118 protein-coding genes and 5 tRNA genes (1 of these 123 only partly in view) are annotated in these 111,435 nt (G+C 62.5%); 51 read left to right on the top strand and 72 right to left on the bottom strand.

Translation table 11 applies throughout. From position 1 onward, the window contains the following. From NO932_RS08560 to NO932_RS08545, 4 genes are all read left to right on the top strand, one after another. Positions 1–996: the 3' portion of a TerC family protein gene (locus NO932_RS08560; RefSeq protein WP_309210752.1), read on the top strand. It extends 42 nt beyond the left edge of the window; only the last 996 of its 1,038 coding nucleotides appear in the window; its start codon lies off the left edge, out of view; the stop codon is at positions 994–996. A 93-nt stretch (positions 997–1,089) separates the two neighbouring features. Beyond that, positions 1,090–2,301: an MFS transporter gene (locus NO932_RS08555; protein WP_309210751.1), complete on the top strand. Its 1,212-nt coding sequence runs from the start codon at positions 1,090–1,092 to the stop codon at positions 2,299–2,301. Then, positions 2,298–2,732: an SRPBCC domain-containing protein gene (locus NO932_RS08550; RefSeq protein ID WP_309210750.1), complete on the top strand. Its 435-nt coding sequence runs from the start codon at positions 2,298–2,300 to the stop codon at positions 2,730–2,732. The genes NO932_RS08555 and NO932_RS08550 overlap by 4 nt, the downstream gene beginning before the upstream one ends. A 73-nt stretch (positions 2,733–2,805) precedes the next feature. Next, positions 2,806–3,174 carry a metalloregulator ArsR/SmtB family transcription factor gene (locus tag NO932_RS08545; protein WP_309210748.1) on the top strand — a complete coding sequence of 123 codons (369 nt, stop codon included), beginning with the start codon at positions 2,806–2,808 and terminating at the stop codon, positions 3,172–3,174. On the opposite strand, the gene cysN is transcribed toward NO932_RS08545, so the two are convergent. Further along, entirely contained in the window at positions 3,171–5,069 is a 1,899-nt protein-coding gene (gene cysN, locus NO932_RS08540) for a sulfate adenylyltransferase subunit CysN (protein ID WP_309210746.1), read from the bottom strand. The two genes, NO932_RS08545 and cysN, sit on opposite strands and share 4 nt — an antisense overlap. Positions 5,070–5,163: 94 nt before the next feature. Next, positions 5,164–6,072, bottom strand: coding sequence for a sulfate adenylyltransferase subunit CysD (cysD, locus tag NO932_RS08535; protein WP_309210745.1), 909 nt, complete (start codon positions 6,070–6,072; stop codon positions 5,164–5,166). A 415-nt stretch (positions 6,073–6,487) separates the two neighbouring features. Here cysD and NO932_RS08530 point away from each other — a divergent pair, with 415 nt between their 5' ends. Together NO932_RS08530 and cls are read left to right on the top strand one after the other, a co-directional pair. Further along, on the top strand, positions 6,488–7,537 hold the full coding sequence (locus NO932_RS08530; protein ID WP_309211010.1) for a cysteine synthase A: 1,050 nt from the start codon (positions 6,488–6,490) through the stop codon (positions 7,535–7,537). A 9-nt stretch (positions 7,538–7,546) separates the two neighbouring features. Beyond that, the gene (gene cls, locus NO932_RS08525) at positions 7,547–8,986 is read left to right on the top strand and encodes a cardiolipin synthase (RefSeq protein WP_309210744.1); all 1,440 of its coding nucleotides are present in this window, start codon (positions 7,547–7,549) and stop codon (positions 8,984–8,986) included. A gap of 14 nt (positions 8,987–9,000) precedes the next feature. Here cls and NO932_RS08520 read toward each other — a convergent pair whose 3' ends face one another. From NO932_RS08520 to NO932_RS08500, 5 genes are all read right to left on the bottom strand, one after another. Continuing rightward, positions 9,001–10,083 carry an amino acid ABC transporter substrate-binding protein gene (locus NO932_RS08520; RefSeq protein WP_309210743.1) on the bottom strand — a complete coding sequence of 361 codons (1,083 nt, stop codon included), beginning with the start codon at positions 10,081–10,083 and terminating at the stop codon, positions 9,001–9,003. Between the two features lie 168 nt (positions 10,084–10,251). Continuing rightward, a complete protein-coding gene (locus tag NO932_RS08515; RefSeq protein WP_375142862.1) occupies positions 10,252–11,043 on the bottom strand; it encodes an amino acid ABC transporter ATP-binding protein in 792 nt (263 codons plus the stop codon). A gap of 2 nt (positions 11,044–11,045) precedes the next feature. Continuing rightward, positions 11,046–12,185, bottom strand: a complete 1,140-nt coding sequence (locus tag NO932_RS08510) for an amino acid ABC transporter permease (RefSeq protein ID WP_309210741.1) — start codon at positions 12,183–12,185, stop codon at positions 11,046–11,048. A 3-nt stretch (positions 12,186–12,188) separates the two neighbouring features. Further along, positions 12,189–13,394, bottom strand: coding sequence for an ABC transporter permease subunit (locus NO932_RS08505; protein WP_309210740.1), 1,206 nt, complete (start codon positions 13,392–13,394; stop codon positions 12,189–12,191). 217 nt (positions 13,395–13,611) lie between these two features. Continuing rightward, the gene (locus tag NO932_RS08500; protein WP_309161446.1) at positions 13,612–14,631 is read right to left on the bottom strand and encodes an amino acid ABC transporter substrate-binding protein; all 1,020 of its coding nucleotides are present in this window, start codon (positions 14,629–14,631) and stop codon (positions 13,612–13,614) included. Between the two features lie 247 nt (positions 14,632–14,878). On the opposite strand from NO932_RS08500, the gene metC reads away from it, so the two are divergent. Continuing rightward, entirely contained in the window at positions 14,879–16,069 is a 1,191-nt protein-coding gene (metC, locus tag NO932_RS08495) for a cystathionine beta-lyase (RefSeq protein ID WP_309210739.1), read from the top strand. On the opposite strand, the gene NO932_RS08490 is transcribed toward metC, so the two are convergent. Beyond that, complete coding sequence (locus tag NO932_RS08490) at positions 16,066–16,836, bottom strand: phosphatase PAP2 family protein (RefSeq protein WP_309210738.1); 771 nt, start codon at positions 16,834–16,836, stop codon at positions 16,066–16,068. The two genes, metC and NO932_RS08490, sit on opposite strands and share 4 nt — an antisense overlap. A 102-nt stretch (positions 16,837–16,938) precedes the next feature. On the opposite strand from NO932_RS08490, the gene NO932_RS08485 reads away from it, so the two are divergent. The 3 genes from NO932_RS08485 to NO932_RS08475 all read left to right on the top strand — a co-directional run bounded on the left by NO932_RS08485 (position 16,939) and on the right by NO932_RS08475 (position 18,165). After that, positions 16,939–17,015: transfer RNA gene (locus NO932_RS08485), tRNA-Pro, on the top strand. A gap of 24 nt (positions 17,016–17,039) precedes the next feature. After that, on the top strand, positions 17,040–17,345 hold the full coding sequence (locus tag NO932_RS08480) for an ETC complex I subunit (protein ID WP_309161449.1): 306 nt from the start codon (positions 17,040–17,042) through the stop codon (positions 17,343–17,345). 67 nt (positions 17,346–17,412) lie between these two features. Continuing rightward, positions 17,413–18,165 (top strand): sulfite exporter TauE/SafE family protein, encoded by a 753-nt coding sequence (locus NO932_RS08475; RefSeq protein ID WP_309211007.1) that lies wholly within the window; start codon positions 17,413–17,415, stop codon positions 18,163–18,165. A gap of 140 nt (positions 18,166–18,305) precedes the next feature. Here the strand turns inward: NO932_RS08475 and NO932_RS08470 are convergent, their stop codons facing one another. From NO932_RS08470 to NO932_RS08425, 10 genes are all read right to left on the bottom strand, one after another. Further along, positions 18,306–19,442: a Gfo/Idh/MocA family oxidoreductase gene (locus tag NO932_RS08470; protein WP_309210737.1), complete on the bottom strand. Its 1,137-nt coding sequence runs from the start codon at positions 19,440–19,442 to the stop codon at positions 18,306–18,308. A 9-nt stretch (positions 19,443–19,451) separates the two neighbouring features. Then, a complete protein-coding gene (locus tag NO932_RS08465; protein WP_309210736.1) occupies positions 19,452–20,198 on the bottom strand; it encodes a sugar phosphate isomerase/epimerase in 747 nt (248 codons plus the stop codon). A 9-nt stretch (positions 20,199–20,207) separates the two neighbouring features. Then, complete coding sequence (locus NO932_RS08460; RefSeq protein WP_309210735.1) at positions 20,208–21,302, bottom strand: ABC transporter ATP-binding protein; 1,095 nt, start codon at positions 21,300–21,302, stop codon at positions 20,208–20,210. 6 nt (positions 21,303–21,308) lie between these two features. Then, entirely contained in the window at positions 21,309–22,253 is a 945-nt protein-coding gene (locus NO932_RS08455; protein WP_309210734.1) for a carbohydrate ABC transporter permease, read from the bottom strand. Next, positions 22,250–23,122 (bottom strand): sugar ABC transporter permease, encoded by an 873-nt coding sequence (locus tag NO932_RS08450; protein ID WP_309211005.1) that lies wholly within the window; start codon positions 23,120–23,122, stop codon positions 22,250–22,252. The genes NO932_RS08455 and NO932_RS08450 overlap by 4 nt, the downstream gene beginning before the upstream one ends. Positions 23,123–23,273: 151 nt before the next feature. Next, on the bottom strand, positions 23,274–24,515 hold the full coding sequence (locus NO932_RS08445) for an ABC transporter substrate-binding protein (protein WP_309210733.1): 1,242 nt from the start codon (positions 24,513–24,515) through the stop codon (positions 23,274–23,276). 276 nt (positions 24,516–24,791) lie between these two features. Further along, a complete protein-coding gene (locus NO932_RS08440) occupies positions 24,792–26,093 on the bottom strand; it encodes a DEAD/DEAH box helicase (RefSeq protein WP_309210732.1) in 1,302 nt (433 codons plus the stop codon). A 330-nt stretch (positions 26,094–26,423) separates the two neighbouring features. After that, positions 26,424–26,500: transfer RNA gene (locus tag NO932_RS08435), tRNA-Arg, on the bottom strand. A 122-nt stretch (positions 26,501–26,622) separates the two neighbouring features. After that, complete coding sequence (locus NO932_RS08430; RefSeq protein WP_309210730.1) at positions 26,623–27,912, bottom strand: HAD family hydrolase; 1,290 nt, start codon at positions 27,910–27,912, stop codon at positions 26,623–26,625. Positions 27,913–28,002: 90 nt separating this feature from the next. Then, on the bottom strand, positions 28,003–29,043 hold the full coding sequence (locus tag NO932_RS08425) for a LacI family DNA-binding transcriptional regulator (protein ID WP_309210729.1): 1,041 nt from the start codon (positions 29,041–29,043) through the stop codon (positions 28,003–28,005). Here NO932_RS08425 and NO932_RS08420 point away from each other — a divergent pair. The 10 genes from NO932_RS08420 to NO932_RS08375 all read left to right on the top strand — a co-directional run bounded on the left by NO932_RS08420 (position 29,014) and on the right by NO932_RS08375 (position 40,560). Then, on the top strand, positions 29,014–29,313 hold the full coding sequence (locus NO932_RS08420) for a hypothetical protein (RefSeq protein WP_309210726.1): 300 nt from the start codon (positions 29,014–29,016) through the stop codon (positions 29,311–29,313). The two genes, NO932_RS08425 and NO932_RS08420, sit on opposite strands and share 30 nt — an antisense overlap. Positions 29,314–29,317: 4 nt before the next feature. Then, complete coding sequence (locus NO932_RS08415; RefSeq protein ID WP_309210724.1) at positions 29,318–31,300, top strand: ABC transporter substrate-binding protein; 1,983 nt, start codon at positions 29,318–29,320, stop codon at positions 31,298–31,300. A gap of 71 nt (positions 31,301–31,371) precedes the next feature. Beyond that, positions 31,372–32,364, top strand: a complete 993-nt coding sequence (locus tag NO932_RS08410) for an ABC transporter permease (protein ID WP_309210723.1) — start codon at positions 31,372–31,374, stop codon at positions 32,362–32,364. A gap of 5 nt (positions 32,365–32,369) precedes the next feature. Continuing rightward, positions 32,370–33,545: an ABC transporter permease gene (locus tag NO932_RS08405; RefSeq protein ID WP_309161461.1), complete on the top strand. Its 1,176-nt coding sequence runs from the start codon at positions 32,370–32,372 to the stop codon at positions 33,543–33,545. A gap of 8 nt (positions 33,546–33,553) precedes the next feature. Next, entirely contained in the window at positions 33,554–35,626 is a 2,073-nt protein-coding gene (locus tag NO932_RS08400) for an ABC transporter ATP-binding protein (protein WP_309210722.1), read from the top strand. Between the two features lie 22 nt (positions 35,627–35,648). Continuing rightward, on the top strand, positions 35,649–36,809 hold the full coding sequence (locus NO932_RS08395) for an MFS transporter (RefSeq protein WP_309210721.1): 1,161 nt from the start codon (positions 35,649–35,651) through the stop codon (positions 36,807–36,809). Positions 36,810–36,864: 55 nt separating this feature from the next. Then, on the top strand, positions 36,865–37,536 hold the full coding sequence (locus NO932_RS08390) for a TetR/AcrR family transcriptional regulator (protein ID WP_309210720.1): 672 nt from the start codon (positions 36,865–36,867) through the stop codon (positions 37,534–37,536). A gap of 45 nt (positions 37,537–37,581) precedes the next feature. Further along, positions 37,582–38,433 carry a metallophosphoesterase gene (locus NO932_RS08385; RefSeq protein ID WP_309210719.1) on the top strand — a complete coding sequence of 284 codons (852 nt, stop codon included), beginning with the start codon at positions 37,582–37,584 and terminating at the stop codon, positions 38,431–38,433. A 28-nt stretch (positions 38,434–38,461) separates the two neighbouring features. Beyond that, entirely contained in the window at positions 38,462–39,760 is a 1,299-nt protein-coding gene (locus NO932_RS08380; protein ID WP_309161467.1) for an ABC transporter substrate-binding protein, read from the top strand. A 65-nt stretch (positions 39,761–39,825) separates the two neighbouring features. Further along, positions 39,826–40,560 carry a tyrosine-protein phosphatase gene (locus tag NO932_RS08375; RefSeq protein WP_309210718.1) on the top strand — a complete coding sequence of 245 codons (735 nt, stop codon included), beginning with the start codon at positions 39,826–39,828 and terminating at the stop codon, positions 40,558–40,560. 8 nt (positions 40,561–40,568) lie between these two features. Here the strand turns inward: NO932_RS08375 and NO932_RS08370 are convergent, their stop codons facing one another. Together NO932_RS08370 and NO932_RS08365 are read right to left on the bottom strand one after the other, a co-directional pair. Then, positions 40,569–40,934 (bottom strand): response regulator, encoded by a 366-nt coding sequence (locus NO932_RS08370; protein ID WP_309210717.1) that lies wholly within the window; start codon positions 40,932–40,934, stop codon positions 40,569–40,571. A gap of 5 nt (positions 40,935–40,939) precedes the next feature. Then, positions 40,940–41,947 carry a PAS domain S-box protein gene (locus tag NO932_RS08365; protein ID WP_309210716.1) on the bottom strand — a complete coding sequence of 336 codons (1,008 nt, stop codon included), beginning with the start codon at positions 41,945–41,947 and terminating at the stop codon, positions 40,940–40,942. A 314-nt stretch (positions 41,948–42,261) separates the two neighbouring features. On the opposite strand from NO932_RS08365, the gene NO932_RS08360 reads away from it, so the two are divergent. Continuing rightward, positions 42,262–42,615, top strand: a complete 354-nt coding sequence (locus tag NO932_RS08360; RefSeq protein WP_309210715.1) for a response regulator — start codon at positions 42,262–42,264, stop codon at positions 42,613–42,615. Positions 42,616–42,698: 83 nt separating this feature from the next. Beyond that, positions 42,699–43,133, top strand: coding sequence for a universal stress protein (locus tag NO932_RS08355; RefSeq protein ID WP_309210714.1), 435 nt, complete (start codon positions 42,699–42,701; stop codon positions 43,131–43,133). A gap of 2 nt (positions 43,134–43,135) precedes the next feature. On the opposite strand, the gene NO932_RS08350 is transcribed toward NO932_RS08355, so the two are convergent. The 4 genes from NO932_RS08350 to NO932_RS08335 all read right to left on the bottom strand — a co-directional run bounded on the left by NO932_RS08350 (position 43,136) and on the right by NO932_RS08335 (position 45,906). Further along, positions 43,136–43,810, bottom strand: coding sequence for a methyltransferase (locus tag NO932_RS08350; RefSeq protein WP_309210712.1), 675 nt, complete (start codon positions 43,808–43,810; stop codon positions 43,136–43,138). Positions 43,811–43,902: 92 nt separating this feature from the next. Continuing rightward, positions 43,903–44,661, bottom strand: coding sequence for a hypothetical protein (locus tag NO932_RS08345; RefSeq protein ID WP_309210710.1), 759 nt, complete (start codon positions 44,659–44,661; stop codon positions 43,903–43,905). 84 nt (positions 44,662–44,745) lie between these two features. Then, entirely contained in the window at positions 44,746–45,234 is a 489-nt protein-coding gene (locus NO932_RS08340) for a DUF192 domain-containing protein (protein ID WP_309210709.1), read from the bottom strand. 45 nt (positions 45,235–45,279) lie between these two features. Then, complete coding sequence (locus NO932_RS08335; RefSeq protein ID WP_309161474.1) at positions 45,280–45,906, bottom strand: cold-shock protein; 627 nt, start codon at positions 45,904–45,906, stop codon at positions 45,280–45,282. A gap of 218 nt (positions 45,907–46,124) precedes the next feature. Here NO932_RS08335 and NO932_RS08330 point away from each other — a divergent pair, with 218 nt between their 5' ends. From NO932_RS08330 to NO932_RS08305, 6 genes are all read left to right on the top strand, one after another. Continuing rightward, positions 46,125–46,541 (top strand): VOC family protein, encoded by a 417-nt coding sequence (locus NO932_RS08330; RefSeq protein WP_309210707.1) that lies wholly within the window; start codon positions 46,125–46,127, stop codon positions 46,539–46,541. 106 nt (positions 46,542–46,647) lie between these two features. After that, complete coding sequence (locus NO932_RS08325; protein WP_309161476.1) at positions 46,648–47,112, top strand: D-Ala-D-Ala carboxypeptidase family metallohydrolase; 465 nt, start codon at positions 46,648–46,650, stop codon at positions 47,110–47,112. Between the two features lie 95 nt (positions 47,113–47,207). Beyond that, positions 47,208–47,283: transfer RNA gene (locus NO932_RS08320), tRNA-Glu, on the top strand. 101 nt (positions 47,284–47,384) lie between these two features. Then, positions 47,385–47,459, top strand: a tRNA-Glu gene (locus tag NO932_RS08315). 150 nt (positions 47,460–47,609) lie between these two features. Then, positions 47,610–48,146 (top strand): DUF1003 domain-containing protein, encoded by a 537-nt coding sequence (locus NO932_RS08310; protein ID WP_309210706.1) that lies wholly within the window; start codon positions 47,610–47,612, stop codon positions 48,144–48,146. A gap of 96 nt (positions 48,147–48,242) precedes the next feature. Then, complete coding sequence (locus tag NO932_RS08305; protein WP_309210704.1) at positions 48,243–48,740, top strand: hypothetical protein; 498 nt, start codon at positions 48,243–48,245, stop codon at positions 48,738–48,740. Positions 48,741–48,779: 39 nt separating this feature from the next. Here the strand turns inward: NO932_RS08305 and NO932_RS08300 are convergent, their stop codons facing one another. Beyond that, positions 48,780–49,520, bottom strand: coding sequence for an SDR family oxidoreductase (locus tag NO932_RS08300; RefSeq protein ID WP_309210702.1), 741 nt, complete (start codon positions 49,518–49,520; stop codon positions 48,780–48,782). Positions 49,521–49,682: 162 nt separating this feature from the next. On the opposite strand from NO932_RS08300, the gene NO932_RS08295 reads away from it, so the two are divergent. Further along, positions 49,683–51,071, top strand: a complete 1,389-nt coding sequence (locus NO932_RS08295; RefSeq protein WP_309210701.1) for a dipeptidase — start codon at positions 49,683–49,685, stop codon at positions 51,069–51,071. A 1-nt stretch (position 51,072) separates the two neighbouring features. Here NO932_RS08295 and NO932_RS08290 read toward each other — a convergent pair whose 3' ends face one another. Next, the gene (locus NO932_RS08290; RefSeq protein ID WP_309210700.1) at positions 51,073–51,990 is read right to left on the bottom strand and encodes a transcriptional regulator GcvA; all 918 of its coding nucleotides are present in this window, start codon (positions 51,988–51,990) and stop codon (positions 51,073–51,075) included. An 81-nt stretch (positions 51,991–52,071) separates the two neighbouring features. Here NO932_RS08290 and NO932_RS08285 point away from each other — a divergent pair, with 81 nt between their 5' ends. Further along, positions 52,072–52,272: a DUF1127 domain-containing protein gene (locus NO932_RS08285; RefSeq protein ID WP_309210699.1), complete on the top strand. Its 201-nt coding sequence runs from the start codon at positions 52,072–52,074 to the stop codon at positions 52,270–52,272. Positions 52,273–52,278: 6 nt separating this feature from the next. Here the strand turns inward: NO932_RS08285 and NO932_RS08280 are convergent, their stop codons facing one another. Continuing rightward, a complete protein-coding gene (locus NO932_RS08280) occupies positions 52,279–52,668 on the bottom strand; it encodes an STAS/SEC14 domain-containing protein (protein WP_309210698.1) in 390 nt (129 codons plus the stop codon). A 99-nt stretch (positions 52,669–52,767) separates the two neighbouring features. Between NO932_RS08280 and NO932_RS08275 the strand changes: the two genes are divergently transcribed. Genes NO932_RS08275 through NO932_RS08260 form a run of 4 tightly spaced genes read left to right on the top strand, consistent with a single transcriptional unit; the run spans position 52,768 to position 54,768 of the window. Continuing rightward, entirely contained in the window at positions 52,768–53,520 is a 753-nt protein-coding gene (locus NO932_RS08275; RefSeq protein WP_309210697.1) for an SDR family NAD(P)-dependent oxidoreductase, read from the top strand. A gap of 44 nt (positions 53,521–53,564) precedes the next feature. Next, the gene (locus NO932_RS08270; protein ID WP_309210695.1) at positions 53,565–53,903 is read left to right on the top strand and encodes a metalloregulator ArsR/SmtB family transcription factor; all 339 of its coding nucleotides are present in this window, start codon (positions 53,565–53,567) and stop codon (positions 53,901–53,903) included. Positions 53,904–53,905: 2 nt separating this feature from the next. Beyond that, positions 53,906–54,301 carry a VOC family protein gene (locus NO932_RS08265; RefSeq protein ID WP_309210694.1) on the top strand — a complete coding sequence of 132 codons (396 nt, stop codon included), beginning with the start codon at positions 53,906–53,908 and terminating at the stop codon, positions 54,299–54,301. A 5-nt stretch (positions 54,302–54,306) separates the two neighbouring features. After that, positions 54,307–54,768: an SRPBCC family protein gene (locus NO932_RS08260; RefSeq protein WP_309210693.1), complete on the top strand. Its 462-nt coding sequence runs from the start codon at positions 54,307–54,309 to the stop codon at positions 54,766–54,768. A gap of 30 nt (positions 54,769–54,798) precedes the next feature. Here NO932_RS08260 and NO932_RS08255 read toward each other — a convergent pair whose 3' ends face one another. Genes NO932_RS08255 through NO932_RS08235 form a run of 5 tightly spaced genes read right to left on the bottom strand, consistent with a single transcriptional unit; the run spans position 54,799 to position 59,698 of the window. Beyond that, on the bottom strand, positions 54,799–55,749 hold the full coding sequence (locus NO932_RS08255) for an ABC transporter substrate-binding protein (protein ID WP_309210692.1): 951 nt from the start codon (positions 55,747–55,749) through the stop codon (positions 54,799–54,801). Next, the gene (locus NO932_RS08250; RefSeq protein WP_309210691.1) at positions 55,746–56,723 is read right to left on the bottom strand and encodes an iron-siderophore ABC transporter substrate-binding protein; all 978 of its coding nucleotides are present in this window, start codon (positions 56,721–56,723) and stop codon (positions 55,746–55,748) included. Before NO932_RS08250 ends, NO932_RS08255 begins: the two co-directional genes overlap by 4 nt. Positions 56,724–56,742: 19 nt before the next feature. After that, entirely contained in the window at positions 56,743–57,603 is an 861-nt protein-coding gene (locus NO932_RS08245) for an ABC transporter ATP-binding protein (RefSeq protein ID WP_309210690.1), read from the bottom strand. Continuing rightward, entirely contained in the window at positions 57,600–58,652 is a 1,053-nt protein-coding gene (gene fepG, locus NO932_RS08240) for an iron-enterobactin ABC transporter permease (protein ID WP_309210689.1), read from the bottom strand. Before fepG ends, NO932_RS08245 begins: the two co-directional genes overlap by 4 nt. Next, positions 58,649–59,698 carry an iron chelate uptake ABC transporter family permease subunit gene (locus NO932_RS08235; RefSeq protein ID WP_309210688.1) on the bottom strand — a complete coding sequence of 350 codons (1,050 nt, stop codon included), beginning with the start codon at positions 59,696–59,698 and terminating at the stop codon, positions 58,649–58,651. The genes fepG and NO932_RS08235 overlap by 4 nt, the downstream gene beginning before the upstream one ends. Before the next feature lie 278 nt (positions 59,699–59,976). Between NO932_RS08235 and NO932_RS08230 the strand changes: the two genes are divergently transcribed. Beyond that, entirely contained in the window at positions 59,977–60,630 is a 654-nt protein-coding gene (locus NO932_RS08230; protein WP_309210687.1) for an outer membrane beta-barrel protein, read from the top strand. A 38-nt stretch (positions 60,631–60,668) separates the two neighbouring features. Here the strand turns inward: NO932_RS08230 and recJ are convergent, their stop codons facing one another. Continuing rightward, complete coding sequence (gene recJ / locus NO932_RS08225; protein WP_309210686.1) at positions 60,669–62,459, bottom strand: single-stranded-DNA-specific exonuclease RecJ; 1,791 nt, start codon at positions 62,457–62,459, stop codon at positions 60,669–60,671. Between the two features lie 189 nt (positions 62,460–62,648). Between recJ and NO932_RS08220 the strand changes: the two genes are divergently transcribed. The 3 genes from NO932_RS08220 (at position 62,649) to NO932_RS08210 (ending at position 64,238) form a co-directional block, all read left to right on the top strand. Continuing rightward, entirely contained in the window at positions 62,649–63,194 is a 546-nt protein-coding gene (locus tag NO932_RS08220) for a hypothetical protein (protein ID WP_309210685.1), read from the top strand. A 197-nt stretch (positions 63,195–63,391) separates the two neighbouring features. Beyond that, positions 63,392–63,868 (top strand): hypothetical protein, encoded by a 477-nt coding sequence (locus NO932_RS08215; RefSeq protein ID WP_309210684.1) that lies wholly within the window; start codon positions 63,392–63,394, stop codon positions 63,866–63,868. A 214-nt stretch (positions 63,869–64,082) separates the two neighbouring features. Further along, positions 64,083–64,238, top strand: coding sequence for a hypothetical protein (locus NO932_RS08210; RefSeq protein ID WP_309161499.1), 156 nt, complete (start codon positions 64,083–64,085; stop codon positions 64,236–64,238). 102 nt (positions 64,239–64,340) lie between these two features. Here NO932_RS08210 and NO932_RS08205 read toward each other — a convergent pair whose 3' ends face one another. Continuing rightward, complete coding sequence (locus NO932_RS08205) at positions 64,341–64,886, bottom strand: GNAT family N-acetyltransferase (protein ID WP_309210683.1); 546 nt, start codon at positions 64,884–64,886, stop codon at positions 64,341–64,343. A gap of 123 nt (positions 64,887–65,009) precedes the next feature. Between NO932_RS08205 and NO932_RS08200 the strand changes: the two genes are divergently transcribed. Continuing rightward, on the top strand, positions 65,010–65,528 hold the full coding sequence (locus NO932_RS08200; protein WP_309210682.1) for an HPP family protein: 519 nt from the start codon (positions 65,010–65,012) through the stop codon (positions 65,526–65,528). On the opposite strand, the gene glpX is transcribed toward NO932_RS08200, so the two are convergent. From glpX to argC, 4 genes are all read right to left on the bottom strand, one after another. Continuing rightward, positions 65,525–66,484 carry a class II fructose-bisphosphatase gene (gene glpX, locus NO932_RS08195; RefSeq protein ID WP_309210681.1) on the bottom strand — a complete coding sequence of 320 codons (960 nt, stop codon included), beginning with the start codon at positions 66,482–66,484 and terminating at the stop codon, positions 65,525–65,527. The genes NO932_RS08200 and glpX overlap by 4 nt on opposite strands. Continuing rightward, positions 66,485–67,831: a homoserine dehydrogenase gene (locus NO932_RS08190; RefSeq protein WP_309211004.1), complete on the bottom strand. Its 1,347-nt coding sequence runs from the start codon at positions 67,829–67,831 to the stop codon at positions 66,485–66,487. A gap of 327 nt (positions 67,832–68,158) precedes the next feature. Next, positions 68,159–69,373: an LL-diaminopimelate aminotransferase gene (locus tag NO932_RS08185; protein ID WP_309210679.1), complete on the bottom strand. Its 1,215-nt coding sequence runs from the start codon at positions 69,371–69,373 to the stop codon at positions 68,159–68,161. Positions 69,374–69,554: 181 nt separating this feature from the next. Next, positions 69,555–70,607, bottom strand: a complete 1,053-nt coding sequence (gene argC / locus NO932_RS08180) for an N-acetyl-gamma-glutamyl-phosphate reductase (RefSeq protein ID WP_309210678.1) — start codon at positions 70,605–70,607, stop codon at positions 69,555–69,557. 141 nt (positions 70,608–70,748) lie between these two features. Between argC and NO932_RS08175 the strand changes: the two genes are divergently transcribed. Continuing rightward, positions 70,749–72,035 (top strand): glycosyltransferase, encoded by a 1,287-nt coding sequence (locus NO932_RS08175; RefSeq protein ID WP_309210677.1) that lies wholly within the window; start codon positions 70,749–70,751, stop codon positions 72,033–72,035. A gap of 33 nt (positions 72,036–72,068) precedes the next feature. On the opposite strand, the gene NO932_RS08170 is transcribed toward NO932_RS08175, so the two are convergent. The 6 genes from NO932_RS08170 to NO932_RS08145 form a co-directional block, all read right to left on the bottom strand. Then, positions 72,069–72,998, bottom strand: a complete 930-nt coding sequence (locus NO932_RS08170) for a DUF6454 family protein (protein WP_309210676.1) — start codon at positions 72,996–72,998, stop codon at positions 72,069–72,071. A gap of 78 nt (positions 72,999–73,076) precedes the next feature. Further along, a complete protein-coding gene (locus NO932_RS08165) occupies positions 73,077–73,838 on the bottom strand; it encodes an ABC transporter permease (protein ID WP_309161509.1) in 762 nt (253 codons plus the stop codon). Further along, positions 73,835–74,782: an ABC transporter ATP-binding protein gene (locus tag NO932_RS08160; protein WP_309161510.1), complete on the bottom strand. Its 948-nt coding sequence runs from the start codon at positions 74,780–74,782 to the stop codon at positions 73,835–73,837. Before NO932_RS08160 ends, NO932_RS08165 begins: the two co-directional genes overlap by 4 nt. Before the next feature lie 114 nt (positions 74,783–74,896). Further along, positions 74,897–75,376 (bottom strand): 30S ribosomal protein S9, encoded by a 480-nt coding sequence (rpsI, locus tag NO932_RS08155; protein ID WP_309161511.1) that lies wholly within the window; start codon positions 75,374–75,376, stop codon positions 74,897–74,899. A gap of 2 nt (positions 75,377–75,378) precedes the next feature. Then, positions 75,379–75,843, bottom strand: a complete 465-nt coding sequence (gene rplM / locus NO932_RS08150) for a 50S ribosomal protein L13 (protein ID WP_309210675.1) — start codon at positions 75,841–75,843, stop codon at positions 75,379–75,381. Positions 75,844–76,017: 174 nt separating this feature from the next. Beyond that, complete coding sequence (locus NO932_RS08145; RefSeq protein ID WP_309210674.1) at positions 76,018–77,082, bottom strand: COX15/CtaA family protein; 1,065 nt, start codon at positions 77,080–77,082, stop codon at positions 76,018–76,020. A 93-nt stretch (positions 77,083–77,175) separates the two neighbouring features. Between NO932_RS08145 and NO932_RS08140 the strand changes: the two genes are divergently transcribed. After that, positions 77,176–77,379, top strand: a complete 204-nt coding sequence (locus NO932_RS08140; RefSeq protein ID WP_309210673.1) for a DUF2842 domain-containing protein — start codon at positions 77,176–77,178, stop codon at positions 77,377–77,379. On the opposite strand, the gene NO932_RS08135 is transcribed toward NO932_RS08140, so the two are convergent. After that, positions 77,376–78,422 (bottom strand): polysaccharide deacetylase family protein, encoded by a 1,047-nt coding sequence (locus NO932_RS08135; RefSeq protein ID WP_309210672.1) that lies wholly within the window; start codon positions 78,420–78,422, stop codon positions 77,376–77,378. The genes NO932_RS08140 and NO932_RS08135 overlap by 4 nt on opposite strands. Positions 78,423–78,425: 3 nt before the next feature. After that, entirely contained in the window at positions 78,426–80,426 is a 2,001-nt protein-coding gene (locus tag NO932_RS08130) for a GumC family protein (protein ID WP_309210671.1), read from the bottom strand. A 140-nt stretch (positions 80,427–80,566) separates the two neighbouring features. Between NO932_RS08130 and NO932_RS08125 the strand changes: the two genes are divergently transcribed. The 4 genes from NO932_RS08125 (at position 80,567) to NO932_RS08110 (ending at position 85,107) form a co-directional block, all read left to right on the top strand. Then, positions 80,567–81,121, top strand: a complete 555-nt coding sequence (locus tag NO932_RS08125; RefSeq protein WP_309210670.1) for a polysaccharide biosynthesis/export family protein — start codon at positions 80,567–80,569, stop codon at positions 81,119–81,121. Beyond that, positions 81,118–82,245 (top strand): glycosyltransferase family 4 protein, encoded by a 1,128-nt coding sequence (locus NO932_RS08120; RefSeq protein WP_309210668.1) that lies wholly within the window; start codon positions 81,118–81,120, stop codon positions 82,243–82,245. The genes NO932_RS08125 and NO932_RS08120 overlap by 4 nt, the downstream gene beginning before the upstream one ends. 82 nt (positions 82,246–82,327) lie before the next feature. Further along, positions 82,328–83,842, top strand: coding sequence for an undecaprenyl-phosphate glucose phosphotransferase (locus NO932_RS08115; protein ID WP_309210666.1), 1,515 nt, complete (start codon positions 82,328–82,330; stop codon positions 83,840–83,842). Beyond that, the gene (locus NO932_RS08110) at positions 83,839–85,107 is read left to right on the top strand and encodes an O-antigen ligase family protein (RefSeq protein ID WP_309210665.1); all 1,269 of its coding nucleotides are present in this window, start codon (positions 83,839–83,841) and stop codon (positions 85,105–85,107) included. Before NO932_RS08115 ends, NO932_RS08110 begins: the two co-directional genes overlap by 4 nt. Here NO932_RS08110 and NO932_RS08105 read toward each other — a convergent pair. The 5 genes from NO932_RS08105 to NO932_RS08085 all read right to left on the bottom strand — a co-directional run bounded on the left by NO932_RS08105 (position 85,104) and on the right by NO932_RS08085 (position 88,548). Then, positions 85,104–85,271 (bottom strand): hypothetical protein, encoded by a 168-nt coding sequence (locus NO932_RS08105; RefSeq protein ID WP_309210664.1) that lies wholly within the window; start codon positions 85,269–85,271, stop codon positions 85,104–85,106. The genes NO932_RS08110 and NO932_RS08105 overlap by 4 nt on opposite strands. 114 nt (positions 85,272–85,385) lie before the next feature. After that, positions 85,386–85,462, bottom strand: a tRNA-Pro gene (locus NO932_RS08100). A 75-nt stretch (positions 85,463–85,537) separates the two neighbouring features. After that, a complete protein-coding gene (locus tag NO932_RS08095) occupies positions 85,538–85,927 on the bottom strand; it encodes a cytochrome c (protein ID WP_309210663.1) in 390 nt (129 codons plus the stop codon). A 40-nt stretch (positions 85,928–85,967) separates the two neighbouring features. Beyond that, positions 85,968–86,762, bottom strand: a complete 795-nt coding sequence (locus NO932_RS08090) for a transporter substrate-binding domain-containing protein (protein ID WP_309210662.1) — start codon at positions 86,760–86,762, stop codon at positions 85,968–85,970. Positions 86,763–86,829: 67 nt separating this feature from the next. Next, a complete protein-coding gene (locus NO932_RS08085) occupies positions 86,830–88,548 on the bottom strand; it encodes a PQQ-binding-like beta-propeller repeat protein (RefSeq protein ID WP_309210661.1) in 1,719 nt (572 codons plus the stop codon). Between the two features lie 439 nt (positions 88,549–88,987). Here NO932_RS08085 and NO932_RS08080 point away from each other — a divergent pair, with 439 nt between their 5' ends. Further along, positions 88,988–89,962, top strand: coding sequence for a phosphotransferase (locus NO932_RS08080; protein ID WP_309210660.1), 975 nt, complete (start codon positions 88,988–88,990; stop codon positions 89,960–89,962). A 14-nt stretch (positions 89,963–89,976) separates the two neighbouring features. On the opposite strand, the gene NO932_RS08075 is transcribed toward NO932_RS08080, so the two are convergent. From NO932_RS08075 to NO932_RS08030, 10 genes are all read right to left on the bottom strand, one after another. Then, complete coding sequence (locus tag NO932_RS08075) at positions 89,977–90,735, bottom strand: ABC transporter ATP-binding protein (protein ID WP_309161529.1); 759 nt, start codon at positions 90,733–90,735, stop codon at positions 89,977–89,979. Then, the gene (locus NO932_RS08070; protein WP_309161531.1) at positions 90,732–91,700 is read right to left on the bottom strand and encodes an iron chelate uptake ABC transporter family permease subunit; all 969 of its coding nucleotides are present in this window, start codon (positions 91,698–91,700) and stop codon (positions 90,732–90,734) included. The genes NO932_RS08075 and NO932_RS08070 overlap by 4 nt, the downstream gene beginning before the upstream one ends. Next, complete coding sequence (locus tag NO932_RS08065) at positions 91,690–92,652, bottom strand: ABC transporter permease (RefSeq protein ID WP_309161534.1); 963 nt, start codon at positions 92,650–92,652, stop codon at positions 91,690–91,692. The genes NO932_RS08070 and NO932_RS08065 overlap by 11 nt, the downstream gene beginning before the upstream one ends. A 98-nt stretch (positions 92,653–92,750) precedes the next feature. After that, positions 92,751–93,680, bottom strand: coding sequence for a siderophore ABC transporter substrate-binding protein (locus NO932_RS08060; protein WP_309210657.1), 930 nt, complete (start codon positions 93,678–93,680; stop codon positions 92,751–92,753). Between the two features lie 246 nt (positions 93,681–93,926). Further along, a complete protein-coding gene (locus tag NO932_RS08055) occupies positions 93,927–94,424 on the bottom strand; it encodes a MerR family transcriptional regulator (RefSeq protein WP_309210656.1) in 498 nt (165 codons plus the stop codon). A gap of 24 nt (positions 94,425–94,448) precedes the next feature. After that, complete coding sequence (locus tag NO932_RS08050; protein WP_309161541.1) at positions 94,449–94,760, bottom strand: integration host factor subunit alpha; 312 nt, start codon at positions 94,758–94,760, stop codon at positions 94,449–94,451. 85 nt (positions 94,761–94,845) lie between these two features. Next, positions 94,846–95,766 carry a beta-ketoacyl-ACP synthase III gene (locus NO932_RS08045; RefSeq protein ID WP_309211003.1) on the bottom strand — a complete coding sequence of 307 codons (921 nt, stop codon included), beginning with the start codon at positions 95,764–95,766 and terminating at the stop codon, positions 94,846–94,848. A gap of 53 nt (positions 95,767–95,819) precedes the next feature. After that, complete coding sequence (gene plsX / locus NO932_RS08040; RefSeq protein WP_309161544.1) at positions 95,820–96,887, bottom strand: phosphate acyltransferase PlsX; 1,068 nt, start codon at positions 96,885–96,887, stop codon at positions 95,820–95,822. A 106-nt stretch (positions 96,888–96,993) separates the two neighbouring features. Then, positions 96,994–97,533 carry a DUF177 domain-containing protein gene (locus NO932_RS08035; protein ID WP_309210655.1) on the bottom strand — a complete coding sequence of 180 codons (540 nt, stop codon included), beginning with the start codon at positions 97,531–97,533 and terminating at the stop codon, positions 96,994–96,996. Beyond that, complete coding sequence (locus tag NO932_RS08030) at positions 97,530–98,057, bottom strand: ubiquinol-cytochrome C chaperone family protein (protein ID WP_309161548.1); 528 nt, start codon at positions 98,055–98,057, stop codon at positions 97,530–97,532. Before NO932_RS08030 ends, NO932_RS08035 begins: the two co-directional genes overlap by 4 nt. Positions 98,058–98,211: 154 nt before the next feature. Here NO932_RS08030 and NO932_RS08025 point away from each other — a divergent pair, with 154 nt between their 5' ends. Further along, entirely contained in the window at positions 98,212–98,661 is a 450-nt protein-coding gene (locus NO932_RS08025) for an outer membrane protein assembly factor BamE (RefSeq protein WP_309210653.1), read from the top strand. Here NO932_RS08025 and NO932_RS08020 read toward each other — a convergent pair. The 11 genes from NO932_RS08020 to NO932_RS07970 all read right to left on the bottom strand — a co-directional run bounded on the left by NO932_RS08020 (position 98,650) and on the right by NO932_RS07970 (position 107,349). Beyond that, positions 98,650–99,855, bottom strand: a complete 1,206-nt coding sequence (locus NO932_RS08020) for an MFS transporter (RefSeq protein ID WP_309210651.1) — start codon at positions 99,853–99,855, stop codon at positions 98,650–98,652. The two genes, NO932_RS08025 and NO932_RS08020, sit on opposite strands and share 12 nt — an antisense overlap. 13 nt (positions 99,856–99,868) lie before the next feature. Then, complete coding sequence (gene nusB / locus NO932_RS08015) at positions 99,869–100,357, bottom strand: transcription antitermination factor NusB (protein ID WP_309210650.1); 489 nt, start codon at positions 100,355–100,357, stop codon at positions 99,869–99,871. A gap of 3 nt (positions 100,358–100,360) precedes the next feature. Continuing rightward, complete coding sequence (locus NO932_RS08010) at positions 100,361–100,843, bottom strand: 6,7-dimethyl-8-ribityllumazine synthase (RefSeq protein ID WP_309210649.1); 483 nt, start codon at positions 100,841–100,843, stop codon at positions 100,361–100,363. Between the two features lie 2 nt (positions 100,844–100,845). Beyond that, positions 100,846–101,451: a riboflavin synthase gene (locus NO932_RS08005; RefSeq protein ID WP_309210647.1), complete on the bottom strand. Its 606-nt coding sequence runs from the start codon at positions 101,449–101,451 to the stop codon at positions 100,846–100,848. 6 nt (positions 101,452–101,457) lie between these two features. Beyond that, complete coding sequence (gene ribD, locus NO932_RS08000; protein WP_309210646.1) at positions 101,458–102,549, bottom strand: bifunctional diaminohydroxyphosphoribosylaminopyrimidine deaminase/5-amino-6-(5-phosphoribosylamino)uracil reductase RibD; 1,092 nt, start codon at positions 102,547–102,549, stop codon at positions 101,458–101,460. Further along, the gene (gene nrdR, locus NO932_RS07995) at positions 102,546–103,025 is read right to left on the bottom strand and encodes a transcriptional regulator NrdR (RefSeq protein WP_309210645.1); all 480 of its coding nucleotides are present in this window, start codon (positions 103,023–103,025) and stop codon (positions 102,546–102,548) included. The genes ribD and nrdR overlap by 4 nt, the downstream gene beginning before the upstream one ends. 4 nt (positions 103,026–103,029) lie before the next feature. Next, positions 103,030–104,328, bottom strand: coding sequence for a serine hydroxymethyltransferase (gene glyA, locus NO932_RS07990; RefSeq protein ID WP_309161558.1), 1,299 nt, complete (start codon positions 104,326–104,328; stop codon positions 103,030–103,032). 135 nt (positions 104,329–104,463) lie between these two features. Beyond that, positions 104,464–104,655, bottom strand: coding sequence for a DUF6898 family protein (locus NO932_RS07985; protein ID WP_309161559.1), 192 nt, complete (start codon positions 104,653–104,655; stop codon positions 104,464–104,466). A 10-nt stretch (positions 104,656–104,665) separates the two neighbouring features. Then, positions 104,666–105,943 (bottom strand): L,D-transpeptidase family protein, encoded by a 1,278-nt coding sequence (locus NO932_RS07980; RefSeq protein ID WP_309210644.1) that lies wholly within the window; start codon positions 105,941–105,943, stop codon positions 104,666–104,668. 226 nt (positions 105,944–106,169) lie between these two features. After that, positions 106,170–106,673, bottom strand: coding sequence for a transcriptional regulator LdtR (ldtR, locus tag NO932_RS07975; RefSeq protein ID WP_309161561.1), 504 nt, complete (start codon positions 106,671–106,673; stop codon positions 106,170–106,172). Between the two features lie 286 nt (positions 106,674–106,959). After that, a complete protein-coding gene (locus NO932_RS07970; RefSeq protein WP_309210643.1) occupies positions 106,960–107,349 on the bottom strand; it encodes a hypothetical protein in 390 nt (129 codons plus the stop codon). 113 nt (positions 107,350–107,462) lie between these two features. On the opposite strand from NO932_RS07970, the gene hemB reads away from it, so the two are divergent. From hemB to NO932_RS07950, 4 genes are all read left to right on the top strand, one after another. Beyond that, positions 107,463–108,470, top strand: coding sequence for a porphobilinogen synthase (gene hemB / locus NO932_RS07965; protein ID WP_309210642.1), 1,008 nt, complete (start codon positions 107,463–107,465; stop codon positions 108,468–108,470). 65 nt (positions 108,471–108,535) lie between these two features. After that, positions 108,536–109,060, top strand: coding sequence for an RDD family protein (locus NO932_RS07960; protein WP_309210641.1), 525 nt, complete (start codon positions 108,536–108,538; stop codon positions 109,058–109,060). Between the two features lie 209 nt (positions 109,061–109,269). Next, positions 109,270–110,031 carry an arginyltransferase gene (locus tag NO932_RS07955; RefSeq protein WP_309210640.1) on the top strand — a complete coding sequence of 254 codons (762 nt, stop codon included), beginning with the start codon at positions 109,270–109,272 and terminating at the stop codon, positions 110,029–110,031. Continuing rightward, positions 110,032–111,042 carry an endonuclease/exonuclease/phosphatase family protein gene (locus NO932_RS07950; protein ID WP_309210639.1) on the top strand — a complete coding sequence of 337 codons (1,011 nt, stop codon included), beginning with the start codon at positions 110,032–110,034 and terminating at the stop codon, positions 111,040–111,042. Positions 111,043–111,435: the final 393 nt, after the last annotated feature.

Below are 111,435 nucleotides of genomic sequence, written 5' to 3'. Positions count from 1 at the left end.
CCTGTCTGGTTCTGGTTCGCCTTTCTCGCAGTCGTCATAGCTATCCTCGTCCTTGATCTCGGCGTGCTCCACAAGGAGCAGAAAGAGATCAGCGCCAAGGAAAGCTTCATCCTCTACGGCATGTACGTGATCGTGGCCTGTGCGTTCGGCGCATGGGTCTGGTATGTGCGCGGCTCCCAGGCGGGGCTCGAGTTCTTTACCGGCTATATCATCGAGCAGTCGCTCGCGATGGACAACATCTTCGTCATCGCGTCGATCTTTGCGTTCCTGGGCGTGCCAAGGCTCTATCAGCACCGCGTGCTGTTTTGGGGCATCATCGGCGTGCTGTTGTTCCGCGCCATCCTGATCGGTGCCGGCGTGGCGCTGGTCCACGCGTTCGAGCCGATCCTGTTCCTGTTCGGCGCCTTCCTCGTTTTCACTGGCGCGCGCATGTTCCGCAAGGTCGAGGAAGACGACGACATCGAAAACAACAAGATCCTCAAGTTCCTGCGCAGGCACTTCCGAATTACTCCGCAGTTCCACGGCACTAAGTTCCTGGTCGAGCAGCCGCATCCCAAGACTGGCAAGATGGTGCTCTGGCTGACCCCGCTCGCAGTTGCGCTGCTGATGGTCGAAATCGTCGACGTCATCTTCGCCGTCGACTCGGTGCCGGCGATCTTCGCGATCACGCAGGATCCGTTCATCGTCTACACCTCGAACGTGTTCGCGGTGCTCGGCCTGCGTGCCTTGTTCTTTGCGCTTTCGGCGGCCATGGCCCGGTTCCGGTACCTGCAGACCGCTCTCGCGATCGTTCTGATCTATGTCGGCATCAAGATCTTCCTCGTGCCGCTGGGCTACCACATCCCCACCCTGCTCTCGCTGTTCATCACCGTGGGCACGCTGGCGGCGGGTATCGCCTATTCGCTCTGGAAGACGCGCAACGATCCGCCGCTCGAAGAGCAGGACAAGCCCATTTCCCCTGAGGAACTCAAGAGTACCGACGCGCCCAACCCCTGATCGGGCGCTTGACGGCTCTCCGGGGCGGTCGTAAGTCTGAAAAACCAGCGCGGCGCAGTGTTCCTGCGCCGCGTATCTTTTTGGACGTCCGTCATGACCACCACGACCGCCGCGGCACCCCAGCCGGCACAACAGACCACTTCACTGTGGGTCCTCTTCGCCATCAGCTTTTCGCACCTGCTCAACGATTTGATGCAGGCGCTTCTGCCGGCGGTTTATCCGCTTCTGGCCCAGCTCTATGATCTCGACTTCACCCAGATCGGGCTGATCACGCTGGTCAATCAGATGACCGCCTCGCTGCTGCAACCAGTGGTGGGCTTCTACACCGACAAGTACCCCAAGCCATATTCGCTGCCGATCGCCATGGGGTTTACCCTGTGTGGGCTCTTGCTGCTTTCGAGCGCCGGGAGCTTTCCATTGCTGCTGTTGTCGGCGGCGTTGATCGGGGTCGGGTCTTCGATCTTTCATCCCGAATCGTCGCGCGTAGCCCGCATGGCTTCAGGCGGACGGCTCGGTTTTGCGCAATCGCTGTTCCAGGTGGGCGGCAATCTGGGCACCGCGATCGGTCCGCTCATGGCCGCGTTCATCATCATTCCCCGCGGGCAGGGAAGCGTCGCCTGGTATGCGGTAGTCGCCTTGACGGCAATCATCGTGCTTTCTGCCGTCAGCACCTGGTATGCCGGTCAGCATCGGCGGGCCGGGTCACGGACCGTCGTCAAACCGCGCACAGGTCTGAGCCGCAATGCGCTGATCGGGGCCTTTGCCATCATCGCCGTGCTGCTGACCAGCAAGTATGTCTACATGGCGTCGATGACGAGCTTTTATGCCTTCTTCCTCATCGAAAAGTTCAGTCTCGATGCTTCGAGCGCGCAGCTTTGCCTCTTCGTCTTTCTCGGCGCTTCGGCGGCCGGCACCTTTCTGGGTGGCCCGATCGGCGATCGCGTGGGGCGCAAGGTGGTGATCTGGGTGTCTATTCTCGGCCCCCTGCCCTTTACCCTCGTGCTGCCCTATGTCGGGCTCGAAGTTTCTATCGTGCTCACCGCGCTGATCGGTTTCATACTCTCGTCGGCTTTCGCGGCCATCGTGGTTTACGCACAGGAGCTGTTGCCTGGCCGTGTGGGCATGGTTGCCGGGTTCATCTTCGGGTTTGCTTTCGGCATCGGCGCGCTGGGGGCGGCGACGCTGGGCGTGCTCGCCGATAGGACAAGCATCATTTTCGTGTTCCAGATCTGCGCGTTTCTGCCCATCGCGGGCCTTCTGACCGCATTTCTGCCCGACACGTCGAAAAACAGGAGCGCTGCGTGAGCGAAACCGGCGAAAATTCCATCACCCTCACCCGGACCATCGACGCGCCGACCGAGGAGCTGTTCGGGGCCTGGACCGATCCGGCGCTGCTCGAACAATGGCAGGCCGACACCGTCGAATTCGAAGCCTTCGAAGGGGGACGCTTCCGGTTCGAAACGGCCGATGACGAGGAGCCGGAAACCGTGCACGTCGTCACCGGCACACTGGCCAGTTACGAACAGGATCGCAAACTGGTGGAGCTTTGGCACCACGAGGGAACGGACGCCTCGGAGGACAGCACGCTGATTGTCACCTTTCGTCCGCTCGATGCCGATCGCACGGAGATCAGCATCGTCGAGATCGCCGAGGTTCATGCCGATCCGCAATCGCGCATCTTCTCGCTTGAGGCCTGGGACGAGGCCCTGAGCGCGCTGGCCGAGCTGCTCGAGTAGATTTCCACAGCATTGGCCGAGGGTTAGGGACCTGCCTCTTGCGACGGCAGGCCAAGCGTATAAATCGGCGCTTATGGATCTGTTTGCAGTGATTTCCGACCCTACGCGGCGGCAGATGATCGACATGCTGGTTGGGGGCGAACTGCCCGCCGGCGCTTTCGTCGCGGCGTTTCCCAACATGACTCAGCCTGCCATTTCGCAGCACCTCAAAGTGCTGCGCGACGCCGGAATGGTGGAAGTGAGAGCCGACAAGCAGCGGCGGCTATACAGCCTCAAATCCGACGCCCTGGCCCCGTTGCGCGATTGGCTGGCGCCACACGCGCCTGCGGCCGCAACAACAGCCATCGAAACGGTCGAACCTGCCCAAGCGAAAAAGCCAAAACCCAAAGCCAAGCCCAAGCCCCTTCCGGAACCTGAGCTTACCCTCGACCTCTTCGGTTAAAGCCTTTTCAGCACCCCATAGACCTTCTCGGCCATTTCCTCTGGCGTTTTCGTTGCGCCGTGGAGGGTGATGTCGGCGCGTTCGGGGACTTCGAACGGGCTGTCGATGCCGGTGAAATTGGTGATCTGGCCGGCGCGAGCCTTGGCGTAGAGCCCTTTGGGGTCTCTGGCTTCGCAGACCTCGAGGGGCGTATCGACATAGGCTTCGAGGAAGCGGATGTCGCCGGCGATCTCGCGGGCGATGCGGCGCTCGTTGGCAAAGGGCGAGATGAACGAGACGATGACGATCAGCCCGGCATCGGCCATCAGCCGCGCCACCTCGGCCACGCGGCGGATGTTTTCCACCCGCGCGGCGTCGGTGAAGCCGAGATCCTTGTTGAGCCCATGGCGCACATTGTCCCCGTCGAGGATATAGGCGTGCTTGCCTTCGGCGGTGAGGCGCTTTTCCAAAAGGTTGGCGACCGTCGACTTGCCCGAGCCCGAAAGGCCGGTGAACCAGACGATCTGCGGGATCTGCCCCTTCATGGACGCGCGAACCTCGCGATTGACGTCGAAGGACTGGTAGGAAAGGTTGCGCGCCCGCTGCAGGCCAAAGGCGATGGTGCCCGCCCCGAGCGTCAGATTGCCGATCCTGTCGATAAGGATGAACCCGCCGGTCAGCCCGTTGGTCTTGTAAGGATCGAAGGCGATCGGCTTGTCGGTGGCGATGGTGACCGTACCGACCTCGTTAAGCTCGAGCCGCTTGGCGGCGGATTTTTCCAGCGTGTTGACGTTGGTGCGGTGTTTGAGATCCGTGATGGTGGCCGGCACGGTCTGGCTGCCGATCTTCAAGAGATAGGAGCGCCCCGGATAGGCCGGCTCCTCGGCCATCCAGACGAGTTCGGCCTGGAACTGATTGGAAAACTCCGGCGTCTGGCCGGGATGGGTAAGCACATCTCCACGCGAGATGTCGATCTCGCGGTCAAGGACGAGCGTTACCGCCTGCCCGGCGACGGCTTGTTGCAGATCACCATCCATGGTGACGATGCGCGCGATCCTGGCCGGCTTGCGCGAGGATGCGACCAGCACCTCGTCATCGACCTTTACCGTGCCCGAGGCGACGGTGCCGGATAAGCCGCGGAAGTCGAGATTGGGGCGGTTGACCCACTGCACGGGAAAGCGAAACGGGGTTTGCGTGCGGTCCTCGTCGACGGCGATCTCTTCGAGGTAGGGCAGGAGCGGCGATCCAGTGTACCAGGGCGTGCGTTCGGAAGTGGAAACGATGTTGTCGCCGCGCAAGGCCGAAATCGGAATGGCCGCCAGCGAGGCAAAGCCCAGATCCTTGGCAAAGGTCCGGTATTCGGCTTCGATCGTTTCGAACACCGCCTGGCTGTAGTCCATAAGGTCGATCTTGTTGACGACTAGGACCACGTGTTTGACCCCGATCAGGGAGAGAATGAAGCTGTGGCGGCGGGTTTGGGTCAAAAGCCCCTTGCGCGCGTCGACCAGCAGCAGCGCCACATCGGCGTTGGAGGCCCCGGTCGCCATGTTGCGGGTGTACTGCTCGTGACCGGGCGTGTCGGCAACGATGAATTTGCGCCGGTCGGTGGAAAAGAAGCGGTAGGCCACATCGATAGTGATGCCCTGCTCGCGCTCGGCGACGAGGCCATCGACCAGGAGCGAGAAATCGATCCCCTCCTCGCCCACATGGCGGTTGCGGCTGTCGTTCTTGAGCGAAGCGAGCTGGTCGTCGAGGATGAGCTGGCTGTCGTAAAGCAGCCGACCGATCAGGGTGGACTTGCCGTCATCGACCGAGCCACAGGTCAAAAACCGCAGCAGCGATTTGTCGGTCTGCTGGGCGAGCCAGAGGTCGATATCAGTATCGGCGGAGGGAACCGAAGCAGAGGAAAGCGTCATAGCTCGTCCTTTCTGGTCGCGTTCGCGAACCGCAAAACCGGTTCCCATCCATCGGGTCGAAGCCCGAGGACGTGCTTTTGCTGCGAACGCTCCATCAGAAATACCCTTCCTGCTTCTTCTTTTCCATCGAACCGGCCTGGTCACTGTCGATCAGCCGCCCCTCGCGCTCGGAGGTCCGGCTGGCCTGCATCTCCATGATGATCTCGGGGAGCGTGGCCGCATTGGAACGGATGGCGCCGGTCAGCGGATAGCAGCCGAGCGTTCTGAAGCGCACCACCTGCTCGGTGGGGGTTTCTCCCTCCTGGAGGCGGAAGCGGCCGTCATCGACCATGATCAGCGTGCCCGAGCGCTCGACCACGGGGCGCGGACGGGCGAAATAGAGCGGCACGATGGGAATGTCCTCGGCGTAGATATAGGTCCAGATGTCGAGTTCGGTCCAGTTGGAGAGCGGGAACACCCGCATGGATTCGCCGGGCGCCAACCGGGTGTTGAACACCCGCCAGAGTTCGGGGCGCTGGTTCTTGGGGTCCCAGGCGTGGTTGGCGTTGCGGTGCGAGAAGATGCGCTCCTTGGCGCGGCTCTTTTCCTCGTCGCGCCGCGCGCCGCCGATGGCGGCATCGTACCCACCGGCCGAAAGCGCCTGACGCAAGGCCTGGGTCTTCATGATGTCGGTATAGGCCGGGCCGTGGTCGAACGGATTGATCCCCTGGGCGACGCCATCGGCATTGGTGTGCACGCGCAGCTCGAACCCATACTCCTCTGCCATCCGATCGCGGAAGGCAATCATCTGGGAGAACTTCCAGGTGGTGTCGATGTGCAGCAGCGGGAACGGAATGCGGCTGGGATAGAACGCCTTGCGCGCCAGATGCAGCAGCACCGAGGAATCCTTGCCGATCGAATACATCATCACCGGCCGCTCGAAACTCGCCGCAACCTCCCGGAATATCTCGATGCTTTCGGCCTCAAGACGGGAAAGATGGCTCAGCGGAGTGGGAGCGGTCATGGCGATTTTCTTGTTAAACGGGGACGTTTTGCTGAGGGCAGACATATTTCGTTTGCGGTAGCCAAACAACCGCATGCAGCGCTCCTCCGCCCGCTCCAGACGCCCCCTTTCTCCTCTTCCCCACCTCGGGCACCGGAAAATTCCAGCCCCGCTCGATCGACGCCAATTTCCCATTCCCTGCGGTGGCAGGAGAGAAAGTTTTTTCATGGCAAGGCTTGCGGCGCATTCCACTTCGCACGGCGCTCGAGGCGAGGGATGCGCAATGCTATTGCCGTCGGCCAAGGGAGTCGTGGCAGAGCTTTGCGCCACACGCTCACAAAGTGAAAAAGCCTATCTGCCAAGGCCTTGCGCCTTGCCCGGTACCCGGCCGGGCTTTACCATCGACGGCCTCTCCCACCAGCACTTCTCAGGCACCATGACCCGCTATCCCGACATTACAGCAGCCATTGGCAACACCCCGCTCATTCGCCTCAACGCTGTCTCGGAGGCGACCGGATGCGAGATCTGGGGCAAGGCCGAGTTCCTCAACCCTGGGCAGTCGGTCAAGGATCGCGCCGCGCTTTATATCATCCGCGATGCGGTGGCGCGGGGCGCTCTCGGGCCGGGCGGCACGATCGTCGAGGGCACGGCGGGCAATACCGGAATCGGATTGGCACTGGTCGGCAATGCCATGGGGTTCAAGACGGTCATCGTCATCCCTGAGACCCAAAGTCAGGAGAAAAAAGACGCCATCCGTCTCGCCGGCGCCGAGCTGATCGAGGTTCCCGCAAAGCCCTACAAGAACCCCAACAATTATGTGAAGGCCTCGGGGCGCCTCGCCGAAAGGCTGGCATCCGAGCTGCCAAACGGAGCCATCTGGGCCAATCAGTTCGACAACGTCGCCAACCGGCAGGCGCATGTGGAAACCACCGGGCCGGAAATCTTCGCGCAGACTGATGGCAAGGTCGATGGCTTCATTTGCGCGGTGGGCTCGGGTGGAACGCTCGGTGGGGTGGCCATGGCGCTCAAGGAGCGCAACAAAGACATCCAGATCGGGCTGGCCGATCCCGAAGGCGCGGCGCTCTACAGCTATTATACCGAGGGAGAACTCAAATCGTCCGGGGGATCGATCACCGAGGGCATCGGCCAGGGGCGCATCACGGCGAACCTTGCGGACCTTTCCGTCGACCATGCCTGCCGCATTCCCGATGCCGAGGCCCTGCCCTACATCTTCGACCTGATCAGGCAGGAGGGATTGTGCCTGGGCGGGTCGTCTGCCATCAATATTGCCGGTGCGGTGCGGCTGGCGAGGGAACTTGGGCCGGGCAAAACCATTGTTACGGTGCTTTGCGACTATGGCAACCGCTACCAGTCGAAACTTTTCAACCCGGCCTTCCTGCGCTCCAAGGATCTGCCGGTGCCGGAATGGCTTGAAGCCGACCCCACGGTCGACGTCAATTCGGTGCTGGAGGCCGACGCACAATAAAGAGACGACGTGGATCTCGTCAGGGTCATCACCGACAATTTCAGCTTCTGGGCAGCGCTCTATATAGCCAACTACGTGCTGGCCTTCGTATGCGCGGCCCGCGAGATCATGAACTCGCGGACCTCGCAAGGCACCATCGCCTGGCTGCTCTCACTACTGATCCTGCCGTTCCCCACGACGATCATCTACCTTATCTTCGGCTGGAAGTTCTTCGACGATTATGCCGAATCCCAGATCCATTCCGGCCGGAGCTGGCGTCTGGCGCGGTCCGAGGATCTGCGCATCGTCGATCGCGGCACCAGTGACGACTGGCCGGTGCTACGCAGGGTCGCCGAGCTGCCGTTTCTTTACGGCAACGCGGCGAATCTGTTGATCGACGGCGAAGAGACCTTCGCTTCAATCTTCGACGGCATCACACGGGCCAAGGACTATATCCTCGTCCAGTTCTACATCATTCGCGATGACGATCTGGGACGGCGCTTTGCCGATGCGCTGATCGAGCGCGCCAAGGCAGGGGTGCGCGTCTATGTGCTCTATGACGATGCCGGCACCCACGCGCTGCCCAACAGCTATAAGCAAAGGCTGCGCGATAGCGGCATTTCCATTTACGGCTTCAATCACCGCCATCCACTGCTGCGGTTCTATGGACTGACCCGCATCAATTACCGCAATCATCGCAAGAACGTCGTCATCGACGGGCTGGAGGCTTGGGTCGGCGGCCATAATGTCGGGGATGAATACCTCGGCAAGGATCCCAAATTCGGCCGTTGGCGCGATACGCATGTGCATGTGGCCGGCCCCGCCGCGCTCGCTTGCGTCCTCATGTTCCGGGAAGATTGGCATTGGGCCACAGGCGAGGACCTTGTCGTGCATTATCCCACGAATGTGCCGACACCCGGCGACCAGCCGATCCTGGTCATGCCCACCGGCCCTGCCGACAAACTCGAGGATTGCGCCATCGCCTTTACCGAGGTCATTGCCCGGGCCCGCGAACGGCTTTGGATCGTGAGCCCCTATTTCGTGCCCGGCATCGAAATTCAGACCGCTCTCTATGCCGCCTCGCTGCGCGGCGTTGACGTACGAATCCTGCTGCCGCGCAAGCCCGATCACATGATCGTCTGGCTGGCGAGTTATGCTCATGCGGACCAGATGGTCGAGCATGGCATCAAGGTGCATCGCTATGAGCAGGGCTTCCTGCACCAGAAGGTCATCTTGTGCGACGACAAGATCGCGGGCGTGGGCACTGTCAATTTCGACTACCGCTCGTTCAACATCAATTTCGAGGCAACGCTCTGGTTCACGCATCCGGACATGATCGCCAAGATCGCGGAGATGCTCGAAACCGATTTCGCCGCCTCCTATCTCACCACCGAGCGAAACCTGCAGCGCCGCAACTTCCTGTTCCGGCTGGTGTGCCAGGGCGCGCGGCTGTTCTCGCCAATTCTTTGAGGCTCGCGGGGCCCTCAGTAGATCGGTGGAGCGTAAAGCAGGCCGCCATTGACCCAGAGCGCATTCTGCCCACGCAGCAGCGGCGCCCCCGAGCCGCCGCCGAAATGGCGGGCATAAATCTCGCCGTAATTGCCGACGCTGCGGATCACATCCCGCATCCATGTGGGTGACAGCCCCACCGGAGCGCCGACATCGCCTTCCACGCCCAGCAGGCGCCGAATTGCCGGAGTGCGCGCTGAAAGCATAGAATCGATATTGACCGAAGTGACCCCGTATTCCTCGGCGTTAATGAGCGCATAGAGCGTCCAGAGCACGATGGTCTTCCACTGCTCGTCATCGTCGCGCACCACGGGGCCGTAAGGCTCCTTGCTCAGCCGCTCGGGCAGGATGGCATGCGACGAGGGCTCGGGCATCGACCTGCGGATGGCTTGCAGCCAACTCGCCGGCGCCGTTATGGCATCGCACTGCCCGGAGCGATACGCGACCGCCAAATCCTCTCGGTCTTCGTAGAGTAATTCGTCGTAGCTCAGCTGGTTGGCAAAGAAGAACTCCTCGAGACGGCGCGAGGAATCCGAATTGGAGGCCACGCAGAAGGTCACGTCCTCGAGTTCATAGGCCGAAACGACGCCGAGCTGTTCGGGCACCATGAAAGCCTGGCCGTCGAAGAAAGACGTCGCGACATAGCTCGCCCCATAAAGGGTATCGCGAGACATCGTCCAAGGGGCGTTTCGGACCACCAGATCGACCTCGCCCATTTCCAGGTGCGCAAAGCGGCTTTGCCCGGATAGCGGGCGGAACGCCACCTTGGATGGGTCTCCGAATACCGCCGCGGCTATCGCGCGGCATATGTCGACATCGAAGCCCGACCATAAACCTTCCGGGCTGACCTGGGCGAAACCGGGTAAAGGATTGGTCGCCGCGCAAATGACATAGTCACGGGCGCGCACCGTCTCGAGCGTGGAGATGGTGAAGGGCACGCTGACACGCGACTCTTGCGACTGCGCCATGGCCGCGGTCTGACTGCCGAGCGGCACCGCCATCGCCAGGGCCGTACCGGCCAGCATCCGCAAAAAGCGCGAAAATATGAGCAAGATCAATGCGGCGCTAGCCGTCCCTTTCAATGAAGGCCATATTGGCACGGTGCTTTGCCGGGTCAAGGCAACAGCACCCCTTCTCCCCGGTCAATTGTCTGCTCACCGCCGAAATGCAAAAGGCCGCGCCCCTCCAGGGTGACGACGCGGCCCTCGCAAGCAATGTTGCTGAAATTAATGCAGGATCTGGCTGAGGAAGAGCTTGGTGCGCTCGTGCTGGGGATTGGAAAAGAACGCTTCGGGCTCGTTTTGCTCGATGATCTGTCCCTGATCCATGAAGATTACCCGATTGGCGACCTGGCGCGCAAAGCCCATTTCGTGCGTGACGCACAGCATGGTCATGCCATCCTCGGCAAGCTGAACCATCACGTCGAGCACTTCCTTGATCATTTCAGGATCGAGGGCCGAGGTGGGCTCGTCGAACAGCATGATCTTGGGGTTCATGCACAGCGAGCGCGCGATCGCCACGCGCTGCTGCTGACCGCCGGAAAGCTGGCCGGGAAACTTGTTGGCCTGCTCGGGGATTTTAACGCGCTCGAGATATTTCATGGCCATTTCCTCGGCCTGGGCCTTGGGCGTGCCGCGCACCCAGATAGGTGCGAGCGTCAAGTTCTGGAGGACCGTGAGGTGAGGGAACAGATTAAAGTGCTGGAACACCATGCCCACGTCCCGGCGCACCTCGTCGATGCGCTTGAGGTCGGAGGTCAGTTCCACGCCATCGACGACGATATCCCCTTGCTGGTGCTCTTCGAGCCTGTTGATGCAGCGGATGAGGGTGGACTTACCCGATCCCGAGGGACCGGCGATGACGATACGTTCACCCCGCATCACGCGTAGATTGATGTCGCGCAGGACGTGGAAATCGCCATACCATTTGTTCATGTTGACGATGTCGACAGCCACGTCGGTGTCCGACACCGTCATCTTGGTGCGGTCGGCCTGCGGCGCTTCCATGGTTGCGGTCATGGTTATCTCCTGTGACCGGTATGCAGCCGGTCTTCCATATAGATTGAGTAGCGGGACATGCCGAAGCAGAAGATCCAGAAAACGAAGCCGGCGAAAACATAACCGGTCACGGCATCGGACGGGAACTGCCAGGCGATGTCCGAGCCGGCGGCACGAACGGTGTTGAGCAGTTCGAAGATGCCGATGATCGACACGAGCGTTGTGTCCTTGAACAGGGCGATGAACGTGTTCACGATGCCCGGGATCACATGCTTGAGCGCTTGGGGCAGGATGATGAGCGCAGTGGTTTTGACTTTACTCAGTCCCAACGCATAGGCCGCTTCACGCTGGCCTTGCGGAATGGCCTGTAAGCCGCCGCGAACCACTTCCGCCATATAGGCGGACTCGAAAAGGCAGATGCCGATGATGGCACGCAGCAGCACGTCGGTGTTTGTACCCTGCGGCATGAACAGCGGAAACATCACCGAGGCCATGAACAACACCGAGATGAGCGGCACGGCACGCCAAAGCTCGATGAAGGCTACGCAGAACCCCTTGACGATGGGAAGCTTCGACTGCCGCCCCAAGGCGAGCAATATGCCCACGGGCATCGAGACGATGATGCCGATCAGCGAGATGATCAGCGTCAGGGTTAGCCCACCCCATTGGCGGGTTGGCACTTCCTGCAGTCCTAAAACACCGCCCGCCATCAGGAAATAGGCAACGAACGGATAGACGCCGAAGAACAGGATGGCGGCCAGCCGAGTAAAAGGTATGCGCGGGACCAGCAACGGGAGCAGCAAGATGATGCCGATCACGAACATCAGATTGATGCGCCAAACTTCCTCAGCCGGGTAGAAGCCGTAGATGAAGAAGTTGAAGCGCGCCTGGATGAAAATCCAGCAGGCGCCGACCCCTTCGAAGCGACAGGCTTCACCGCGCAGCCCCTCGGGATCGGCGAATACGGCGTTGCCAATAAGGAAGTTCCAGACCGGGATCAGTATCCAGATAACCAGGGCCAGCCCCAGTACGGTGAGCACCGAGTTGAGCGGGGAGGAGAACAGATTGGCTCGCATCCAGGCGCCGATGCCGGTGGCTCGCCGCGGGGGCGGCAGGGATTCGGCCATTTGGGAGCGAACGAAAATGGGAGATGATTGACTCATGGCTTAGCGCTCCACCAGCGCAACGCGCGAGTTGTACCAGTTCATGAACAGCGAGGTCGTGAGCGAGAAGGTGAGATACACCGCCATCGTCAGGGCCACGATCTCGACCGCGCGGCCGCTCTGGTTGATCGCGGTTCCCATGAACACGTTGACGAGTTCGGGGAACGCAATCGCCGCGCCGAGCGAGGAGTTCTTGGTGAGGTTCAGATATTGGCTGGTCAGGGGCGGAATGATGATCCGCATGGCCTGGGGTATGATAACCAGCCGCAGCCTGTCCCCATCCTTGAGCCCCAGCGATGCAGCCGCCTCGACCTGACCGTAGTTGACGGCCTGGATACCGGCACGGACGATCTCGCCGATAAAGGCAGCCGTGTAGACGACAAGGCCGATGACCAATGCCGTCAATTCGGGCGGCACGACGAAACCGCCGGTGTAGTTGAAACCGGTGAGTTCGGGCACGCTGAAGGCGATCGGCACCTGCAGGGCGAAATAGGCCAGAACGGTCGGCACCAGGATAATGCCCAGCAACGGCAAAAGCACGGGCAACCGTTCGCCCTTTTCTTCCATGCGCCGTACGCGGCGATGGCGCCAGACCAGGGCAATGATCACCGCGACCACGAAGATGCCGAGCAGGATCAGGAAGCGCTGATCCGACTGCAGCAACGGGAGATAGAGCCCGCGCTGGTTAAGGACGACGCCGAGCGGAAACTCATAGCTCTGCCGCACCGCCGGCATGGCGTTCAGCGCCAGGAAGTACCAGAACAGAAGTTGCAGCAGCAGCGGCATGTTGCGGACAACTTCCACATAGACCATCGCCAGCTTGCGGATCAGGAAGTTGGGCGAAAGCCGCGCCACACCGATGATGAACCCCAAGATAGTTGCCAGCACGATGCCGACCACGGCTACCAGCAACGTATTCAGAACCCCGACGATATAGACATCGAGATAGGTGGAGCTTCTGTTGAACGGAATGAGCGAAAAGCCGATATTGAAACCGGCCGTTTGAAACAGGAAGCCGAAGCCTGTGGTCCTGCCCTGAGCCGCCATATTGGCGGCTGCGTTCGATTGCAGCCACCAGAACAGCAACGCAACCGCTATGAGAAGCGCTGCCTGATAGAAGATGGCTCGCGCTGTTGGATTATAGAAAAGCGAAGGATCGATGCCAGATCGGGCGGCCACGCCCGATCGCTTGTCCGAGACATCTGTCATATTGGTCCCTACCTGCCGGATACCCCAATGGCGCCGGCGGCCTTGCCTTGAGCATTTGCGCGCTTTCAAAACGCGCCTGCTCCAAGGCTCTGTTCGTCACGCTTGCCGAGCGGAAAAGTGCACTCCACCTTTCCTCGAGCGTTTCAGCCGCGCGATTATGCCAGTCCGGTAAAAATGCCCGGGCGCCATATGGTGCCCGGGCCAAAGCCATCGGCGATTAGCGGATCGGCGGGGCGTACATCACGCCGCCTTCGGTCCACAGATTGTTGATGCCGCGCGGAATCCCGATCGGGGTGTTTTCGCCAACATGGGCCTCATAGACCTCGCCGTAGTTGCCGACGTGCGAGATGATGCGATAGGCCCAGTCGGTGGGGAGGCCGATCGGCGTGCCGAAATCGCCTTCCACGCCCAGCAGGCGGCGGATTTCGGGGTTGTCCGAACCAAGCATCTCATCGACGTTTTCCGAGCTCACGCCCAGCTCTTCGGCGTTGACCATGGCGAACAGCGTCCACTTGGCGATATTGAACCATTGGACGTCGCCCTGGCGCACGGAGGGGCCGAGAGGCTCCTTGGAGATGATCTCGGGCAGGATGATGTGAGCGTCGGGATCGGGGAAGCCCGAACGCTCGGCAGCGAGCGCGGACGCGTCGGTGGTGAACACGTCACAGCGACCGTCGAGATAGGCCTGCACAACTTCGTCCTGGTTGACGAACACGACGGCGTTCGAAAGATCCATGCCTTCGGTCGCGAAGTAGTCGGCGGCGTTGAGTTCGGTGGTGGTGCCCGATTCAATGCAGACCGCGGCGCCGGACAGCTCGGTGGCCGAGGTCACGCCGGAATCTTCGCGGACCATGAAGCCCTGGCCGTCATAGAACATCGTGCCGGTGAAGCTGATGCCGAGATCGGTATCGCGGCTCATCGTCCAGGTCGTGGTACGCGAAAGCACGTCCACATTGCCGTTGGCAAGGCTTTCGAAGCGGACCTGCGAGGTCAGCGGCGTGTAGCGAACGGCGTCGGGATCATCGAAGATCGCGGCGGCCATTGCCCGACAGAAATCGACTTCGAGGCCGGCCCAGTTGTTGTTGTCGTCCGGGAACGAGAAGCCCGGAACGCCTTCGGTCACGCCGCACTGCAGGTAGCCGCGCTCGGTGACCTCGTCGAGTGTCTGCGCGAACGCGACAGACGAGGTGCCGGCGACTGCGGCTACCACTGCGCAAGTGATCAGCTGTTTTTTCATAGTTTTGCCTTTGTTTCCTAGCCCTTTTCGATCGGTCCGGGACCCTCCCGCCCGACCCGTTGGTTTCGCCTTGCGGCGAGACAGCATCGCCCTATTGCCATCGGGCGTGTTGCTGGGCAGCATCGAACCCCAGTTTTGCTGTTTGCGTCAAGGCCAAATACGGCACCAAAATAGTCACTCCTGACCGAGCGCCTAATTTGACAGCAACAGTACTGACCTATTTCGCCTCCAATATCGTCAGGGTAACATGTCAGATACGGAAAAGAGCCGGCAATTTCAGTCGCATAGGGACACTTTCCTCACCCATGGTGGGCGCGATCCTGCCCACCAGCACGGTTTCGTAAATACTCCCGTTTATCGGGGCAGTACGGTGATTTTCCCCAGCTTGGAGGCACTTGACGACGCCACCATCCGCTATCGCTACGGACGTCAAGGCACGCCGCTGACCGACGGGCTCGAGACGTTGGTCACTGGACTTGAAGGCGCTGCCGGCACGGTTCTCACCCCCTCCGGCGTGTCGGCAATTTCCTTGGCGGTCCTTACGTGTTTGTCGGTAGGCGACGAACTTCTGATCACCGACTCGGTCTATGAGCCGACCCGCATTCTGGCCGATACCGTGCTCAAGCGGATGGGAATCACCACCCGCTATTTCGATCCGCGCATCGGCGGCGGCATCGCCGACGTGATTTCGGATAAAACTCGCGTGGTGTTCCTTGAAAGCCCGGGCTCATTGACCTTCGAAATTCAGGATCTGCCCGCCATCGCCCAGGCCCTCCAGGGCCGCAATATCGCGATTCTCGTCGATAATTCCTGGGCGACGCCACTCTTCTACCAGCCGCTGTCGCTCGGTGCCGATTTCGTCATCCACTCGGCGACCAAGATGTTTGTCGGCCATTCGGATGCGATGATGGGAACCGTTTCGGCCAATGAGGCGCATATGGATGTATTGCGACGCACCCATCGCACCCTGGGCCTCATCGCTTCGCCCGACGACAGCTATCTGGCAACGCGCGGCATGCGCACACTGGGTGTGCGCATGAAAGAGCATGAAGCGCGCGCGCTCGAACTCGCTTCATGGCTGGAAGGACTGGATGGGGTCGAGGTACTGCACCCCGCCCTGCCCTCGCATCCCGATCACGCGCTGTTTGCACGCGATTTTTTAGGGTCGGGCTGCCTGTTCTCGATCATCCTGCCGCCCGCGCCACGCACCGCGATCGCCGCGATGGTGGACGAGATGGAGATCTTTGGCATGGGGTATTCATGGGGCGGGTTCGAAAGCCTCATCCTGCCCTCAGACCCCAAGCGCATCCGCACGGCGGTGCCCTGGGGTCACGAGGGCAATTTGATGCGCATCCATGTGGGCTTCGAAGATCTCAACGACCTCAAAGCGGACCTCGAAGCCGGTATTTCGCGCTATCGGGCTTCCGCAGGCCGTTAAGGTCTGCGGAACCGGCGCATCAGCGGCTTGAAGGCTTTAAACATGCGGTAGTTGATCTTGCCGTTCTCCATCCGCATGCCCCAACGGCGGGTCACGAAATAGTCGCGCACCAGAATGGCGCTTGCCAGTCCCACGAACGAACCGGCGAGAACGTCGGAAAGATAGTGATCGCCAACGACGATACGGCTCAACCCGATGGCAAAACCAAAGGCGATGATCCAGCCGTGGAAGCGCCGGTTGACCAAGGTGTGCAGCGCCAGGGCGAAGGCGATTGCGGTGGTGGCGTGGCCGGAGGGAAAGCTGTGAAAGCTCCAGTGCATGCTGAACGGCTCGAGATGGAGCACTCCCAGTTCCTCAAGATACATCGGCCGCGCGCGGCCGATGAGGCGCTTGATGATCTGAACGACGATTCCGGAAAAGGCGATCGTTGAAAACAGATAGGCCGAAAGCGAGAAGATGCCGCGCACCGCCCAGGCCCAACTGTAGGAGAGCCTCACCCGCATGGCGATCGCGCCGCCGACGACGCCGACCAGCGTGGGAAACAGCAGCCAGTCCGATTTCCCGAAATCGGTGACGAAATCGAAGAAGGCGCGCTCGTGGTCCGGCCAGTTCTGGAGCGCATCGAGTACGGGCGCATCGAGCAGCACCGCCGTCGCCAATAGCCCAACCAGGGTCCACAATGGCCACCAGAACAGCACCTTGGCCTGTTGGTGACGCTCTCTGACGGCTTTGAGCCAGCGAACCGTGAATGTCTCGGGGGCGAGCACTTCTTAGACACTCCATCATTTCGTTCACAGAAGTCCGCCGCCGCCGTGAACACGCCTTGCCCTGCCAGAAAAGAATGTGTATCGCAACAGCATTGGCCAAGTCGGGGTATAGCTCAGCCTGGTAGAGCACCGGTTTTGGGAACCGGGGGTCGCAAGTTCGAATCTTGCTGCCCCGACCATTGGCCATGCGAGGGAAAACGACAATGGTTGCACGAATTTATCGCCCGTCCCGCAACGCCATGCAATCGGGCAAGGGCAAGAGCCAGGATTGGGTGCTGGTGTTCGAACCGGAACAGCCGCGCACCATCGAGCCGCTGATGGGCTACACCTCCTCGGGCGACATGAAGCAGCAGATCACGCTGCGCTTTGAAACCCTCGAAGAAGCCGAATCCTACGCACGTCGCGAGGGCATTGCTTATTTCGTCCAGCCCGCGCAGGAGCCCACCATCAAGAAGGTGAGCTATCCGGACAATTTCCGCTACGACCGCAAGACGCCCTGGACGCATTGATCAAACCTATTCGGGTTTCCGCCGAATCGGCTGATGGTCTTACCGGTCGGCGTGGGAGGTTCGGCGGCTGGATACCTATCTGCTCATCGTCATCCTTGGCGCCGTCGTCGCGGGCTTCATTCAGGGGCTCGCGGGCTTTGCCTTTGCTCTTGTCAGCCTGAGCATCTGGGCCTGGGCTGTTGATCCGGCACTGGCTGCGCCGATGGCCGTGTTCGGATCGCTGGTCGGGCAAGTGGTCACGCTTCCGATCGTGGGACGGCATTTCGACCTCAAAGGCATGATTCCGTTCGTCATCGGCGGTGTGGTTGGCGTTCCCCTCGGCATCTGGCTGCTTGGGGTTCTCGATCCGCTGGGCTTCAAGTTCGCGCTTGGCGTTTTCATGGTGGTCTATTGTCCGCTCATGCTGTTCGTGCCGCATGATTTCCGTTTGCGCGTCGGAGGCCGATGGGCAGATGGAATCGCCGGATGGTTTGGTGGCATCTTTGGCGGTTTGGGAGGAATGGCGGGCCCTATCCCCACGCTCTGGTGCACGTTGCGCGGCATGGACAAGGACACCCAACGCGGCATCATGCAGGGGTTCAATATAGCCATGCATGTGTCGACGATGGTTGGTTATTTTCTCGCCGGATCGATCATCACTAGCCAAACATGGAGCTACTTCGCGCTCATATCGGCGGCGCTCGTCGTGCCGGCATTGCTCGGCGCGCTGCTGTTTCGACGCCTCGATACCCGCGCCTTTCGCCGGCTCGTCCTCGTCCTGCTGTTCATCTCGGGTCTGGTCCTCACCGCCTCGACCGCCCCGGCGATCTTCGCTCGATAACAGCGCCTCGCTCTACGCCGATGGCGGCGTGGGGCGCAATCCAAGAAAAAAAACGCGACGTATGGTCCCCCAACCATACGTCGCGCGGGAGGAGTTCGTCGTCTCCGCGGCACCTCAAAGGGGCGCCGCGGAGAAATCGGTTAGACCAGCAGCGCCTGTGCCTCGACAGGGCCTAGCGCGTCCGGGCGCTGGCATGTGGTCGTTAGCGTGATTGCCTGCCCCATCTCGGCGGATTTGAGGATCGACGTCATCACGTCCACTCCATGGAGCGTGGTTTCCAGCGAGCAACGCGGCTTGCGCCCGGCATCGATGGCCAGCATCATGTCGGCCAGCCCCGCCGTGCGGTAATTGGCGAAGGGGGGGCCTTCTGGCCGCTCCCAATTGGCGACCCCCAGCGGGTGCTTCCAGGGCTCGACCACCTCCCGAAAGCCGTTGCGCCGCGCGAGCACCAGTTCACCGCCGAAGAAATTGGGATCGGGAACGTAGAGCGAGCCGTCGGTGCCGTAGATTTCCATATTCGAGTGCTGGTGCGCCTCCACGTCCCAAGACGCCCCTAGCGTCACCAACGCTCCGTTGTGGAACTCGAGCACCGCATGGATGGTGGTCGGCGTTTCAACCGAAACATATTGCCCCCGTCGCGGTTCGCTCGAAATCTCGCGCCGATCGCGCGGTGTCGAGGCAATCGCAGTGACACGCCGCACCGGCCCGATCAGGTTGATGAGATTGGCCACGTAATAAGGTCCGATGTCGAGTATCGGTCCTGCCCCGGGTTTGAAAAAGAAATCGGGATTGGGGTGCCAATGCTCCATGCCATGGCTCATCACGTGGCACGTCCCGGCGACCACGCGGCCGATAGCCCCCTCATCGACCAGGGCACGGGCCTGCTGGTGTGCTCCGCCCAAAAAGGTGTCCGGCGCGCAGCCAACCTGCACGCCATTGGCCTCGGCGGTCTCCTTCAAATCCTCGCCTTCCTCAAGCGTAAGAACGAGGGGCTTTTCCGAATAGGCGTGCTTGCCTGCCGAGACGATGGCCTTGGAGATCGCGTAATGCGCCTCGGGAATCGTTAAGTTGACGATCACGTCGACGTCGGGATTGGCCAGAAGCTCGTCGGGCGTTTGTGCCGTCACCTTGAACTCGGCAGCCCGTGCCTGAGCCGCTTGGGGAAGAATATCGGCGATCGCCCGCACTTCGATCCCCTTGAACAGGGGCGCGAGCTTGAGATACGCCGCCGAAATGTTGCCGGCACCCAGGATGCCGACGCCGTAGGTCTTGCTCATTTGGTCGTCCTAAAGGGACTTCGCCGCCGCGATCGAGCGCGACGCAAAGCGTTCCAGATCGTTGGGATTGTCGTGTTCCATCACGAAATATTTCGCGGGCGTCCTGTCTCGGATCGAAGCGAACAGTTCCTTCCACGGGACAGTGCCGTGACCGAGGTCGGCCCAGCCATCTTCGTCGGTGGCCTCGCCCTCAGCCGCTATGTCCTTGAGATGCACGGCCACGATGCGATCCGCATGTTCCGCGATCCAGCGCTGGGGATCGTTCTCACCACGCACCACCCAGGCCACGTCCATTTCCCAATCGATCTCGGGTGCACCCTGGAGGATGATGTCCATGGGCGGCCGACCCGAGGCGGTCGGCCAGAATTCGAAATGGTGGTTGTGCCAACCGAAACCGAAGCCCTGGTCCTTGTAGAACTTGCCCAACTCGCCAAGTTCCGCGGCAAGAGTCACCCAGTCTTCTTCGGGCTGCTTCCACTTGTCGTGCGGGATGGCAGGACAAAACAGCGTCTTTATGCCGATGGTTCTCGCCGTCTCGACCGCCTTGGGCTTGTCCCGCAATTGGTCGAGCCCGAAATGACCGGTCGGCATGGTAAGGCCGTTTGCGTCGAGATCGGCCTTGAGCACCGACGGATCGGCGTAGAGCCCGCCGTAGCCCTCGACCTGGGTATAACCGAGCCGGGAGAGCAGCTTGAATACATCCGCTACAGGCGGAAAGTTCCGGGCGCTGTAGAGCTGAAAGGAAAAGTCGGTCACTTGATACTCCTAGATGCGCTCGCCGCTGGCGGCATCGAATATGGACGCCCGGGCCGGATCAAAGCCGAGCCGGATTTTCTGGCCGGTATCGAGATCGAGTTCGCTGTCGGCGCGGAAGGTGAAAGATTGTCCGCCGAGCTTGGCCCAGGCGATGGTGTCCGAGCCCATGGGCTCGACGATCTCGATTTCGGTATCAAAGCTCACCGGCTGGCTGACCGCCGCATCCCCGACGACCACATGTTCAGGCCGAATACCGAGGACGACTTTCGCCTTGAGATTCTCGTTGCCCGGTTCGAAGCCATAGCGCTCGACTGGCATTGTCACGCCGTCGGCGGTAACGGTGCCGCCGCTCAACTCGCCATTGATGAAATTCATCGATGGTGAACCGATAAAGCCGGCGACGAACAGATTGACCGGCCGATTGTAGATTTCGTGCGGCGTATCGAGCTGCTGGATGATACCGTCACGCATGATCGCGATACGATCAGCCAGCGTCATCGCCTCGATCTGGTCGTGAGTCACGTAGATCATGGTGTTTTCAAGCCGCTGGTGCAGTCGCTTGATCTCAACTCGCAAGTCTGAACGAAGCTTGGCGTCGAGGTTCGACAGTGGTTCGTCGAATAGGAACACGTCCACGTCCCGCACCAGCGCCCGCCCGATCGCCACGCGCTGGCGCTGGCCACCTGAAAGATTGGCAGGCTTGCGCTCGAGCAGCGGCTCGATCTGGAGCATCTCAGAAGCGCGTTGGACCCGCCTCTCGATCTCGTCCCGAGGCAGTCCCGCAACCCGCAGCCCGAACGAGAGGTTCTTCTTTACGCTCATCTGCGGATAAAGCGCATAGGACTGGAACACCATGCCGATGCCCCGGTTCTTGGGCTCTTCCCAGGTGACGTTCTTGCCCGAGATGAAGATTTGTCCACCCGAAACGTCGAGCAGTCCTGCGATGCAGTTGAGCAGCGTCGACTTCCCGCACCCTGACGGGCCGAGCAGCACCAAGAATTCGCCCTGCTTGATGTCGAGGTTCATCTCCTGGAGAACCTGGACGGCTCCGAAGTTGAGAGACAGGTTGCGGATCGAGACGGAAGTTTCTGTGTTCGTTGTCATTATGCCTTACCCTTTAACCGCACCCGCTGCGACGCCACGGACGAAAAGGCGTCCGGAGACGAAGTAGACGACGAGCGGCACGAGGCCGGTCAGCATCGTGGCTGCCATGTTGACGTTGTATTCGGGGCTGCCCTGCGCCGAGTTGACGATGTTGTTGAGCTGTACGGTCATCGGATAGTTCTGGGTGCCGGCGAAGACGACACCGAACAGGAAGTCGTTCCAGATCCCCGTCACCTGCAGGATCAGCGCCACGACGATGATCGGCAGGCTCATGGGCAGCATCACTTCGAAAAAGATGCGCCAGAATCCGGCCCCATCCACGCGAGCCGCCTTGAACAGTTCGGGCGGGATCGAGGCGAAATAGTTGCGGAACAGCAGCGTCAAGATCGGCATGCCGAAGATGGTATGCACCAGGATCACCGCCCAGATGGTAGCGAAGATGTTGAGTTCGCGCGTGATCATCACCAAGGGATAGATCATCACCTGATAGGGGATGAACGAGCCGAAGATCAGGATGGCAAAGAAGATTTCCGAGCCCTTGAACTTCCAGTTGACCAGCGCGTAGCCGTTGACCGCCGCAACCGCGGTCGAAACAATGACCGAGGGGATGAGGATCTTCACCGAATTCCAGAACCCAGGTGAAAGCCCGTTGCAGGTTAATCCCGTGCACGCCTCACTCCAGGCTTTCACCCATGCTTGGCCGGATAATTCCACCGGCGGGGCAAAGATGTTGCCGAAGCGGATCTCGGGCATGGTCTTGAACGAGGTCACGACCATGACGTAGAGCGGGAAAAGGTAATAAAGGCACGCGACGAACAGGATCGAATAGAGCACGATCCGCTTGGGCGTGAAGAACGGCTTGGGCCGCGGCCCATGTGGTCCATCGAGCGCCAGATCGCCCTTGACCGCGTCCATTGCGACATGGGTGGAAAGCTGCGCGGGATTGCTCATGACTTCCTCCCCCGTCCGCCGAATTCGAGATAGGCCCAGGGCACGATGATGATCAGCACGGTGACCAGCATCATGGTCGAGGCGGCCAGCCCCTGCCCGATATTTCCGGCCGTGAACATGTAGTCGTAGACGTACTTGGCCGGCACTTCCGACGAGATGCCCGGCCCGCCATTGGTGAGCGCGATGACCAGGTCGTAGAGCCGCACGATGCCCGATCCGGCCAGCACCACGGCGGTGACCAGAACCCCGCGCATCATGGGCAGTATGATGAAGATATAGGTTCGCCAGGTGGGTATGCCGTCGACCCGCGCGGCCTTCCAGATTTCCTCATCGACGCTGCGCAGCCCGGCGAGCATGAGAACCATCATGAAGCCCGTGCCCTGCCAGAGACCGGCAATCAGCAACCCATAGAGCACGAGGTCGGAACGCGCGATCCAATCCAAGGTGAACCATTCGAACCCCAGGTTCCGCATCGTCCCCTGCAGGCCCAGCGTGGGGTTCATGATCCACTGCCAGACGAGTCCCGTCACGATGAACGAAAGCGCGAACGGGTAAAGCATGATTGTGCGGAAGGCGCTCTCGAAGCGGATTTTCTGGTCCATCAGCACGGCCAGCAGAAAACCCATGGAGAGCGTGAAGGTCAGCGAGAGAATGCCGTACCAGAAGAGGTTGGTCACCGACACGTTCCAGCGCGAGGTGCCGAACAGGCGCTCATACTGCTGGAAGCCGACGAAGTCGCCGGTCGGCAAAAGACGTGAATCGGTGAACGAGTACCAGATGGTCCACAGCGTGCAGCCGATGAACACGACCAGCACCGTAGCGATCATTGGGGTTGCGGCGATCTTGGCCGAAAGATTGCGGGTGAACATCTGGCGCACAACACGCCCTATCCCGCTCTCCTCCCTGGCACGCTCGCCTTGAGCCGTAGCGTCAGTCAAGGTCGATCCCTCCGTTGAGGCGGACAGCGGCCAGCCCGAGGAGGCAAGCCGGCCGCTGTCCAGTCAGGCGACGCGAATGCGCTTAGTTGGCGCTTTCGATGATCGAGGCGTAGCGCTCGATATAGTCGTCGACGGAGATGGAGTCGTTGTCGAGGAACTCGATATTGAGGTCCTGGAGCTGCTGCTGGGTGTCGCTCGAAAGCGCGAAGTCACCCGAGGGCAGAAGGCCGTTCTCGATAAGGCCGAGCGCCTTCTGCATGCAGGCATTGGCCTGCGAAAGGTCGATGTCGGTCCGGATCGGCATCGAACCCTTCTTGAGATTGAAGGCTAACTGGGCCTCCGGCGAGATCAGCACACGGGCCAAATCCGCCTGGGCTTCGATCACTTCGGGATCGGTTCCTTCAGGCAGAACCGGGAAGTAGAAGGCGTCACCGCCACCCGAGAGCTGATCGCCGACACCGAGCGCCGGCAGACATTCATAGTCCTCACCGGGCACACCGCCTGCGATCTGCAGGTCGCCCTGCAACCAGTCGCCGTGAATGTTGCCGGCAGCTTCACCGGCCAGGAGCTGATTGCCCACATCGGCAAAGGAGGGAACCATGGTTTCGGGCGAAACCACCTGACGGATCGCGTCCCAGGCTTCGGCATATGCACGGAATTCGGGACTGCGGACAGCCTCTACGTTCTTGTCGCGGTTGATGGCCAGGATGAGGTCGCTACCACCGATGGCGGCCTGCAGCGGACCAGGGATACCGGCAATCGGCCATCCGGAAGCAAGGCCGAAGGGCAGGATGCCAGCTTCCTCGAGCGCAGGCCAACTGGCGACGTATTCGTCCCAATTGGTGGGCACGGGCTGGCCGATTTCTTCATAGGCGGCAGTGGAGAGCCACAACCAATCCCACGAGTGGATGTTGATCGGGAAGCAATAGATCCGCCCCTCATAGGTGCACGGTTCGAGCAGCGACTGATCGACGTAGAAGCTCTCGATATCCATTTCTTCGGCGATGTCCGTGAGATCGCGCATCAGACCGGCTTCGATGAGTTCTTCGGCATCGCGGCCGGTGTTCATCTGTGTCGCGCCCATCGGGTTGCCACCGATGATACGGCTGATGATTACCGGGTTGGCACCGGTCCCCGAGCCTGCCAGTGCGCTGTCGACCCAGGTATGACCGGCCTGCTCTTCGAACACGCGAGCAAATTCGGCGACCGCGGCCGCCTCGCCGGGCGAGGTCCACCAGTGCGTTACTTCAAGATTGGCCGCCGAAACGGCAGTCGTGCTCATCAAGCCAGCCGCAAGGGATGCGGCCACGGCAAAATTCTTCATTTCAATGATCCTCCCAAGGTTCCCAAGACCGCCCTCAGGCGGCCTTTTCCTCCATCAACCGTACCGCGGCTCCTCAACACACGGTTCTCCGCCACACGGAGATGTAATCGATTACAGCGCCATAAAACGGCGACTTGCAATCGATTTCAGCATAGTCATTTCATTCTGTAATCGATGTCAAGAGCGAATACGACGAAAGTCGCATAGCTGTGAACAGCCATGAAAAACCCGCGCTCCGTCTCCGGAACGCGGGCATTGGCCGTCACCTCGGTGAGCTTACGCCGCTTGGCGAGCTCGCTTGGCGCGTTGCTTTTTGCGGTTACGCTGGCTTGCGGCCTTCATGGGGTCGAACGGCCGCACAACGGCCTTGCCCGAAGGCTTGCCGGCGCCGGCGGGCTTTCCGCCCTTGCCGCGAGCACGCTTTGGCCCGTTGCCGCGCATGCCACGCTCTGGCCGCGTTCCGCTTGCGGTTTCGATGGTCTGACCGGTCAATTTCTCGATGGCAAGCAGCAGCCCGAAATCGTCAGGGCTGCACAGCGCCACGGCTTCGCCCGATGCCCCTGCCCGTGCCGTCCGGCCGATGCGGTGGACGTAGTTGTCGGCCACCTGCGGCAGGTCGAAATTATAGACGTGGCTCACCCCCGGGATGTCGATGCCGCGCGCCGCCACGTCGGTGGCCACCAGCACGCGAATATCGCCGGCACGGAACGCCTTGAGGGTGCGGTCACGCTGTCCCTGACTCTTGTTGCCATGGATCGAACCCGTGGCAAAACCTGCCTGTTCGAGTGTCTTGGTCAGTTTTTCCGCACCGTGCTTGGTACGGGTAAAGACCAGCGAGAGGTTGTCGAGATCTGCCGAAAGCAGATCCTTGAGCAGAGCGACCTTGCCGGCACCATCCACGAAGTGCACCGATTGGGCGACTTTGTCCGCTGTCCGGCCCGGAGGCGTCACTTGGACGCGGACCGGATCGGTGAGATAGGCGGACGCGATCTCGCTCATCTGCTTGGGCATGGTTGCCGAAAACAACATGGTCTGACGCGGCTGCCCCACGAGGCGCGAAATCTCACGCAGGGCATGGATAAAGCCAAGATCGAGCATCTGATCGGCTTCGTCGAGGACGAGATGCTTTGCCGAATCGAGCCGGATCGCCTGGCGTTTGACCAGGTCGAGCAGCCGTCCTGGCGTTGCGACCGCGATATCGCTGCCATGCGACATTGCCTTGATCTGGGCGCCGATCGAAACGCCGCCGACAACTGCGTTGACCTTGATCGGTCCACCCTTGGCGAAGGCGCGCAGATTGGTGGCGATCTGGTTCACCAGTTCGCGTGTCGGCGCCAGGATCAGTGCCTTGCAGGTCTTGGGCGCCGGCTTGCCGGGCTGGGCAGCCAGGTGTTGGATCAGCGGCAGCCCGAACGCTGCCGTCTTGCCGGTCCCTGTCTGGGCCAGCCCCATGATGTCGCGCCCGTCCAGTGCCAGAGGGATCGCCTTGGCCTGGATCGGCGTCGGTTCGGTGAACCCCAGAATGCCGAGGGTTTTAAGAAGATGTGAATTAAGGCCGAGGGCCTGAAAGTCGGTCAAATGATATCCTTTCCGGCACCCCCACCGGGATACCGGATAAAAATGCGACACATCGCCGTGCGCCCCGATGGAACGCGGACGTATGCCGAAGCGGTTGCAGGGCCGCCCAAACTCGGAGAAACCACATTGTCTCTCGAGCGTCAGCCCCGTCAGAACCCCGCGTGATCTGGGAACTTGTGGGAGAATTCATGCCGGCTAGATGGTCCGCCCCTTCCGGGCGGCGCGGCTGCTCACGCGGCAGCGCACGGCACGAAGCAGCATATCGTCGCTTGCGCCTTCAAAGTCAAGGCCTTCCCGCGCAAACGCCCATTCAGGCCATGAGAAGCGAGCTGGCGACCCCGGCAGGATTCGAACCTGCGACCAATAGCTTAGAAGGCTACTGCTCTATCCAGCTGAGCTACGGGGCCGCTTGCAGGCGTGCTGTAGCGCAATCGATCCGATTTGTCAGCCGCCAACCTTGGCAGGTTTCCTGATGCGTCCGCCGCTAAAACGGGGACGCCGAGGCGCCCCTTGAGAAATTTCCCGTCCGCTATTCGGCCGCCGATGCCTCGCTCTCCATAAAAGCCATTTTCGGATTGAGCGCCCGCCGCCCCATGGCGCATTCGATTTCGGCCAGCAGAACGGGCAACTCGCCCGGCGACTTGATCGTATATTGGGGCTGCTCGGTCGCATCGACCGGGACCTTGTGGCGGCGCGGCGACCAATCCTGCCAGATCGAGACAATCCCCATGGCGTTGGCGCCCTTGATATCGCGCCCCAGATGATTGCCCACCATGACGACGGAAGCGGCATCCTCGCGCGTCAATCCAAGAGCGGCCAGCGCCGCTTCGAACATCCGCGCCGCCGGCTTCTCGCATCCTTCGGCCTCGGAAATGATTTCCGCCTCAAAGTGCTGGGAAACGCCATGACCGCCCAGGATATTGGCAAAGCTCTTGACGCGCCCGTCAGCCACCAGCGCGATCCGGTAACCCTGGGCCGCGAGCGTCTCGACCATTTCCCTGGCACCGGGGATCAGATCGGCAACGATCACATGATCGTCCTGGTCCCGGATTTCCGAAGCTTCGTCAACCAGAGTATCGCCACTGTCGAGCAGCACGGCCTTGATCAGCGGCTGGTCGGCGCGCACCTGGGCAACGATCTGCGGCACCCGCGCGCTGATGAATTCATGCAGCTCCGGCCAGGACATGTAGTCGATCCCGGTGGTATCGAAGGCTTGGGTAAAGTCGTAGGCCGGGACAAAGGCGCGGTTCTGCAGATAGCGCCGGATCGCGCGATGATCACTGGTCGTGATGTCGGCGAAGACCTCGCGGAACATGGCATTGATGAGCACGTGTCCAGCGCTCGTCATCGACGTGCAGCATGCGGTCAACCAATCGCGGCGCTCGATGATCGGCTCGGCCGCCGGGTGAAAGGCGTGCTTCCCCGGCTCGGAATAGAGCGTCACCCTACCCTCTTCGACCGGCAGCTCGCCATCGGCCCGGCGCATGGGATAGAGCTTGCCATGTGCGCTCGCATCGACGCCGATCACCTGATCGTTCTCGTCCAGCTTGAGCCAGACATGCTCGAGTTCATAAAGGTGCTGAATGTCCCAATCCCACCAGATCGCATATTCGATCACCTTGGCGACACCGGGTTCGAACGTGATGTCCAGCGGCGCGCTGGGCGAGATGCCGGGCCGGTCCAGCACCGTTATGCCCACCTTGGAGGGCAGGAAAGGTTCGTTGGCCGCAAAGCGGATCACCGGCGCAACGCGGCGCGCGAGGTCGAGGTCGGATTGCGTGGGAAGCACGGTCACGGCAGCGCGCGCGTCATAAGCCATTTTTGGGATTCTCTTCTGGACTGCGTAGGAAGCGTGCAGTGCAATAGGGACGCGGTGCTGCAGTTTTGTTACGTATTTTTGAAAACGATTTCAATGCCGTATCGACCCCGTAGAATCACGTACGAGAACAGCGTTTTCGAGCACGATCTGTTGGACGGGGGTTTCGGGGGTGCGGATGTGGTGGAGGAGGGTGCGGGCCGCGAGGGTGCCCATTTCGTGGATGGGCTGGCGCACGGTGGAGAGGGTCGGGAAGGTGATGCCCGATTCCATGATGCCGTCATAGCCGAGGATGGAGAGGTCCTGGGGGATGGCGATACCGCGGCGGTGGGCGGTTTGCATGGCGCCGATGGCCAGAATGTCGGTGGTGCCGAACAGGGCGGTGACATCGGGCCGGCGGGTGAGCAGGGCGTCGGCTTCGGCGGCACCCACTTCGAGGGTGGCCTCGTCGAAGGCGCCCGAGAACACGAGTTCCACGTCGGCAGCAAGATCCTTTGCCGCCTGGGTGATGCCACGCATGCGTTCGCTGCCGACATTGCCGACGCCATAGCCGCCCGAGGTCTGGGCCTGCCGGCCGGCTATGATGCCGATCTTGCGGTGCCCCAGTCCGATCAGGTGCCGCATGCCCTCGTATCCGCCTGAATAATTGTCGCAGATGACGGCGCTGACGTGGTTCATCTTCGGCTTCATGTCCGCGAAAACCACGGCAATCCCGGCCTCCTTGAGCCTCGCCACATTGCGCGCCGTCCGCGCGGCCGAGCCGGTGGGACGGATCACCACGCCCTCGGCCCGCAGCTCCAGCATCGAGTCCACATAGGTCTCCTCGCGGTCGGGATCGCCATTGGTCGAGCACAAAAGGGCGCGATAACCTTCCTCGAACATTGCGGATTCAATGGCATAGGCCAATGCGCTCGAGAACGGCGTGCGCTGCTGGCGCAGGAACACGCCGACGACGCGGGATTGCTGCGTCCGGAAGCTGGCGGCCAGGCGGTTGGGGGCGTAGCCGAGTTCGGAGATCGCCGCCTGCACGCGCTCGCGCACCAGTGGACGGACGTGGGGATAGGCGTTGAGAACGCGCGAGACCGTGGCGATCGAGACGCCGGCATGACGCGCCACGTCCTTGATGGTGATCATTCTCGTCTTCCCCTTCGTGGTCGTAACACGTTCATCTGCAACCGCCATGATGGCGGTATTGAATGGCTGGTTCGCCCCATGTTGGCGGTATTGAAGCCACCCGTGTTCAGCCGCCAAACCCTAAAAGTTTTTGAAATCGTTTTCAAGATTTCTGTCACCGTTGCGCAAAGTCGGGGCGATAAACCGCCCTCGCCTTTCGTCGGGCGCGGGTTCGATTCCACCCAGCCGTCCGACGCCTGCCGAACCAAGCATTGGTCAAACGAGGGTTAGACACATGATCAAGAAACCGACTATGGCGGCTCTCGCCGGCCTGATGGCCGCGACCGCCCTTTCGGGCGTGCCGGCGCTGCCCGCCGTGGCGCAGGACGCGCCCGCCGCGCAGTGCTCGAGCTTTGCCGAAGCGCCGCAACTGGCCGAACGCGTCGCCGCCGGTGAGTTGCCGCCCGCCGCGGACCGCCTGCCGGCCAATCCGCTGGTCGTCGAAGGTCCTGACGGACCTGGCGTTTATGGCGGCGAGTTCCAGGATCGCTGGGGCGGCGGCCGCGTCGCCGACATGCGGCACTATGGCTATGAGCCGCTGGTGCGCTGGAGCGTCGATGGCTCCGAGATCGCTCCGGGTGTCGCCGAAAGCTGGGAAGTGTCCGAAGACGCCACCACATACACCTTTCACCTGCGTGAAGGCATGAAGTGGTCGGACGGCGAGGATTTCACCGCCGACGACATCCGCTACTGGTGGGAAAACATCGAGACCAACGAAAAGATCAACCCGCGCGGCCCGCGCGATATCTTCGTGGTCAATGGCGAACCCATGACCCTGACGGTGATCGACGACTATACCGTCGAGATGAGCTGGTCCCAGCCCTACGGCCTGCTGCTCCAGCACCTTGCCACCCCCTACGGCCAGCGCGTCGTGATGTTCCCCGAGCATTACGTCTCCCAATTCGACATCGACCTCAACCCCGAGGGCGTGGCCGAGATGATGGAAGAAGACGGGGAAACCGACTATACCGCCTGGTGGCGCGCCAATGTCGGCTCCTATGACGACCAGGCCCAGTTCAACGATCCCGAGCGCCCCTCGGTCATGGCCTGGGTGCCCACCGAGAGCTATCTCGACAAGCAGCGCTTCTCGTTCGAGCGCAATCCCTACTATTTCAAGGTCGATGCCGACTGTCAGCAGCTCCCCTACATGGACGCCCACACCTGGACGCTGAGCCAGGATGTGGAAGTCGATCTGCTCGCCGCGCTTCAGGGCGAAGTCTCGATGTCGGGCCGCAACGTATCGATCCCGCAGAACCGCGCCGTGTTCGTCGACGGCCAGGAACAGGGCGACTACCGCCTGATCCCGGCCCAGAGCTGCGACTTCAACAACGCCATCGTCTGGTTCTCCATGAACCATCCCGACGAAACCAAGGCTGAAGTCTTCCAGAGCAAGGACTTCCGCATCGGTCTCAGCCACGCCATCAACCGGCCCGAGATCATCGACGTGGTCTATCTGGGCCAGGGCGAGCCGTTCCAGGCCGCTCCCCTGCCGAACTCACCGTTCTACAACGAGCAACTGGCTACCCAGTACACCGAGTTCGACATGGCGCTGGCCAACGAATATCTCGACAAGATCATGCCCGAACGCGGTGCCGATGGCATGCGCCTGGGTCCGGATGGCGAGCCCTTCTCGTTCCGCGTCGGCATCAATGCCGATTTCAAGCCCGATACGGTCGATGTGTTCCAGCTCGTCGAACGCACCTGGCGCGAGGCCGGCCTGGACGTCACCATGGACTATCGTGCCAACGACCTGCACGGCACCTATGTGAACGACCCCGAGCGTGACGCCGTGGTCTGGGTGGGTGAAAACGGCTGCGGCCAGCTTCCGCTGCTCAACGCCTCGCGAATGATCAACGACGGCGGCACCACTCAATGGGCCAACTGGGACAGCTGGCGTGCCTGGGATCAGGAACGTCTGGGCGTCACCCGTGACGTTCCCGAAGGAACGGTGGCCGTCGAGCCCCCGGCCAGCATCGCTCGCCTCTATGAGCTGCGCGCCGAAATCCCCAACTCGGTCGGCGACGAGCAGGTGGCGTTGATGAACGAATTCAACGACCTTCTGGCCGATGAATTCCTCTCCATCGGCATCGCCTCTCCCGGCGGCTTCTATCGCTCGGTGGACAACAACGTCCACAACGTGCCCGAGCTGATCGAAGGCTGGTACTACCCCGGCCCGGCGCCCGCCAATTTCGAAGCCTTCTTCTACCGCGAAGACTGATCCGAGCCACTTGTCTTACACGGAGCGGCCCCACGGGGCCGCTCCGATCGATATTTTACCGGGACCGCGCCATGCTTCGTTTCATCCTGCGACGTCTCATCTACATCATACCGACGCTGATCGCCGTCTCGTTCATCTCGTTCTACGTTATCGCCCTTCCCCCCGGCGATTTCGTCGACCGGATGGCCATCGAAGCCGCCAACAAGGGCGACTACATGACCCAGGCCGAAATCGAGACCCTGCGGGAAGTCTACGGCCTCAACCAACCGCTGATCGTCCAATACTGGAGCTGGATCACCGACATCGTTTTCTACGGCGATTTCGGCTATTCCTTTTCCTGGCAGCAGCCGGTCTCCGACCTCATCTGGGGCCGCCTGGGCCTTACCACCATCCTGTCGATCGCATCGCTGATCTTCATCTGGGTGGTCGCTATCCCCATCGGCATCTATTCAGCCGTCAAGCGCTACTCGCTGTCGGACTATGTATTCACAACGCTCGGTTTCATCGGGGTCGCCGTCCCCAACTTCCTGCTTGCGCTGGTGATGATGTATGTCGCCTATGCCCATTTCGGCCAGGCGGTGGGCGGGCTGTTCTCGCCCGAATACGTGGAGGCGCCCTGGTCCTGGGCCCGTGTGCTCGACCTTTTGGGGCATCTGTGGATCCCCATGGTGGTGCTGGGCACCGCCGGCACGGCCAGCGTCATCCGCACCATTCGCGCCAATCTGATCGACGAGCTACCCCGCCCCTATGTGACGGCCGCGCGCGCCAAGGGCATGGGCGAGACCAGACTGCTCGTCAAATACCCGGTACGTCAGGCACTGAACCCCTTCGTTTCGGGGCTCAACGACATCTTCGTCGATCTGATCTCCGGCTCGACCATCGTTTCGATCGTGCTCGGGCTGCAGACCACCGGACCGCTGCTGCTCGACGCACTCAAGACCCAGGACATGCACATGGCGGCAAGCTTCATCCTGATGCTGTCGGTGCTCGGCGTCATCGGCACGCTGGTTTCCGACCTGCTGCTCGCCTGGCTCGATCCTCGCATCCGCTACGCCCAAGGATAGGCCCGATGAGCACAATTCCCTTCGGCCAGGACAAGGCCCTCCCCGACCGCACCATCGAAACCGAGATCGACGCCAGCGAGGCGGCGATCGACCGCACCGCCTATGAAGGCCAGTGGTCGCTCATGTGGCGCAAGTTCACCCGGCACAAGCTTGGTGTCGCCGGGGGTGTCGTCGTGATCGTGCTCTATATCATCGCCGCGATGCCGGAGTTCTTCTCGCCCACCGGGCCGGAGGTTTATCACCCCAGCTACACCTATGCTCCGCCGCAGCAGATCCACCTGTTCCTCGAGACCGAAACCGGCACCGAATTCCGTCCCCACGTCAAAGCCTACAATTCGGTGATCGACTACGATTCCGGCCGGCGCGTGTTCGAAACCAGCCCCGACGAAATCCACGAGATCGGCCTTTTCGTTTCCGGCGAGCCGTACCGCCTGCTCGGCCTGATCCCCACCGATATCCACCTTTTCGGAACGATCGAGGAAGGCGCGCCCTTCTATCTCGCCGGTGCCGACCGGCTGGGGCGGGACATCCTCACCCGCACCATCCATGGCGCGCGCATATCGATGACAATCGGGCTGATCGGGGTGGGGCTGAGCCTGTTCTTCGGTATCCTGATCGGCGGGATTTCGGGCTATTTCGGCGGGGTGACCGACAACGTCATCCAGCGCGTGATCGAGTTCATCCAGTCCGTACCCTCGATCCCGCTCTGGATCGGTCTTGCCGCCGCCATTCCACTCGATACGCCACCTTTGCAGGTCTATTTCTTCATCACCATCATTCTTTCGGTGATCGGCTGGACGGGGTTGGCCCGTGTCGTACGCGGACGGTTCCTCTCCATGCGCGGCGACGATTTCGTCAAGGCCGCGCGGCTCGACGGCGCCTCCACCCTGCGCGTGCTCTTCCGGCACATGCTGCCCAGCTTCACCAGCCACATCATCGCCGTCGTGACGCTTGCCATACCCTCGATGATCCTGGCGGAAACCGCCCTCTCCTACATCGGGATAGGCCTGCGCCAGCCGATCGTCTCCTGGGGCGTGCTGCTGCAGGAAGCCCAGAACGTGCGCACCATTGCCGGCGCGCCCTGGCTGATGCTGCCCGGCGCGGCGGTGATCATCGCCGTTCTCGCCCTCAATTTCCTCGGTGACGGCCTGCGCGACGCGGCCGACCCCTATCAGAACTGACGCCCACCATGACTGCACCCTCACCCCTCGTCCGGATCGACGACCTCAAGGTCGATTTCGACCTGCCCCGCCAGACCGTCACGGTGGTCGACGGCGTCTCGCTCACCATTCCCCGTGGCAAGACCCTGTGCCTTGTCGGTGAAAGCGGTTGCGGCAAATCGGTGACGGCCAAGGCGCTGCTGCGCCTAGTGGAAAATCCTGGCCGCATCGCCGGGGGGTCGATCACGCTGGATCGGGAAGACGGACCCGTCGATATCGCCGCCCTCGCCCCCAACGACAAGCTGCTGCGCCAGATCCGGGGCGGCGAGATCGCGCTGATCCATCAGGAGCCGATGAGCTTCCTTTCCCCGCTCTATACGATCGGCAACCAGATCAGCGAAGGGCTGATGCTGCACCGCAAGGTGAGCAAGGCCGAGGCCCGACGCATCGGCATCGAGACGCTGCGCGAAGTCGGCATGCCGGACCCTGAGGCCAAGTTCGACCGCTATACCTTCCAGCTCTCGGGCGGGCAGCGTCAGCGCGCCATGATCGCCATGGCTTTGGTCAGCAAGCCGAAGCTGCTGATCGCCGACGAGCCTACAACCGCGCTCGATGTCACCACGCAAGCCAATATCCTCGACCTGCTGCGCCGGCTGCAGGAAACCGAGGACATGGCCGTGCTGTTCATCACCCACGATCTTGGCGTGGTCGAGGAAATCGCCGACGAAGTGGCGGTGATGTATCTGGGCAAGATCGTCGAGCAGGGACCGGTCGACGACGTGCTCTCCAACCCACGGCACCCTTATACGCGCGGCCTTCTCGCCTCGATGCCGCGCCTCGAAGGCGACTTCAAGGCTCCGCTCAGTGCCATTCGCGGCATGGTGCCCACCCCCGCCAACCGTCCGAAGGGATGCCCGTTCCATACGCGCTGCGCGCTGGCCATCGAGGGTGTTTGCGATGCGCGGATGCCGGCGGCAACAATGGTGGAGAGCGGCCACATGGTCGCCTGCCACGCGGCGGACGAAACCGCCGCACCGGTATCGACGCCCGCGATCGCGGCCGTGCCGACGCCTGCCGCCGCGAACGCCAGAGACGATACGCCGCTTCTCAAGGTGGAGAATCTCTCGAAATTCTTCCCCATCAAGGCCGGCTTTCTCGAACGCACGGTTGGCCATGTGCGGGCGGTGAGCGATATTTCCTTCGAGATCGGGCATGGCGAGACCCTGGGGCTGGTCGGGGAAAGCGGCTGCGGGAAATCGACCCTCGCCCAGACCCTGATCGGCATCCACCGCGCCGATGCGGGCAAGGTGACCTTCGCCGGCCGGGAGGGTCCGGTCGACGTGCTCTCGGCGCGCGGCGGCGTGGCCAAGGCGTTGCGCAGCGACATGCGCATGGTGTTCCAGGACCCCTCCGGCTCGCTCAACCCGAGGCTGCGGGTGCGCGACATCATCGGGGAGGTTCTGGAAGTCAACACCTCGCTCTCGCGCGGCCAGATCGACGCGCGGGTCAAGGAACTGCTCGGCGAGGTGGGGCTGAGCGCCGACTACGCCGGCCGCTATCCGCACGCCTTTTCCGGCGGCCAACGCCAGCGCGTCGCCATCGCCCGGGCGCTGGCATCCGACCCCCGGCTGGTGATCGCCGACGAGGCGGTATCCGCCCTCGACGTTTCGGTGCAGACCCAGATCATCAATCTGATGAAGCGGCTGCAGCGCCAGCATGGGCTCACCTACCTTTTCGTCTCCCACGACTTGGGGGTGATCGCCAACATCTCGGACCGCGTGGCGGTGATGTATGCGGGGCGGATCGTCGAGATCGGGCGGACCGAGGACATCTTCTACCGCCCGCAGCATCCCTATACCGAAGCGCTGCTTGCGGCCATTCCGGGACGGTCGCGGCGCGGGGTGGCGGACAAACGCATCGAGGGTCATGCGCCCGCCGACGGGGCGAGCGAACAGGGCTGCGCCTTTGCCAGCCGCTGCCCCTACGCTCAACCGGCGTGCCGGGCGAGCGTTCCGGCGCTGGCGCAGTCGGTGCCCGGGCAGAACGTGGCGTGTCACCGGGCGGCCGAGCTCGATCTTTCCTCGCCCGTGCGCGCGGCGTAACCCCCGTTTCAGAGTCCTCCGAATGCATCCGCTCGTCGCTCCGGCGCTGTTGTTTTTGTCCAACGCGCTCATGCACATCACGCTGTTCATCCGCCTGCCGGAGATTGCCACCGGCGCCGGGCTGGACAAGGCCGAACTGGGGCTCGCCATGCTGGCAGGCACGGTCGGCACGCTGCTGGCGCTGCCCATCGCCGGCACGGTGACCGACCGGCTGACGCCGCGCGTGGCGGCCGCCTCCATGCTATGCGCCAACGCGGCGATGATGCCGCTGTTCGCGCTGGTGCCGGGCTGGGCGATTCCGGTTATGTTTGCGGTCTATACCTTCATCCGCTCGATCCTCGAGGTGGCCCAGAACATGGTGGCGATCGGGATCGAGCACCGGACGGGGAAGTCGGTGCTTTCGCGCAGTCACGGGTTTTGGTCGGTGGGGCTGCTGGTGGGCTCGCTGCTGGCGGGGGCGATCGCGGGGGTCGGGACGGTTCCGGCGCTGCACCAGGCGATCATCAGCGGGTTGGTGCTGGTGTTGATGGCCGGGTTCCTCGCCATCGCGCCGCGTTCGGTTCCGCTGTCGCGGCTGCCGGGAGCGGAGCGCGGGCCGTTGTTTGCCGTGCCGACCATTCCCGTGCTGCTGGTCTGCGCCATGGTGATCGGGATTTCGCTCACCGAGGGCACGGTTTACGATTGGTCGGTGTTCTATCTTCAGGAGGTGGTGGGGATCGACGTGGCGACGGCGGGGGTGGTTTTCGCCGCCTTTACCGTGGGCATGGGCGGGACGCGGATGGTTGGGGATATGCTGCGGGCGCGGTTTTCGGGAATGGTTCTGGTTCGCGGGAGCGCGCTGGTCTGCATCGCCGGCATGACGACGCTGCTGCTGGCCGAGGGTCCGATCGTCGCCGGGCTGGGGTTGTTCATGTTGGGGGCGGGCGTGGCGCTCAATGCGCCGCTGGGGGTCACCGTCATCTCGCGGCTGCCGGGGCGGTCGCCGTCGCAGAACATGGCGGCGATGTCACTGGCCATGCTGATCGCTACTTTCGGGGTGCCGGCGGGCTTTGGCTACGTCGCCGAATATGTGGGGCTCGCGGCGGTGTTTGCCGGGCTCATTCCCCTTCTGGTCCTCAGTTTCCTCATGGCGCCGGTCGCCGGGCGGTTCCGGCCCCGGGACGCCCAGCCGCAGCCGGCTTGAGCGGTCACATCGCTGTCACCCACCGGTGTGATATAGCGCCTTTCGGCGGTGAGACATGACCAAGAGCACGACACCGGAAAGGCTTCGGACCGCCTGCGAGGAGCTGCTCAGGGCCGCCAGTCGACCCGAGGAGGTGACCGTGCGCGGCATTGCCGAGCGCGCCGGCACCAATATCGGGGCCATCAACTATCATTTCGGCAATGTCGATCACCTGATCGTCACCGTCGCCGAGCGGGTTTATCGCCGCCTCAATGCCGAGCGGCTAACGCTGCTCCATGCGGCCCAGCAGCGCGCCCATCCCGGCCCGGCAGCGGTCGAGGATCTGATCGAAGCGCTGATCGGCCCCTCGATCCGCTGGAGCCTCGATCGCGATTCGAGCTATGGCGTACTGCGGCACATGACCACCCTGGCGCAATCGAGCGGCCACCCGGAAGTTTTCAAGCCGATGATCGAGGATATCGATCACCACCGCCTGTTCATTCCCCATTTCCGCAAGATCGCGCCCTGGCTGAGCGATGTCGAGATCGGCTTTCGCATCTCCTGCCTGCTGGGCGTCCGCTCGCAGATGACGCGCAGCCGAGAGCGGACCGACGAACTCACCGGCCACGCGCTCGATCTTGCCGATCCCGAAATCGTCATCGCCCAGGTCATCGCCGCCACCGCGCCCATGTTCACGGCCCGTCCGGGCAAACATTCAAACGCTGTTCCAAACTCGTCACGCCACTGAGACCGGTTCGGCGTAGGTCGTGCTCGACAACAAGGAGCACGACGCATGGGCGAAACCACTTTCATCCACATCACCGATCTCCATATCGGCAACCCTGCCGTCCCCGACGACCATCTGTTCTCCGATACCTCGGCAACGCTGGCCCGCGTGCTCGAGATGATCGGCACCATGGACCAGACGCCTCGGTTCATCATCGCCAGCGGCGATCTCACCAATCGCGGCGATGTCGAGAGCTACTATCAACTCAAGGCGATCATGGCGGCCACCGATCTTCCCGTCATCTACGCGCTCGGCAATCACGACACCCGCGAGGGTTTCTATCGCGGCATGCTCGAGCAGAGCACCGATCTCGACGCGCCCTACGACCATGACCAGGTCATCGCTGGCGTCCATATCATCACGCTCGATACCACCACGCCCGGCCAGATCGGCGGCAGCCTCACCCCCGAACAATTCGATTGGCTGGCCGGAAAGCTCGACGCCCATCCCGAGCTCCCAAAGCTGATCGTAGCCCACCACGCGCCCGCGCTTGGCGATACCCCGCCCTGGGACCATTGGCGCACCATCGATTTCGACCAGTCCCAGAAGCTGGCGCAGCTTTTGAAAGACCGCAACATCCTGGGCATTCTCTCCGGCCACATCCACCACGACCGCTTCTCGGTCTGGCATGGCATTCCGGTGATCGTGGGCATGGGCCAGCATGCGGCCACCGACATCCTCACCCTCGATGTGCTGCGCATGGTCGATGGCGGCTCGTTCGGCATCGGCACGATCCGGTCGTCCGGCCTCACCATGGCGCTTGTGCCCCTGCCCCAGACCCGCACCGAACTCAACCGTTACGACCTCTCCGCCCTGCGCGCCAAGCAGGAAGCGGCTTTGGCCGAAGCGGCAAAATAATCCTCCCCACCACAAGGATCCTCAACCAATGATCAAGCGCACTTTTCTCAAGCTGATGGCCGCCGCCGGACTTGCGGCCACTGCTCTTACCGGCACGGCCTTCGCCCAGATGGCCGACGAAATCACCGAACCGGTGACCATCACCTTCTACAACTACAATTTGGCCTCAGCGAGCGCCGGCGCTGACGCCACGCGCGAGCTGATCGCCCGCTTCGAGGAAGAAAATCCACTTATCACCGTCGAGACCATCGCGGTTCCTTCCAACGAGATCATCACGCGCATCCAGGCCGACATGGCCGCCGGTCGTCAGCCCGACGTCGCCCAGCTCGTCTTCCGCGACCTCATCTATCTTTCCACCGATCTCGGCGCCAATCCGCTCGAGGACATGGCCGGTCCCGAGGGCTATGCCGAGCTCACCGAAGGCATGATCCCGCAGGGGCTGGAACTGGGCAAGGTCGACGGCAAGACCTATGGGTTGGCCTACACCTTCTCCACCCCGATCCTTTACTACAACGCCGACCTGTTCCGCGAAGCGGGCCTCGATCCCGACCAACCGCCCCAGACCTGGGAAGAGGTCAAGGAAGCGGCCGAAGCGATCGTCGCCAACACCGATGCCGAGGGGTTCTTTCCCGGCGCCTACGGCCCCGCCGACGGCACCTTCGTCTATCAGGCGATCCTGATGTCCAATGGCGGCATGGTGCGCGAGGACAATACGCTCACCTTCGCCAACCAGGAAGGCATCGAGGCGGTTCAGATGCTGCGCGACATGGTCGATAGCGGCGCCCATGCCCGCATCGACCCCGCGACCCCCAGCGAGGCCATGGCCGCCGGAGAGTTGGGCATGTTCCTTTACACCAGTGCGCTGCAGAACAGCCTTTCGGCTTCCGCCGAGGGCAATTGGGAGCTGCGCGTGGCCGCCATGCCGGCCTTTGGCGACAAGCCGACCGCCCCGACCAATTCGGGCAGCGCGCTCTTCACCTTCTCGCAGGACCCGATCAAGCAGCGCGCCTCCTACGAGCTGATGAAGTTCCTCACCTCCGACTATGGCTATACGATCATCACCAGCAAGATCGGCTATCTGCCGCTGCGCCTCGATATCGTCGACGATCCGGAATTCCTCGGCCCCTGGACCGCTGAAAATCCGCTGATCCGTCCCAATCTCGAACAGCTCGAGCGGCTCACCCCCAATGTGGCCTTCCCCGGCCAGAACTACCGGCAGGCCGAGTCGATGATGAAGGACGCGGTGACCGAAGCCGTGCTCGGCACCGGCGATGTGGCCGAAGTGCTCACATCCGCCCAGGATATCGCCCAGACCCTGATGCCGTAAGGCCCACCGGCGCGGGTGGCCCTGCCCCCGCGCCCCCTCCCTTTCCCAACCGATTGGAGACTGCCATGTCCCTGGCGCCGGCGCGTCACTGGGCCCTTCCCGGCGCGCACAATATTCGAGATCTCGGCGGCTATAGCACGGCCAAGGGTGGGACCACCCAATGGCGCCGCATCCTGCGCGGGGAATCCCTGCACTATCTCGACGCCGAAGCCATCGACAAGTTGGCCTCCAACGACCTGGCGCTGGTGGTCGATCTTCGCGGCCCGCACGAAACCGGGCTGGCGCGGCACCCATTCTCGTCCCATCCGCGCGTCGCCTATCGCAATATCGCCCTGTTCGAGGCTCTGCCCCGCATCACCCTTGCCGAAACACCCTTCGACATGGCGCAGCGCTATTGCAACGCGCTGGACCGCTGCGGCCCGCGCTTTGCCGAGGTGCTGCGAGCCATCATCGACGCCCCTCCCGGCATGGTGCTGTTCCATTGCACGGCCGGCAAGGACCGGACAGGCATCGTCGCGGCCCTGGTGCTGTCGGCATGCGGCGTCGGCCAATCCGACGTCATCGCCGATTACGCCCTCACCGCTGCCGCGCATGGCCTCATCGACCATTTGCGCGAACGCGCGCTTGCCAGCGGAGGGGAACCCGAACACATCGAGCGCGTGCTCGCCAGCGATGCCGGAACCATGCGGGCCATGCTCACCCATCTAGAGGATGCTCATGGCGGCATCGGCGCCTATCTCAAGGCTATCGGGCTGACGCCGGACGAAATGGCAAAACTGGCGAACCGCCTCTGCGGCTGAGCCGTCACTTAATGCGCAATGGCGACCACCTCATCGATCGCCGCCCGGCTGACCGGCTTATGAAGTACCGCCGTCTCCTCGAACTTGCCCTCCAGCCCCGCGCGTCCATAGCCGGTGACGAAAGCGAAGGGAATGCCGCGCTCCTGGAGCACCTTGGCAATGGGAAAGCTCTTCTGTTCGCCCAGGTTCACGTCGAGAAAGGCGAAGCTGAATTCCCGGTCGTTGACCAGCGCCAGGCTGGAATCGACGTTGGAGGCCGTATGGATCGAATGGAAGCCAAGCCGCTGCAACTCATCCTGCAGCATCCAGAGGACGAGAAATTCGTCGTCGATGATCAGGATGGGGGCATCGGCTGGCAGGTAGTGAACATTCATAAAGGTCAAACCGCTGTTTCGCCTGACGTTGCGGCAAGAGGGAATCGCGCGGCGAAGCGCAGCCCATGCGAGGCATAGTCGAGCACGACGTCGGCGTTCAGCTCATGCCGGAGTGCATTTCGGATCATGTGGGTTCCAAATCCCTCGCGTTTTGGAATGGTAACGGCCGGCCCGCCATTTTCTTCCCATCGGAGTTCGACCTGATCTCCCATCACCGCCCAACTGACCCTGACGCTGCCTCCGGTTCCCGATAGCGCCCCGTATTTGGCGGCATTGGTCGCCAGTTCGTGCAACGCCATGGCCAGTGCATTGGTCTGACGCAGCGTCAACTCGAGTTGGGGACCCTGCGCCATTTCGATCCGGGCCGCATCGCCCCGAAACGGACCGAGGACAGCTTCGAGCATGGTGTTCAAGGGTGCGCCGCGCCAGCCATTCCGGGTCAGCAGGTCCTGGCTGACGATCAACGCCCCGATGCGCTGACGGAACAGCGTGAGCTGATCGTCGGCATCGGGCAGGGAATCGAAAGTCTGAGAGGCGATGGCCTGCACGGTCGCCAAAAGGTTCTTGGTGCGATGGTTGAGTTCGTTGACCAAAACTTCCCTGAGCTCCTCCTCGCGCTTGCGCTCGGTAATATCGCGGGCGATCTTGGACGCCCCCACGATCTCGCCGCGGCTGTTGCGCAATGGAGAAACGGTGATCGACACATGGATTCGCCGCCCATCCTTTCTCACCCGGACGGTATCGAAATGCTCCACGCGCTCGCCGCGCCTGATCTTGCCGATGATCTCGACTTCTTCGCTCTGCAGTTCCTGCGGGATGATCGTGGTGATGGAACGGCCGATGATCTCCTCGGCCGTATAGCCGAAGATCCGCTCGGCCGCCGCATTCCAGGAGTTGATGATACCATTGAGGTTCTTGCTCACGATCGCATCATTGGATGACGCAACGATCGCGGCAAGCCGCGCCAGCTCGATTTCGGTCTCGATATAAGGCTCTTGAGCGAGCACTGCCATTGGTCTTTCCCCTGCCCCGATCCCTGCTTGGTACGCCAATACCCGCGCCGAACGGGACCCTGCCCGTGCACGTTGCAAATTGCTGATCCACGGGGCGCTTTTCCCACGCTCCCCGAACCCGGTTCGTTTCCCGCAACGTCGACGCGAGCCGTTTTGTTCCTGCAGATAACTGTTTTCAACCCCCGGAGTTCGATTGACATGGAATTTTCTCGCGCAATTTTGAGAAAGTTCCGATTCGCCAACGGCGACCAATCGTGTTAACAATTTCTTGCCGGAAGGCCCCGGCACTGAGGCGGCAAACAGGCGAGGCCATCATGACGATCCTCCTGCTCGAGGACGAGACCCTCATCGCGCTTGATCTGCAATATGCCCTGGAGGCCGCCGGCCACAGCGTGACGGCCCTTTCCTCCAATCAGGCCGCCTATGCCTGGCTGGACGACAACACCCCCTCGGCGGCCATCATCGACCTCAAGCTGCGCGACGGCGACAGCCGCGCGCTGGCGGATCGTCTCGCCAACTCCCAGATCCCCATGGTCATCTACACCGGCCATGACATCGAAAATACCGATCTCGCCGCATCCCTGCATCAGGTGCCGATCCTCAAAAAGCCGGCCGATCAGGAAGGCATCGTGGCCACGCTGCATGCCCAGCTCGCCGCAGTCGCGTAGCCAGTCGATCGAGGATTGATCGAGATCAATTCCGAACCTGGCGGCCGGAATTATCGTTGTCGCGCAAACAGGGAGACTGCGGAATGTACAAACACCTCCTCATCGCAACCGACGGCTCGGAACTCTCCACCAAGGGCCTCGATCATGGTCTCGAACTCGCCAAGCAGCTCGGCGCCAGGGTGACCATCGTGACGGTCACCGACATGTGGGCATCCGGCGCGCTTGCCGCTGCCGGTCCGGCCACAATTGCCGAGTACGAGGAGTCCATGCGCGACGCGGTTAAGGACATCCTAGCCGAAGCGGAGCGCTTCGCAACCCAGAGCGGGGTTCCGCACGAAACGCTGCACATCCCCAACCGCTACGCGGCCGATGCCATCGTCGAGACGGCCCAGGAGATCGGCGCCGATCTCATCGTCATGGCCTCCCATGGCCGGCGCGGGTTCCGAAAGATGCTGCTGGGCAGCCAGACTACCGAGGTTCTCACCACCAGCACGGTTCCGGTGCTCGTGGTGCGGTAGCGTCAGGCATAGGCAACCCAGCCGCGGAAGCTCAGCCCGGCATAGAACAGGCTCACGCCGGAAAATCCCGCCTCGCGCAGCATCGCCTCTTCCTCCTGCGGGTCCAATATGGTCAGCCGCGTGGCGATCGCCTGACGCGCGCTTTCGCGGCTGGCCGCATCCATCCCCTCGGCAGCGCCGTAGGCAACATGCCGGGCGATCCACAGGGATCGCTCCGGCTCAGTCTGCGGGAAGCTGATATGGGCGACTATGAAGGGCGCATCCGGGCGCAGCCGGCGCCGAACCTGCCGCAGCGTTTCGAGCCGCTCCTCGCGCGGCACGAAATGCAGCGTGAGCAGGCACACGGCGGCGTCGAACGGGCCTTCCGGGGCAACTCCGATATAGCCTTCGTGCAGGCGAATCCGCTCCGCATGGGGTTCGGTCATGTGTTCGGCCAGGCGGATCATATCGGCCGACGGGTCCACGCCATCAAACGTCCAGCCGGGTTGCGCCTCGGCAAACGCCTTGAGTTCGAGCCCACCGCCGGCGCCGAGCACCAGGACGCGGCCGTCGGCGGGCACCCGCTCGTTCATCAGCAGCATGGCCATGCGGTGCAGGCTCGCAAAGCCCGGCACCTGGCGCGGCGGGCGCTCGGCGTAGGCCCTAGCAGCTGGCCCAGCGAAATAGTTCGTTTGCATCGGGAGGCTCACGTTATGACGAAACACACGTAACTATCGATGTTTCATGAGTGGACGTCAAGACGCGGGGCTCTGGCGGATGCCGATCGCGCTCAGGGCACGAACGTGCTGCGGGTGTAGTGCGCGAAGCGGGACACCGCGACCACCTCGGCACTCTCGATGAGCGTACCGGCAATCCCGCCGCTGGCACTGAGATCGAACTGGTCGACGCGATCAACGCCCTCCGTGGCGCTCTCCAGCACGTCAACGACCTGGCTGCCACGATACATGCGGTAGAAATCCGGCGTCGCGCCCGAAAACACCGTCTGGTCGAAGCTCGACAAGGTCGGGGTGGCCTCCTCGTAGCTCAGCGAAAGGGAGAGCGTGTCGCCATCCTCTGCGCTGATCGTCCACTCTTCCTCGCTGTTGGTGACCATGTCCTCTGTGTGGGACGATCGCGTGAGCGTGACGCTGGCCGGTTCGTAATTGCCATAGGCGGCCGGCGCACCCGCCGCGGCATAGCCACCCACGATCACCAGGCCTTCATCGTCATTTGCGCTGCTGGCCGGAACGGCGAAGACGGCGAGCTGGTTGGTACCGCCACCGAGCGGCGCTCCCTCGGGATCGAGCGCCAGGCGACGATCGACCAGCAACAGAATCACGTTTGCTCCCGTGGCAGGGCCGGATGCCGTGGGCGTGGATGCCCACCCCTCGGGCAGAACCGACTGCACGACGTCCTCCGGCACGGTCAGATAGACATAGGTCCGGGCCTCGGCCACCACGTTCTCGGTCTGGGTCTCAGCCATCGCGGCCGGGCCTATCGTCGTCGCCAGGGCTGCGCCCAGCATCAATGTCTTGAGCGAAGTCGCCATCTTTTATCTCCTCCTCCAGGCACTATGCCGGATCTCTCAGATGCTCACTTTGCCCGGCCCCCACGAGCCTTTGATGTCTGGCCGCTACTGCTCCGGCTCGCTCCCGACGCGCGGATGCTCGAGCGTGTCACCGGCCTCGATGCCCAGTTCCGCCGCGCGGCCGCCGGGGATTTCCAAGACGAAGCGCACCGGCTCGCCGGACGGGATCGAGGTGCGGTCCATGGGCACGGCCTGTGCATGCACGCGCGCGATGGTGCCATCGGCCTTGATGAAGATCATGTCGAGCGGGATCAGCGTGTTCTGCATCCAGAAGGCCACCGGCCGCTCGTTGAAGAAGTCGAACAGCATCCCGGCGTCCGGCGCCAGCTCCTCGCGGAACATCAGGCCGCGCGAGCGTTCGGCATCGTCATCGGCGATTTCGACAGTGAACCGGTGGCTTTCGTCGCCCGCATGGATCACCGCGACGGTTTCGTCAGCCGCTTCACTCCCCTGGTCCTGCGCCATGGCGGGCCCTATCAGCGTCAACGCCGCAAGGAGAAGGGAAAACACGCGGCGCGCGGAAGCCATCATCATCAACTCACCAGTTCAGGCCAGGACGTCGCTGCCAACGCTACGGCCTCAATGCGACGATGGTGCGTCGCCCCAGCCATCGGGACGGATTTCGGCAACCATCAGCCCCTTCGGTCCGTCGCCATAGCGTGCCAGAACGAATTGGCCGGGCCGCAATTCGGTCAACCCGAAGCGCCGCAGCGTTTCCATATGGATGAAAATGTCAGGATGCCCCTCACCCGCCGAAAGGAATCCGAAGCCGCGCACCCTGTTGAACCACTTCACCTCAAGCCGCTCCAGCTTGGAGGTGGGTTCCACCTGCACATGGGTGCGCGCCGCCGGCATTTGCGCCGGATGCCGGGCCGTGGATTCGTCCATGGAGAGGATGCGGAAGGCCTGCAGCCCGCCGGGGCGGTTGAGCGCCTCGACAACGATGCGGGCGCCTTCATAGGCGGTTTGATAGCCGTCGCGGCGCAGGCAGGTCACGTGCAGCAGCACGTCCGCCCCGCCACCGTCGGGCACGATGAATCCGAAGCCCTTGCCCGCGTCGAACCATTTGATGGTTCCGGCGAGTTCGATGACATCGAAATCGGTTCCAGTGTTCTGAAACCCTCCGTCGGCACCGGGGCTGCGCGCGTCTCGCCGCGCCTCGTCCCCAGTGTTCGGTCCGGTGCCGGAAGTGTCCTTCGCCCCCATGCTCAACGCCTTTTCCACACACGGCCCCGCAAATGCAGGTACTCTTACAACTTGAGGCAGTGTGGCCGATTCAGAACCAAAAGTTAAGAACCATTCATAATTTAATTGCCACCAATTAACCATAATGCTGGCCGGCCCTTCTTGGCCTTATCTCAACCCTTCTGCTAACGTCCGCCTCCCGGCCCTGCCGGGCCTTCTGACAAACCGGAGCCTTGCCCGTGAAATATCTCCACACAATGGTCCGCGTTTCCTCGATCGAGGACAGCCTGCGCTTTTATTGCGAAGGTCTCGGTCTGGTCGAATCGCGCCGCACTGAAAACGAAAAAGGTCGCTATACGCTCATCTTCCTCAACGCTCCGGGACAGGAAGACGCCCAGGTGGAGCTCACCTTCAACTGGGATCCCGAGGAATATTCGGGCGGCCGCAATTTCGGTCATCTGGCCTATCGGGTGGAAGACATCTACGCCCTCTGCCAGCATCTTTCCGACATGGGCTACACCATCAACCGCCCGCCGCGCGATGGCCACATGGCCTTCGTCAAATCCCCCGACGGGATTTCGGTCGAGTTGATCCAGGACGGCCATCTCGAGCCGGCCGAACCCTGGGCTTCCATGCCCAATACCGGCACATGGTAAACGCGTAACGCAACGTTAACTACGCCTATTGACCGGCGGTTAGGCAACCGCCGGTATTTTCATTCCGTGGTTTGGGTACAACACCCCCGGCACGGAAGTTGTTTTTATGCGTACCATCTCCAGTCTGATCGTCATGGTGTGCCTGCTCGGCGCCTGCGCTCCGATGGCCATGTTCGCCTCGGGAAGCGGCGCGGGCTATCAGGGCCTGCGGACCGATTGGGGCACCTATGTCTCCCACTCCAACGTCAACGCCTTTTGCCTCTCTCCCAAGCTGCGGCTGCTGATCTGGGACATCGAAGGTCATTTCGGGAAAAAGGTGGTGATGAATTCGGGCTACCGCACGCCCTGGCACAATGCTGCCGTGGGGGGCGCGGAATCGTCGATGCACACCAAATGCATGGCTGCCGATTTCTATATTCCCGGCGTCGAGAAGTCCCGCATCATCGCCTATGCGCGCAACAACGGCCTGGTCGGCGGGCTCGGCTGCTATCCGGGACGCAACTTCGTTCACGTCGACGTCCGCGACCGTCCGCGCGGCTATCGCGGCCCGGTCACCTTCAGCGGCTGTTGAAATCAAAATAAATTCGATTTTGGGTATTGCGCATTCGCAATGCCCCCCCTATACACCCGCTCACCGGCTGGAACGGTTCTCCGAAACAGCCTTGCGCGCCCTTCGTCTAGCGGTCTAGGACGCCGCCCTTTCACGGCGGAAACACGGGTTCGAGTCCCGTAGGGCGCGCCACTCTTCCCCTCCGGGAAGGCGGCCAGTTTTCCATTGCCATTGTCAGCGCTTGCCGTTATCAATGCCGCCGACAAACGGTCCGACAACGGGTCACTTTGCTAGCGCCCTTCGTCTAGCGGTCAGGACGCCGCCCTCTCACGGCGGTAACACGGGTTCGAGTCCCGTAGGGCGCGCCATTTCTTCTCTCTCCACCAATGCTGCGGCAGTCGCCGCCCCAAGGATTTTCAGCTATCCGGCGTCGATGCGCCGTGATGCAATTAACATTGCTTATCGAGGGGATCGCCCGTCACACCGGCGCGTTGTGGCAAGGCTCACCGGAGCCGCAAATGTCGAGAAACAGTCCCAGCCACCACTCATCTCCCCAGCTTAACGCTTCGCTCGAGCGGAACATCAGTTCGCTGCTCGAACGCCGGCGGCGCATGGCGGCCAAGGCTTCGCTGCAGGATCGGCTGGCGGCGCGGATCAGCGACTTCGCCGGCAGCATGATCTTCGTTTATATCCATATCCTCCTGTTCGGCGGCTGGATCTTGATCAATGTGGGCCTGCTGCCCGTCATCCGCGCCTGGGATCCTTCCCTGGTCGTTCTGGCCATGGTGGCCTCGGTCGAAGCGATCTTTCTTTCGACCTTCGTGCTCATCAACCAGAATCGCATGGCCGCCGCCGATGCCGAGCGCGCCGAACTCGATCTGCAGATCAACCTACTCAACGAGCACGAAACCACCAAGCTCATCACTCTAGTCGATGCCATTGCCCGTCAGTTGGGCGTGGAGACCATGGCCGACGATGAAGTTGAAGAACTCAAGCGCGATGTCTCGCCCGAGACGGTCCTCGACCGCCTCGAACAATCGAGCGCCAAACGCTGACCAACGGCCGGCATATCCGATCTGCCACAAGTTGGCCCCACTCTTGCTCAAATTGGACCCTGGATCACGCCTCCGTGATCAGCTTGAGGGTTTGAAATGATGAAATCTTACTTTGCTCCTATTGCCATTGCGTCCTTGATTGCTTTGGCCGGCTGCAGCAACGAAGGCAGTGATGCCGCCGCCGAAACCACCGAACCGGCAGCCGTGGAGGCTCCCGCCGAATCCGCCCCCGCCGAGCCGGCCGAAACACCTGCACCGGCCGAAACCGAGACGACCGAAGATCCGGCTCCGGCCGATGCCGAGCCTGAGGCTGACGCCGAGCCTGCTGCCGAAGAGACCACCACTCCGGCCGCTGCTGCGCCCAGCGCTGATTCCATGGCCAACCAGGCCATGCAGATGCTCACGCCCGAGGCCCAGGAACAGCTTCAGACCCAGATCGATTCGATGACCGACGAGCAGAAAGAGCAGGCTGTCGAACAGGCCCGCACCACCGCCGAAGAGGCAGCCCGTCAGCAGGGCCTGGCCGACGAGATGGTGACCCAGGTGGGCGATCAGGCCGAAGCCACCGCACGCCAGATGTTCGGCCTCGAATAATCCCGATCGGTGTGATGGGCTCGCCTATGAGCGAGCCCATCACAATCCGCCGGTGACGGCGATCGTCTCGCCGGTTACGAAACTTGCCTCCTCCGAGAGCAGCCAAAGCACGGCGTTGGCAATCTCCCCAGGCTCGGCCACCCGCCCCATCGGAATCTTCTGTGCCACCCGTGCCGGCCGCCCCGGCTCGCCCGCCGCTGCGTGAATGTCGGTCATCGTCGTTCCCGGTGCCACGGCGTTGACCCTGATGTCCTGCCCAGCCACCTCCTTGGCCAGCCCGTGGGTGAAGGTCTCGATCCCCGCCTTGGCGGCGGCGTAGGGGATGTATTCCCCCGGCGCGCCGAGCTTTGCGGCCACCGACGAGACATTGACGATCCGCCCCTTGATCCCGCTTTTCTGCCAGCGCCTGATCGCCGCCTGGCTGAGCAGCATGGGCGAGATGAGATTCACCGCCACCACGTCCCGCATCGTTTCGAACGCAACGTCGGTGAACGCGCCGATCCTGCCGGTGATGCCGGCATTGTTGACCAGCGCCGTCACCGGCCCCAACCGGGCTTCCACCTCATCGAACAGAGCTTCAACCTCGCCCGGCTCGCTGGCGAGGTTCGAGATCGCGCAACAGGCCGCCCCTGCCGCCTCCACGGCCTTGCGCGTCGCCTCGGCAGCCTCCCCGTTGCTGGCATAGGTTATCGCCACGCCATCGAACCTGGCCGCCGCCCCTTTCGCGATTGCCGCCCCGATTCCCCGACCGCCGCCTGTCACCAGCACCACGTCCCGCATCCCGCCCTCCTTTGAATGGCCTTGAACCGTAGCGCCCGAAGCCGGCAGGCGGAAAGTACCAATAGCGCACCAGTGCCCTGCACCAGCAAAATGCCTTTACCTCGCCGGTCCCGCTGCTAATCTCGGGCCACCTTCCAAAATCTAGAGACGGATCTTCCCGCAATGCCTTCTGCCAACGCCTCGCTCGATGCCGTGCTGTCCCATGTCGATGCCAATCTCGACCAGAGCCTTGAGCGGCTGTTCACGCTTTTGCGGATCAAATCGATTTCCACCGATCCGGCCTTTGCGGGCGAGGTCAACGCCGCCGCCGACTGGTTGGCCAATGAACTCAAGGGGCTCGATTTCGATGCCTCGGTGCGCCCCACCACTGGCCACCCCATGGTGGTCGGCCATCAGCGCGGCGAGGGTCCGAGCGTCCTGTTCTACGGTCACTACGATGTGCAGCCTGTCGATCCCATCGAACTCTGGACCAATGATCCGTTCGAGCCGAAAATCGGCGAAGAGAACGGCCGCAAGGTCATCCTCGCTCGCGGTGCTTCCGACGATAAGGGCCAGCTCATGACCTTCATTGAGGCCTGCCGCTCCTATAAGGCCGTGCGCGGTTCGCTGCCGCTCGGCGTCACCGTGCTTCTCGAGGGCGAGGAGGAATCAGGCTCCCCATCGCTGGACGCCTTCCTTGCGGCCAATGCCGAAGAGCTCAAGGCCGATATCGCGCTGGTTTGCGACACGGACATGTGGGACGAGGAAACCCCCTCGATCATCACCATGCTGCGCGGGCTGGTGGCCGATCAGGTGGAGATCCAGGCCGCCAGCCGCGACCTGCATTCGGGCATGTATGGCAATGCGGCGCGCAATCCCAATCAGGTGCTGGCCGAAATCATCGCCTCGCTGCGCAATCCCGACGGGTCGGTCGCCATCGAAGGCTTCTACGATGATGTTCCCGAACTGCCCGAGGCCGTTGCCGAGCAGTGGAAGCGCCTGCCCTTCGACGACAAGGGGTATCTCGGCGAGGTCGGCCTGTCCGAACCCGCCGGCGAAAAGAACCGCTCGGTCCTCGAACAGATCACCTCGCGTCCCACCTGCGAGATCAACGGCATGTGGGGCGGCTATACCGGCGAAGGCTTCAAGACGGTGATCCCGGCGAAAGCCTGGGCCAAGATCTCCTTCCGCCTCGTCGGCAATCAGGATCCCAAGAAGATCCGCGAAGCATTCCGCGCCCATGTCCGCGCCCGCGTGCCGGCCGATTGTACCGTCACCTTCCACGAACATGGCGGCAGCCCCGCATCGGTGGTTCCCGCTGACGGCCCCATGCTGCAAAAGGCTCTTGGCGCTCTCACGCAGGAATGGGGCCGCGAGGCCGCCGTGGCCGGTTCGGGCGGCTCGATCCCCATCGTTGGCGATTTCAAGCGCAAGCTGGGCATGGATTCGCTGCTGATCGGCTACGCCCAGACCGGCGACCGCATCCATTCGCCCAACGAGAAATACAATCTCGAAAGCTACCATCGCGGCATCCGCTCCTGGGTGCGGGTGCTGGACGCGCTGTCGCGGTAACTCAGAGTCCGGCCGTCGCGATCTCCTCGAGGAGCCAGGCCAATAACGCCTTTACGGCCGGACGTTCGCCCGCGTCGGGCGTGGTCACGAAATACCAGCTCGATTGGGCCGGTACGTCCGGCCCGAAAGGGCGGACGAGATGGCCGTGCGCCAGATCGTCGGAAACCAGAACGCGTCGCGCCAGCGCGACGCCCTGGGCGGCGATCGCGGCCTGTATCGTCAATCCGGTGTCGTTATAGGCCGGACCGCTTGTCGCCACGGTCGGGTCCAGACCTGCCGCCTTGAACCAGGCCGGCCAGTCCGGTCCTTCGCTCGCCGCCACGATCGAGGAATCGTGGATCAAGACGTGCGCGCGCAGATCCTGTGGCGTCGCAAGCGGTTTGGGACCATGCACCAGGCTCGGCGCGCAGACGGGGAATGCGGCATCGTCCATGAGTTTCGTGGACAAAAGCCCCTCATAGACGCCGCCCCCCACCCTTATCGCTACATCGACGCCTTCGCGGCGCAGATCGACAGCCCGTTGGGTCGTGCCGATCATCGGCTCGATATCGGGATGACGCGTCTGGAACCGATGCAGACGGGGAATGAGCCATTTGGTGGTGAAGGACGACAGCGCCGAAATCCGCAAGTTCTGCTCGCCCGAGGTCTCCATTGCGCGCCGGGTGGCCCGCCGTACGGAATCGAAGGCCGTCTCGATCTCCTCGAAATATCGGCGCCCCGCATCGGTCAGCGTCAGCCGCCGATTGTGCCGGATAAACAGCTCCAGCCCCAGAAACTCTTCCAAGGCCCGGATCTGGTGGCTGATCGCGGCCTGGGTGACGAACACATCCTCGGCCGCCGCCGTAAACGAGAGCCGCCGCCCCGCCGCCTCAAAGGCGCGCAGCGCCGAAAGGGGCGGCAGACGTTCGGTTCTATTCATGAGTAAAGCTAATCTGAACTGCGAAAACTATGCATTTGTGGGCACATCATTCGCGAGGTTAATCTACGGCTATTCCAGTCAATGGAGGTAGCCATGCCCCAGCATTTTGCCTTAGCTCACCTCATAAATCAAATCGGACTCTGGCGCCGGCGTATCCGCGACCGCCGCCATCTGGGCAGCCTCGATGCCCACACGCTCAGGGATATGGGTCTCACTTGCGCCCGTGTCGCCCGGGAAGCGCGGCGGCCCTTCTGGCGGTCGATCGACCTCCGCCCGGAATGATGCCCCTCACCCCTTGATCCGATCCGCTTTTACGCCCGAGGCAAATTCCAGCGCTTGTTCGCGCTCTTCGGGCGCAAAGGTTCGGACTTCGATCTGGGGCAGAATGGCCCCCATGGTCCTGGCCAGCCCCTCGAACCAGCCCGGCTCCGCGATCACGGCGGCTTTGGGAAAGCGTTTCCAATCGCCCAGGAATTTGAACTGGGAGGCGAAGTCCTTGGCGATGGCTTCCGCCGTCATGCTTTCGAGGCCGGTCATGTCGGCGATCAGGCCGATTTCTTCGTATTCGGACAGCAGGCTTTCGGTGTCGGCGACGATCCGGTCGATATCGTCGCCGGTGATTTGTCCGCTCGCCTTGACGAGCGCCACATTGCCCCGCACTTGTGAAAATTCCAGCATTCTCGTCTCTCCTCTGAGATTCGAACCTCCCGGTCGCCCAACGCGTTGCCTTCCAAACCGGTTGCGCCGGCCTAAAGAGAGAAGGAAATAAGGATCAGCATGGCCAAGGTGGCGTGGATACTCGGCGGCGGATCGGGCATCGGGGCGGAAACCGCAAAGGCGCTTTCCGGGCGCGGCTGGACCGTCGCCGTCTCGGGCCGGCGCGAACAGCCGCTCGCCGCCCTTGCCGTCAGCCATGGCGCGCGCCCCTACCCGCTCGACGTCACCGACCTTGATGCCGTCCGCGCCACCGTCCCCCGCATCGTCGAGGATCTGGGCCGGATCGACCTGATGATCTTTTCGGTGGCCACCAAGCAGACCACCAAGACCGGGCAATACGGCTATGAGAGCTATGCCAGCGTCATCGACACCAATCTGCTCGGCGCCATGCGGGTCATCGATCCGGTCGTTACCCAGATGCGGCGCCAAGGTGGCGGCGAGATCGCGCTGGTCGCGTCGGTCGCGGGCTATTTCGGCCTGCCCCGCTCCGCTGCCTATTCCTCGGGCAAGGCGGCGATGATCGCGCTCGCCGAAACCATGCGAACCGAACTCGAACGCGACAACATCGCGGTGCGCCTCATCTCGCCGGGGTTCGTCAAAACCGACTTCACCGCACCCAACGATTTTCCAATGCCGTTTCTCATGGATGCCGAGGAGGCCGGCCGCCGGATCGCCGATGGGCTGCTCAATTCGAAAAGGTTCGAGATCGCCTTCCCGCGCCGCATGGTCTATCCGCTCAAGTTGATCGCCATGCTTCCCTACCCGCTGTTCTTCGCCATCATGAAGCGCCTCCTGCCACGCGGCAAAAGCTAAACCACTCGGTTTGACATCAACGCGCCGCGATGATATCAAACCATATGGTTTTGCTTTCCGATGCCCAGCTTGATACCGTCTTCCACGCGCTGTCCGACCCGACGCGCCGCGCCATGCTGCGCAGCCTCACGGCGCGCGAGCAGAGCCTTTCCGAACTCGCCGCGCCCTTTGCCATGAGCTTTCCGGCGGCGTCGAAACATGTGCGCGTTCTCGAGCAGGCCGGGCTGGTCCGCCGCCGGGTCGAGGGGCGCACGCATATCTGCTCGCTCGAGGCCAAGCCGCTCGCCGCCGCCACTGATTGGCTGAGCTTTTACCAGACCTATTGGAGCGAGAAGTTCGACGCGCTCGATGCGATCTTTACGGCCGAACTCAAAGGAGAATGACCATGGCCAAGTCCGTTACGCCGTTCCTCATGTTCGAGGGCAAGGCCCAGGAGGCGCTGGATCTCTATATGCGCGTCCTGCCCAATTCCGAGGTCGTCTCAATGCAGAAATACGGTCCCGAAGGGCCCGGCCCGGAGGGCACCATCATGCACGCCATCGTTACCCTGGTCGGCCAGCAAGTGATGGTGTCCGACAGCCACGTCCAGCACGCCTTCACCTTCACCCCTTCGATCTCGTTCTGGGTCGAATGCAATGACGAGGCCGAGCTCGAACGGCTCTTCGACGAACTCGGTAAAGGCGGTCAGGTCTATATGCCGCTCGACCATTACGGCTTTTCCACCCGCTTCGGCTGGGTCGGCGACCGCTTCGGCGTCACCTGGCAGCTCAACCTCGCGTGATGCCCATGTCCGATCTCCCCGACCGCTTCCTGCGCATGACCCGCCGCTTCAAGGCACCCATCGAGCGCGTCTATCAGGCCTGGCTCGATCCCAACGTCACTCGGAAATGGCTGTTCACCTCGCCAGCCAGCGACTCCAACGAAACCCGGATTCACGCCCATGTCGGTGGCAAGTGGACGGTGACCGATGTGCGCGAAGGCGTCTCCTACACCGCCGAGGGCGAGTATCTCGAACTCGATCCTCCCCACCGCATCGTCTTCACCTTCGGCATGATGCAGTTCTCACCCGATTTCGACACCATCACCGTCGAGCTCTCCCAGGACGACAATGAAACGGTGATGGTCTTCACCCAATCAGGCGTCGGCATCGCCGAGGAATTGGCTAATCTGCCGGCCAAGCCCGAGGAGACCAGCGAATATGGCTGGAACCTCATGTTCATCGCCCTGGCACAGGCTGTAGAGACCTAGCGAATGGGGCGGCATCTCTGCCGCCCGTTTTCAATCGGTGACCACCTCGGAGCGTTCGATTAGCGCCGTCAATTCCTCGAGTTCGGCGGTATAGGCGGCATAGGTCCTGATCCACCACGCTGGCCAATCGCCTACCTGCCCGGCCCCGACGCCGGCGATCAGATCGGCGAGCGGCTGGGCTTCCACCGCCTCACGTATCGAGGACCCACGGCGGTCGTCGAGGAGCAGCACGTCCGCGGGATAGGTGTCGGCGTTCTCCCAGCTCAAGACGCCCCAATATTCGCCTTCGGGCGCCTCGGGCTCCACCATGTTGACGCCCCAGCGCTGGAAGTCCTGCAATTCCGCGCCGCCAGCGGGAGCGGCGACATAAAGATTGTCCGCATCGATCGAAGCGGCCATGACCTTGAGCCCAGGCTTGGCTTCCGCCGCTGCAGCAAGCGCGGCGCGCGCGATTTCGAACGCGTCGCGCTGCGCTTCGATTTCGGGTGCGTCCAGATCGGCTCCCAACGCCTCGGCCAGCGTGCCGTAATCTTCGATAAGCCCAATCGCGGAATCGCCCTGCAGAACGCCGACGATGGGGGCGACAGCGGCAAACCTACCCTCGGGATGCATTTCCTCCCCGCCGCTGTAATCGCCCGTGCGCGGCCAATATTCGGTGACGATCAGGTCCGGATCGAGCGCCAGAAGCGCTTCGGGCTGCAATTGGTTGTAGGGCGTGCGGATCACCTCGATCCCTTCGAGATCGAATTCGGCATAGCTCTTTTCCGAAGTGCTCTCGTCAGTGAAAATGCCGACCGGCTCGATTCCGAACTGCATCAGTCCGGCCGCCGAGGACGAGAACGCCACGATCCGCTCGGGTGGGTTAGGCAGGGTAATCGTGCTCCCTGCGCCGTCCGTGAAGGTCCACTCCTGCGCCATTGCCGCGCCGGAAAAAGAAAGACCCGCAACTACTAAGGCCGAAAACTTCGCAAAACGATTCATTGTGCGGTTTCCTGTTCGAGCGTTTCGGCAAGGCGTGGCACGAAGCGGTCCATTACCCAGGGAAGCGAGAGGGCCGAGGGCGCGGACAACGCCATGGCATAGGAGAGATCGATCAGCGGCACGTAATGCCCCTCGGCCACGGGCCGCCAGCGGGCAAACAGCGGATTGGCCAGAAGCGTATCCACCGTTTCCCGGTCGTTGTACCAGGCGATAAACACATCGGCGTCGATGCTGTCGAGGTTTTCGTAGCTGATCTTGGTCGTGTAGCTGTCAGCCGGCAGCTCATGGAGCGCTTCGGCTGGCACCAATCCCAAATCGGATAGCAAAAGCACGCGCGGATCGTGCGGCAGGTAGACGTTCATACCCGCTCCGTCGACGCCGAGCCCGCCGCCGAACGCGAAGGTTTTGCCCTCGATTATCGGATATTGCTCGGCATAGCCCTGGAGCAAATCCCGCATATCGGCGATCAGAGCCTGGGCCGCGTCTTCGCGCCCCAGCACCGTGCCGGCGGTTTCGATGATCTCCTGCCAATCGCCCCTCCAGGGAATATCCTTGAAAGGCACGGTGGGCGCAATCGCCGACAGCCGCTCGTATTCCTCCTGGCTATAGCCGCTATAGGGCACGAAGATCAGATCGGGCGCGTAGGTCAGCAACTCCTCGAAAGGCACGCCATCGGTCGTGTTGATGGTGGGCGGCAAGTCTTCGCCACGTTCGGCGTAAGCGTCCTTGATCCAGGGCAGGTAGCCGTTCTCGTCGCCGCCCCAGATCTGGTGCTGGATGGCGACAGGGCTTTCGCCAAGAGCGATGATCGCCTCCTGGCTCATCCAGCTCAACGTCACGATGCGTTCGGGAAACTCTTCGATCACCGTCTCGCCAAAGGCGTGTTCGACGGTAACCGGATAGCTGTCCTCTGCCCATGCGGGCGCCAGGGCCAGGGCAGTTGCCGCAAGGGCGCCTGCAAAACTCCTCCACATCGGGATGGTCCTCTTCGTTCTACGGTGTGTCGGGGGCGGGGTGCGGGATCGAGCCGCGCGGAATGACCATGGGCGTTTTCGCCAACGGGTCATCGATGATGATGCAGGGCAGCCCGAAGACCTCCTCGACCAGTTCGGCGGTGATGATGTCCGCCGGCGCGCCCTCGGCCACGATCTGCCCGTCGCGCATCGCGATGATGTGGCTGGCATAGCGGCAGGCGTGGTTGAGGTCGTGCAGCACCGCCACCACCGTATGTCCCTCGCGCTGGTTGAGCACCCGCAGCAATTCGAGCAGCTCGATCTGGTGGGCGATATCGAGATAGGTGGTGGGTTCGTCCAGCAGCAGCATGGGCGTCTGCTGGGCCAGCACCATGGCCACCCAAACCCGCTGGCGCTGCCCGCCGGAAAGCTCGTCCACCAGCCGGTGCGAAAGCGGGGTGATCCTGGTCGCTTCCATGGCGTCCATCACCGCCTTCTCGTCTTCCACCGACCATTGGCGGATGAACTTCTGGTGCGGGTAACGGCCCCGCGCCACGAGATCGGCCACCGTGATCCCCTCTGGCGCGATGGAGGTCTGCGGCAACAGCCCCAGCCGCCGGGCCACTTCCTTGGCCGGATATTGCGAGATGGCCTTGCCGTCGAGCATCACTTCGCCCGCCGAGGGGCGGATCAGCCGCGAGAGAGCACGCAGCAGGGTCGATTTCCCGCAGGCATTGGCGCCCACGATCACCGTGAACCCCTTGTCGGGGATTTCCACTGACAGGTCGGTCGAGATCACCCGCTGGTCGTAGCCGATCGTCGCCTTCTGTGCCGCAAGACGCGTGGGCGCGGTTACGATGGCGGGATCGAAATGCTGGTTCATCTTGGCATCCCCTGTCATTGCCGCCGGGCTTCCCGCACCAGCAGCCAGACGAAATAAAGCCCCCCGATCGAGACGGTGACCACGCCGACGGGCAGTTGCGTGGGCGCGAACATGCGCTGCGCCAGAAGATCGGCGACGGCCAGCAGCAATGCTCCCATGGCCGCCGATGGCAGCATGGCAACGCCCGCCGCCCCGGTCACCCGCCTCGCGATCTGGGGCGCGGCCAGCGCCACGAAAGCGATCGGCCCGGCTACGGCGGTGGCCGTCGCGGTCAGCGCCACCCCGAGCAGCAGCAGCGTCAGCCGCACCGGTTCGACCATCACCCCCAATGCGCGCGCCGCATCGTCCCCCATTTCGAGCTGTTTCATCGGCCGGCCGAGAATAAAGGCGGCGGGGATGAAGATCCCCAGAACCAGCAAGGTCGGCCAAAGCTTGTCGAGGCCCAGCCCATTGAGCGAACCGGCGCCCCACACCGCCGCCGCCATGGCGACTTCGAGATCGGCGCGCAGCATCAGCCATGTGTTGAGCGAGGAGAGCATGGCACTCATCCCAATACCGACGATGATCAGCCGGAAGCCCTCGACGCCGCGCCGCCAGGCGAGCAGATAGACCGCCAGCGCCGTCACCACGCCGCCGAGCAGCGCGCCCCCGGCAATCTGGTAGTAATTGCCCGAAAACCCGATGATGACGATCAGCGCGCCGGTATATGCGCCCGAATTGAATCCGATCACATCGGGGCTGCCCAGCGGGTTGCGGGTCAGCGATTGGAAGATCGCCCCGCTCAATCCCAGCGCCGCGCCGAGCAGCAGCGCCAGCACCGAGCGCGGCAGCCGCCATTCGACCACCACCATATGCACCCGCGCCTCGGCCTGCCCGATCAGCGCGGAAAACACGTCGGTCACCGGCACGGGATATTCCCCGCTCGAAAGCGCGATCAGCGTCACGAGGATCGCCAGGGCAACCATGATCGAAACGAGAAAGATGACCCGCGTATCGAGCCTGATCGTCAGCCTGCCGTCGAGCAGGCGCAGGACCCGGGTGGGACGTCCGAAATCGATGGCGCTCATAGCCCGCTCACCTTGCGCCGCCGCGCCAGAAGGATCAGCACCGGCGCCCCCACGAAAGCGGTGACGATCGCCACCTGGATTTCCCCCGGCCGCATGATGATGCGCCCGACGATATCGGAGACCAGCAGCAGCACCGGCGCCAGCACCACGGTATAGGCAAAAATCCAGCGCTGGTCCGGTCCCACGATCCAGCGGGCCACATGGGGTACCATCAGCCCGACGAACCCGATCGGCCCCGCCGCCGCCGTCGCGCCGCCGGCCAATAGCGTCACCGCGACGACCACGACGACCCGCACGCGCAGGATATTGGCGCCCAGCGACTTGGCCAGATCGTCCCCCAGCGCCACGGCATTGAGCGGCCGCGCCACGATGCCCGCCAGCACCAGCCCGACGATCACGAAGGGCGCCACGGTGATCACTGCATCATAGCTGCCCCCGCTCAGGGCACCGGCTTCCCAATGGCGCATGCGGTCGAAGGCGCTGGGATTGAGCAGCGTGAGCGCCGTGGAAACGCCACCGAGAATCGCCCCGATCGCGACGCCCGCCAGCGTCAGCGAGATCGGCGTCGCGCCGCCCCGCCCCGCCGAGCCGACGATATAGACCACGATTGTCGTTACGATCGCTCCAAGGAACGCAAACCAGATGTAGGCGTCGAGCGAGGTGAACCCCAGATACCCAACCGCGATCAGAACGAAGAAACTCGCCCCCGCATTGACCCCCAGAATGCCCGGATCGGCCAAGGGATTGCGCGTCAGCGCCTGGATCAGCGCCCCGGCGATGCCCAGCGCCGCGCCGACCAGCAGCCCCAGCACGGTGCGCGGCAGGCGCAGCGACTGGATGATGGCGTGATCGTTGCTGTCGTCATAGGCAAACAGCGCGTCGATAACCGTTGGCAGCGGGATATCGCGCGAGCCGACCGCGACCGACAAGAGCGCCACCAGCGCCAGAACGCCAATCGCCAGCAACAGCCCGCTGAGCCGGCGCGCATTGGTCGCGGCGACTCCGGGCCGGCGCGCGGCTTGTGCTTGTTCGGCGATGGCGGTCACAGGGCCTTGTCTCCGGCACGAGGCTCACGGATTGGCGGATGATCCTAGCTATATTTTATGATTTGGTCAGTCAAGTTACTGCCAGCTTCGATCTCTCTTGCAGCCCGCAAAAAAGCGCAGCGGCGTGCGGCAGCGCAGCGGCGCCCCATGGCCCAAGCACCTCACACTCTGTTGATCGCGCCGCGCGGCTTTGTTCCATTTTTTGGATTTTCATCAATCATCCGGAAACTGTTTGGCGAGAAAAGCTTGAGGCCAAAGGGCGAGTTCTGGAGTTTGTAATGCGTAAGACCATGTTCGCTGCGGCCGTTTTGGCGGCCATTTCCGTAGGCCAGGCCAGCGCGGCCGACGCGCTGGGGACGACCGCGCCCTACGGGCCCTATGGGCCCACAGGCATGAGCCAGGGCGGTTTCGGCGGCTTTTATGCCGGCGGCAATGTCGGATATGGCCGGGGCGAGTACTCGGATAGAACCGGCGATACCGAGATCGGCGGTTTTATGGGCGGCGCGCAGGCCGGCTTTAACGCCGATCTCGGCGGTCTGGTCGTCGGCGTCGAGGGCGATTACCAGCTTTCGGACGTAAAATTCGATGAAACCCGCCCTGTCGGTGATAACTACAACGCCGGCCTCAACCACTACGGCACGGTGCGCGGCCGCGCCGGCATCGATATCGGCGGCATCATGCCCTATGCCACAGGCGGCGTCGCCTTCGGCGACATCGGCTACCAGTATGAGAACGCGGCCGGCCAAACCGTCTCGGAATCCGAATATGGCTGGGGCATTGCCGCCGGCGCGGGCATCGAAGCCATGACGGCCGGCAACCTCTCGCTCAAGGCCGAGTATCTTTATGTCGGCTTTGGCGAATACGATCTTGGCGGCGACACGGTGGATGCAAACGCCCACACCACCCGCGTTGGCGTCAACTTCCACTTCTGATCGAACCGGATCGGCCATTCAACGACGAATGGCCGATCCTATCCCGGCACCGCCGCGTCGATGATCCGCAGTTGCACGGTTTCGCGTCCCTGCCAGTGGTCGATATTGAGCGTGCCGGCGACATGCAGCCGCTGCCCGTCCCGCGCCTTGAGCAGCGCATCGCCCAGCGGGCTCCCCGCCGCGCGGAAGGCGATGGCCTTCAGATTGGCCCCATCCCCCGAACTCACCGTGCAGCGCACATGTCCGCCCGCTCCCACCACGTCGGCGAAGCGGATCTGGTGGGCGGGAAAGGCAAAGACCGGCGTGGGATTGCCCGCCCCGAATGGCCCGGCGCGCTCGAACTCATGCACGAAATCGGGATGGGCACCCCGCGCCGTCAGCGCCGCGTCGATCTTGATCCCATCCCCGGCCTTGGCTGCCATCACATCGTCGGCCAGCGTGTCGTTGAGATAGGCCCGAAACGGCCCCAACTGCCCCGGCCCGAGGGTCACGCCCGCCGCCATGGCATGCCCGCCACCCTTGGTGATGATCCCGCCGCGCACCGCATCGACCACCGCCGCACCCAAATCCACCCGCGGCACCGAGCGCCCCGATCCCGTCCCACCGCCATCGGGGCCGAGCGCAATGGCAAAGGCGGGCCGGTCGAACCGTTCCTTGAGCCGGGCAGCAACGAGCCCCACAATTCCCTGGTGCCATTCCGAGGATGCGGTCACCAGCACCGAGGGCCCCGGCCCTTCGCCGATCTCGAGTTCGGCCGCAGCCACGGCCTGTTCCACCGCCGCAACTTCTATCCGCTGCCGTTCGGCGTTGAGTTCGTCGAGCCGCTGGGCGATCGCCAGCGCCTCATATTCATCGTCGCCGGCCAGGAGCCGCGCGCCCAGTCCCGCATCCCCGATCCGCCCGCCGGCATTGATCCGCGGCCCGAGCAGGAAACCGAGATGGTAGGCATTGACCGGCCCCGAAACCCGCGCCGCGATGGCAAGGCTCGAAAGCCCCACATTGCCGCCGGCCCGCATCACTTCTATGCCGCGCACCACGAAGGCCCGGTTGAGCCCCTTTAGGGGCACCACGTCGCACACCGTCGCCAATGCCACGAGGTCCAGCCATTTCATCAGGTCGGGGAGGCCGCCCTGCCCGCGCTCGCGCAGGATGCGGCTGGTGGCGACCAGCACCATGAACGCCACGCCCGTCGCGCACAGATAGCCGAGCCCGGATATGTCGTCGCGGCGGTTGGGATTGACCAGCGCGTTTGCGTTGGGCAACTCGTCGGGCGCCAGGTGATGGTCGACGATCAGCACGTCCACCCCGCGCCCTCGCGCATGGGCGATCGGACCGTGGCTGGCCGTGCCACAGTCGAGCGTCATCACCAGGGTGGCGCCCTGCTCGATCAGCCCGTCGATCGCTGCATTGTTGGGCCCGTAACCCTCGAATATGCGGTCCGGGATATGGGTGGGCGGGTTGAGCCCGAAATGGCGCAGATAGCGCACCATCAGCGCGACGGAACAGGCGCCATCGACATCATAGTCCCCGAACAGCCCGACCGTCTCCCGCCTCTCGATGGCGTCGGCCAGCCTTGCGGCCAGCGCGTCCATGTCGGCCAGCGTTGAAGGGTCGGGCATCAGCGCGCGTATGGTGGGGGTGATGAAGTCTTCCGCCGCCTCCACCGCCACGCCGCGTCCGGCCACGATCCGCGCCAGGATTTCCGATAACCCCGTCTGCTGGCTGATGGCGCCCGCCATGCGGGCGGCGGCGGGGTCGAGCCTGTCGAGCCATCGCCGGCCGCAGACCGATCTTTCAACGTTGAGAAAGGCTGGGATCGTGGGCATCATGGCCCTACCTATAGACGCTGCGCGCGGCGGATCGATAGTCCGCCCGCGCCGATTTGCACGTCATTTACGCGCCTTTCCCGCATTTCATCCGTCCACCCGACACCTTGCTCCAGGCTCGGAACATCGATCCGGGCTGACCGTTTCTATCAAGGGCACAAGACCGCCCGTTTATTGTTCGAGGGATTGACCATGACCGCTAAACTGCTTTTGCCCTTTGCCCTGATTTCGGCCCTTGCCCTTGCCGCCTGCGAGGAGCGCGCCGGCGCGCCCGACGTTCCCAATCCCGATGCCGGCGATCCGGAAGCCTTTGCCGAACCGGCCGAGGAAAACGAGGAGCCCACGAGCGAGGAGGTCATGTCGCCCGCAGAACTCCAGCAGCGCCGCGAAGAGATCGAGCAGGACGCGCAGCAGACCTTCGAAACCATCATGGAAGACACTGAGCAGGCGGGCGATAACCTCATGCAGCTCGGCGACGACGCCATGAATGCGCTGAGCGAAGGCATCACCTCCACCACCAATGCGCTCGAAGTCCAGATCGACGCCCTGGTCGCCAGCGCCGCCGAGCTGCGCGACGAGAACATGACCAAATCCCAAAAGCTCGAAATCGTCGCCAACGTCCGCAACGCCGCCGAACAGGCCGCCCGCGCCCTGGGCCAATCCGAAGCCGAAATCACCGCCGCCGGCGACAACGCCGAAGAGCGGGCGCGGGAAGTGCTGGGAGTGCAAACGCCATAGGTTCGCGCAGGGCGAAGCTACCCCGAAGATCATCGGCATCACCGCCAGTGCCGGCGCTCCTGCCCGCCGTCGCCGGGCACCGGCCCCTCGCGTCCTATCGCGTGTTAGCGGCCTCGGGTCCTGCCGGAACGTCATTCCTGCCGAAAAGTTAATGGTCGAGCGCAAAGCTCATGGCAAACCGTTCGAGGAGGAACGACATGACCATCAAATCTCTTGTCTCACCTATCGCACTTGCGGCAGCCGCCACTCTGGCCCTGAGTTCCGCATCCTTTGCCCAGACCATGGTAGGCGATCAGCAGGTCAGTGACGAAGACCTGCCGGTGGTGACCGAGCATTGCACGATGCTCGCTGAAGAAGGCGCGGCCGCTGGTGCCGAAGCCGACGCTGCTGCTGGAGCCGACGGTGGTGCTGCCGGTGGCGCCGGAGCGGAAGCCGGTGGCGAGGCTGGAGCCGATGCAGGAGCAGACGCAGGCGCGGCGGCTGGCGGAGTCGATGCCGCGGCGGGCGCCGGAGCAGTCGGCGAGACGGCCGCGGACGCCGCGGCGGGTGATGACATGGCCGCTGACGGAGCCGCCGCGGGCGGCGATGCCGCAGCCGCCGGAGATGCAGCAGCCTCGATCGATCTTGAGGCAATCACCCTCGAAGACTGCCAAGCCGCTGGCTTGGTTGAATAAGGCGAAAAACCAGCACAAGCAGAGAGGGATGGCCGCCCGAGCTCTGGCGGCCATTTTTATTGGAAAACCCCACTACCCGCACAAATAGGTCGGCTTACAGACATACCGTATAGCATAGGTCTATTCGCGATTTCCTGAAGGAACGAAGATGATGAACCGTGGTTGATTTATGCTGCCCACGAAATAGGCAGCATTGTTCTTGAAAGGAACGCACATGGCCAACCAGGACAAGCGTGGAAGCCACGAACAAAACGGTCGGTCTGGCCAGCAAGGCCAGAAGGACAAAGAAACCCAGCAGGGCCGCGGTCGTGACGACGATAACAAAGGCCGCGATGGAATGCAGGACAACAAAGGGGGTCAGCGCCGCTGATCAACTGCGTCCTTGGAGGGTCGCCCTCGACCCTCCTTTACCTTTGCAGGAGCAACGTCCGCTTGAGCCGTTTAGGTGCTCTACCCAAGACCTGCTCTTCGGCTATTCCATGTGTCCGAGCCGCCGCCACCCATAGGCCAATTCCATCAATCGGGCTTCTGGCCGAACCTCCTCCCTCTCTCCCACAACCTCCCCGCCCAGCCGCGCGTAAAACGCTCGTGCGGCGCGGTTTTCGCGCAGCACCCATAGGGCTGCCGCCGCATGGTCCCGCCCGGCAAGTTCGGCCGCCATGTGCCGCATCATCGCCGTGCCGATGCCCTGGCGCTGATGGGATTGCAGCAGGTAGAGAGCGCTGATCTCGGCATCAAAGCCCAGAGTCCTCAAACCGGCGTCGCGCTGGCCGCCGCACGATGCGAAGCCGACGATGCGCTCGCCGTCACATGCGACGCAAACCGAGGTTCCACCCGCGTGCGGATCTGCGAGTATCCGCCTCCATCGTGCCTCCCGATCCGCAACAGAAAGAGCCGCCAGAATCCCCTCGGGCACCAGCCCCGTATAGGTCTCTTTCCACGCTGCGACGTGCACGGCGGCAATGCCGCCGACATCGGCAACAGAAGCGTCTCGCAATGTCACCACGCTCGAGTCCATGGACCTCCCCCACCGCGACCCAGAATCCACGCTCGCGCGCCAATGTGTTCGCCCCCACAACAAATGCTTACACTCGGGGGCGAATCACTGCAAACCGCCGGCGTTCCGTTCAGAAGCCGACGCATGCGTTCCCATTTTGCCCGCTACATCGCCCGCCACGAGCCGCGCAAGGATTGGCGCGTTCATTTCCGCTCCGCCCTCGCCGCGGGGCTGGCGGTGATGCTGATCGGCTGGCTGTCGGTCAAGACCGGCCTGCCGCTGCTGCTGGCGCCGCTCGGGCCGACCGCGATGCTGATCTTCGGCCAGCCGGCCTCGGCGGGCGCCCAGCCGATCAATATTTTCGCCGGCTATCTGATCGGCACGATCTTTGCGGTGCTTGTCGTTTGGATCCTGCCCGATTCGTGGTGGCTGGCGACGCTCGGGGTCGGCTTTGCGATGCTGGTCATGCTCGTGCTGCGGGTGACGCATCCGCCGGCGGTGGCGGTGCCGCTGCTGGTTCACGCCACGCCGGTCGATCCGCTCACGCTTTTCGCAGTGCTGTTTTTCGCCTGCACGCTGCTGGTGGGCCTGGGCGTCGTTCTGCACCGCCTGCCGCCGCGCCAGCGCTACCCTCTGCCGCTTAGCGACCAGACCTCACGCTAACTCTCCCGCCGATGCTCGGCGGTAATCCAGCGTATCGTGTGGCTCCAGGAGCGCATCACCACGCTCGAGGTGACGACCCGGCGCGGCAAAAGCTTTACGCCACGCAACAGACTCCCGTCGGTAACCCCCGTTGCAGCGAATAGCACGTTGCCGCGGACCATGTCCTCGGCGCAAAGTTTGGCGTCACCGATCCCCAGTTCGCGGGCCGCCGCCTTCTTGTCGGCCGTATCGAGGATCAGCCGTCCCTGCATCTGCCCGCCCATGCAGCGGATCGCCGCCGCCGCCAGCACGCCCTCGGGCGCCCCGCCTGATCCCAGGTAGATGTCGATGCCGGTATCGTCACTGTTGGCCGCATGGATCACGGCGGCGATGTCCCCATCGGGCAGCAGCTTCACCGCCACCCCGAGTTCACGCAATTGGGCGATGAGCCCCGCGTGACGCGGCCGGTCGAGCAGGCACGCCACGATATCGGACACCGCTACGCCCTTGGCCTCGGCCAGGGCGGTGATGTTTTCCGCCGGCGACTTGTCGAGGTCGACGATGCCATGCGGATAGCCCGGCCCGATGGCGATCTTTTCCATATAGGCGTCCGGCACGCGCAGCAGCCCGCCGCGTTCGGAAAACGCCATGACCGAAAGGGAATCGGCGAGGTTCTTGGCGCAGCCCGTAACCCCTTCCAGCGGATCGACGGCGACATCGATCTGCGGCCCATGACCCTTGCCGACCCCTTCGCCCAGCGCCAGCAGCGGAGCCCCCCTGCCCTCGCCGATCACCACCTGGCCTTCGATCTCGATGTCGTTGAGCGCGTTGTGCATGGCGATGACGGCGGCCTGGTCGGCCTCCATCTCGTCACCCTTGCCGCGCCAGCCCGCCGCCGCTATGGCCGCCCGCTCGGTGATCCGGGCGATCTCGAGCGTAAGATTGCGGCCGACGGCAGTCTCCTGAGATTGGTCCAACTAGAACTCCTCGATTCTTATCAGTTGTGGCTGACCAACAATGAACCCGTCGCTCGCGATCCGTGCCAGCGCTTCGCGCACCGCGCTTTCGATGGTTTCGTGGGTAATCAGCACCACCGTGCGCGAGGTCTCCTCCTCGACGCCGGGCTCGGAGGCGCGCAGGTCGGGCCGCTGGATCACGCTTTCGAGCGAGATGTTGCCTTCGCCCATGCGGGTGGCGATCGCCGCCAGCGCGCCAGGCACATCCCTTGCGTTGAGCCTTATATAATAGCCACCTTCATGAATGCGCATCGGCGCGCGCGCGCAGGGCGCCAGTTCCGAAGACGGCACCCCGAGCGGGGGCACCTGCGTGCCGCGCGCGATGTCGAGAATATCGGAAAGCACCGAAGCCGCCGTTGCCTCCCCACCCGCGCCGGGCCCGGCCAGCAGCAATTCCTGGACGTGATTGGTTTCCAGCGCCACGGCGTTGAGCACGCCGTCCACCCCGGCAATGGCGCTCGATTTCCGGACAAGCGTTGGATGCACGCGCTGCTCGATTCCCGTTTCCACCTTGCGGGCCATGCCCAGGAGCTTGATCTTGTATCCCAGATCGGCCGCCACTTTTATGTCGGCCTGGGTGATGCGCCAAATGCCTTCGACGAACACCTGATCGGCGGAAATCTCCGTCTCAAAGCAAAGGCTGGCAAGGATCGCGAGCTTATGGGCCGTATCGAACCCTTCGACGTCGAAGGTCGGATCAGCCTCCGCATAGCCGAGCGCCTGGGCGTCCTTCAAGCATTCCTCGAACGAGATTCCCTCATTGCCCATGCGGGTGAGGATGTAATTGCACGTCCCGTTCATGATGCCATAGACGCGCGTGATTGCGGCCGAGCCCAACCCCTCGCGCAGCGTCTTGATCACGGGAATGCCCCCGGCCACTGCCGCCTCGAACCCGAGTTGGGCATGGGCGTTCTCCGCCGCCCGCGCCAGGGCCACGCCGTGCCGGGCCAGCAGCGCCTTGTTGGCCGTCACCACCGGGCAGCCATTCTCCAGCGCTGCGGTCACCGACGCCAGTGCCGGCCCATCCTCACCGCCGATCAGCTCGACATAGAGATCGATTTCGCCCGACCGCGCCAGCGCGACGGGATCGTCGAACCATTTGAAGCCGGAAATATCCACCCCGCGATCACGCGACCGCGAGCGCGCGGAAACCGCCGAGACGACAATCCGCCGCCCCAGCTTGCGCGCGATGGCATCGCCATCCTCGGTCAAGATCCGGATCAGCGCGGCGCCCACCGTTCCCAGCCCGGCAATGCCCACCCGCAGCGGGCGCAAGTCCTCGCCCTCGCCGCTGGCAAAGCTTTGCATGGCACGGACGATCCGCTGCCGCGTCTCGCTGCGCGGCTCGCGGCCTTCGCGAAGGTCGAAGACGAAAAGAGGATCGCCGGCGATCTCGCGTCCGAACCGGGTCGGGGTCCAGCTCCGTTCCGAGATGAAGGTTTCAACCGATGATTTGAAGCTCTCGATGTCACTCATTGTACGCACGCCTATAGTTGCGCGCGCACATGAATAGGAAATCGCCTACGCGTCAAGAGCACGGTGGCGGCAAAGGCCGGATAGCCTTGTCGATCACCGGCACAATCGCCGATCTCAACCCATATATCGACAAATATGCGGGCCGAACCGGCGCAAATCCTATGATTGCGCCAGCTTCACCACATTGCCGCCGGTCGCCGTGCCGCCAAGAAACTTCTTGATGGCCCGCGCCGCCTGGCGGATGCGCTGCTCGTTTTCAACGAATGCAAGGCGCACATACTGGTCGCCATATTCGCCAAAGCCCACACCAGGCGCCACGGCAACGCCGGTCTCCTTGATCAAAAGCTTAGCAAATTCAAGGCTTCCCAGGTCCGCGAACTGGTCCGGGATCGGCGCCCAGGCGAACATCGTGGCGGCAGGAACCGGAATGTGCCACCCCGCCCGGCCGAAGCTTTCCACCATAACGTCGCGGCGGTGCTTGTAGATCGCGCGAACCTCTTCGATGCAGGAATCATCGCCGTTGAGCGCGGCAGCCGCGGCCACCTGGATGGGCGTGAACGCGCCATAGTCGAGATAGGATTTGACCCGCGCCAGAGCGGCGATAAGCCGTTCATTTCCCACGGCAAATCCCATGCGCCAGCCGGGCATGGAGAAGGTTTTGGACATCGAGGTGAACTCGACCGCCACATCCATCGCACCCGGAATTTCCAGCACCGAATGGGGCGGTTCGTCGTCGAAATAGATTTCGGAATAGGCAAGGTCCGAGAGGATGAAGATTTCATTCCTGCGGCAGTAGTCGACGACCTCGCGGTAGAAATCGAGCGAGGCGACGTAAGCGGTTGGATTGGCGGGATAATTGAGGATCAGCGCAATCGGCTTGGGGATCGAATGGCGCACCGCGCGGTCCAGCGAGCGCAGGAAATCTTCATTGGGGTCGGCCGGCATCGAGCGAACAACGCCGCCCGACATGATAAAGCCAAACGAATGGATCGGATAGGTCGGATTGGGCACCAGCACCACGTCGCCCGGCGCCGTGATCGCCTGCGCCATGTTGGCGAACCCCTCCTTGGAGCCCAAAGTGGCCACAACCTGGGTGTTGGGATCGAGCTTCACCCCGAATCGCCGGCCGTAATAGGAGGCCTGAGCCTTGCGCAGACCGGGGATTCCGCGCGACGTGGAATAGCGGTGCGTGCGCGGATCCTTGACGGTTTCCTTAAGCTTATCAACGATGTGCTGGGGGGTCGGCAGGTCCGGATTGCCCATTCCCAGATCGATGATGTCCACGCCCTCGGCGCGTGCCTTGGCCTTGATGGGATTGATGTGCTCGAACACATAAGGTGGCAAGCGGCGTATGCGGTGGAATTCTTCAGTCATGTTAGCCTCGTCAAGGAATCGCTCAACGATCCCAGTTAACCCGGCGCTCGGGCGCATCTAGGGCGCGGCGCACGGGGAAATGATTATCCCGATATCATGGTGTCTAAAGTGTGAACGGGGCGTCCGCTTCGAAATGAAAAGACCGGCCGCTCGCCGTGGTCTTTACCGGCCCTGTCGCTGCTCAAGGGAACAGCGGCAGAGCCTCGATAGCGGTTGCCTCGGGAAAGCCGAAGGCCACGTTGAAGTTCTGGATCGCCTGCCCCGCGCTGCCCTTGACGAGATTGTCGATGGCCGCGATCACGATCACGCGCCCGGGGATACGGTCGTCGAAGACGTTGATGACGCAATAGTTCGAGCCGCGCACATGCCCGGTCGAAGGCGTCTCGCCCTTTTCGCCGATGCGGATGAACTGCTCGTCGGCATAAGCGTCGCGCAGCACCTGCCGCACTTCATCGGCGTTCTTGCACTTGTCGAGCTTCACATGGGCGGTGACCAGCTCGCCACGGCTCATGGGAATCAGATGCGGGGTGAAGTTGACGGCCACCTTCTTGCCGGCGACGAGCCCGATCTCCTGCTCGATTTCCGGCGCGTGGCGGTGAACGCCGACGCCGTAAGGCGTCACGCTCTCGCCGGCCTCGGCCATAAGCGTGTTCTGCTTGGGCGCCCGCCCTGCCCCGGAAACGCCGGACTTGGCGTCGATGATCAGATCGTCGGTCGAGATCGCGCCGGCCTTGACCAGCGGCAGGAGCGCCAACAGCGTCGCCGTGGGATAGCAGCCGGGGCAGGCGATGATCCGGGCATCGCGGATCGCGTCGCGATTGTGCTCGGTCAGCCCATAGGCCGCCTGTTCCTGCAATTGCGGCGCGACATGGTCGGCGCCGTAGACCGGTCCGTAATCGGCGGCATTGCGAAAGCGGAAGTCCGCTCCCATATCGATGACACGCAAGGACGGGTTGCGCTCGGCAATGTCGGCCACAAGCTTCTGGCTCGCCCCGTGGGGGAGCCCGCAGAAGACGACGTCGACGCCGGAAAAATCCACATCCTCATTGGCGACAAGGTCGGGAAGCCCCGCCCCCGCCAGGTGAGGATAAACCGAGGACATGGGTTTGCCGGCATGGGTATTTGCGGTCAGCGCCACGAATTTGAGGCCGGGATGGCGCACGCCAAGTCGCAGCAGATCGGCTCCGGTGTATCCGGAAGCACCAAGAAGTGCGGCTGTCTTGGGCGGCTGCATCTGACTTGCCCTCGTTGTGCGATTGTGTAAATGAAACACGCGAGGGGTCCTCATAATGCCCTGTAGCGGCAAAGTAAATGACCCCGTTGCCTTCCGGCGCACCATGGCGCGCGCGGGCCGCGGCAAGGTATCGAGGTGAAGATGACAAAGCGCATTGCGATGGCCACTTTGGGCACGCAAGGTGACATTCAGCCTTACGTGGCCCTGGCAAGAGCGATGAAGGCTCAAGGCTATTCGGTGGTTCTGGGGGCGACCGACGATTTCGAGCCGATGATCTCGAGCTATGGCCTCGAGTTCTGGAGCCTCGGCCCCTCGATGCAGGAATTCGTCAAGCAGAGCCAGTTCGAGCGCGCCATGAACCAGAACCTGCTGGTCAACGCGCCCTCCCTGCTGCGCCAGGGCCAGAAGATCGTCGATCGCGCCGCGCGTTCGGCCTGGGACATGGCCCAGGGCGCCGACTGCATCATCCTCAACATGAATACGAGCTTTTCGATCGACATCGCCGAAGCGCTCGATATCCCGGCCATCGTTGCCGCGCTGCAGCCGCTCAATTCGACGAGTGAATTCCCGCTCTGCATCTATTACGGCCCCTCCTTCGGCAAGACCATAAACCGTCTTACCTATTCGACGATGACCGTGCAGCAGATCTACTACAATCTGCCGCGCAACAAGCTCAGGCGCGAGCTCATGAACCTGGGGCCGCGCCGGAATGGCGGGTTCTTCAAGGATACCGACGGCACCCCGCTCTGGACCCTCAACGCCTATTCCGAGATCGTTTCCCCGCGTCCGCGCGACTGGCCGAAGACCTCCATCGTCACCGGCTACTGGATGCTGCCCGACAACAGCGGCTGGCAGCCGAGCGAGGAGTTCAAGACCTTCCTCGAAAACGGTCCGCCGCCCATCTATGTGGGCTTCGGGTCCATGCCGTTCGGCGCCGACCGCAACACCGATATCCTGCGCGAAGCGCTCACCATGTGGAATGGCCGCGTTGTGGTGGGCCGAGGCTGGGGCGGCATCAAGCCCGACGATCTCCCCTCGGATCGGGTGTACGTGATCGACCGCGCCCCCCACGACCAGCTCTTCAAGCACGTCAAGGCCGTGGTCCATCACGGGGGCGCCGGCACCACGGCTGCCGGCCTGCATCTGGGCCGTCCGACCTTCATCGTGCCGCAGATGGTCGACCAGCCCTATTGGGGCGGCCGCGTGCACGAACTGGGTTGCGGTCCCAAGCCGGTGCGCCGCCGCAAGCTCACCGCAGAAGCCCTCGCCGATGCACTCACCCAGCTCGACACCAACGAAAACTACGCCCGCAACGCCGAACGGATCGGCGAGCAGCTTCGCGCCGAGGACGGCGCCGGCAAGGCGATCAAGGTCATCGAACGCGTGATGGCCAATTATCAGCCGCGCAGCGAACGAAAACGGGCCTGAAGCTCAGGCCCGCCAATGCGCTAGGCGAGAGCTCTAAAGTTCTGCCTCATAAACGAACATCACCGAATCTTCGTCGTCGGGGATGAAATAGGCGCGAATCCCGTTCTCGGTGGTTTCGAGGAAAAACGGGTTCTGGCTCATTGGGCGGCCCGCCGGGCTCCACAATGCGACCGGCACCTGATGCACCGGGCGGTCATCTTCCAGATTGACGATCTCCAGCCCACCCAGGCCAAAGCTCGGCGCATCGTTGGGGGGCGTGAATGAGCTGACACCCGAACAGATCATTTCCTGGCCGGCCAGATAGTGGCAGTCCTGATAATCCACATAGAACGCGCTGTTCATCGTCGCCTCGTCCAGCGGCACGGCATCGGTCATCTCGACCTCATCGATCGAAGCCAGATCGAAATCATAAAAGCGGCGCGAACCCCAGCTCACCGCATGCAGGCTGCCGGATTCAAGGTTGTGGACGATGCCACCCAAATGGTCACGGAAGCGGAAAACTTCTTCGGCTTCAAAGGTTTCGGGGTCGACGCGGTAGACGATCGAAGCGCTGTCGGGGCGGTATTCGGCCACCGGCACCCAGATGGCTTCGCCATCGAAATCGATGCCGCCAGGGTGGTAGATGTCCCCTTCGCCCAGTTCAACCTCGTCGAGCAATTCGCCTTCTGCGCTGAACCGGTAGAGCCATCCCCTGCCCTCGCCGGCATCGCGGTCATAACCGTCCTGAGGCGTATCGTAGCGCTGGGTGCGGGTGATGATTTCGACGGTCGAGACGATGAAATCGTCACCGATCCGGTACATGCCCTGGGGATGGTGGGTGTTGAAGTTCAAAGGCACTTCATCCACCAGCGTCCAGGTGGTCGAACGCGTCAGGCCTTTAATCGCGTCCGAAAGGTCGTTGGAAATCGCGGGGCTGGCGGCAAGGGCCAGCGCAGCGGTGAGAGCAATCGAGAGCGGCCGCAAAACAGATCTCCTATGGAAAAGGGGGCGCCACCTAGGTGACGCCCCCTTCTTAGCCCCTCGATATGACACGCCGACTACTCAGGCGCGCAGGCGATATCCGGTGCGGAAAATCCAGGCGATGATGCCCAGCGCGATCGCCATGAAAACCAACGTCATGGCCAGGCTGATGCCGACATTGACGTCGGCTACGCCATAAAAACTCCAGCGGAAACCGCTCACCAGATAGACCACCGGATTGAACAGAGCGATGGTCTGCCAGGCCTCGGGCAGCATGGTGATGGAATAGAAAGTGCCCCCGAGGAACGCCAGGGGGGTGACGATCAGCAGCGGAATAAGCTGAAGCTTTTCAAATCCGTCGGCCCAGATGCCGATGATGAAGCCAATCAGCGAGAAGGTAACCGCGGTCAGCACCATGAAGACGACCATCCACACCGGATGCTGGATGGAAACATCAACGAATAAGGTCGCGGTCGCGAGGATGATCAGTGCCAGGATGATTGATTTGGTCGCCGCGGCACCCACAAAGGCGATGACGGTTTCCACATGCGAGATGGGCGCCGAGAGGATTTCATAGACGGTGCCCGCGAATTTGGGAAAGTAGATGCCGAACGAGGCGTTCGAAAGCGATTGCTGCAACAGCGAAAGCATGATCAGCCCCGGCACGATGAAGGCGGCATAAGAGACGCCTTCCACCGACTCGATGCGTGAGCCGATCGCGGCGCCGAACACCACGAAATAGAGCGATGTCGAGAGCACCGGCGAAATGATCGACTGGGTAACGGTCCGCCACCACCGGGCCATTTCGAAATGGTAGATGGCCTTGATCGCGTAGTAGTTCATGTCCGGTCCCTCAGAAGGCCGATAAAGATATCCTCGAGCGAGGACTGACGGGTCGAAAGGTCCTTGATCCTGATCCCCTGCTCATTGACGGCGGCAATCAGGCTGGCGATGCCGGTGCGGTCGGCTTGGCTGTCATAGCTGTAGATCAGCTCTTCGCCGTTTTCAGCCAGGGTTAGCCCGGTTCCGGCCAATGCGGCAGGAAGGGTTTCAAGCGGCTCCTGGAGCTGGATCGAAAGATCCTTCTTGCCGAGCTTGGCCATGAGCTCGGACTTTTCCTCCACCAGGATGATCTCTCCCTTGGAGATCACGCCGATGCGGTCGGCCATCTCCTCGGCTTCTTCGATGTAATGGGTGGTCAGGATTATGGTCACGCCTTTTTCGCGCAGATCGCGAACCACGTTCCACATGTCGCGGCGCAGTTCCACGTCGACGCCGGCGGTGGGCTCGTCGAGGAACAGCACCTTGGGCTCGTGACTGAGCGCCTTGGCGATCAACACCCGGCGCTTCATGCCGCCGGAAAGGGTAATGAGCTTGTCGTTGCGCTTTTCCCAGAGCGAAAGATCGCGGAGGATTTTTTCGATCACCGCGTCGTTGCGCGGCTTGCCGAACAGGCCGCGCGTGAAGCTCACCGTCGCCCAGACCGTCTCGAAACGGTCGCCCGTCAACTCCTGGGGCACGAGACCGATCATGGCGCGGGTCTTGCGGAACTCGGTGACCACGTCATGGCCGCCGACCAGGATCTGGCCCGATGTCGGCCGCACAAGACCGCAGATCGTGCCGATCAGCGTGGTCTTTCCAGCGCCGTTCGGACCGAGCAGCGCGAAGATTTCGCCTGATTTGATGTCGAGATTGACGTCCTTGAGGGCGGTAAAGCCCGTGTCATAGGTCTTGTTGAGACCCGAAATCGCGACGGCCGGCTTGGCAGTCACAGATTGCATGTTCATGGAATCGCCCTCCGGCTAGAGCCGTCAATGTAGGGAGCGATTTCGCAAAGACTACCCCTTGGAAACAAAAAAGCCCGCCGAAGCGGGCTTTCTCGAAAAACGGTCCGAAACGCCTTAGCGCTTGGAGAACTGGAAGGAGCGGCGAGCCTTGGCCCGGCCGTACTTCTTACGCTCGACCACACGGCTGTCTCGAGTGAGGAACCCACCGGGCTTGAGCACCGCGCGCAGGGCCGGCTCGTAGCGGGTCAACGCCAGCGAGATACCGTGACGGATGGCACCGGCCTGGCCGGAAAGGCCGCCGCCGGCAACGGTCGCAACAATATCGAACTGGTCCACGCGCTCAGCGGCCACGATCGGCTGCTGCAGGATCATCTGGAGAACCGGGCGCGCGAAATAGTCCGTGAACTCCTTGCCATTGACGGTGATCTTGCCCGAACCGGGCTTGACCCACACGCGGGCAACGGCGTCCTTGCGCTTGCCGGTGGCATAGGCGCGGCCCTGGGCGTCGACCTGCTGGGTGTAGACCGGCGCGTCATTGACGGCAGTGCCGGTTGCGGTGCCCAGGTCTTCGAGGGAATTGATGGTCTCGGACATGATTACTTCACCCTCACATTCTTGGTGTTGAGCGCGGCAACATCGAGGGCTTCGGGCTGCTGGGCGGTATGGGGATGCTCGGTGCCGGCGTAAACGCGCAGGTTCTTGAGCTGGGCACGGGTCAGCGGACCACCGGGCATCATGCGGCGCACGGCATTCTCGACGACGCGCTCGGGAAAGCGTCCCTCGAGCAGTTCGCGCATGGTGCGGTCCTTGATGCCGCCGGGATAGCCGGTGTGCCAGTAGAAGCGCTTGTCATCGAGCTTCTTGCCGGTGAACTTCACCTTGTCGGCATTGATGACGATGACGTTGTCGCCCATGTCCTGGTTGGGGGTGAAGGTCGGCAGGTGCTTGCCGCGCAGACGGGTCGCGATGATCGCGGCCAGACGGCCAACGACGAGACCTTCCGCGTCGATCAAAACCCACTTCTTCTCGATCTCGCCAGCCTTGGCCGAGTAGGTTTTCATTGTCGGGTTCCTTATTGGATATCTCTTGCGAGAAAGGCCGCCGAATCCGGCGGCCGGTTCTCAACCGCCCTTGCAGACGGCCATTTCGAAGCGCGTCATACAGGTGGCGGCAACAGCCGTCAAGCGCAATCTATTTTTCGTTTATAAACAACGGCTTGCTTTCGCGGTATTATTTTACCGCACAGAAAGTCTATGCATATCAGCAAGATAGGCCACCACGATTCCGATGAGCAGGAAGGCGACAACCTGATGCCCCAGTGCCACGGGCAGATTGACCACCGAAAGGATGGTCACGACGCCGAGGAAAACCTGCAGCAGAACCGTCATCCCGATCGCAGGCATCCAGATGTGAACGCCTTCATATCCCGGATTGGCACGGCCGAAGAACCACATCACGGCAACATAGAAGGTGATGAAATAGGCGAGCATGCGGTGATTGAACTGAACCGTCAGAACATGCTCGAAGGCGCTTCGCCAGGCCGGATCGATGGCAAACAGCCCCTCGGGAATCAAAGCGCCATTCATCAGCGGCCAGGTATTGTAGACCCGGCCCGCATCCAGGCCCGCGACAAGCCCCCCTGCCCCGACCTGAATGAACAGCAGTCCCAGGAGCACCCATGTCGCCGCTACCCAGCCACGATTGGGCTTGTTCCCGACCGCGGGAGGCTCGAGCGAACGTGCCACCCAGATCAGCGCGAGCATCAAGAGGCACGCGGCGCACAAATGGGTGGCGAGACGATACTGAGATACGGACGTTAGTTCCGAAAGGCCCGACGAGACCATCCACCAGCCCAGAAAGCCCTGGAAGCCGCCCAGCACGAACAGCCCGACCAGCGGCCAGATCATGGATTTCGGAATACGGCGCTGGGCAACGAAGATCACGAAGGGAATGGCGAAGGCAAAGCCGAGCATGCGGCCCAGGAAGCGGTGAATCCATTCCCACCAGAAGATGAGCTTGAATTCATCCACGCCCATCCAGCCGGCGAAGTTTTCTTCGTATTGCGGGATCTGCTGATAGGCCTCGAACTCGGCCTGCCAGTCCGCATCGGACAACGGCGGGATGATGCCCGAGATCGGCTTCCAGCTCGTGATCGAAAGCCCCGACTCGGTCAAACGCGTCGCCCCACCGACCAGGACCATCACCAGGACGAAAGCCGCAAGGCAATAGAGCCAGATGCGAACGGGCTTGAGGCGGGCGTGGTCGAGCGGCATTGAGCCGGATGAGGCGATGGCAGACACGAAACTGTACCGGAGTTGTCAAACTTGACCGAACTGCTAATGGGGTGGCGCACAAATGGCAATGACCACATTCGCCGCAGTTCGGAGGCCATCATGACCCAGCGCCAACGCAAGGCCGTCGGCATCGTGCTTACCCTGCTCACCCTCATCGTGTGGGCGGCTCTGGGAATGTGGATCTATGAAACCTGGCTGGTGGGTGCACACAATCTGGTGCACCTCGTCTTTTTCGTCCTGTTCGGCCTCGGCTGGGTGTTTCCGGCCATGGTCGTCATCCGCTGGATGCTCAGGCCGGATTAGCTGACATCGAGGCGCCGCCCACGCCGCATGAGCGTGAAGACCTCGGCGGTCAGCAGAACGTCGATGAACCGCTTTTCCTGAAACAGACCGTTGAGGGAGATGCGCGGCAGCGCGGTGAGATGTTCCGCGTGATCACCGTATAGCCCACCGGGGCGGGTGGTGACGGCGGTTGCAAAGCCCAGTTCGCGGGCCGCAGCGAATTCTCGCGGTCCCGCCGCTGCCACTCCGCCGATCGGATATGAAAGGTGCCTAGGCTGCTTGCCGAATTGGGCGGCCAGGACTTTGGCCGATTGCTCGATCTCCGCCCGCATCTGCTGTTCGGGCAATTTCGACAGTTCGAAATGGTGCACGGTATGCGCGCCGATGGTGCAGAGCGGATCGTCGGCAAAGGTCTTGAGCTCGGCCCAATCCATGATGAGTTCCCGGCAATGACGCGCCAGGTCTAAACCATAGCGCTCCGCCAGCGCCTGCACCGAGGCTTCACGGTCAGGTTCGGGCATCTTGCGGTAACGTTCATAGACATAGGCAAAGGTCGCGCGCTTTTGCTCGAGCGTTGCCGCATCGCCATAGTGGGGACCCTCGGGCAGGTCGACGACCACGACCTCATTGGCCGCGATCACGTCTTCGAGTGCTTGCCACCAGACGACGCCGACGCCGTCGATCAGCGCCGTCGGGATATAGAGCGCAAACGGCGCCTGATGCTTTTTCAGCACCGGCAGGGCATGGATGAGGTTGTCGCGGTAGCCATCATCGAATGTGAGGACGACGAAGGGTTTGGCTTCCGGCGATCCCAGCCGCCTGACGGCCTCATCGAGATCGACGATCTCGAAGCCTGCCTTGCGCGCACGCACGATCACCGCTTCCAGAAAATGCGGGGTAACCTGGAGGATGCCATTGGGCGCAAAGGCGGCGGGGGGTTCGGGAAGGACGCGATGCAGCGTGAAGAGGACGCCACGCGCCTTCGAAAAGCGCCGCAGCGCGGGCATGAGGCCGGGCAGCGCGAAAGCTTCGAACGCTGCCCTGTAAAGACCGTAGCGCGGCATCGCTCAGGCGACTTCGGACTGGCGTTCGTGCGTCGGGATCACGCGCAATTCGCTAAACCCCAGCATGGCGACCTCGCGGCGCGTCTCGCCAGTTTCATCGCGAGCGAGCAGCAGGCACTTGGCGCCCGCGTCCGCAAAAAGCGGGAGGTTCGATCCCGTGCCCACCCTGCCCGTCACCACGATCACGACCTCATAGATATCGCCGAGAGCGTCAATGAGCGTGAGGATGCGGTCCGGATTTGGGCTGAGGCGTTCACCCTGTCCCCAGGGCACGAAACCGAAGCGCTCCTCGATGCCCCGATGAACCACTTCACCGAAATCGGCGTCTCCCGAGCACAGATCGGTGAGGCCCAGCTCGATCCCCTGCTGACTGCTGGCAGCATCAATCTCCGCAACGCTCTGCCCGTTACCGACGATCGCGGCGGTGAGGCGCTCGGCAAAATTCATGCTCTCGTCCCACCCCTTGTCGGAGGCAATAACGATCAGCCGGTCAAGGCCGGCCAGCGCCCGGGCAGCTTGAGCTTGGATCTCGGTTTCCAGCGCACCGAGCGGCGCGTGAATGCCGGATATGGCCAGAGGCTCGGACGAGGTGTCGGAATTGGCGGCAATCAGTCCGTTGTCGGAGCCCTTCTCCACCGGCGCCAGCGGCGGCTCGGATGAGGGCCCGTGTTCGACAAGCGCCCGTCCTGACAGCAATTCGGAGAAGATGACGCCGCCCACCTGCAGGAGGATCGAGGCGATACCCACCGCCATGAGGATGAGCGTGGTCTGCGGCGATGCCGGCGAGCTCGAAGGCGCCGCCTCGCTGACGAACCGGACGTCGGGCAGCGACGAACCGATATCGGACCGTGCCGTCGCCTCGGTGAAGCGCAGGAGATAGGCATTGAGCAGATCGCGTTCGGCGGCGGCCTCGCGTTCGAGTTCGGCCAAGGTCACACCCTCGACGGTGTCGGATCCGGCGGTCACCTTGAGCCTGTCGAGTTCGGCTTGCAGGGATTGCTCGAGAGCGGCCTCGATCTGCGCCTGCGCTTCAAGAGCCTGCGCCACCCTCTGCCCTTCATTGGAAATCTGTTCGTTGATCGCGGCAATCTGCGCATCGAGCGCGCGGATCGTGGGGTGATTGGGCAGCAGGGTTGCCGATTGCTGTGCCCTCTCCCCTTGCAGCCGGGCCAGTTCCTGGCTCAATTGCTGGACGACGGCGGAGGCCTGGACGTCCGAAACCCCAACCACCGGCTGCCCGGATTCGAGCAGGCTGCGGATGAGCTGGGCGCGAGACTGAGCGGCGCTGCGCCGCTCGGCGGCAGCGGCGATCTGGGTGGCGAAGTTCGAGAGCTGCTGGTTGGTCAGGCTCTCATTGTTGGAACCAGTGAACAGGTCGTTCTCGACGCGGAAATCGGCGATGGCGCGCTCGGCCTCGGCCACGTTCTGGCGCAGACGGTTGATCTCGTCTTCAAGCCAGCCCGTCGCCTCGATGGTATCGGCGATCTGCTGGCCGGCGCGGCGCTGCACATGAGTGCGCGCCAGCCCGTTGGCGATCCGCGCCGCAAGCTCGGGATCGGTGGCGCGGTAGGCGACGGAGATCAACCGCGACGAACGCTCCTGGGTAACGATAAGGCTGTCGCTGATCTCACCGACGATGTCTTCATCGCTCCACCCTTCAAAGGCCGGCTCCTGCCTCAGATCGATCGCCTCGATCGTGGCAAGGATCGTATCGCGCGACTTGATCAGCTCGATCTGGCTCGAAACGGCGGCGGCATCGATGAAATAGGATTCAGCATTCTGGTTGCTGGCAGCGCTGGTGAAAACGGTACTGCGCGGCTCGACCAGCAGCTCGGCGCGCGATTCGTATAGCCGCGGCACGAAAAGCAGGACGGCATAGGCCACCGCCAGCAGCAGGATGGTAATGAATCCTATCCGCACCAGCTTGCCCAACAGAGCACGCAGGATCACACTCGCGTCGATGCTCGCTTCCGGCCGCGCCACCGTGGGTGCAGAATCGCTCATAGGTCGTCCCCCAGCTTTGTCGGCTTATCGCCCCCACATGGTAAGCATTCGGTTAAGGATTTCGTCCGGAGAGGTGGCGATAAGAGGTTATTAACCATGACGTGGGAGAGCTAACGTCAGGATGGCTCGGGGGCACTTGCATGCGTCGGCTGCGCATTTCACTGATTCTGTTGCCGCTGTTGCTGGCAGCCTGCGCGCATAGTGGCGCGCCATCCACCTATCTCGTGGAGCAGACCGGACCCTATCTCTTGGACAGCGGCGATGTGCTGCGGGTCAGCGTTTATGGCGATCCCAGCCTCACCAACACCTATCGCGTCGATGATTCCGGGGCCATCGCCATGCCGCTGGTCGGTGCCGTACCGGCGCGCGGCATAACGACGACCGCCCTGTCCCAACGCGTCGCCTCCGCGCTCGCGGCCGGGTTCATGCGCAACCCCAATGTCGCCGTGGAAGTCGCCGAATACCGTCCCTTTTTCATCCAAGGCGCCGTCGGAACTTCCGGGCAATATCCGTACGTCTATGGCATGACCGTACGGGCCGCGATCAGCGCCGCCGGTGGCTTTTCCGATACCGCCAGCCGCGATACGTCGACGATCTATCGCCGGCAGAACGATGAGATGGTCAAGGGCAATGTCGAACTCGATTTCCCCATTCAGCCCGGGGACACCATCGTAATCTCCGAACGCTGGCTGTGACGGACGTGAAGCGCCTGCGCATCCTCCAGGTCATGCGCTCGCCGGTAGGCGGGCTGTTCCGGCACGTCGCCGACCTTACGCGCGCGCTGGCGGAACGCGGGCACATGGTGGGCCTGATTGCCGACAGCGAAGCAGGTGATGGACAGACCGATGCCAAGCTCGCCGCACTCGAGCCCGTTGCCGCGCTGGGCATCCATCGCTTTCCCATTCCGCGTCTTTTGGGCGCGCACGATTTCACGACGCCACTGAAAATCAGATCGCTCGCCCGCTCGCTCGATGTCGATATCCTTCATGGCCACGGGGCAAAGGGTGGATTCGGCGCCCGCCTCGCGCGAATTGGCGGACGGCGCCCTGCCACCGTCTATACTCCGCATGGCGGCGCGCTGCATTTCGACCCGCGTACGCTATCGGGCGGCACCTTCATGGCCATCGAGCGCGTGCTGCTCGGGACAACCGACGCGCTGATCTTCGAAAGCGCCTATGCCCAACGCACATTCGCCAGCCATGTCGCCCACCCCCGCTGCCGGCAGGACGTCATCCATAACGGGCTGGCCGACGTCGAGTTCGAAACCATCGAACCTGCGCGCGATGCCGCCGATTTCGTGTTCGTGGGCGAGTTGCGGCTGCTCAAGGGGATCGATCTCATCGTAGATGCGCTGGCACCCCTCAAGCGCCTCGACGGCACTCCGGCAACCATCATCATGGCCGGGGATGGACCCGACGCCGAGATGCTGCGCGCCAAGATCGGCTCGCTCGGCCTGGAGCAGCGGGTGACGCTCGCCGGGGTGCAGCCTGCACGGACAATGTTCACGCGCGGCCGATGCGTCCTCGTTCCGTCGCGGGCGGAGTCCCTCCCCTATATCGTGATGGAAGCGGCAGCCGCCGGCCGGCCGATCATCGCCACCAATGTTGGCGGCATCGCCGAGATTTTCGGCCCCACCTCCGGCCGGCTGATTGCCGCGGACAGCGCCGATGCCTTGCGGCAAGCCATGACGGCCTTTCTTGCGAATCCCTCAGGCGCCGCATCAGAAGCGCAGGAACGCCGTGCCTTCGTCCGGTCCCGTTTCTCGCTGTCTCGCATGGTCGACGGTATCGAGGCGCTTTATCGCGATCTCTCAAGCTGACCCTAGGCTTTTCACCGAGTCTTCACTTCTCCCGCCCATAGTGCACCGTCAAATTTCCCAAGGATCAGCGGGAGGCATGCCCATGTTCCGTGTCGACCCCAAGCAAGCGGTGCTCGGCCACATCTCCACTGCGGAAGCCGCTGCCGGCGTGCTCGGCCCCGACGCCGAGGCGCTGGCGCGCGCACCTATCGTGCCCGGTCTCTCGCACAAGGTGGTCACCGGCTTTGCCCAATTGATCGAAACCGGGCTGTTGCTTGTGCTGGGGCTGGGCATCTATTTCGCCTATCTCGGGGGCGTCGATGCGGCGATCTATGTGCCCCTCTCGCTCGGCATCGTCATTGCGGCAAACGTCGCCTTCAACATCGCCCGTACCCACCGTATCGCCGCCTACCGGACCGGCATCAAGCAAGTGCTGCACGTTCTGGCCGGTTGGGCCAGCGTGTTCCTGCTCGTGGTGGCCGGTCTCTTCATCTTCAAGGCAGGCGAACTGGTCTCGCGCGTGTGGCTCGGAAGCTGGCTCGCATCCGGCGCGCTGTTGCTCGTCGCCTTCCGGCTGATACTGAGATCGGTGGTTCTCGATTGGTCCGCAAAGGGGCGCCTGCGGCGACGCACGGTGATCGTTGGCGGCGGGCCGGTCGTTGAGACGCTCGTCGCGGCGATCCGGCAGGCCGCGGCCAGCGACATCGAGCTGATCGGCCTTTTCGACGACCGCGACGACGAACGCTCCCCGCGCAATGTGGCTGGCCTCACGAAGCTGGGCCGCGTCGCCGACCTGGTCGAATTCGCCCGTCGCGCCCAGATCGAACTGGTCATCGTTTCCATGCCGCTTTCGGCGGAAACGCGCGTTCTCGAAATGCTCAAGCAGCTCTGGGTGCTGCCGGTGGATATCCGGCTCAGCGCCCATATGAGCAAGCTGCGTTTCACCGACAAAACCTATTCCTATATCGGTGACCTGCCCGTCTTCGACATCGCCGACCGGCCGATTTCCGACTGGAACCTGGTCTTTAAATGGATTTTCGACAAGCTCGTCGCCACGACCGCCATCGTCCTGCTCTCCCCCGTGATGCTGGCGACCGCCATCGCCGTAAAGGCCACGAGCAAGGGCCCGGTCCTGTTCCGCCAGAAGCGCCACGGGTTCAACAACGAGCTGATCGAGGTCTATAAGTTCCGCTCGATGTATACCGATATGGGCGACGCCAAGGCGTCCAAGCTCGTGACCCGCGACGACCCGCGCGTCACCCCCGTGGGGCGGTTCATCCGCAAGACATCGATCGACGAGTTGCCGCAGCTCTTCAACGTGCTCAAAGGCCAGCTCTCGATTGTCGGCCCCCGGCCGCATGCGCTCGAGGCCAAGGCCGCCAATCGGCTATACCACGATGCCGTCGATGGCTATTTCGCCCGCCACAAGGTGCGTCCGGGCATCACCGGCTGGGCGCAGATTAATGGCTGGCGCGGCGAAACCGACACTGTCGAAAAGCTCATGGCCCGTGTGGACCATGATCTCTACTACATCGAAAACTGGTCGATCTTGCTCGACCTCTATATCCTCGTCATGACCCCTGTCTCGCTGTTCACCAAGAGCGAGAACGCGTTTTGACGGCGGCGCTGCCCGGCCAGATAGGGCTGGACCGCCGGCCACTGGGCCAGGCATGGGCAGGCGAGACGGCGCGCAAGGCGTTGGGCCTGATCGTCGCCTTGTGGATCTTCTCGGGCGGGTTCGTGATCTTCGAGCCCTCACCCTATGAGGTGATGTTCATCATCGCCTTCGCCGTTGCGCTGATGGGCGGGCTCAAGCTCCACCGCGATACCCTGCCCCTGCTGTTCATCGTCCTGGCCTTTACGCCCTTCGCGCTGATCTCGACGTTTTTCATGCGCTACCAGCCGGTGCTCGATGGACTTATTTTCAACCTCGTCACCATCTTTCTTCTGATCACCAGCTATTTCGCCGCCAATTTCGTCGCGCAATCGCCCTTCGCGCATATGCGGCTGATCGCCAAGGCCTATATCGCCATAGCGCTGATCACATCGGTGGTCGGAGTGCTGGCCTATGTCGGCGTCCTGCCCGGCGAGGATGTGTTCCTGCGCTTCGGACGCGCCAAGGCCTTCTTCAACGATCCCAACGTTTACGGCCCCTTCCTCATCCTCCCGGCGGCGATCGTATTGCAGCGCACGCTTTTGGGCACCGGGCGGACGGCCCTATGGGCCGGGCTGGCTTACCTCGTCATTTTCGTCGGCGTTTTCGTGAGTTTCTCGCGCGGGGCGTGGGGGCATCTTGCCGCCTCCTCGCTGCTGGTCTTTGCCATGGTGTTCTTTCTCGAAGCCACCGCGCGCGAGAAGGTCCGGTTGCTTCTGGTCGCCATCGGAGGCGTCATGATTCTGGCGGCAGCCATGGCGATACTGCTGTCCATCCCGGTCGTGGCGGAGCTGTTCACGCATCGGTTCACACTGACCCAGAGCTACGATACGGGCGAATTGGGGCGCTTTGGGCGCATCTGGTACACGCTCGATCTCGCCCTCAACAATCCTTGGGGAATCGGCCCGCTCGAATATGGCTATCTGCGCATCAGCGAACAGCCTCATAACACCTACGCCAATGTGCTGCTCACCTATGGCTGGGGTGGCGGGCTGGCCTATTACGTGCTCGTGGGCTGGACGCTGCTGGTCGGCGGCAAAACGCTGCTGCGCCCCTCCCCGCACAGAACGCTGCTCATTCCGGTCTTTGCCACTTTCGTCCCGATGATCATGCTCTCTGGCATCATCGATACCGATCATTGGCGGCACTGGTTTCTGGTGACCGGCTTGGTCTGGGGCATTTGCGCCGCTTACGGCGCGCCGTCCTCCACCCGGCGGCTCCTGCCCTAGAAGACCTTCCGGAGCGCCCAGATCGCCGCGATGATGACGGTGACCGCAACCAGAATCCAGAACAGCACGAACAAAGCCACGGCGCCGAGAACCGCGCCGAGCGCATCCCAAAAGCCGACGGTGGCGATGAGGATGGCGAGCAATATGATCAATAGGATAGGCATGGAACAAAATCCCCCGCTGCAATAGCCGGTAAACGGCTGGCAGGGGCACTGGGTTCCGCGAGAGGCGGATATAGAAACGGGCCCGATGCAGCATCGAGCCCGTTTTCTTTTAGATGGTCGGAGCGGCCGGATTTGAACCGACGACCCTTTGTCCCCCAGACAAATGCGCTACCAGGCTGCGCTACGCCCCGATTGGCCTCTCACCTATATAATAGCGGAGAGGAGCGCAAGGGTTCCGTTCCCAAATTTTCAAAGCTCACCCCAACCTATTGCGCAAACTCGGATGGACGGATGCTATTGAGCGCCTCGGGGTCCGGCGGCAACTCCTCGGTTCCGGTTTTCATGCCGTTTTCAGCGGCAAGATAGGCAATGATGTCAGCATATTGCTGCGCGGGCAGGCTTCCAGGCGCATCGCCGGGCATGGTGGTCGAGATGAACCCAAAGAACTGTCCCGCGGACGGGAAGCTCTTGAAGATCGAGACGATGTCGGAGCCGTGGCATGTGGAGCATTTCTGCTCATAGGCCGCCCGGCCTCGTTCGACCTGCTCGGGCGTAGCCCAATCGCCTACCTCCTCCTGCGCCGCAGCGGTGGCGACGCCAAGCGTTGCCGCGAAAATGATCGCCACCAATGGGATTGAAATCCGGGATGTTCTCAATGTCTCCTCCTTACACTTTGAATGAACGCAACGGCATTTGTCAGGGGATGCCGTATCCCATCTGGACGGCCAAAGCGGACATCGTCCCGTCCGCTTGCAGCGCTGCGATTGCGTCGCCGAGAAGGTCCCGCAGATAGGCGTCGCGACTCAGCAAGGCCATGCCGATCGGCTCGGCCGCGATCTCGGGCGAAGTCAGCCGGGAGACGACGATCCCCTCATCTGCAAATTGCCCCGAGATGAGCGGCAGCGCGTGGATAGGCACGATGCCAGCCTCCAGCTGACCACCGACGATGGCAGCCAGAATGTTTTCTGCCGTGTCGTAGGGTATTCGGATGATATCGGCGCCGCCGCCGAGGGTGCGCGCGAAGGTCATGTCGGCTTGTGAAAGCATGATCGATCCAACCCGGGCACCCGCCGGCAGGTCGAAGGGGCTGGTTACCCCCTCTTCTTGCGTTGCCAGAACGTAGCCGAGTTCGAAATAGGACCGGGTGACCGTCAGCCATTCAGGCAACGGCCGCCAATCGAGGCTCGTGCCCATCACGGCGTCGCAGTCATCCATGAGATGGATGAAGAGCTGCTGCTCGAACAGCTCCTGTGTTCCCGAGCTCACCTGGTCGGCTTCGAAGAATTCGGCCTCGAGCAGATGCAGCCCGGCGATTTCGGACGCGATGGCCCGATCGAGATCCACCATGGGACTGTCGGGCCAGATACAGAAGATAATGCGATTGCCACGGTCTCGGATCGCGCCCTCATAGAAATCTCGCTGCACCATTGGCTGCGCGAGGGCGCTTGAGGCGATCAAAATGACTCCGAAGAAAATCGGCAGGCGAGGCATGCCCAGAATCCGTCCATGGTTTGGCCGCCTGCCGCGTGGTTGGGAGCGGCAGGCGGCCATCAAGCGGCTAGTCGGCCTCCGGGAGCGCGAAGACGAACAGATTGTTGCCGCTCATGGGGTGGCGGATGTCGGGAACAAGCGCCGCTTGCGCACGCGGGCTGCCGCCGCCAAGACCGGTGGGAATGGCGATGTACTGCGTGCCATCGACCTCGTAGGTCACCGGCATGCCCTGCACCGATTGGGAGAGGCGCACTTCCCACACCACTTCGCCGGTTTCGGCATCGAACGCCTTGAAATAGCGATCGAGATCGCCGGCAAAAATCAGGCCCGATTCCGTCGAAAGGATCCCCGTGAGGAACGGGGCATGCTGCTCGTGACGCCATACGGTCTCGAGCGTATCGACATTGACGGCGGCAAGCAGGCCCTGCCCTTCGACATCGGGCATCGGTGCGAAAGTCCGGAAACCGCCGGTCCCACCGCCGCCGACGACGGCCTCGACTTCGCGGGCGGTGAAGTCCATGCAGCTCTGGCTGAGCGGCATGTAGAGGGTCCGCAGTTCGGGATTGAACGCCATGGGGTGCCAATCCTTGCCGCCTGCCGTGCTCGGGCAGGAGAAGATGGGCGTTTCGAAATCAACCGGGATCTTCTCGGGCCGGACGATAGCCTGACCGGTTTCCGTGTTCACGTCGAAGACGTTCTGGAACACCATTTCACGGTGATCGATATATTCACCGGTCTCACGATCCATGACCCAGAGAATGCCGCTCTTGCCGATCTTGTAGAAGCGCTTCTGGCCGTCGACATCGACAAAGACGTGCTCGAACGCGTCGTCGAGGTCGAGCGTTTCGCCGGGCAGGTACTGGTGGTACCAGAGGATTTCCCCGGTATCGGGATCAAGCGCGATCGTCGAGTTGGTATAGAGCGCTTCACCCTCATGCCCGCGCCCCACGCTGGTCCAAGGGTAGGCCTGACCCGTGGCGCACAGGATGATGTCCTGCTCTTGGTCATAGGAGCACGGATGCCAGACGCTGCCGCCGGCGCGCAGGAAGTCCGGGGCGTCGCCCCAGGTGTCGCCCCCCTCTTCCCCAGCGATGGGCACCGTATAGGTCCGCCACAATTCCTCACCGTTCGTAGGGTCGTGCGAGACGACGTAACAACCCGTACGCCCCTCACGGAACACGCGGCAGTCGGTGAGGCCGGAAATCACCTGCCCCTTGACGATGGTGGGACCGGTGCTGAAACCGACCTTATAGTTTTCCCAGACCTCCATTTCGACATCCCAGGCGACCTGCCCGGTGAAGGCATCAAGCGCAACGACATGCGCGTCGCAGGTCGAGGTGAAAACCCTTTCGCCATAGAGCGCGATGTTGCGGGTGGCGCCGGAGGTGCCGTTGCAGGCGTCTTCCGGCAGCTCTCGCTTATATTCCCAGAGCAGATCACCAGTCACGGCATCGAGCGCCTGGATAACGTCACGCGCGCCAGCCAGGAACATGATTCCGTCATAGACCAGAGGGGTCGATTCGAACGTGCCCGGCTCCACGTTCCACGACCACGCCATCTGCAGGTCGGAGACGTTTTCCGGCGTGATCTGGGTCAGCGGCGAATGGGCCCAGCTATCGCGGGTGCGGCGCCAGTTGAGCCAGTCACCGTCATCGGGGTTGGCGAACATCTCGTCGGTTACCGGTACGAAATCAGCCCACGGATCGTCGGTCGTTTCCTGCGCCGGCAGGCTCGTGACGCTTGCCGCCGAGAGCAGCAGAGCCAGAGCCCAAGCATTATGTTTCATTTTCTCCTCCATGCCCTTGCGTGTAAGCGCCGATCGAGAGTTGCCTCGATCGTTCCTGCTGGCGGAAAGGGCGGCCCGGCAGCCAGGAAGGTTTGTCCAAGCGCCTGCCGACATATCCGCCGAGCGTTGAAAGCGCCTGTGGTGTTCCGGGAAGGCTGCCGGTGCATTCCCGCCATTATGTTCAACGTCCGCACCCGTCCTCCCGACGGTCACTTCTGCTGACTCTGCGAAATGTTCCGCGCTGGTCACGCGAACGTCAATTGCGGATACTATACCTGCACAAGATATTTAGACTTCAGTTCACTTCGAAAGATCAGTATAATTTAAATATTGATGCGTATAATAATATGAAAATATGAGAAGCCGTTGCATCGCGAGCTTTCCGCGTGACATCGACCGCCGCATTGTTCAATAACGCTCCCCAAACAGGGGAACTGGAATGGGCGAAAGCTGGGGTGGGCTGACGGCGGCTCTCGATCGTTGGCCGGGATTCGCGCAGAGCGGCATCGAACTCATCAATCTCTCGGAAAACCACACCTTCCGGCTCGACCTTCCCGATGGCGCGCGCGCGATCTTGCGGGTGCACCGCCCCGGCTATCATTCGCGTTCGGCGATTGAAAGCGAGCTGGCCTGGATGCAGGCGCTTCGCAGCCAGACTGGTCTGTTCACCCCCCGCCCCCTACCCGGCCGCGATGGCGAGTTGGTGCAGGAGGGGCTGTTCTTGCATGAAACCCGGCACATGGTGGCGTTCGCTTTCGAGGAAGGCGCGGAACCGCAGGTCGGCGACGATCTTGCGCCGGTGTTCCGGCAATTGGGTGCTTTGGCCGCCAAGTGTCATCTCCACGTTACGCGGTGGACGCCACCAGCCGGCTTCACACGTCACATCTGGACGGCGAACGCCATTCTCGACCCCGATGCCATCTGGGGCGACTGGCGCGCGGCGCCGGGCGTTTGTGGCGAAACGCGCAAGGTGCTGGACAAGCTCGACCGGCGGCTGCGGGAGTTGCTGGCCAGCTACGGCATGAGCCGGGACCGGTTTGGCCTGATCCACGCCGATATGCGCCTGGCCAACCTGCTGGTTGCCGATGGGGAGACGCGGCTGATCGATTTCGACGACTGCGGCTTTTGCTGGTTCGGCTATGATTTCGGCGCAGCCGTTTCCTTCTTCGAAGAAAGCGAAACCATTCCCGCGCTAAGGGCAGCGTGGCTGGCCGGATACCGCCGCCACCGGCCCTTCAGCGCCGCGGATGAAGCCATGCTCGACGTCATGGTTTTGCTACGGCGTATGGCACTGCTCGCCTGGATCGAAACGCATCCGGAGGCCGAACCCGCTCAACAACTCAGGCACCGATATGCCGCCGAATCGGCCGAGATGGCCGAGCGCTTTCTTTCGACCGGAACCATTGACCGATAGGGTGTGCATACCGGTCAATCGTAGAAAAGCGAAACCCGGTGACCGCCGATTTCGTGGACGTTGATGTCCATATCGTAGATCTCTTTCAGCGCCTCGGGCGTGATGATCTCGTTCTTGGAGCCGTGCCGCACGACTTTGCCATTCTTCATGGCGATGATGTAATCGGAATACCATGAAGCGAAATTGATGTCGTGCAGGACCAGCACGACAGTCTTGCCCAGCTCGCGGCAAGCGCGCTGCATGAGCTTCATCATGCCCATGGCATGTTTCATGTCGAGATTGTTGAGCGGCTCGTCGAGCAGCACATAGTCGGTGTCCTGGCACAGCACCATCGCCACGAACGCCCGCTGCCGCTGGCCGCCCGAGAGTTCGTCGAGAAACCGATCCTTGAGGTCCTCGAGATTGAGATAGGCGATCGATTGGTCGATATGCCCCTTGTCCTCGATGGTGAGGCGGCCCTTTGAATAGGGGTAGCGGCCAAACGACACCAGATCATGGACCGTCAAACGCGCCGTCATGTGGTTGTCCTGGCGCAGGATCGACAGTCGCTTGGCCAAAACGTCGCTGGGCGTGTTGGACACATCCATGCCGTCCACCGTCACCGATCCCGCATCCATCCCCAAAAGGCGCGAGACGATCGAGAGCATTGTCGACTTGCCCGCCCCGTTGGGGCCGATGATCGAGGTGATACCGGCGGCGGGCAGCTCGATCGACACGTCGTCGACCACGGCGGTGTCGCCATAATATTTCTTGAGGCCGGAAGTGATGATCATCGGGCCGCTCCCCGCAGGATGAGAATTATGAAGACGAGGCCACCCAGGAACTCGACGATGATGGACAGCGCGGTATCGAATTCGAACACGCGTTCGAACACCGTCTGACCGCCGACCAGTGCGATCACGCCGAGCAGCGCTGCCGCAGGCAGGATGTATTTATGCTTGGACGTGCCGACAAGCCCATGGGCGAGGCTGGCGACCAGCAGACCGAAAAACGTTATCGGCCCGACCAGCGCCGTCGATACCGACACAAGGATCGATACCATCACCAGGATGATGACGACGCTGCGCTTGTACTCGACACCGAGATTGATCGCCGTGTCGCGGCCGAGCGAGAGCACGTCGAAAGTGTGCCCCATCCGCCAGAGCACCAACGTGACGACGACGACCACGCCCAGCGCAACGCCCAGCAGGGTGGTATCGATCGTCGAAAAGCTGGCGAAAAAGCTGTCCTGCAGCACCTGGAACGCATTGGGATCCAGCAGCCTCTGCATAAAGTTAGAGAGGCTGCGGAAAAAGATGCCGAACACGATCCCCACGAGCACGAGCAGATGCAGGCTGCGTCCTTCGCTCAGGAACAGCCACTGGAACAGCAACCAGGAAAAGCCAATCATCAGAACCACTTCCATGCCGAACTGGGCATAGGGGTTCATCAGCGAAAGCATCTGCGGGCCGAGGAAGAAGACGATGGCCGTCTGCACCAGGATATAGAGCGCATCGAACCCCATGATCGAAGGGGTAAGGATGCGATTGTTGGTGACCGTCTGGAACAACACCGTCGATATCGCAATCGCGTAGGCGACCAGGACGAGGCCCAAAAGCTTGCGGCCGCGGAAAGGAATGATGAAATCCCAGCTCCCCCTGGCGCCAAGCGTCATGAAGCAGACGACCGAAATCAGAGCGACGAGCGCCAGAACGGCCAGAACGATCGTGGGACGCGACCAACGCAGGTTACGCAGCATTGTGACGCTTCCTTAGCAGCAGATAAAGGAACAGCCCGCTGCCGATCACGCCGACGACGACGCTGATCGGAATTTCATAGGGGAAGCGCACGATGCGGCCGACGATGTCGCAGGCGAGGACAAACGCCGCGCCCAGCACCGCCACCCAGGGCACGGTGCGCCGCATGTTGTCGCCCACCATCAGGCTCACGACATTGGGCACGATCAGTCCCAGAAACGGGATCGAGCCGACCGACACCAGCACGACCGCGCTGACGATCGACACGATGATCAGCCCCAGCGTCATCACGCGCTTGTAGTTGAGCCCCAGATTGGTGGTGAAGTCCTCGCCCATGCCGGCCACGGTGAACCGGTCGGCGGCGATGTAGGCCATGATCGTGCCGGCAAGGCCGAACCAGAGCAGCTCGTAGCGTCCTCTGAGCACGCCCGAGAAATCGCCCATGCTCCAGGCGAGCAGCGAGGGCAGGAGGTTGAAGCGATAGGCGAAAAAGCTGGTGACAGCGCCAATGACGCCGCCCAGCATGATGCCAACCAGCGGCACCAGCAGGACATCGCGCAAGGGAACGAAGCGCAGGATGCGCAGAAACAGCGCAGTGCCGGCCAAAGCAAACATGGCAGCCACGATCATTTTGGCCATCAAGGGCCATCCGGGCGCCAGAAGCGTTACGACGAGAAAGCCCAGGGTTGCCGATTCCGTCGTCCCCGCTGTCGAAGGCTCGACGAAGCGGTTGCGGACGATCATCTGCATGACCAGGCCGGCGATGGCCAGCGACGAGCCTGCGAGCAGGATGGCCAGCGTGCGCGGAATGCGGCTCATGACCAGCACCTGCATCGGCCGGTCTTCCGCGCTCGATGAGAGCAGCGCCCCCAGCGAAACGTCACTGACGCCAACGAAAAGGCTGATGATCGCCAGAACGATGGTCAGCACGATTCCGACTGTGAGAAGCCGCACTTTAGCTAGCCTGTGGGTAGGGCCGGGTGCGAGGCCCGGACGGAAAAATAGAGAAGCCCGGCGACTGGAAGCGCCGGGCTTTGCGAATGGAGCTCCGATCACTCGGCGCTGTTGTAGCCTTCAATCACCTGATCGAGCATCAGCATCAGGCCGGTGTAGCCATGCATGGTGATGTAGGCAGCCTGGGGATCGAGGTACACGATCTGGTCGTTCTGCCAGGCAGTGGTCTCGTGCATCAGCTCGTTGTCGAGCAGAGCCGCGGCGGCGCCTTCATTGCCCACACCGGCGTCACGATCGACGACGAAGAGGTAGTCGGGATTGGCTTCGAGCAGGAATTCGAACGAGATGCCGTCGCCGCCATGGTCGCCGTCCTCGACATCGTCCATGACCGACGGAATGCCCAGCTCATTGTGGATCCAGGCCACGCGGGAATCGGGACCGTAAACGCCGAGACTGCCCGCATTGGTCACCAGCACAAGCCCGGTACCCTTGCCCTCTGCAGCGGCACGGGCTTCCTCAATCTTGGCATCGAGTTCGGCAATCAGCTCAGCGGCACGATCCTGGACATCGAAGATTTCACCAAGCTGCTCGAGATTGCCCTGAACGCCGGCCACGAGATCGGCGTTATTGATCGACATGTCGATGGTCGGCGCGATTTCGGAGAGCTGGGGGTAGGTCGAGGCCGAACGGGCCGCCACGATCACCAGATCGGGCTGCTCGGCGGCGATACCTTCGAAGTCGGGCTCAAAGAGCGACCCGACATTGAACAGATCGTCGGAAACGTATTCGGCCAGATAGGCCGGAGCGTTGGAACCCGGAGCACCGGCAACCTCCACGCCGAGCGCGTTGAGATTGTCGAAGGCCGCCCAATCGATGGTGAAGACCTTTTCAGGCACACCGGAAATGGTGGTTTCGCCCTGGGGGTGGGTAACGGTGATATCCTGAGCAGACGCTCCAGCGGTGAGGGCGAGCGAAGCTGTCAGTGCCAGGGCGGCAGTCGCAGTGCGGAAAACAAGCGAGATTGTCACGATGACATTCCTATCAATTGGCTGGGGCGTAGCGCCGAAGCCGCCGCCTTGCCCACCTCAAATCGTCCCGCGCCCCGCCTGCTCAATCCCGTTCGGACTGAAGCGCGCGCCTTGCGGGCCTCCATCGCCGGCCAAAATCTAACCGAGCGGTTCAGGTATTAGGCGGGTCGGCCCGCCCCGTCAATATTGTTGATTTGAATTATCATCTTATTCTTTCGGCCAAGACAGAGCTGTGCCCCGGCTCCGTCAGCCGCGCGCCTTGTCGAGCACCTGCTTGCAGGATGCAAGCATATCGAGAACAGCGCTCAGTTCCTCTTTTTGCCGAGCGGAAAGCCCCTCCGTCCGCGCGGCGGGACCGGCAACAAGCCGAGGCTCGTCCGAGGAGACATCGGAAGCGATATCGACGAAATCGACAGCGTCTTCGTCAGTCGCAGGCTCGAACTGAGGTTGGGGTGCAATCGGGCGAATGGAGCCCGTCTCGCCGATGGCGACGACATGCTTTGCGCCCTGCTCCTTGAGAATGCGCTGGACGCCCTTGATGGTGAAGCCCTGATCGTAGAGCAGGTGGCGGATGCCCTTGAGCAACTGCACATCGTCCGGCCGATAGTAACGGCGTCCGCCGCCACGTTTCAGCGGTTTGATCTGGGTGAACCGTGTCTCCCAGAAACGCAGCACATGCTGCGGCAAGTCTAGTTCTTCGGCCGCTTCGGAAATTGTCCGGAAGGCGTCTGGAGATTTATCCAACGCGACGTGCCCCGGTAAAATTGTTTATTTTCCAGATCGAACCATAGATTTGTTGATCTTGGATTTCAAGACGTTGGACGGTTTGAACACAAGAACCTGCCGGGGAAGGATGGGAACTTCCTCGCCAGTCTTGGGATTCCGGCCGATCCGCTCATTCTTGGACCGGACCTGGAAGGACCCGAAGGACGACAATTTGACGTTGTCTCCATCGGCAAGGGAATCGCTGACGATCTGCAGGACCCGTTCCACAAGTTCCGCCGATTCGGTACGCGACAGTCCCACGGACTGGTACACCGCCTCGGCCAGATCGGCGCGAGTCACCGTTTTTCCCGACATGATCTTCCCCTCAACCTTATTGAAGCCCGTGAGCCAGCCCCCAAGATTTCAACCACTTAACGCTCAAAACGGAGCGCGGTCAACTCTACCAGCGAATGAGTGAGGCTCCCCAGGTGAACCCGCCGCCCATCGCTTCGATCATCACCAGGTCACCCTTCTTGATCCGCCCCTCCTCGCTGGCCACCCAAAGGGCGAGCGGCACGGAGGCGGCAGAGGTGTTGGCGTGCCTGTCGACGGTTACGACCGTCTTGGTTTCGGGAATACCGAGCTTGCGGCCTGCCCCGTCGATGATGCGCTTGTTGGCCTGGTGCGGCACGAACCAGTCCAGGTCACCGGTCGTCTTGCCGGTCTTTTGGAGCACGTCCTCGACCACATCGGAGATCATGCCCACCGCATGCTTGAAGACCTCGCGGCCCTCCATGCGCACATGGCCGATCGATCCGGTCGCTGCGACGCCGCCATCGACATAGAGCTTTTCCCAATGGCTGCCATCGGTGCGCAGGCTGGAGACGAGAACGCCCTCTTCGGGCGCATCGTCGGGCACTTCGCGGGCTTCGAGAATCATCGCCCCTGCCCCGTCGCCGAACAGGACGCAGGTGGCACGGTCGGTCCAATCCAGAATGCGCGAGAAAACTTCGGCGCCGATGATCAGCGCGCGCTTGGCCATGCCGGTCTTGAGATAGCTGTCGGCCGTCGCCACCCCGAACACGAAACCGGAGCAAACCGCCTGCACGTCGAAAGCCGAGCCATGCGTGATGCCGAGCTTCTGCTGCAGGATGGCGGCGGTCGCCGGAAAGGTCCTGTCGGGCGTGGTTGTCCCCACCACGATCAGATCGATGTCGCTTGCCTCCATGCCGGCGTTTTCCAGCGCCCGGCGCGCCGCAATAAGCGCCAGGTCGGAAGTCACTTCGCCCTCGGCGGCGATGTGGCGCTGCCTGATGCCGGTGCGCTGCACGATCCATTCATCGGAGGTATCGACGATCTTGGTGAGGTCGTCATTGGTCATCACGCGTTCGGGCAGGTATCCGCCCACTCCGCGTACAACAGATTGGATTTTGGTCACGCGGAAGGTGCCTCCAGATTGGACAGGTCCGCCGGCACGGCCAGCGTGGGGAAGTTCTTCAGACCCTCCCCGATCTTGGCGATCAGATCGTTGCGCGCCATGTCGTAAGCAAGGTTCAGCGCGCTCTTGTATCCGATCTCGTCAGTGCCACCATGGCTCTTGATAACGACGCCATTGAGGCCGAGGAACACGCCGCCATTGACCGTGCGCGGATCCATCTTCGAGCGGATGGCGCCAAGTGCCTGACGGGCGAACAGCGCGCCGATCTTGCTCATGAGCGACGAGGTCATGGCGTCGCGAAGATACGTGCCCACCTGGCGGGCCGTGCCCTCGGCGGTCTTGAGGGCGATATTGCCGGTGAACCCTTCGGTGACGACGACGTCCACCGTGCCCTTGCCCAGATCGTCGCCCTCGACGAATCCCTTGTAGGTGAAGCCGGCGCCGGAGCTTTCGCTCAGGATCTTGCCGGCATCCTTGACCGATTCATTGCCCTTGGCCTCTTCGACCCCGACATTGAGCAGCCCCACGGTCGGGCTTTCGATGTCGAAGACCGCCCTCGCCAGCGCGGCACCAAGGATGGAAAAGTCCACCAGTTGCCTGGCGTCAGCGCCGATGGTGGCGCCCACGTCCAGAACGATGATGTCGGACCGAAGCGTAGGCCAGATGGCTGAAATCGCCGGGCGGGAAATGCCGTCCATCGTCCGCAGGCAAAACGTGGCCATTGCCATCAGCGCACCGGTGTTGCCCCCCGAAATCGCGACGGCGGCCTCGCCGTCCTTGACCGACTGGATCGCCGCCCACATGGACGAGTTGCCCCTGCCCTTGCGCAAGGCCTGGCTGGGCTTGTCGTCCATGGTGATGACGGTTTCGCTATGGCGAACCTCCGAGACCGCGCCCAGTTCGGGGAACTCGGCCATCAGCGGCCTGATGGCCTCTTCGCGTCCGTGAAAGATGAAGCGCGCGTTGGGGCGCTCGCGAAGCAGAAGTTTGGCACCGTGGAGAGGTGCGCGCGGCGCGTTGTCTCCGCCCATCGCGTCAACGGAGATCGTTATCGTTTCACTCATTGCGTGCCTTAATGCTGCCCGTCTGAGCGCGCCGATTGCTCCGTCCGCGCTCACCATAGTCAATGAACTTCGTCTTGCAAGGGTGTCAACCGGATGCCGGTGGCACTCAATCCTTTTTGAGGGCCTTGAGCGCGGCAAAGGGCGAAAGCTCGGCCGGATCGTCCCCGGCCATGCCCTCGGGCAGTTCGGCTCCGGGCTTTCGGGGATAAAGATCGATGGCGAGGGCGAAAACCTCGAGGACCAGATCGGTCAGATCGATCTCATTGCCCTCGAAATAGTCCGGCAGATCATCGTCCTCGAGGTTGACGAAAATCTCGGCCCCCGCCGTGGCCTGGCTCGCCGCGTCCTGGCCAGGCAGGAAAATCCTGTCCACCGGCTCGTCAATATCCTGACTCACCGGGTCCCCGGTGACCACGCAAGGCTGGATGACCGTGCCCTTCACCTGCCCTTGTGCCCTTACGCCGCCCCGGAAGCGCGATGCCGTCACCTTGGCGGAAAAGTAGGTGACCTCGCTCACCTTGAGCCGCTCGGCCAGCGCCTCGCGCTGCTCCTGATCCGTTTCGATGGTCACGACCCGCCCAGCGGCGGGGATTTTGTCGACCTTGATGATCGCGTCGAGATCGAGCTGGTTTGGCTTCACAGTCATTTCGGTTCTCCGAACACAACCTTGCCACCCATGATGTCTTCGACGTTCTGGGTTTCGAGCAGGTCGTCGCAGAGCAGGATATAATCGGCAAACTTGTCCGCGGCCGGATGGGTTCCCCCGCCATGGAAGTTGCGCGAAACGAAGGCGACAAGTCTCGTGCGGTCGCCGGCGTCGAGTATCTCGGAAAGATTGGAGAGCATGCCGTAGAACAGCCCACCCATCTTTTCGATCCGCTTGCCGATGGAAAGGTCGCCCACCCCCATTTCGCGCAAGGATCGGTCCATGTCCTTGAAGAAGCAGTCGAAGACGTCCTGGGCAAACGCCCTGCTCTGGGCTTCGCGCGAGCGCAGCTTGCGGAAAACCAGAGCCGCGTGCAGCGAAATCATGTCGAACCGGCCTGTCAGTGTGTCCGCAACACCCCATTCGGCGTAGAAAACCTCGCGCCGGGATTGCGCCACAATGGCATTATAGACGGCGTAAACGGGCTCGGAGAGCTTGGTCTTGCGGAATAAGGACAGGATCATTTCATCTCGGTCTCGAAGGCGAGAAAGACGGCCAATCATATATGGAAATCCATTGGCCGCTTGCCAGAGTCGTGCCTTGACGGCTAAACAACACGTAAAATTCCTGGCGCATTGTCGCGAGGCTATAGTCGAGAGAGTTGAGGAAAGTCAATTCATGACCCTGCGTTCCGCCCTTGTCCGCCTGTCCCCCCTTGCCGCGGCCGTCGCCCTTGGCCTCACGCTTTCGGCCTGCTCGGGCTCCGGCCTCGTTGCGCAGCGTACGCAGGGCTATGTTCTGCCCGAGGATGCGATTACCCAGATTCGTCCCGGTGCGAGCCAAGACCTGGTGCGTGTCGTCCTCGGCTCGCCGCAGACGACATCGACCTTCTCGGGGGAAACGGCCTGGTACTATGTGGAAACCAAGGTCAACCAGACCGCTTTCGGACTGACCTCGGTGCAGGAACGCACCGTGCTCGCCGTCTATTTCGGCTCCGACCGCCGCGTCACCGACCGGGCACTCTATACGCTCGAGGACGGACGCGTATTCGCCATCGAACAGCGCCGCACCGGCTCGTTCGGCGAAGACCGCAACTTCCTGCAGACGCTGCTGGCTTCAGCCCTCTGAGGCCAGCGCATCGCGCCGCTTTAGCCCCCGATTGCGCAGATCGGTCCACCCCAAAAGCAGGATGGCCGCGACCGCTATCGGCATGGCGATGAGGTTGACCATTTCCCAACCGAACAGGTTGAGAAGCACCCCCGCCCCGATCGAGGCGATGGCATTGGTGCCGAACACCAATTGCTCGTTGATCGCCTGCACCCGCGCGCCCTCCTCGGGCCGGTAGGCGTTGGACAGCATCACCGTCGAGCCGATAAAGCCGAAATTCCAGCCAACGCCGAGCAGGACGAGCGCGACATCGAAATGCAGCGTCGTGATGCCCGTCAGCGATGTGCCCGCGCTCGCGATTATCAATAAAAGCCCGATAGCTATCGTCAGATGCGGTCCGATCCGCCCGATGATCGTTCCGGTGATAAAGCTCGGCGCGAACATCGCCACGATATGCCACTGGATGGAATTGGCTGCATCGGCCGGCGCGTGACCGCACAGATGCACCATCGCCAAAGGCGCGGCGACCATCACGAAGGTCATGAGCGCAAAGCTCGCCATTCCGGTCAGCACCGGCACGAATATCTCAGGCGTGCGCAGCAATTCGCCCATCGGGCGACCTTGCTCGGAGGCTGGCCGCTTGGGTTCGCCCTTCGGCAAACGCGTAAAGCCAAGCAGCAGCATGGCGGCAAGCGACAAACCGGCGAGCCCGATGAATGATCCCGCATAGACGGCGCTCGGCACGGCCTCCGAGGTCACTGTCGCCAGCCGCGGTCCCAGGAAACCCGCCAACACGCCGCCGAACATCACCCACGACACCGCCCGCGCCTTGCCCTCGGGCGGCACGCTGTCGGCGGCGGCAAAGCGATATTGCTGTCCGAACGCCCCCGCGGCCCCGATCAGCAACATGGCGGCGGAAAAGATGATGAAGCTATGGAGATAAAGTCCGAGCGCGGCCACCAGCCCGCCCGTCCCGGCAATCGCCGAGCCGAGCACGAAGCCGCGCGTCCTGCCCAAGCGATGCAAAAGAATCGCCGCCGGCCCCGCCATCAACGCGACGCCGAGAATCATCACTGTCGTCGGCACTGTCGCAAAGGCCGGATCGAAGGCCAGCGTAGCGCCCGCGAGAGCGCCAACCGCCATAACCATGCCCTGGGAAGAGCCAGCCACCGCCTGCGCACCCGAGAGAAGGAGAATGTTGCGCAGAGCGGCCATGGGATTGTCCGATTCAGGGTTGGGGTTTGTCCCCAGCATACCCCTCGGAATATTTCCGCGCCACCGCGTCGAGCACGCCGTTGACCATGCCGGGTACCTCGTCCTCGTAAAAGGCGTTGGCGACGTCGACATATTCGCGGATCACCACCTTGAAGGGGATGTCCTTGCGCATGGTCAATTCGAACACGCCGGCCCGCAGCAGCGCCCGGAGCGTGGCATCGATCCGCGTCATCGGCCAGCCGCCCTGCAGGGCGGCGTTGATGATGGGATCGAGCTTGACCTGGTTCTGAACCACGCCGCGCACGATATGGCGGAAATAGTCGGCATCGGCGGGCAGGTATTGATCGCCCTCGAGTTCGCGCCCCAGCCGGAAGCTCTCGAATTGGCTGAGGGTTTCCTCCAGCGTCTGCTCGCCCACATCCATCTGGTAGAGCGCCTGCACGGCGGCCAGTCGCGCCGAGCCGCGCTGGTTTGCCGGTTTGATCTCGTGGTCGGTGGCCATGGCTCAGTCCTCCATCAGCCGGGCGCGCAGCGCCGCCATGGACATGGCCGCGACCGCCGCGCCGCCGCCCTTGTCCTGTTCGGACATCCGGGCGCGGGCCCAGGCCTGCGCTTCGTTCTCGACGGTCAATATGCCGTTGCCGAGCGCGATACCGTCCGAGATGGAAAGATCCATCAAGGCCCGCGCGCTTTCGCCCGAGACGATCTCGTAATGGGTCGTCTCCCCGCGGATGACACAGCCCAGCGCCACATAGCCGTCGAATTCGTCGCCCTTGAGTTCCGAGGCCATGGCGATGGCTGCGGGAACTTCCAGAGCGCCGGGCACGGTCAGCACTTCGTAGGAAGCACCCGCCTTTTCGAAGGCCGCGGCCGCCCCTTCGAGCAGCGCGTCGGCGATATCGTTATAAAACCGCGCCTCGACAATGAGGTAGCGTTGCCCTTCGGCCGAGCCGGGCGCAATCGCGAAGGTGTCGCCGGAACTGGCCATTTCTATTCCTGCTTCGTTTCGATAAGCCGCGCCGCATAGCGCGCCATGAGATCGACTTCAAGGTTCACGACGTCGCCCACCTGATAGTCGGGCCAGTTTGTCGCGGAAAGCGTATGCGGGATCAGGTGCACCGAAAAGCGGTTGCCCTCCACCCAGTTGACGGTCAGCGAGGTGCCGTTGAGCGCCACCCCGCCCTTCTTTGCAATGAACCGGCTCAAATCCTGGGGCGCTTCAAAGACAAACGTGATCTGGTCGCCCATATCGCTCCGCTCGACGATCGTCGCGAGCCCATCCACATGCCCCGAGACGATGTGCCCGCCCAACTCGTCGCCGATCTTGAGCGAGCGTTCGAGATTGATCCGCCGTCCAGCCTGCCAGTCGCCGACGCGCGTTACGTCCAGCGTCTCGCGCGCGGCGAAAACGTCGAACCAGTTGCCCTCGTCGGTTCCCTTATCGGTGACTGTGAGGCAAATCCCCTCGCACATGATCGAAGCGCCAAGGTCGATGCTTGCCGGATCGTAGCGCGTGCCGATCCTGAGCCTGCGCCCGTCGTTGCGGTCTTCGACGGCAACAAGGGTGCCGATGTCGGTGATAATGCCGGTGAACATATGTGCTCAGATCTTTTCGAAGGTCGTGAGCATATCGCACCCCAGCCTCCGACTTTCAACCACGCCGAAGCCCAGTTGCGCCAAACGTTCCGGCAATGATGAGTGAACACTGGCGGGCAGACCTTGGGCGCCAATAGTTGTTTCCCCTGAAAGCAGGTGGAAACGGTCGATCAGCCCGGCATCGAGGAGCGCATCATTAAGCCCTGCCCCACCCTCGACGAGCACGCGCCCTACACCCCGATCCGCGAGCGCACTTAAGGCCAGCCCGGCATCGGGATAGCCATCCCTCCCGCCGACCCAGACCACATCCGCACGTTCGAAGATTGATTCAACTTTCCCTCTTTCGGCCATGAAAACAGTCTCTTGGCCCGTATCCGTCGCAAAGAGAGTCAAGCTTTCCGGCAGTTTTCGCCCCGCCATGACCACCCGCAGCGGCCTGCGATCGTTGAGGCCAGCCAACCGAACGTTAAGCCTGGGGTTATCCAGCCGCGCCGTCCCTGCCCCGACCATCACCGCATCGTGCAGCGCCCGCTGCATATGCGTCCATCGCCGCGCCTCCTCACCGGTGATCGCGACATTGCCCTCGCCCCGCCGCCCGATCATGCCGTCCCGGGAAACCGCCAGTTTCGCGGTGATGAAGGGGCGTCCGCGTCGAATGCGCGAGAAGAATCCCTCATGCAACCGCTCGATGAACGACAGGCCGCTTCCGACGTCCACGGAAATGCCGGCTGCCTTCAGCTTTTCGATGCCTTGTGCGGCGGTGCGCGGATCGGGATCGGTGGCTCCGCACACCACCCGCGCCACGCCCGAGGCGATCACCGCATCAACGCAAGGCGGCGTTCGACCCCAGTGGTTGCAGGGCTCGAGCGTGACGTAGAGCGTTGCTCCTCTTGCCCGCTCGCCCGCCATCGCCAGCGCTCGCGGTTCGGCATGCGGCCGCCCGCCGGTAGCCGTCACGCCGCGTCCCAGCACGATCCCTCCGTCGGAAATGACGAGGGCACCCACGGTTGGATTTTCCGCAGTCGTGCCGCGATACGGCATGGCGATGCGCGCAGCCGCCTCGAGCCAGCGCAAATCGGCTGGCGCGAGGTCGCTCACCCCCTGTCCTCGGGAAGGTTGGGCTCGTCCGATCCCATGTCGGTGAGGAAGGACTGGAAGTCGTCGGCACTGGCGAAGTTCTTGTACACCGAGGCAAAACGGACGAACGCCACGTCATCGAGCCCCTTGAGCCCTTCCATGACGTATTCGCCGATCTGATCGGACGTCACCTCGACATCGCCCAGGCTTTCGAGCTGGCGTACGACGCCCGAAATCATCCGCTCGACCGTTTCGGGGTCGACCTGACGTTTCCTCAGCGCCGTATAGACCGACCGCGAGAGTTTCTCGCGGTCGAACGGCACCTTGCGGCCCGATTTCTTGACCACGGTAAGGTCACGGAGCTGCACCCGCTCGAAGGTCGTGAACCGACCGCCGCAGCCGTTGCAGACACGGCGGCGGCGGATGGCGTTGGAATCCTCGGTGGGCCGGGAATCCTTGACCTGCGTATCGTCGTTCCCGCAATAGGGGCAGCGCATGGGCTTATCCGTAAATCGGGAAGCGGGCGGTCAGTTCGAGAACCTTTTCCTTCACCTGCGCCTCGACAGCCCCGTTGTTGTCCTCGCCATTGGCGGCCAGCCCGTCGATCACCTCGACCATGAACGCGCCCACCTGGCGGAACTCCTCGGTGCCGAACCCGCGCGAGGTCGCCGCCGGCGTTCCCACGCGGATGCCCGAGGTGATCGCCGGCTTTTCGGGATCGAACGGCACGGCGTTCTTGTTGCAGGTGATGTTGGCGCGTTCGAGCGCGGCTTCGGTGGCCTTGCCGGTCACCTTCTTGGGCCGCAGGTCGACAAGCATCAGATGATTGTCGGTGCCGCCGGTCGCGATCTCCAGCCCGCCCTTCACCAAGGTTTCGGCAAGAACCTGAGCGTTTTCGACGACTTGCTTGGCATATTGCTTGAACTCGGGCGTCAGTGCCTCGCCGAACGCCACGGCCTTGCCGGCGATCACGTGCATCAGCGGACCGCCCTGGATGCCAGGGAAAATGGCCGAATTGACCTTTTTGGCGATGTCCTCGTCATTGGTCAAAATCAACCCGCCGCGCGGTCCGCGCAGCGTCTTGTGCGTGGTGGTCGTTGCTACGTGAGCGTGCGGGAACGGGCTCGGGTAAACGCCCGCTGCGACCAATCCGGCCACATGCGCCATATCCACGAAGAGATAGGCCCCGACCTCGTCGGCGATCTTGCGGAATTCGGCCCAGTCAAGAATCCGCGAATAAGCCGAGAACCCGGCCACGATCATCTTGGGCTGATGTTCCTTGGCAAGCTGGCGCACCTGGTCCATGTCGACCCGGCCGTCCTGCTGGCGCACGCCGTACTGGATGGCGTTGAACCATTTGCCCGACTGATTGGGCTTGGCACCGTGGGTCAGGTGACCGCCGGCGTCGAGGCTCATGCCGAGGATGGTGTCGCCCGGCTGCAGCAGCGCCTGATAGACGCCTTGGTTGGCCTGCGAACCGGAATTGGGCTGCACATTGGCGAAACCGCAGCCGAACAGTTCCTTGGCGCGGTCGATGGCAAGCTGCTCGACCACGTCCACATACTGGCAACCGCCGTAATAGCGCCGGCCGGGATAACCTTCGGCGTATTTGTTGGTGAGCACCGAGCCCTGGGCTTCGAGCACTGCTTTGGAAACGATGTTCTCCGAAGCAATCAGCTCGATCTCATGCTGCTGGCGACCGAGCTCGTCGGCAATCGCCTTGGCAACGATCGGATCGTGATCGGCAATCGTGCGGGAGAAGAAATCAGGGAAAAGCGGTGCTGTCCCGGTGGCGCTCATCGGCGGACCCTCGACCTGTTGCAGAAAGGATGAATGGCAAGCAAGCGCGCTCCGCATAGCATGGCAAAGCTTGCGATTCCAAGCGAAGATCGGACAGTGCTGACAAGTGGCCGCAGAGTGGCCCTGCCCTGCGCCTTACCCCTGGGCTTCGATCCGCCGCCGAAGCTTGGCGAGCGCGAGGTTCTTCATCTGCATCTGGGTGGCGCTGGCGGGGGCGATCACGACCACCTCTATGCCGGTCGCAACATCGATCGCCGCCACGCGAACCTGCGGCCCGGCCTGGTGAAACTCGAACAGAACTTCCCCGCCGGGCTGCTGGTTTGTCATTGCCACCGGACTAGGCGCTGATCTCGGGGAAATCGACCTTGCCCTGCGCGTCGAACTCATAAACGTCGTCACGGAAGCTGACCACGCCATTGCGGTTCGCCCAGGCCGTGAAATAGGTCATGAAAATCGGCACCGGGTTGCTGACATTGGCGTCGACCCGCTCGCCGGAGGCGAAGCGCGAGTTGACGTCGATGATATCGTAGCCGGAATCGCGAAGAACCCAGGCAACGAATTCGGCAACGTTGGCGACGCGCACGCAGCCCGAGGAGTGGAAGCGGGCGTTTTCCGAGAACAGACCCTGCTGCGGCGTGTCGTGGAGATAGACCGCGTGGGGGTTGTGGAAGTTGATCTTGACGTGCCCCATGGAATTCTGGGCGCCCGGATCCTGCCGGAACGTATAGTTCACGGCCTCTTCGGTGTTCCAGTCGATGGCGCTCTGAGGCACTTCGTTGCCGCTGCCGTCGAAGATGCGGATCGAATATTCGTTGAGGTAGTTCGGATTGTCCCGCACGAGCTGGATGATGTCGCGGCGGATAATGGAAACCGGCACCGTCCAATAGGGATTGAAATTGATCTGGTGAATGCGGCTGCGCAGGATCGGGGTCTGGCGATCGATCTTGCCGACCACCGCCGTGTGACGGCGCCCCACCTGCCCGCCTTCGATCGCTTCGATCGCGGCGGCGGGAATGTTGACGTTGACGTAGCGATCCTCGAGGCGCCCCTCGAGCCCGCGAACGCGCTCCATATTGAGCTTGATCTGGTTGAGGCGCGTCGCGGTCGGCACCTTCATGGCCCAATAGGTATATTCGTCGATCATGCCGTTGATCTGCAGGCCGTGACGAGCCTGGAAGCCACGGACGGCGCCATCGAGCTGGGCGTCGAACTCTTCGATCAGCGGGGTATCCTGCGGAAGGTCACCGGTGTGCGCGAGATAGGTGCGCAGATCGCGGACCGGCTTGCGGTCCGAGCCCAGCCCCAGCCGGAAGATCGATTCCGGCACGTCGGGCCAGCCGCCGATCGCGGTCAGGCGTTCGTAGTATTCGGCGACGCGCTGCAGGTTGAATTCGGTATCCACCGAAACGATCGGATCGAACCCGCCGATGGCGTCCATCGCCTGGCGGGAATTCATCTCCAGCTCTTCCTGGGTCACCGTCTTGCGGCCATTGCCCAGCAGATTGCCGAAGAGCGACTGGGAGAGTGCCGGCATCGGGAACGCTGCCGAGGCCGCCAGGGCCGTCATGCCGGTTACGACCGAACGCCGGTTGAGTTTTCCTTTAGTGTCGCGCATGCCTTTAGTTCACCTATCGAGAAACGGTAGAGACGATCGGTCTTTTGCCCCAATTCGGGCCAGGATCACAACGCCCTCACCGGACTTTGACCGCCGTTGGAATTTTCGGGAGCGTCATATATCGACAAATGCTCGCTAAAAAGAGTTTGCGGCGCAAATAAGAAACGCCGGCCTTCCGGCCGGCGTTTGATTTTTCAGTGTGGCGTCGATACCACAAAGATTGGGCTCAGAGCTTGTAAAGGATCTGGTCGACCCAGAAACGTTCGAGACGCGAGAGCGCCGTGTTGAGCCCCGAGAAATCCGATTCGCCGAGCCCGCCGACCTTCTCGATCGAATTGAGGTGGCGTTCGTAGAGTTCGTCGATCACCTCGGCCACTTCTTCCCCCTTGGGCGTCAGCCGGATGCGCACCGAGCGGCGATCGGTCTTGGAACGCTCCTGGAAGATATAGCCGGTCTCGACCAGCTTCTTGAGATTGTACGAGACGTTCGAGCCCAGATAGTAGCCGCGGGTCCGCAGCTCGCCGGCCGTCAATTCGCTGTCGCCGATGTTGAACATGAGCAGCGCCTGGACGGGGTTGATGTCGTCCCAGCCCATGCGGTCGAACTCGTCCTTGACGAGGTCGAGGAGCCGGCGATGCAGACGCTCGACGCGCGAGACCGCTTCGAGATAGAGCGGCTTGAGACTCTGCCGGGGAGCGTCTGCCTTTGCAGCGGAAAGATTGTTAGCCATTTGGTTCTGCCTCACTGTATTTTTTAGCGCGATTTTTCGCGTCTGTGAGGGCAACCTACACGGGCTCGGCATAAGATCGGTTTAAGAGACACGCTTAACGGTATCTTACGGGAAAACTTGGGCTTTTTTGGTTTTCAGTTTCTTACGCCCGTATTGAAAACGCTAACCTTTACCGGTTCTTGCGCTATCTCGAGGACAGCAAACCCCGCCGGATTGCCGGCCTTGCTAACCGGCGGCGAACGTCCTCGCGCCCGCTCCTAAAAGGGGCCTGCACGACCCGCCGAGGTCAGTCGACGATCTGCCGGTGGGCGGCCCGTCGGGCAAAGACCAGCAGCGCAAAAGTTGCCAGCATGACAGCAAGTTTGAAGATAAAGCCCCACAAACTGAGACTAACCCATGCGCTGCCGGCGAGGTAAAGCACGACCTCGACGACGAGCGATCCGGCCAGAACGACTGCCCCCCAGGGCGCATGTATCCACAACCCCACTGCCGCAAACAGCCGCATCAGGCTCAATCCGGCGAGCAGCAGGAACCCGATAAGCCCCATGGCAACGATCGGGCTGGTCGCTCCCGCGCCCAGACCGAGCAGCCGCGTGGCATCGCCCAGCCCCATGAACAGGCTGACCAGTGCCAATATGCGCGCAAGGAACCCGGCGGGTTCGGTTCTGAAATCCATCTGAAGAATCCCCCGTCTGCCGATTGCTAACGCGATTTGCCCGGACCGGACAAGCTTTGCATCCTCGCCTGCCCCTGCTAATGGACACGGGCCCATTAATAAGGACGAAGACGATGGCCTGGCAAAAGCACGACATGGAGTTTCTGGGTGGACGCCGGCTGCGCCGGCCGCGCATGGCCGGCTGGAGCCGCGATCTGGTTCGCGAAACCACGCTCACGCCCCACGATTTCATCTGGCCGCTGTTTGTCGTCGAGGGTCAGAACGAGCGCCAGCCCGTCGCCTCCATGCCGGGCGTCGAACGCCTCTCGATCGATCTGGCCGTCCAAGCCGCCAAAGATGCCCATGCCGAGGGCATTCCTGCCCTGGCGTTATTTCCCAACACCGACCCCTCCAAGCGCACCGAGGATGGCCACGAAGCCACCAATCGCGACAACCTCGTCTGCCGCGCGCTTTCGGCCATCAAGGATGCCGTTCCCGAGATCGGGCTGGTCGCCGACGTGGCGCTCGACCCCTACACCAGCCACGGCCATGACGGGGTGATGGCGGGCGAGGAAATCCTCAACGACGAAACCGTCGCCATCCTGGTCCAGCAGGCCCTCGTCCAGGCCCGTTCGGGCGCCGACGTCATCGCGCCGTCCGACATGATGGACGGCCGCATCGCCGCCATCCGCCAGGCGCTCGACGATGAGGGCATGGAAAAAACCATAGTCCTCTCCTACGCCGCCAAATACGCCTCGGCCTTTTACGGCCCCTTCCGCGAGGCGGTCGGCTCGGGCGCCCGCCTCAAGGGCTCCAAGCTCACCTACCAGATGGACCCGGCCAATGCCGAGGACGCCATCCGCGAGGTCGAGCAGGATCTGGCCGAAGGCGCCGACTGGATCATGGTCAAGCCCGGCATGCTCTATCTCGACATCTGCCGCATGCTCAAGGATCGCTTCGACGTGCCGCTGTTCGCCTACCAGATCTCGGGCGAATATTCGATGATCTCGATCGCCGCCCAGGCGGGTGCTCTCGACCGAGACGCGGCCATGGCCGAAAGCCTTCTGGCCTTCAAGCGTGCCGGCTGCTCGGGCATCCTCACCTATTTCGCCCTGGATATGGCTAGAAAGCTCAACGCCTGACGCGCATGCCCTTGTAATCGGCGCTTGCGCACCAACATGGAAAGCAAGCTTGAGGAGCATGGACCATGGCAACCGATTTTCTTGGCCGCATCGTGCGTGACGATCTCCCGAACCCGGCCAATTCGCCCGAATTGTTCGAAGGCATCCTGACCCGCCGGGTCTTCGCCTTCCTGATCGACTGCGTGATCATGGGCATCCTGGTGACCCTCGTCACGCTGGTTGCCGGCGTGCTCGGCATTTTCACCTTCGGGCTCGCCTGGCTGTCCATTCCCATCATCATCCCGGTGACTTTCATTGCCTATTACGCGGCCACACTGGGCTCGTCCTCGCGCGCGACCTTGGGCATGCGGGCCATGGATATCGTTCTCACCCCCACGCGCGAGGTCCGGCTCGACGGCTGGATGGCGATGATCCATGTCGTTCTGTTCTGGATTTCGACAACGATCCTCACCCCGTTCATCGTGCTCATCGGCCTGTTCACCAACCGCCGCCAGCTCCTGCATGACATGGTCGCGGGCACGCTGATGGTGCGCCGCTCGCCCATGGTCCGCCATTGGCGTGCCTATGCACATTCGGGCGAACCGGCTTAGAGCCGTTCAGGATTTGATTGCATCAAATCCTCGGCTCTAACCCTTTGTTTCGTCGCGTGTCCGAACCGCAAAACCGTTTCCATCCCCGGTCACTCCGGGACATGCTTTTGCTGGACACGCTCTAACCATCGCACATGCCGCGTTGCGCCTGATGGACGGTGCGATTACACTTGGCCCAACCCCAAACCGGGCCCGAGCGAGCATCGTTTATGGACCAGACGCCGGAAAGCGCACAGTTCTTCCTTACAGCGCCTTCGCCTTGTCCTTATCTGGACGGCAAACAGGAGCGTAAGCTGTTTACGCACCTGTCGGGCCGTCGCGCCTCGGCGCTGCACCACCTTTTGTCCGATCACGGCTTCCGCCGCTCGCAGAACCTCATTTACCGCCCGGCCTGCCTTGATTGCGATGCCTGCCAGTCGGTCCGCATCCGGGCGAAAGATTTCCAGCCCGCCACCCGCCACAGGCGCAACCTCAAGCGCAATGCCGATATCGCCGCCGAGGTCGTCGCGCCCATCGTCACCTCCGAGCAGTACGGATTGTTCAAGCGTTATCTCGAGGCCCGGCACGATGGCGGCGGCATGACGCAGATGAGCTATCTCGACTATGAGTTCATGGTCGAGGACACCCCGGTCCACTCCGTCCTCGTCGAGTACCGGCTGACCGAGGACGGGCCCGATGGCGCCGCGGGCCAGCTCGTCGCCGTCGCACTCACCGATCCGCTGCCCGACGGGCTTTCTATGGTCTACAGCTTCTTTGACCCGCAAATGAGCCGCCGTGGGCTCGGGACCATGATGATCCTCGATCACATCGCCCGCGCCCGCACGGCCGGGGGCTATCTCTACCTCGGCTATTGGGTCAAGAACTCGCCGAAAATGGCCTACAAGGTGGCCTTCCAGCCACTCGAGGTGCAGCGCGGCTCGCGCGGCTGGCTCCCCCTTGACCCCGATTGCGCGGATACGGACGCGGACTAGGTGAGGGCCATCGGAACGATACTGGCCGCGCTGGTCGCCGCAGGCTATCTGCTCGCATGCTGCCTTCTGGCGGCCATGGCGATCGTGGCCGCGCTGGGGTTCATCTACCCGGCCATGGACCTCTTCAACCATATCCAGCCGGTTTTGTTCTTCGGGCTGGCGGCGCTTGTGCTGGCGGCTCCGCTGTTCGTCCGCTTTCGCACCCTGCGGGCCCTGGCGCTCAGTATCGCGGCCACCGGGCTGGCCGCGTCGAGTGCAATCTATGTTCCCGAATTCGTCGCGGGCTTCATGTCTCGCAGCGCGGACACCGAGGCGGCGTCCACGTACCGACTGATGACCTTCAACGTCTTCGGCCGTAACGAGGAACCGCAATCGATCGTCGACAACATCGCCAGCGAGGATCCGGATTTTGTCGCGTTGCAGGAATACAGCCCGGGCGTACGCAGCGTCGTCCATCCGCTCCTGACCGAACTGTACCCGCACTTCCAATACTGCACCGGCGGCCAGCGCGCCTTTGTGGGGCTATATTCGAAACTCCCCTTTGAACCGCTCAACGAGGATGCCTGCTCGTCCTCGATCATGAGCCAGGATCGAACGGCACGGATTATCGTCCGTGTCGAGACCCAGGCAGGACCTGCCTTTTCGCTCGCCACCACCCATAATGACTGGCCGGCCCCCGTGACGCGCCAGGCCGAACAATTCGCCATGCTGCGGGACGCCCTTTCAACCGTGGAGCCACCCCTGATCCTCGTTGGCGATTTCAACTCCACTCCCTGGTCCTACACCTTGCGCGGCTTCGTCTCATCGGCCGGCCTGACGCGCCACACCTTCAACGTCCCCACCTTCCCCACGCTCTGGTACTATCTCCGCGACTGGCGCCCCACCCTGCCCTTCCTCCCCATCGATCATGTGATGACGCGCGGCGAGATCGCCATCCACAATCTGCGCACCGGCCAGCCAAGTGGCAGCGACCATCTGCCCATCATCGTGGAATTCTCCGTAGGCGAATAAGCGTCGCGGCGGCAGCCCAACTGCTTATCCCCACCATCACACCCCCCAACCGTCATCCCGGCCTTGAGCGGGATCCAGTACACTCAGCGCCTGAGCCCCAGCCGCAGCGCTCCCCCAAGAGCCCCCTTCTCCCCTTGAGGGAGAAGGTGCCCCGGAGGGGCGGATGAGGGGTGCGCTGAGCATCAACAATCACCGCCGGTGGCCGCTGATATGCCGAGCCCCCCTCATCCGACCGCTTCGCGGCCACCTTCTCCCACCAGGGGAGAAGGGTAAGAGGGACAACGCGATCACAGCGCCTGAGCCTCAGCCGTAGCGCTTCCCCAAGAGCCCCCTTCTCCCCTGGTGGGAGAAGGGCCGGGATGAGGGGGGCGCTGAGCTTGCGTCATGGCAAGA

Source organism: Pelagibacterium sp. 26DY04 (assembly GCF_031202305.1).
Taxonomy (GTDB): Bacteria; Pseudomonadota; Alphaproteobacteria; order Rhizobiales; family Devosiaceae; genus Pelagibacterium.
The sequence above is the reverse complement of the archived record's forward strand: the minus strand, read 5'-3'. Positions and strand labels throughout refer to the sequence as shown.

Coding starts and splice junctions, on each gene's coding strand:
- NO932_RS08555 (WP_309210751.1), top strand. CDS start 1,090: ATGACCACCACGACCGCCGCGGCACCCCAGCCGGCACAACAGACCACT.
- NO932_RS08545 (WP_309210748.1), top strand. CDS start 2,806: ATGGATCTGTTTGCAGTGATTTCCGACCCTACGCGGCGGCAGATGATC.
- cysN (WP_309210746.1), bottom strand. CDS start 5,069: ATGACGCTTTCCTCTGCTTCGGTTCCCTCCGCCGATACTGATATCGAC.
- cysD (WP_309210745.1), bottom strand. CDS start 6,072: ATGACCGCTCCCACTCCGCTGAGCCATCTTTCCCGTCTTGAGGCCGAA.
- NO932_RS08530 (WP_309211010.1), top strand. CDS start 6,488: ATGACCCGCTATCCCGACATTACAGCAGCCATTGGCAACACCCCGCTC.
- NO932_RS08515 (WP_375142862.1), bottom strand. CDS start 11,043: ATGACCGCAACCATGGAAGCGCCGCAGGCCGACCGCACCAAGATGACG.
- NO932_RS08510 (WP_309210741.1), bottom strand. CDS start 12,185: ATGAGTCAATCATCTCCCATTTTCGTTCGCTCCCAAATGGCCGAATCC.
- NO932_RS08505 (WP_309210740.1), bottom strand. CDS start 13,394: ATGACAGATGTCTCGGACAAGCGATCGGGCGTGGCCGCCCGATCTGGC.
- NO932_RS08500 (WP_309161446.1), bottom strand. CDS start 14,631: ATGAAAAAACAGCTGATCACTTGCGCAGTGGTAGCCGCAGTCGCCGGC.
- metC (WP_309210739.1), top strand. CDS start 14,879: ATGTCAGATACGGAAAAGAGCCGGCAATTTCAGTCGCATAGGGACACT.
- NO932_RS08480 (WP_309161449.1), top strand. CDS start 17,040: ATGGTTGCACGAATTTATCGCCCGTCCCGCAACGCCATGCAATCGGGC.
- NO932_RS08470 (WP_309210737.1), bottom strand. CDS start 19,442: ATGAGCAAGACCTACGGCGTCGGCATCCTGGGTGCCGGCAACATTTCG.
- NO932_RS08460 (WP_309210735.1), bottom strand. CDS start 21,302: ATGACAACGAACACAGAAACTTCCGTCTCGATCCGCAACCTGTCTCTC.
- NO932_RS08455 (WP_309210734.1), bottom strand. CDS start 22,253: ATGAGCAATCCCGCGCAGCTTTCCACCCATGTCGCAATGGACGCGGTC.
- NO932_RS08450 (WP_309211005.1), bottom strand. CDS start 23,122: ATGTTCACCCGCAATCTTTCGGCCAAGATCGCCGCAACCCCAATGATC.
- NO932_RS08445 (WP_309210733.1), bottom strand. CDS start 24,515: ATGAAGAATTTTGCCGTGGCCGCATCCCTTGCGGCTGGCTTGATGAGC.
- NO932_RS08430 (WP_309210730.1), bottom strand. CDS start 27,912: ATGGCTTATGACGCGCGCGCTGCCGTGACCGTGCTTCCCACGCAATCC.
- NO932_RS08420 (WP_309210726.1), top strand. CDS start 29,014: ATGACGCGCCACGTCCTTGATGGTGATCATTCTCGTCTTCCCCTTCGT.
- NO932_RS08425 (WP_309210729.1), bottom strand. CDS start 29,043: ATGATCACCATCAAGGACGTGGCGCGTCATGCCGGCGTCTCGATCGCC.
- NO932_RS08415 (WP_309210724.1), top strand. CDS start 29,318: ATGATCAAGAAACCGACTATGGCGGCTCTCGCCGGCCTGATGGCCGCG.
- NO932_RS08410 (WP_309210723.1), top strand. CDS start 31,372: ATGCTTCGTTTCATCCTGCGACGTCTCATCTACATCATACCGACGCTG.
- NO932_RS08405 (WP_309161461.1), top strand. CDS start 32,370: ATGAGCACAATTCCCTTCGGCCAGGACAAGGCCCTCCCCGACCGCACC.
- NO932_RS08400 (WP_309210722.1), top strand. CDS start 33,554: ATGACTGCACCCTCACCCCTCGTCCGGATCGACGACCTCAAGGTCGAT.
- NO932_RS08395 (WP_309210721.1), top strand. CDS start 35,649: ATGCATCCGCTCGTCGCTCCGGCGCTGTTGTTTTTGTCCAACGCGCTC.
- NO932_RS08390 (WP_309210720.1), top strand. CDS start 36,865: ATGACCAAGAGCACGACACCGGAAAGGCTTCGGACCGCCTGCGAGGAG.
- NO932_RS08385 (WP_309210719.1), top strand. CDS start 37,582: ATGGGCGAAACCACTTTCATCCACATCACCGATCTCCATATCGGCAAC.
- NO932_RS08380 (WP_309161467.1), top strand. CDS start 38,462: ATGATCAAGCGCACTTTTCTCAAGCTGATGGCCGCCGCCGGACTTGCG.
- NO932_RS08375 (WP_309210718.1), top strand. CDS start 39,826: ATGTCCCTGGCGCCGGCGCGTCACTGGGCCCTTCCCGGCGCGCACAAT.
- NO932_RS08370 (WP_309210717.1), bottom strand. CDS start 40,934: ATGAATGTTCACTACCTGCCAGCCGATGCCCCCATCCTGATCATCGAC.
- NO932_RS08365 (WP_309210716.1), bottom strand. CDS start 41,947: ATGGCAGTGCTCGCTCAAGAGCCTTATATCGAGACCGAAATCGAGCTG.
- NO932_RS08360 (WP_309210715.1), top strand. CDS start 42,262: ATGACGATCCTCCTGCTCGAGGACGAGACCCTCATCGCGCTTGATCTG.
- NO932_RS08355 (WP_309210714.1), top strand. CDS start 42,699: ATGTACAAACACCTCCTCATCGCAACCGACGGCTCGGAACTCTCCACC.
- NO932_RS08350 (WP_309210712.1), bottom strand. CDS start 43,810: ATGCAAACGAACTATTTCGCTGGGCCAGCTGCTAGGGCCTACGCCGAG.
- NO932_RS08345 (WP_309210710.1), bottom strand. CDS start 44,661: ATGGCGACTTCGCTCAAGACATTGATGCTGGGCGCAGCCCTGGCGACG.
- NO932_RS08340 (WP_309210709.1), bottom strand. CDS start 45,234: ATGATGATGGCTTCCGCGCGCCGCGTGTTTTCCCTTCTCCTTGCGGCG.
- NO932_RS08335 (WP_309161474.1), bottom strand. CDS start 45,906: ATGGGGGCGAAGGACACTTCCGGCACCGGACCGAACACTGGGGACGAG.
- NO932_RS08325 (WP_309161476.1), top strand. CDS start 46,648: ATGCGTACCATCTCCAGTCTGATCGTCATGGTGTGCCTGCTCGGCGCC.
- NO932_RS08310 (WP_309210706.1), top strand. CDS start 47,610: ATGTCGAGAAACAGTCCCAGCCACCACTCATCTCCCCAGCTTAACGCT.
- NO932_RS08305 (WP_309210704.1), top strand. CDS start 48,243: ATGATGAAATCTTACTTTGCTCCTATTGCCATTGCGTCCTTGATTGCT.
- NO932_RS08300 (WP_309210702.1), bottom strand. CDS start 49,520: ATGCGGGACGTGGTGCTGGTGACAGGCGGCGGTCGGGGAATCGGGGCG.
- NO932_RS08295 (WP_309210701.1), top strand. CDS start 49,683: ATGCCTTCTGCCAACGCCTCGCTCGATGCCGTGCTGTCCCATGTCGAT.
- NO932_RS08290 (WP_309210700.1), bottom strand. CDS start 51,990: ATGAATAGAACCGAACGTCTGCCGCCCCTTTCGGCGCTGCGCGCCTTT.
- NO932_RS08285 (WP_309210699.1), top strand. CDS start 52,072: ATGGAGGTAGCCATGCCCCAGCATTTTGCCTTAGCTCACCTCATAAAT.
- NO932_RS08280 (WP_309210698.1), bottom strand. CDS start 52,668: ATGCTGGAATTTTCACAAGTGCGGGGCAATGTGGCGCTCGTCAAGGCG.
- NO932_RS08275 (WP_309210697.1), top strand. CDS start 52,768: ATGGCCAAGGTGGCGTGGATACTCGGCGGCGGATCGGGCATCGGGGCG.
- NO932_RS08270 (WP_309210695.1), top strand. CDS start 53,565: ATGGTTTTGCTTTCCGATGCCCAGCTTGATACCGTCTTCCACGCGCTG.
- NO932_RS08265 (WP_309210694.1), top strand. CDS start 53,906: ATGGCCAAGTCCGTTACGCCGTTCCTCATGTTCGAGGGCAAGGCCCAG.
- NO932_RS08260 (WP_309210693.1), top strand. CDS start 54,307: ATGTCCGATCTCCCCGACCGCTTCCTGCGCATGACCCGCCGCTTCAAG.
- NO932_RS08255 (WP_309210692.1), bottom strand. CDS start 55,749: ATGAATCGTTTTGCGAAGTTTTCGGCCTTAGTAGTTGCGGGTCTTTCT.
- NO932_RS08250 (WP_309210691.1), bottom strand. CDS start 56,723: ATGTGGAGGAGTTTTGCAGGCGCCCTTGCGGCAACTGCCCTGGCCCTG.
- NO932_RS08245 (WP_309210690.1), bottom strand. CDS start 57,603: ATGACAGGGGATGCCAAGATGAACCAGCATTTCGATCCCGCCATCGTA.
- fepG (WP_309210689.1), bottom strand. CDS start 58,652: ATGAGCGCCATCGATTTCGGACGTCCCACCCGGGTCCTGCGCCTGCTC.
- NO932_RS08230 (WP_309210687.1), top strand. CDS start 59,977: ATGCGTAAGACCATGTTCGCTGCGGCCGTTTTGGCGGCCATTTCCGTA.
- recJ (WP_309210686.1), bottom strand. CDS start 62,459: ATGATGCCCACGATCCCAGCCTTTCTCAACGTTGAAAGATCGGTCTGC.
- NO932_RS08220 (WP_309210685.1), top strand. CDS start 62,649: ATGACCGCTAAACTGCTTTTGCCCTTTGCCCTGATTTCGGCCCTTGCC.
- NO932_RS08215 (WP_309210684.1), top strand. CDS start 63,392: ATGACCATCAAATCTCTTGTCTCACCTATCGCACTTGCGGCAGCCGCC.
- NO932_RS08210 (WP_309161499.1), top strand. CDS start 64,083: ATGGCCAACCAGGACAAGCGTGGAAGCCACGAACAAAACGGTCGGTCT.
- NO932_RS08205 (WP_309210683.1), bottom strand. CDS start 64,886: ATGGACTCGAGCGTGGTGACATTGCGAGACGCTTCTGTTGCCGATGTC.
- NO932_RS08200 (WP_309210682.1), top strand. CDS start 65,010: ATGCGTTCCCATTTTGCCCGCTACATCGCCCGCCACGAGCCGCGCAAG.
- NO932_RS08190 (WP_309211004.1), bottom strand. CDS start 67,831: ATGCAAAGCTTTGCCAGCGGCGAGGGCGAGGACTTGCGCCCGCTGCGG.
- NO932_RS08185 (WP_309210679.1), bottom strand. CDS start 69,373: ATGACTGAAGAATTCCACCGCATACGCCGCTTGCCACCTTATGTGTTC.
- argC (WP_309210678.1), bottom strand. CDS start 70,607: ATGCAGCCGCCCAAGACAGCCGCACTTCTTGGTGCTTCCGGATACACC.
- NO932_RS08175 (WP_309210677.1), top strand. CDS start 70,749: ATGACAAAGCGCATTGCGATGGCCACTTTGGGCACGCAAGGTGACATT.
- NO932_RS08165 (WP_309161509.1), bottom strand. CDS start 73,838: ATGAACTACTACGCGATCAAGGCCATCTACCATTTCGAAATGGCCCGG.
- NO932_RS08160 (WP_309161510.1), bottom strand. CDS start 74,782: ATGAACATGCAATCTGTGACTGCCAAGCCGGCCGTCGCGATTTCGGGT.
- rpsI (WP_309161511.1), bottom strand. CDS start 75,376: ATGTCCGAGACCATCAATTCCCTCGAAGACCTGGGCACCGCAACCGGC.
- rplM (WP_309210675.1), bottom strand. CDS start 75,843: ATGAAAACCTACTCGGCCAAGGCTGGCGAGATCGAGAAGAAGTGGGTT.
- NO932_RS08140 (WP_309210673.1), top strand. CDS start 77,176: ATGACCCAGCGCCAACGCAAGGCCGTCGGCATCGTGCTTACCCTGCTC.
- NO932_RS08135 (WP_309210672.1), bottom strand. CDS start 78,422: ATGCCGCGCTACGGTCTTTACAGGGCAGCGTTCGAAGCTTTCGCGCTG.
- NO932_RS08130 (WP_309210671.1), bottom strand. CDS start 80,426: ATGAGCGATTCTGCACCCACGGTGGCGCGGCCGGAAGCGAGCATCGAC.
- NO932_RS08125 (WP_309210670.1), top strand. CDS start 80,567: ATGCGTCGGCTGCGCATTTCACTGATTCTGTTGCCGCTGTTGCTGGCA.
- NO932_RS08115 (WP_309210666.1), top strand. CDS start 82,328: ATGTTCCGTGTCGACCCCAAGCAAGCGGTGCTCGGCCACATCTCCACT.
- NO932_RS08105 (WP_309210664.1), bottom strand. CDS start 85,271: ATGCCTATCCTATTGATCATATTGCTCGCCATCCTCATCGCCACCGTC.
- NO932_RS08090 (WP_309210662.1), bottom strand. CDS start 86,762: ATGCCTCGCCTGCCGATTTTCTTCGGAGTCATTTTGATCGCCTCAAGC.
- NO932_RS08085 (WP_309210661.1), bottom strand. CDS start 88,548: ATGAAACATAATGCTTGGGCTCTGGCTCTGCTGCTCTCGGCGGCAAGC.
- NO932_RS08080 (WP_309210660.1), top strand. CDS start 88,988: ATGGGCGAAAGCTGGGGTGGGCTGACGGCGGCTCTCGATCGTTGGCCG.
- NO932_RS08075 (WP_309161529.1), bottom strand. CDS start 90,735: ATGATCATCACTTCCGGCCTCAAGAAATATTATGGCGACACCGCCGTG.
- NO932_RS08070 (WP_309161531.1), bottom strand. CDS start 91,700: ATGCTGCGTAACCTGCGTTGGTCGCGTCCCACGATCGTTCTGGCCGTT.
- NO932_RS08050 (WP_309161541.1), bottom strand. CDS start 94,760: ATGTCGGGAAAAACGGTGACTCGCGCCGATCTGGCCGAGGCGGTGTAC.
- NO932_RS08045 (WP_309211003.1), bottom strand. CDS start 95,766: ATGACCAATGACGACCTCACCAAGATCGTCGATACCTCCGATGAATGG.
- plsX (WP_309161544.1), bottom strand. CDS start 96,887: ATGAGTGAAACGATAACGATCTCCGTTGACGCGATGGGCGGAGACAAC.
- NO932_RS08035 (WP_309210655.1), bottom strand. CDS start 97,533: ATGACTGTGAAGCCAAACCAGCTCGATCTCGACGCGATCATCAAGGTC.
- NO932_RS08030 (WP_309161548.1), bottom strand. CDS start 98,057: ATGATCCTGTCCTTATTCCGCAAGACCAAGCTCTCCGAGCCCGTTTAC.
- NO932_RS08025 (WP_309210653.1), top strand. CDS start 98,212: ATGACCCTGCGTTCCGCCCTTGTCCGCCTGTCCCCCCTTGCCGCGGCC.
- NO932_RS08020 (WP_309210651.1), bottom strand. CDS start 99,855: ATGGCCGCTCTGCGCAACATTCTCCTTCTCTCGGGTGCGCAGGCGGTG.
- nusB (WP_309210650.1), bottom strand. CDS start 100,357: ATGGCCACCGACCACGAGATCAAACCGGCAAACCAGCGCGGCTCGGCG.
- NO932_RS08010 (WP_309210649.1), bottom strand. CDS start 100,843: ATGGCCAGTTCCGGCGACACCTTCGCGATTGCGCCCGGCTCGGCCGAA.
- NO932_RS08005 (WP_309210647.1), bottom strand. CDS start 101,451: ATGTTCACCGGCATTATCACCGACATCGGCACCCTTGTTGCCGTCGAA.
- nrdR (WP_309210645.1), bottom strand. CDS start 103,025: ATGCGCTGCCCCTATTGCGGGAACGACGATACGCAGGTCAAGGATTCC.
- glyA (WP_309161558.1), bottom strand. CDS start 104,328: ATGAGCGCCACCGGGACAGCACCGCTTTTCCCTGATTTCTTCTCCCGC.
- NO932_RS07985 (WP_309161559.1), bottom strand. CDS start 104,655: ATGACAAACCAGCAGCCCGGCGGGGAAGTTCTGTTCGAGTTTCACCAG.
- NO932_RS07980 (WP_309210644.1), bottom strand. CDS start 105,943: ATGCGCGACACTAAAGGAAAACTCAACCGGCGTTCGGTCGTAACCGGC.
- ldtR (WP_309161561.1), bottom strand. CDS start 106,673: ATGGCTAACAATCTTTCCGCTGCAAAGGCAGACGCTCCCCGGCAGAGT.
- NO932_RS07970 (WP_309210643.1), bottom strand. CDS start 107,349: ATGGATTTCAGAACCGAACCCGCCGGGTTCCTTGCGCGCATATTGGCA.
- hemB (WP_309210642.1), top strand. CDS start 107,463: ATGGCCTGGCAAAAGCACGACATGGAGTTTCTGGGTGGACGCCGGCTG.
- NO932_RS07960 (WP_309210641.1), top strand. CDS start 108,536: ATGGCAACCGATTTTCTTGGCCGCATCGTGCGTGACGATCTCCCGAAC.
- NO932_RS07955 (WP_309210640.1), top strand. CDS start 109,270: ATGGACCAGACGCCGGAAAGCGCACAGTTCTTCCTTACAGCGCCTTCG.